Genomic DNA, 115,343 nt, shown 5'->3' with positions numbered 1-115,343 from the left:
TTGCGGGTCTTGTGTCGAAACAGCTGCTGGGCCAGCAAGGCGCCGGGCCAGCCACCGGCCAGCTCCACCGCGTGCAAGATGTTTTCCGGTGTGCGCCAGTTGTCGGCGCGGGCCTTGCGCTTGTCGCTCCAGTACAGGAAAAACGCCAGCACACTGACAATCCCGTAGGCCGCCAAAGGAATCAACGACACCCCGCGCAGCCAGAGCGATACCGAACCAAACAGCGGCAGCGCACAAAGTACTGCAAAAACCAGCATTTTCAGTCGAAGATACTGGATGCGCTCTCCCCCGAACCTGCGCCCGGGGTCGTGGCGCCTGCCGGCGTCACTCATGGTTTAGCTGCGGACCAGTCGACCCAGCCAAACTGCCAGGTTGCCAAAATCACCAGGCCAAACACAATGCGATACCAGGCGAACGCCGCGTAGCTGTGGCTGGCGATGAACTTGAGCAAGCCCCGGACTGCAATCATGGCGAAGATGAACGCCGTCACGAAACCAATCGCGAACACCGGGAAGTCCGCTGGCACGAACAGATGACGGTATTTGAAACCCGAATACACCGCCGCAGCGACCATGGTCGGCATCGCCAGGAAGAACGAGAACTCTGTAGCGGTCTTGCGCGACAGGCCGAACAGCAACCCGCCAATGATGGTCGATCCGGAACGCGACGTACCCGGAATCATGGCCAGGCACTGGGCGAAACCGACTTTCAACGCATCCTGCCAAGTAATCTCGTCGACAGTTTCGGCATGCACCTGATGTTGGCGCTTCTCAGCCCACAACATAATCACCCCGCCCACCACCAGCGCCGTGGCGACAGTAATCGGGTTGAACAGGTAATGGTGAATCAGGTCGGAGAAAATCACCCCCAGTACCACGGCCGGCATGAAGGCGATCAACAGGTTGGCGGTAAAGCGTCTAGCGCTCGGTTGCGTCGGCAAGCCAGTGACCACATCAAGAATTTTGCGGCGAAACTCCCACACCACCGCAAGGATCGCACCCAACTGGATAATGATGTTGAACGCAATAGCGCGTTCACCACCGAAATTCAGCAGGTCAGCGACGATAATCTGGTGCCCGGTACTGGAAATGGGCAAAAACTCCGTCAGCCCTTCCACTACGCCAAGTATCAGTGCCTGAAAGGCGGTCCAAAGATCCATCAATCCCCCAAGAAGCAATGCCCCCAGGCATGCCCCGTTAGTTTTTTTAAACGTTCATCGCGCTGAGCGTAGTTGAAATTCCGCGCGCACAGGATCCAGACGGACCCGTAAAAATTCCGTGAAAATCGACCGTGGTTCAGGTTTTTCCGCGCGGGCCCGAAATCCTATCAGACAAGCCTTTATAACGCTGCCGCTGAATAGCACTTGGGGCTCCCATGCCCGACCGGCAAAGGATGCTGCTTCGTTACTACAGGTTCTACTTGGTGGCAGCTGCCGGTACAATCCGCCACCCTATTTCGCTTTCCCAAGGATCCACCATGTCCGGGCTTGAACTGTTTGCCGCCGCCCTCGGTGTGATCGCCGTCTGGTTGACGGTCAAACAGAACCCTTGGTGCTGGCCGGTCGGCCTGGTCATGGTGCTGCTTTATAGCTGGATCTTTTTTGAGGTGAAGCTGTATTCGGACATGCTCCTGCAGGTGATCTACGCCGCACTGCAACTCTACGGCTGGCGGCAATGGACCCGTGCAGGTGAGACGAATACTGGTCGGCAGGTCAGCCGGCTCAACGCAAAATCGGTGGCCCTGAGCCTTGCGGCAGGCGCGTTGGGCAGTGTGCTGTTGGGCGCCGCCATGGCGCACTGGACCGATGCAGCCCAGCCATGGCTCGACGCCGCTCTGACCGGGTTCAGTCTGGTCGCACAAATGTGGATGGCGCAAAAGCGCGTGCAATGCTGGCCACTGTGGATCGCCGTTGATGTGATTTTCGTCGGGTTGTTTATCTACAAAGGCATGTACCTCACGTCTGCCCTCTATGCACTGTTCCTGCTGCTGGCAGTGCAAGGCTGGCGTGAATGGCGTGCCGACCCGGCATTACACGCATGAAAGTGCTCGTGCTCACTGGGCCCGAATCCAGCGGCAAAAGCTGGCTTTCGAGTGAGATTCACGCCAACTTTGGCGGCGTATTGGTCGGTGAGTACGTTCGGCACTTCATCGAAAGCGAAGCCCGCGAAACCCGCTACGATGACATTACAGCCATAGCAAATGGCCAGCTTAATGGGGAGGATGAAGCGCGCTCGAGACAACCGTCACTGCTGATTCTCGATACGCACCTCTTGAGCAATATCCTTTGGAGTCGCACGTTGTTTGGCGATTGCCCGACGTGGATCGAGCAAGCATTGCTGGCACGGCATTACGACCTGCATTTGCTGCTGAGCCCTGAGACCGTGGCCTGGCATGACGACGGGCAGCGTTGCCAACCGCAATTGGCAGAACGCCAGGCGTTTTTCCAGGCCAGCCGACAATGGCTTGACCTGCACCGCCAGCCTTTTCAGGTACTGCAAGGTGATTGGCAACAGCGCAAGGACGCGGCATTCGAGGCAGTGACGCACCTGCTCAAGGCCTGACAGGGATACCCCGCCCTGCCAAAAATGTCCATTCCTGAAACACCCTACCCTGCGCAAACCCTTGAGCTAAAGCGGTTTGTGCACTTTAGCAAGAAAATGTTAAGTCACTGATACAACCGGCCTTCAGCGACCTTGGCGAGCAATGCCGCCAGCATGGACGGCGCTTTTGCGTGCTTCTGTCTCTGTGGCGTTACAAAACTCGTTTGACAACTTCAATAGTCAAAGCCAAGCAACTGATTTTAAAAGAAAAACAAAAACCGGCACACCTTCTGCTTTCTACCTCGCAGCGCTGATAAGGGCCAGCGTTCCACTTACAGAAGGAATTGCCGCTGTGGGGAAATTTGATAAAGGTTTCTATAGCCTCCTGCTGATCGGATGCGCGCTAGGCTCAAGTGTTTGCCTACCTGTGCAGGCTGACAACGGCATCATCATTATCAAACGTGAGGTCCAACCGCGCAACGCGGTGACACCGCCGATGATTCCCGACCCTAGCCCCACCACCGTCAATGCCAATCCGTCCAAACAAATCATCGCTCAAACGAACGAGTTGAGCGACGGTGACTTTGCCAGAATCGCCAGTGGTTCAGGCATCACAGGCCTGGTTGCTCAAGGCACCAACAACCTGGGCGGCAATATCACCAATCAGACCCAGCTTTCGAACCTACCAGCGGGGCACTCGGGAAATTCCGGCAACGGCATTGCCAACATGATCAATTCAAACATCGCGCAAGGCATGGGTGCTCTGAAAATCTTAACGGGAGACCATTAAGATGAATCGTTCGCTGCTGATTATTGCCATGTTTTGCAGTGCATCGACCTTCGCCCAACCTCCCGTCATCAATAACGCCGACATCGACGGTTCGGGCACGCAGTATCAGGGCAATCTCTCAGTCAACCAGGCTGCTGGCGATCAACAGCAACAGGTTAACGCCCGGGCCTTCGCCATTGGCCATGGAGCCAGTGCGACCACACAGATTCGCCAGCGATTGCGCGCCGTAGTCGATCCCTCGATCGATGCCAAGTCCAGTATCCACGGCGACTCCTTCAGTCACGGCAGCGGTGCACTGGGAGTCAACCAGAGCACAGGCGCCAATAACCAACAAGCTAACGCACTGCGCATCAGCGTCGGTGTTCAGCCGCAAAGTATCGACGACAGCGTCCTCAGGCAACAGAACGTGGCGCTGCTCAACAACTCCGATCCAACTGACTCTGCACCAGGCTATCGCCAGGTCTCTACCAGTGACCAGGCTTTCACCGGTAGCCGTGGGGTAATTCAGTTGAATCAGAGCGCCGGGGTGGGAAACCGAATGGCCAACACCGTGAGCGTACGGGTCGCGGATTGACCCAAACAGGTAAGAACAACACTTAACCTAAAATATAAGTACGGAGAATCACCATGAAACCTTCAATGGCAATCAAGCCTCTGGTTTTCGCAATCGCTGCGGTCATGGCTGTTGCTGTACAAGCTGGACAACAAAATAACAATGACAATGAACCTGGACCGACCAGGATGCACCATCGCCACCACCAGACACCTCCTCCTACACCTACACCTACTGCGCAACATCAAGTAAATGTCAGCGCACACGCGAATGCTTCGGATACTCAGAATAGTTCGGGCAATACCATCACAAACCAAGGGACTGTGAACGGGGCTGGGATGAGCAACTCAGTCACAGGCAACAGCGGCAACGTCGGTGTCAACGTAGCTGCCGGTGATGGCAACCAACAAGACAACGCAGCCGCTATCGCTAACGCGGGTGGCAACTCATCAGCTGAAGATAACTCCTTCGTATTCGGTGATGCTAACTCCAGCGCTCAAGTTACTCAAAACAGCAACCGCAATCATGTTACCAACTGGTCCTCCACCGCGGCTGCGGTGGTGAATGGTTCGATCAATGGCAGCAGCGGCAACCTGGGAGTCAACATCGCTGGCGGTGACCTTAACCAGCAGAAAAACACCATGGCGATCGCCAACTCGCACTCAGCACTGGGTACCGCAGAAGCTAGCGCCTCCGCCACCCAAAATGGTCCTGGCCTGACAGTGAATAACAACGCTGATCGGCAGTACACACAAGAGACGCTGTCGTTTACCACTTCAAGCAGCGGTCATTCTGCTGCCCAAGGTGCAGCCGCAGCGGCCTTTGCTGTGAACTCTGCTAGCCACTCGGCTACGAACGCAGCAGTGGCCACTACTTCGCATAATTCCGCGAGTTTTGCTGTGAACTCTGCTTCGCATGATGGTTTGAGCGTGGGTGTGAACTCTGCTTCGCAGAGTGCTTTTGGCATTGCAGGAAACTCTGCTTCGCACGTTGGTAATAACTCTAATTCAAATTCAACTTCACATGATGCTGTGAACGCTAATTTGAACGCTAACGCGAGCGCCGCTTTGATTGCTGCGGCGAGCGCTACTACCAACAATAACGGCAACATTCACAGCAACAGTGCCGCAGTGGCTGCGGCGGCCGCCGCATCGCTCAACGCATCGCTCGGCGCATCGCTCGACACATCGCATAATGCAAGTAGCTCATCAAATACAGACACATCGAACAGCGGATCGCTCAACGTAGCGAGCAACTCCTCAAACAGTGCTTCGTTCAACGCAGCGCGTGACACATCGCACAGCGCATCGGCCGCAGCAGTGCGCGACTCCGCTAACAGCGCAGCATTCGCTGCATCCCGCGACACTTCGCACAGCGCATCGGGCTCAGTCTTCAAAGGCTTCAGTGAGAGCGATTCGTTTGATTTGAGCAACACCGTGTCCTGGCAAGTGCTGACTCCAAATGGCTGGAAAAACCCTGTGACCAACACCGCTGTCCTGAACGGCTCTGTTCAAGGTGGCAGTGGCAACTTGGGCGTCAACGTGGCTGCTGGTGTGGGCAACCAACAAAGCAACTCGCTGGCCATTTCCAACAACTCGCTATAATTGCTGCACTCTTGAGGCCCCCTTTTCGGGGGCCTTTTTCAACACCACCAGAAGGCGTCACATAATGCGCATTATCGCCTTGGCGTTTTTGCTTTGCGTAGCCAGTCTGAGCGAGGCTGCACAAATGCCACTGGCCGTCCTGCCGGGCGGAGCGGTGGTGTTCAAGCCGATTCAAAGCATACGCGAGCGCAAATTTGCCGACTTGGTCCAACAGAAAACCGACTTCAGTTGCGGCGCGGCGGCCCTGGCGACCATATTGCGCCAGGCTTTTTGGCTAGACGTGACAGAAGACCAAGTTATCGAAGGCATGCTGGCCCACTCCGACCCTAATCTGGTTCGCGTGCAGGGCTTCTCCATGCTCGACATGAAACATTACGTGGAAAACATCGGCATGCGAGCCCGCGGTTACAAAGTAGCCCCGGATACATTGACCAGTATCCGCATACCGGTAGTCGTACTCATGGACATTCGTGGCTACAAACACTTTGTGGTCATGCAAAAAGCGGACAAAGACTGGGTCTATATCGGTGATCCGGTACTCGGTCACAAACGCTACTCGACTGAAGACTTTGTCAAAGGCTGGAACGGCATCATCTTTGCCGTCATCGGCCAGGGCTACGACAAAACCAATGCGTTGCTCGACCCGCCGCTGCCACTGAGCGCCAAAAACCGCATCAATACCTTCAGCCCGGTGCAAGACGCAGAGTTGATGGATTTCGGATTCATCCAAAGCGACTTCTTCTAATAACAAGGGAGCACGACGCTCCGGGAGCATCCATGAAGACTCCAATCTGGCTGGCCGTGGTCTGCCTGACCGCCAGCCTGTCGACCCAGGCACAGACATTCAAACCCATTGAACTGAACGATCAGGAATTGGCGACCCTGCGAGGCCGCTTTGTCATGCCGGGACGGATTATCAGTTTCGGCATTGCCATGACCAGTACCTGGCAAAACGCCAACGGTGAAGTCATCGGGGCAACTTCCTCGATGCAAATTCAACAATCGACTATCACTCCACAGTTCTATGTGTCGATGATCGACGCAAAAGGCTCTGACTCACGTTCGCAAAGCGCAGCAACCGGTACAGGTACCGTCACAGGCGGCAGCGGCCTCAACACCACCGAAGGCGTCACTCAAGTCGTTCGTGCCGCCGGCGACAATAACACTGCCTACAACAACGTTGACATCAACGTCACAAAGGCTAACCAAGCGCCAGTAACGCAACAGCAGGGCCAGGCATTGGCCGCAGGCTCGACATTGGTCGGCAGTAATGGAGCGGGATCGCTGAGCGTTTCTTCGACCGGTACGGGTGTACAACTCAACATCCTGGCCAACAACAACCAGGGCAGTACCCTACAACGTCTGGCCCAGGGTGGGCTGATGCAGAACACGACGTTGCTCGGCGGTGGCAACCAGGTCCGCAATCTCACGGCCCTGAATGTTGTGCTGCGTGACAACGTGCCGACGGCCGGTTCGGTGAGCGGCAACCTGGATCAGCTTAAAGGTCTTCGCGCTCTCGGATTCTGATCTACGCTGAGTCTCACCAGATGGAGTGTCAGAAGGGACGGTTTACCCATGCACCGATCGTTAACGTTAAGAGTTATCGTTTGTTTGAGTAGCCTGGCCCCGGCCACACTGCTTTACGCAGCACCGGACCCCCAGGTCGAAGCACTAAAACAAGAACTCATGGAGTTGAAGCAGCGTTACGAAGCACAACAGAACGCGCTGATGGTACTTGAGCAGCGCGTTCGTCAAGTCGAAGAAGCACCCGCGACACCCGCGCCCCAACGCTTGACCAAATCCCCTGCTGAAAAAGTCAAGGGTGGTCAGACGGTGGCCGCCGGTGCGCCGGGAACCACAGGCAGTTCATACGGCCAATCGCTCCAGGATGACTCGCAACCGGCACAAAGCGTTTCCAACCTGTACGACGAAGCCAGTGGGTTCTTCGGCGGCGGTAAGTTCAGCGTCGAAACCGGCCTGACCTACACCCACTTCGATACCCGTGCACTGGTGCTCAACGGCTTCCTGGCACTGGACTCGATTTTTCTCGGCAACATCAACCTCGACCGCATCAAGGCCGACAACTGGACCCTGGACCTGACCGCCCGCTACAACGTGGCCCAGCGCTGGCAGTTCGACATTAACGTTCCCGTGGTTTATCGCGAATCAACGTATTCCTCCGGTGGTGCCGGTGGCGCAGGCCCGGTGACGTCCGACGCAACCGTTACCCGCGACCCAACCATCGGCGATGTGAACTTCGGCGTTGCTTACAAGTTCCTGGATGAGTCGGCCAATCTGCCCGACTCGGTCTTTACCTTGCGCGTCAAGGCGCCAACCGGTGATGACCCTTACGGCATCAAACTGGTCAATGACCCGAACAACGACAACCTCTCGGTACCCCAGGACTTGCCTACCGGCAATGGTGTCTGGGCGATCACCCCGGGCATCTCGCTGGTCAAGACCTTCGACCCGGCCGTACTGTTCGGCAGCCTGGCCTATACCTACAACATGGAAGAATCTTTCAGCGATATCAGCCCTCAGGTCAACTCCAAGGTGCCTGGGGACGTGAAACTGGGCGATTCCTGGCAGGTCGGCGCCGGCATAGCATTCGCCTTGAACGAGAAGATGAGTATGTCGTTCTCGTTCACCGATCAGTTTGCCCGCAAGAGCAAGATCAAGCCGGACGGTGGCGAATGGCAGTCGATTACCAACAGCGATTACAACTCAGCCAACTTCAACATCGGCATGACCCTGGCAGCCACCAATAACCTGACGATCGTTCCCAACCTGGCCCTGGGCCTGACCGACGACGCGCCAGACTTTTCCTTCAGCCTGAAATTCCCGTACTACTTCTAATTTTGGCGCCCACAAAAAAACCGCTTCTAGCGGTTTTTTTGTTGTTAGCTGCAAGTTTTCAGGCTTCAACTTGCAGACGCTTGCACCTCACCGTATCTGATGCTTGTGCAACAAACGGTAGAAGGTAGGTCTGGATATCCCTAGCACCTTGGCGGCGATACTCAAATTATCGCTGTGGCGGTTAAGTACATCGCACAAGGCCTGGCGCTCTGCCCGGTCCTTGTAGTTTTCCAGCGTGCCCATCGGCACGGCAGCAGACTGCTGACTAATCAACCCCAAGTCGCGCGCCTCGATCTGCCGGCCTTCGGCCAACACCAGCCCGCGCCGTACCCGGTTGGCCAGTTCGCGCACATTTCCAGGCCAATCATGCTTGCCCATGGCAACCAGCGCTTCATCGCTGAAACTGCGAGGACGGCGCCCGGTTTCATGGCTGTAGAAGTGGGAGAAGTGGTTGGCCAGCATTGATAAGTCGGCATGGCGCTCACGCAGTGGGGCGGTGACGACTTGCAACACATTCAGGCGGTAGTACAAGTCTTCGCGAAAGCGTTTCTTCTCGATCATGGCCTCAAGGTCCACGTGAGTCGCCGCCAACACCCGCACATCCACCGGAATCGGCTGACCGCCACCGACACGCTCGATGTGTTTTTCCTGTAGAAAGCGCAGCAAATGCGCTTGCAGCTCCAAGGGTAAGTCACCGATTTCATCGAGAAACAGTGTGCCGCCATGGGCCGCTTCGATCCGCCCGACCTTGCGTTGATGGGCGCCAGTGAAGGCCCCCTTCTCATGGCCAAACAGCTCCGACTGGATCAGGTGTTCGGGAATCGCACCGCAATTGATCGCCACAAACGGTTTGCTGTGGCGCTGGGACTGACGATGCAGGGTGCGGGCCACCAATTCCTTACCGGTACCGCTTTCACCACGAATCAATACCGGAGATTCGGTGGGCGCCAGCTTGCTCAGCAATTTGCGCAGTTCACGAATCGGTTTGCTGTCGCCGAGTAGCTCATGTTCATTCTGATTGATGTGAATCGTGCCCTGCCCGCGCAGGCGCGCCATGCCGAACGCGCGCCCCAGCGTGACTTGAACCCGGGAGACATCAAACGGCAAGGTATGGAAGTCGAAAAACCATTCACAAACGAAATCCCCGACATTCTGCAAGCGCAATACTTCTTGATTGAGCACAGCGATCCATTCAGTGCCACTGCGACTGATCAGCTCTTTGACAGGTTCTGGGTGTTCCAGATGAAAAGGTTGTAGTCGCAACAGACCAACGTCGCAGATTCGATCAGCGGCGCTGTCCAGAGAACAGCTATCAACATCCCAACCCACAGAGCGTAAACCCGGTAACAGACGATGGCAGTCGTCACAGGGATCTACTACTAACAGACGTCGTAACGCAGGCGTTTCGATCATGACTGTTCCTTGACGCCAAATTTTAGGAAATTTTTGTAAAAACAGTCATTTGGCGGACCTGGTTGTAACATTAGCAAGACTTTGACAGGGCCTTGTATCGATTGACTATAGGGACGCCACTTAATCCGTTATAAGAACGTTTTTTTGTGAGTTAACTGACGGGGCGAATCGGTCATTGGGCTTTCAACAGGCGCCCCCCCTGCATTGAGTATATGAACGCAAGTTGAAATTTCTTTTGATTGTGTGTGACCTGACCCACTGTTGGGTGCATCAGTACAAGTAACCAGCCGAACGGTAAGCCCAACCGACGGCACATCACTTGATTGGGCATACAGAGAGAAGACCCCATGACCGCCCCGCTCCGTTTCAACGAAGCTCTTTTGATTGCCGATCGCGCGTTCCAACCTTTCCAATGCGTCGCCTGGGCTCAACAAGACGGCAATGGCGAACTCTGCATCACTGTCATCGACCGCACCAATAACCATATCGGACACACCCAAATCCCCTGCAGTGCCTATTCCGACCCGGCACAACTCGAGCACCGGCTGCAGCAGGCCCGTGCCGAGTTGAGCCAGGAAGGTTATAAACTGCAATCATGGTCCATGCCGCATTAAGTGGCTTGCGGATTACTTCAATGTAGTCCGCCCCTTCGCCTTCTCTCTAGTTGGCTGTTTTGAACAGTAACAGCGCCCCCCATACCCCAACTTCGCGGTATCGAATTACTTGGCCGGCTGGTCAGTGGTTCGAAAAGACACTGTTCTGGCACATAGTGACCCTCCGCCTGATAGTTATGACAGTTGTGCGATCGTTCATTCAGGGCTTGAATGTTTAGCAGGCAGTTGCCCGCCCGTCCCTCGGGTTTCGGTCAGCTCGCAAGGAGATGCGCGCATGCCACACCAGACGGCTTTTGCCCCACCTGTATCGCGGAACATGACTGGCGACCTGGATCACAGTTTCGCCTCCAGTGGCAAAAGCCAAGTGTATTTTGCCGGGAGCATTTCAAGCCTCGCCAACAGCGTGGAGATGGACGCCTATGGTCGCGTGCTGGTGGCGGCGAGCGTCGGCATGCCTAATGGCAGATGCTTTGGCCTCGCTCGATTACGGGAAGACGGCTCGACGGACCTCGCATTTGGCACTAACGGCAGCGTTATCGGGCAGTTCCAGCGCGGCCATGAGGCAATGGCGGGCAAAGTCCACGTCCTCGCCAACGGGCATATTCTGGTCGCAGGCCTGCACTACGAAAGCGCTCACCGAACGCTGCCAGCATTGGCGCTGTTCGATTCGCAAGGTCACCCCATCGAACACTTTGCTGATAACGGGCGCTGTGTCGTACGCCTGCCGGGGAACCTGTCCCTGGGCATGCGCGACCTCTGGCTCCCCCCTGGTGTCCCAGGGGCCGAAGCGTGCGACGTACAGGTCCAGGATGACGGCCGAATCCTGTTACTGGCCAATCACCATTTCGAACTGGCCGATCATGTCGGCTTGCTGATCCGCCTCACCCACCAGGGCGAGCTGGACACCTCCTTCAACGGCCGCGGTTTTGTGATTGTCAGGCATTTACTGATGAACTCCTGGCTCAGTAGCCTGATGTTGCAACGCGATGGCCGCATCATGGTGGGCGGTTCGGTCAATTTCCCCGAAGAAGGTTTGCTGGCCCGATACCTCCCCGACGGGCGTCTGGATGAATCCTTCGCCGTGGATGGTTTTATGACGTTCAGGGCTGCGGAGCGCGGCGCTCAGGTCAGCCAGATCATCGAGCAGGACAATGGCGAGTTACAGTGTTTTGGCAGCAGTCGCGACCCGATGAGTTGCCTCGCCTGGAAAATACACAGTAATGGTCGACCGGATGTTCGTTGCAACGGCGGCCAGCCTCAGCTACTGAATATTGGCCGCAGTGGCTGCCAATGGACTGCCGCCCGGCGCCAGCCAGATGGCCGTGTGTTGGCGGTTGGCGCCACGAATGGGGGATCTGAAGCTGATTTCCTGTTAGCCCGCTATTTACCCGGTGGGCAGCTAGACCCCGGCTTTGCCGAAGGCACTTGCTGGGTTCGCACACGTCTGGGCGACCGCCTGGACACCGCGACGTCGGTAGCCATTCAGGCTGATGGAAGAATTATCGTGGGCGGTTATTCACTGGATGGCAATTACAAGGCCGTTGTAGCGCGCTATCTAGGCTAGGCCGCTTGATATTCAGATCTTGTTACGGCAAGTTGCGCGCTTCTTAAAACAAGGAGTAGCCGATGTCCGGTTCAATGGCCCAGGCGTTCGCGCATAACTTTCTCGGCCACTCACCTCGCTGGTACAAGGCGAGCATTCTCGGGTTCCTGACTCTCAACGCACTGGTACTGTGGACAGTCGGTCCGGTCGCTGCCGGTTGGTTGCTGGTGCTGGAATTCATCTTCACCCTGGCCATGGCGCTCAAGTGTTATCCGCTGATGCCCGGCGGGCTGCTGCTGGTCGAAGCACTGTTGCTGAAAATGACCACGCCACAGGCGCTGTATGACGAACTGGTGCACAACTTTCCGGTGATCCTGCTGCTGATGTTTATGGTGGCCGGCATCTACTTCATGAAAGACCTGCTGTTGTTCCTGTTTTCACGCTTGCTGCTGGGCGTGCGCTCCAAGGCGCTGCTGGCGTTGCTGTTCTGCTTCCTCTCGGCATTCCTGTCGGCGTTTCTCGATGCCTTGACCGTAACGGCGGTGATTATCAGTGCTGCCGTGGGGTTCTATTCGGTTTATCACCGCGTCGCTTCGGGCAATGATCCACGCCAGGACAGCGAGTTCAGCGATGACCGCAACTTGCCCGCGCTTCACCATGAAGACCTCGAACAATTCCGCGCCTTCTTGCGTAGCCTGTTAATGCACGGTGCGGTGGGTACGGCGTTAGGCGGCGTGTGCACGCTGGTGGGTGAACCGCAGAACCTGCTGATCGGCCATGAGATGGGCTGGCATTTCGCCGAATTCTTTTTGAAGGTTGCCCCGGTTTCGCTGCCGGTGCTGGTCGCCGGCCTGGTGACGTGCGTGCTGCTGGAGAAACTGCGCTGGTTTGGTTACGGCACCCTGCTGCCGGACAACGTGCGCGCGGTGCTGGCCAACTATGCCGCCCAAGACAATGTAGAACGCACCGCACGCCAGCGCGCCGCCTTGTTGGTGCAAGGTGCCGCGGCGTTGATCTTGATTGCAGGGTTGGCCTTTCACATCGCCGAAGTCGGACTGATCGGCTTGATGGTAATCATCTTGATCACTGCGTTCACTGGCATTACCGATGAGCACCGGATCGGCAACGCCTTCAAGGACGCCATGCCTTTCACTGCGTTACTGGTGGTGTTTTTTGCGGTGGTGGCGGTGATTCATGATCAGCAGCTGTTCACTCCGCTGATCCAGTGGGTACTGGCGTTGCCGACCCATCAGCAACCGGGCATGTTGTTTATCGCCAACGGCTTGCTCTCAGCCATCAGCGACAACGTGTTTGTGGCGACCATTTACATCACTGAGGTGAAACAGGCGTTCATCAGTGGCCATATGAGCCGCGAACACTTCGAGACACTGGCCATTGCGATCAACACCGGGACGAACCTGCCAAGCGTGGCGACACCCAATGGTCAGGCCGCGTTTCTGTTTCTATTGACCTCGGCGATTGCACCGCTGATTCGCCTGTCATACGGACGGATGGTGTGGATGGCGTTGCCATACACAGTGGTGATGGGCGGATTGGGCTGGTATGCGGTGAGTTTCTGGCGGTAACACTGAAAAAAATGTGGGAGCGAGCCTGCTCCGGGCGGCGTTCCGACGATATCGGTCTGACATTCAACGTAGATGTTGACTGACATGGCCTCATCGCGAGCAGGCTCGCTCCCACAGGGGATTTCGTGGGCCGGTGAGCGCGAATGCAGTACTCGATCGTTTTACAGTGCCGTCAGCGTCAAACGCCTCATCCGACGCTATGCCAGACGCGACCGTCGCGGGCCAGCAGTTCATCGGCGTCCGCCGGGCCGTCCTCACCGGCCGCGTAATGCTGAACCGTCGCGTCCTGCTGCCAGGCGTCGAGGAACGGTTGTACGGCGCGCCAGCCGTTCTCAATGTTGTCGGCACGCTGGAACAGCGTCTGATCACCGGTCAGGCAATCGTAGATCAGCGTTTCGTAGCCAGTGGACGGCTGCATTTCAAAGAAATCCTTGTAGGCAAAACCCAGTTCGATATTGGCCATCTTCAACGCCGGGCCAGGCCGTTTGGCCAACAAATCGAACCACATGCCTTCGTTGGGCTGAATCTGGATCCGCAGATAGGTCGGTTGCAGCTCATCGACCTCGGTATCACGGAACTGCGCATACGGCGCGGGTTTGAAGCAGATAACGATCTCGGTATCGCGCACGCTCATGCGCTTGCCTGTGCGCAGATAGAACGGCACACCAACCCAGCGCCAGTTGTCGATCATGACTTTAAGCGCCACGTAGGTTTCGGTCGTACTGTCGGGCGCCACATTGTTTTCCTCGCGATACCCCGGCAATGGCTTACCGTCGACTTCGCCGGCTGCGTATTGACCGCGGACCGAGTTGGCCCGTGCCTCTTCAGTAGACCAGGGGCGAATGGCCCCCACTACTTTGGCTTTTTCGCCACGGACCGCATCTGCGCCAAACGCGGCCGGCGGTTCCATTGCCACCATCGCCAGTAACTGGAATAGGTGATTGGGCACCATGTCCCGCAAGGCGCCGGTGTGTTCATAAAAACTGCCACGGGTTTCGACGCCGACTGTTTCGGCGGCGGTGATCTGCACGTGGTCGATGTAATGGTTGTTCCAGAACGCTTCGAACAGGCTGTTGGAGAACCGGCTGATCAGAATGTTCTGCACGGTTTCCTTGCCCAGGTAGTGATCGATCCGGTAGATCTGGTTTTCCGTCATCACCTTGAGCAAACACGCATTCAAGGCTTCGGCGGTTTGCAGATCGGAGCCGAACGGTTTTTCGATGACCACCCTTCTGAACGCTTCAGGCGTTTCTTGCAGCAAACCAGCCGCGCCGAGCCGACGCACCACTTCACTGAAGAAGCGTGGCGCGGTCGCCAGGTAGAAGACCGCATTGCCAGTGCCGCTGGCGGCAATTTTAGCCGCCAGCGCTTGATAAGTGCTGTCGTCCAGGAAGTCACCCTGGACGTAGCTGATGCCTTCGGCCAGTTTGGCCCACACCTGCGGATCAAGGGCTTGATCGCCCTTGCCGACCTTGGCGGCCACCTCGGTTCGAATGAAGTCTTCGAGCTTGCGGGCAAAGGCATCGTCAGTAATGGCGTTGTGGTCAACGCCGATGATCCGCAATCCATCCCCCAGCAAACCGTCGCGACTCAGGTTGTACAGCGCCGGCATCAGCAAACGCTTGACCAGGTCACCGTGGGCACCGAACAGGAACAGCGTGGTCGGTGGTGCGGGTTCTGCCTTGGATTTATTGCGGATCAGACCGGTCATTTTTTTGAAGTCTCCACGTGGCCGCCGAAGCCGAAACGCTGGGCAGAGAGGATCTTGTCGCCAAAGGTGCCTTGCCCGCGCGAACGATAGCGGGAGAACAGCGAGTTCGACAGCACCGGTACGGGCACCGATTGCTCCATGGCAGCTTCGATGGTCCAGCGACCTTCACCGCTGTCAGCCACGGAACCAGAGTAACCGTCGAGTTTCGGGTCGCTGGCCAGCGCATCAGCTGTCAGGTCGAGCAGCCAGGACGACACCACGCTGCCGCGCCGCCAGACTTCGGCGATGTCACCAACGTTCAGGTCAAAGCGCTGGTCTTGCGGCAGGTTGGTGCTGGCTTTGGTCTTGAGGATGTCGAAACCTTCGGCGAAGGCCTGCATCATTCCGTATTCGATGCCGTTGTGGATCATCTTCACGAAATGCCCCGATCCTGCAGGGCCGGCGTGGATGTAGCCTCGTTCAGCGCGATCGTCATCGGACTTGCGGTCCTTGGTGCGCGGGATATCACCCATGCCCGGTGCCAGGCTGTCGAACAGCGGATCAAGGCGCTTCACCACCTCGGCGTCGCCGCCGATCATCATGCAATAGCCGCGCTCCAGGCCCCAGACGCCGCCGGAGGTACCGACGTCGATGTAGTGCAGGCCTTTTTCCGACAAGGTTTTGGCCCGGCGGATGTCGTCCTTATAGAAGGTGTTACCGCCGTCGATGATGGTATCGCCGGGTTCGAGCAAGGTGCTCAGGGTGTCGATGGTGTCTTCGGTCGGTGCGCCGGCAGGTAGCATGACCCAGACCGCTCGCGGTTTGGCCAAGCCTGCGACCAGGGCCGGCAAGTCGGCGACGCCTGTGGCGCCATCGGCCGTCAAGGTCTCGATGAAGGCGGTATTGCGGTCGTAAACGACAGTGGTATGCCCATTGAGCATCAGGCGCCGCGCAATATTGCCGCCCATGCGGCCCAGTCCAATGATCCCGAGTTGCATGTGCTGATGCTCCCTACTACAAATAATGTGTGTCAAAGGTTATAGCCCAACGTGACTCATGAGGTTAGTCCAGAGCGTTGGTACATAGTTTCCGGGCATTGTGCCCGATCCTGATTGATAACGCCGGTAATCGTGCCGAAGACACAACGACCATAAAAAATAAAAAAGTTCCCTTGAGACGAAAAAGAAATCAAAATCAGCGCCGATAGTGGATCTCGCCCGCTTACCGGGGCAGTTCTACAGTTGAGTCAGCCATTTGCGAGGTGAGCAATGGGCACAGTACACGCAGCACGGCCAGCACAAACCCTTTACGTCACGATCCATCGCGACGAATTGCGCCAATTGAAAGAAGAGCGCGACCTCTTGAAACAGGAACTCGCGCAACTGCGGCAGCTGACTCAAGGCACTCAGTCGCCCCCCTTGCCCGTCACCCAACGTGCGCCCCACGCCTGATTTTTTCAGGTGAATCGGAGACAGCCTTACGCTGTTTCCGATCTCGTTTTGCCCCTCGCGACGCCCCGCAATTCACAAATTTTTCACAAATACTTATTGATAATCCTTTCCATTAATGCCGCTCGGTTCTCGTGTGGTTTCCGTTCGTCGGCAATGTATGGCTCGACGTCGAAGTGAATTCTGGCTGGAGCGTTGCATGGCTTTGTTTAAACGCAGCAATACGTCTGCGAAAGGTTTCGATTGGGCAGGGTTTCTCTGGTTATTTCTGTTCTTCTGGTATTTTTCCGGCATCACTCAATTACTTATCCAACTGACCGGTACCTCGGGCTTCAGCGGCTTCCGGCAAGCCTTTGTGATGAGCGCCATCTGGCTCGCGCCGATGCTGCTGTTCCCTAAACAGACGCGCGTGATGGCGGCGGTGATCGGCGTCGTGCTGTGGGCCTGCTCGATGGCCAGCCTGGGTTACTTCTTTATTTACCAGCAGGAGTTTTCCCAGAGCGTCATCTTCATCATGTTCGAGTCGAACATCTCTGAAGCTGGCGAGTACATGACCCAGTATTTCGCCTGGTGGATGGTCGCGGCGTTCCTCGCCCATACGCTGTTCGCTTATTTCCTGTGGACTCGCTTGCGCCCGGTAGTCCTGCCACGTTGGCAGGCGCTGGTGGCAGCAATGGCCATTGTGGTTGCCGTGGTCGGTTATCCACTGGCCAAACAGACCGCGCGCACTGGCAGTTTCGCTGAAGGCTTCGACAAGTTCGAAACCCGCATCGAGCCCGCGGTGCCTTGGCAGATGGCGGTGGCTTATCACCGTTATCTCCAGACACTGGAGGGCATGCAGGACATGCTGCACAGCGCGAGCAAGATTGCTCCGCTGAAAAACCTGACGGATACGATGGCCAACCAGCCGGCAACCCTGGTGCTGGTGATCGGCGAGTCCACCAACCGTCAGCGTATGAGCCTCTACGGTTACCCGCGTCAAACCACGCCGGAACTGGACAAGCTAAAGGATCAACTGGCGGTCTTCGACAACGTCATCACCCCACGCCCTTACACCATCGAGGCGTTGCAGCAGGTGTTGACCTTCGCGGACGAAGAACACCCGGACCTTTATCTGTCCACACCATCGCTGGTCAGCATGATGAAACAGGCGGGTTACAAGACGTTCTGGATCACCAACCAGCAGACCATGACCAAGCGCAACACCATGCTGACGACCTTCTCCGAGCAGGCCGACGAGCAGGTGTACTTGAACAACAACCGTAACCAGAACGCTGCCCAATACGACGGCGACGTGATCGAGCCGTTCAACAAGGCGTTGGCCGATGCGGCGCCGCGCAAGCTGATCGTTGTGCATTTGCTCGGAACGCACATGAGCTACCAGTACCGTTATCCACCGACGTTCGACAAGTTCACCGATCGTAATGGCGTGCCGGCCGGCGTACGCGACGATCAGTTGCCGACGTACAACAGCTATGACAACGCCGTCCTGTACAACGACTTCGTCGTATCGAGCCTGATCAAGGACTACGCCAAGTCCGATCCGAACGGCTTCCTGCTTTACCTCTCGGATCACGGCGAAGATGTATTTGACTCCGTCGGTCACACGACCCTTGGGCGTAACGAGAACAAGCCAACCGCGCCGATGTACACCATTCCCTTCATGGCCTGGGCTTCCCCGAAATGGCGTGAAAACCATGACTGGAATTTTGCCGCGGACCTGAGCCGGCCTTACAGCAGCTCACAGTTGATTCACACCTGGGCTGATCTGGCCGGTTTGAATGCTGATGAACTGGACCGCAGCAAGAGCCTGGTGAGCGCCAGCTTCAAGCCACGCCCATTGATGATCGGCAACCCTTATGAGCGTGAAGCGCGTCCGCTGATCGACTTCAGCCTGATGAAGCCGAAAACCGATCCGGCAGCCGTTCAAAAGTAGATCCATTCAGGGGCCGTTTTCGGCCCCTTTTGCCGTGCCCCGCCCCTGCGCAACATTTCCCCGCTACGCACCGTCAAGTCAAGGCTGGACTAGAGGCTCTAACATGCTCATTCCCATTTCAGCAAATCGGCGGATAATGTCATTTCGACATTGGTTCACGGATGAAAGGCCCTCGCTACACGTAATGGGAGACACCCATGAAACGTACACCCCTGATCCTCGCCAGCCTGTTGATCCTCAGTTCAGCCACAGCCTTTGCAGAACGCGGTGGCGAACGCATGCATTACTACTACGAAAAATTGCATCTCGCCCAACAGAAGGCTAATGGCTTCGAGATCAAAAACATCGAACTGCCAGTACCCACCGATCCAACCGCACAAATGACCGAGTCTTATAAACCGAAGTAATTCAAGCCAGCGGGGCGTCCTGACGGGCGCCTTTTTTATGCCTGATCGATACTCAGGCGCGCTTAAAGACTCTTGGTCCAGAACAGCATGCGGCCATGGGCAGGGTCGAACATGCCAGCAGCAAAACCGAACTTGCTGTAGGAGGCTTGCGCGACTGCATTGCCTTCGAGGACTTCCAGGGTGATCTTGCAGCAGCCACGCTGGCGGGCGATGTCTTCGACCTTTTGCAGCATCTTCTGGCTCAGCCCCAGACCGCGAAACTGCGGCACCACCGACACGTCGTGCACATTGACCAGCGGTCGGCAGGCAAAGGTCGAAAAACCTTCGAAGCAATTGACCAGCCCGGCCGGCGCGCCGTCGACAAAAGCCAACACACTGAAGGCGTGGGGACGCTTGGCCAGCTCCCCCGGCAATTGCAGCAGAATATCCTCGGGCAACACATGCCCGCCGCCCATAGGGTCTTGGGCATAGGCATTGAGCACCACACCAATCGCCTCGGCATGCACCGGGTTGGTGTAACTGGCCTGAAGGACAAGTATGTCTGCGGATTCCCTTTCCATCGTTGCTATCCCATCGTGGTCCCGGCGCGTAGCTCGCGCCGCAAAGTCGAAGGACATTATCGCGAGTCGCCATCGCCGACAACTTGATCCTGCCTCAAACACCCCAGATCAGCGTCTCGGTCCATCCCAACTCGGCAAAATCCGCCGCCCGCAGACCCGACTCGCCAGCGCAAAAAAACTCGTCCAGTTGCGGTGGTGCGACCGAGGTGCCACTGAGCATGGCATGGACCTGGCCGCGATGATGAAGCTGGTGTTCGAACAGATGGGACAGCAGTCGCAAACGGCTGTCATGTTGTGGCGTGTCCCGGGCGATGGTCACGATTCGCCCGAGGTCGGCGTCGCGCAATTGCTCGCAGTAAGCGATCAATCGATTGTCGACCAGTGATTGTTCGCGCCTGAGATCAGCGCCGACGGTAAACGGTACGTCTTCTTTAAAAAAAGAGCGGCAATCGTGATGCGGATCGTCACCGCGCAACTCGCGCTCCAGCGCATCCACGTAAAACCAGTCACAGGTCAGGATGTGGTTAAGGGTAGCGATGAGGCTGGGGAAGAAGCTGCCCCGTGGAGCGGCCAGTTCGGCCTGGCTCAACTGGCCCCAGGCCTTGGCGAGTCGGTGATTGGCCCAGGCGTTCTGATAAGCCATGGTCAGCAAATGATGAGACAGGGGCTGATTCATATTCGCGGCTCCCGGAAACTAGGCTTCAGCGAAACGTTGCAGCTGCATTTCCTGTAATCGGCTTAAGGTACGGCGGAACGGGAATTGCAGGTAACCTTCGGTGTACAAGGCCTCCATTGGCACCTGCGCTTCGAGGTACAGCGGCACTTTGCGGTCGTAGCACTCGTCCACCAGCGCAATGAAACGTCGCACGCCATCGTCGTGCACGGACAATTGCGGCAGTTCGCGGTCCCCCGCAACGACGTGTTCGGCAGCGTCTTCGGTGCCTCGGGCAATGCGCCCTTCACGTTTTTGCGCGCTGAGGTTCGGCACCTCACTCAACAGAATAGCGCTGTAGGTGTCACACAGAGTTATGAAGTCCATGGCCGAAAAAGGTTGCTCGCACAGGTCGGCATAGCGACACCACAACACGGCGGCACTGGCCTGCACGGGTTTGACATGACGGTAGCCGACCGTGACCGGCTCGCTGGACACGGACTGGCCGACGGTCAATGCCTTGAACACGTCGCCGAGCGCGTCGGGATGCGCGGCATCGCTCACCCAGTAACGCTGCAGCGCCGCGCCGGGGTGCAGGCGATGGTCTTCGCTGCCCTCCACGGCGATCACCTGCATGTGCTGCTTGATCGCCTCGATGGCGGGCACAAAGCGATCACGGTTGAAGCCATCGGCGTAGAGCTGATCCGGCGGCTGGTTGGAGGTACACACCATCACCACGCCTTGCTCGAACATCACCTGAAACAAGCGCCCGAGAATAATCGCGTCACCGATGTCGTTGACGAACAACTCGTCAAAACACAGCACGCGCACTTCCTCACTCAACTCCCGCGCCAACGCCTTCAACGGGTCGGCGGTGCCGGTCAGTTGAAACGAACGCTGGTGCACCCAGCCCATGAAATGGTGGAAATGTTGACGCCGGGCCGGCACGCGCAGCGTTTGATAGAACTGATCCATCAACCAGGTCTTGCCGCGCCCGACCGGCCCCCACAAGTAAACGCCCATGATCGGCGTTCGCCCTTCATGCAAGGCTTCGTGGCATTTTTGCAGCGCCCACACGGCGTGCTCCTGGGCTTCGTCCTGAACGAAGCCCTTGTGTTCGATGGCGTGTTGCCAGGCGCTTAACGGAGAGTCGACATTCATGGGCGGAAGTATGCCATGACGTCGGGTTACAGTGAGCAGTTGTCGTGGCTGGATGGCGTCAGCGTTGTGGCCAAGGGTGTGCCCCTCGACCTGACCATCATTCCAGTGGCCCGCTCCCACAGTTTGACCGCGTGTTACCGATCGAATTTGTGTTTAGCCGCATACAAACACAGCATTTCCATCGCCAATGTCGCCGCCGCCAGTGAGGTAATGTCCGCGTGGTCATAAGCCGGTGCGACTTCCACCACGTCCATGCCCACCAGATTGATCCCGCGTAATCCGCCCAAAATCTCCAGCGCCTGCACGGTGCTCAAGCCACCGCATACCGGCGTTCCGGTGCCAGGCGCAAAAGCCGGGTCGAGGCAGTCGATATCGAACGTCAGGTACACCGGGTTATCCCCTACCCTCGCCCGGATCGCTTCGACAATCGCCTCACACCCCTGGCGATGTACCTGACGCGCATCCAGCACCTGAAAACCCTGGTGATCGTCATTGGTGGTGCGCAAGCCGATTTGTACCGAACGCGAAGGATCCACCAGCCCTTCCCTGGCGGCATGCCAAAACATGGTGCCATGGTCGACCCGCTTACCGTCCTCGTCCGGCCAGGTGTCGCTGTGCGCGTCGAAGTGGATCAGCGATAACGCACCATGTTTGCGCGCATGGGCCTTGAGCAGCGGGTAGGTAATAAAGTGATCGCCGCCGAACGTCAGCATCGCGCTACCGCTGTTCAGGATGTGTTCGGCGTGGGCTTCGATGCTTTCGGGCGCCGTGTGTGGTGAACCGTAATCGAAATCGCAATCGCCGTAGTCGATGACCGCCAAGTGATCGAACGGATCAAACGTCCACGGCCAGTGGCGTTCCCAGGCAATCCCGGTGGACGCGGCGCGAATCCCGCGCGGCCCGAAACGGGCACCCGGACGGTTGCTGGTGGCGGTGTCGAACGGGACACCGCTGACCGCGACATCAACACCACGCAAGTCGCGGCTATAGCGACGACGCATGAAACTGGTGATGCCGGCGTAGGTGCTTTCGGCCGCAGTGCCATAGAGGCTGTCGCGGGTCATGGCCTGATCGTTTTGCATCGGGACGTCCATGGTGATCTCCTTTTTAATTATTGGCGGCTACGGAACGTGGTCCACAGGCGAGTGCGCGAACGCAGGTCCTTGAGGCTCATGCTTTGGTCGGCGTACAGGCGTGCGCGCATCTCGGGCAGCGGAAAAATGTCCGGATCGGTGCGCACGGCTTCATCCACCAGCGGGGTCGCCGCCTGGTTGGCCGTGGCGAAAAACAGCGTGTTGGTCAGCGCCGCCACGGATTCAGGGCGCAGCATGAATTCGATAAAGGCCCGGGCTTCTTCGGGGTGCGGAGCGTCCTTGGGAATCGCCAGGTTGTCCTGCCAGACCAGCGTGCCCTCCTTCGGAATCCGGTACGCCACCTCAAACGGCTTGTTGGCCTTGCGTGCCTGATCGGCGGCCATGCTGGCGTCACCGTTGTAGGTCAGCGCCAGACAGACGCTGCCATTGGCCAAATCACTGATCTGCCGCCCGGTGGCGACATACAACACATTCGGCTGCAACTGATGCAACAACGCCTCGGCGGCTGTCAGATCAGCCTTGTCAGTGCTGTAGGGATCTTTACCCAGATAGTGCAGCGCCAGGCCGATGACTTCTTGCGGCGAATCGAGAATCGCGATGCCACAGTCTTTCAACTTGCTGGCGTATTCTGGCTTGAACAGCAGGTCGAGGCTGTTGAGTGGCACTTTCGGCAGACGTTTCTGCACCGCTTCGACGTTCATCCCCAAACCCAGCGTGCCCCAGGTATACGGCACGCCATAGCGATTGCCGGGATCGACGGCGGCCAGTTTTTCAAGCAGGTCCGGGTCGAGGTTGGCGTAGCCCTTGAGCCCTTCGTGGGGGATTTCCTTCAGCGCACCCGCCGCCAGACCACGGGCGAGCACGCTGGACGACGGCACCACCACGTCGTAGCCACTGCCGCCAGTCAGCAGTTTGGTTTCCAGCACTTCCGAAGAATCGAACGTGTCGTAGCGCACGTGAATCCCGGTTTCCTTTTCGAACGCCTGCAAGGTTTCAGGCGCCACGTAGTCGGACCAACTGTAGAGGTTGACGGTCTTTTCCTGCGCCTGAGCCGACACAGCCATGGCGAGTAATAACGCGGGGAAACACAGCTTGAACATGGGAGCCATGACGAACACCTGACCAGAGGAAGTGGTGGCAGCATGCGCGCTCGGATACATTGGCAAAATATCAAGTTTATTAACCTGACTTTATGGCGGAGTAATGTTTGATGCTCAGGCAACTTCACGATCTGGATTTGCAACTGCTGCGCCTGTTCGTCAACGTGGTCGAGTGTGGCGGTTTCAGCGCCGCCCAAGGCGAGCTGGGCTTGAGCCAGTCGAGCATCAGCCAACAAATGGCCAAGCTCGAAACGCGCCTCGGCTATCGCTTGTGCAGTCGCGGCAAGGGCGGGTTCAAGATCACGCCCAAAGGCGAACAGCTGTTGACCGCGACGCGCGGGCTGTTTGAGTCCATCGAAGCGTTTCGTCATCAATCCAACGGCGTGGCGGGCAGATTGATTGGCGAAGTGCGCCTGGGGCTGTCCGAAGCCCTTGATCAATCGGTGCTGCAACGGGTGGCGGACGCGATACGGCGCTTTCGTGAGCGGGACGAATCGGTGCGTATCGAACTGATCAGTGCCATGCCCGGCGAAATGGAACGTTTACTGCTGCAACAACGGCTGGACCTGGCCATCGGCTATTTCTCCCAGGTGCAAAGCGCGTTTGACTATCGCGAGCTGTTCACCGAAACCCAGCACTTGTATTGCGCTCCCGGGCATGCGCTGTTTACCGATGACGCGCCGAACGACGAAGCGCTGCAAGCCTGCGACCGGGTCGATCATCCCTACCGGTTTCTGCGCACCGACGAACCGTTTCAAGGAAAACTGTGTTCGGCGCGCTCCGAGCAAGTCGAAGGCACCCTCGCGTTCATTCTGTCCGGTAAGCATGTCGGCTACTTGCCCAATCACTTTGCGCGCAGCTGGGAAGACAAGGGGTTGTTGCGTGCCGTGCGTCAGGGCGAGATGAGTTTTGAGGTCGCGTTCCATCTGGCGCGACATCGCGCTCAGGTGCCAGGGGATGCGCAGAAGGCGTTTGAGCAGGATTTGCTCGCCGCATTCAGAAAAACCTGACCTTTCAGGCAGTTTTGATTCGTTGCCCTCAGTGCCCGCTGCTGGCATCCTGCGCCTCCATTTTCTGACCCGTCCCGCCTTTGGGCTCGCAATCAACCATGACCGCCTCTGAAAAAGCCCTCGCTGCGCGCAATAACGACCTGATTTACGGCCTCAACGACCGCCCACACCTGACAGCCACCGTTTTTGCCGCGCTGCAACACGTGTTGGCAAGTTTTGTCGGCATCATCACGCCGACCCTGATCATGGGCGGCGCTCTTGGTCTGCACAGCGAAATACCGTACCTGATCAGCATGGCGCTGTTCGTGTCGGGCCTGGGCACCTTTGTTCAAGCCCGACGGTTTGGCCCGGTCGGCTCTGGCTTGCTGTGTCTGCAAGGCACCAGCTTCTCGTTCATCAGTGTGATTCTCAGCGCCGGGTTCATGGTCAAGGCACGGGGCGGTGGCACCGATGAAATCCTCTCGACGATTTTTGGCGTGTGCTTTTTTGCGGCATTTATTGAAGTGGCGCTGAGCCAGTTCATCGGCAGACTGCGGATGCTGATCACGCCGGTGGTCACCGGCACCATCATCACCTTGATGGGCTTGTCGCTGATCAAAGTGGCCATGACCGACATCGCCGGTGGCTTCGGCGCGGCGGACCTCGGTGCAGCCAGTCATTTGGCGCTGGCGGCCTTGGTACTCGGCACTATTGTGCTGTTGAACCGGGTCGATGTGCCGTTTCTGCGCCTCGGCGCGATCGTGATCGGCCTGACCCTGGGCTACGTCGTGGCCTGGCTGTTGGGCGACGTCGATTTCGCCAGCCTGCCCGACGTACCGCTGATGAGCGTGCCGGTGCCGTTCAAGTACGGCTTCAACTTCGACTGGGTCGCGTTTGTGCCGATCGCGGTGATTTTCCTCGTGTCGCCGCTGGAAGCCGCCGGTGACCTGACCGCCAATTCCATGATTTCGCGGCAACCGGTCAAAGGCCCGATCTACATCCGCCGGATCAAATCCGGCCTGCTCGCCGATGGCCTTAACTCCGCCATGGCCGCCGTGTTCAACAGCATGCCGATGGTCACGTTTGCGCAGAATAACGGCGTGATCCAGCTCACTGGTGTGGCCAGTCGCTACGTGGCGTTCTTCATCGCCGGTTTGCTGGTGCTGCTGGGGTTGTTCCCAATGATCGGCGCGGTGCTGCAACTGATGCCAAAACCCGTGCTCGGCGGCGCCGAACTGGTGATGTTCGGCACGGTGGCGGTGGCCGGGATCAAGATTCTCGCCGAAGCAGGCCTGCATCGACGCAACATGCTGATTGTGGCAATTTCCCTCGGCATGGGCCTGGGTGTGGCGGCAGTGCCCGAGGTGTTGCGCGAGTTGCCGATGGCACTGCACAACATTTTTGAATCGCCGATTACCGTCGGGGCGTTGTGCGCTATCGTGCTCAATATCTTCCTGCCCGAGGAGTTCATCGAACTGGAAGAAGACGATTTCGATCCGGAAGCCTCGATCCTTCAGGTCATGGAAAACCCTGATGTGCCGACCAAGGCTGAACCCGCAATGCCTGGGGCGGTCGCACAGGTGAACCGCTCTTAAAGGACACACATTAAGTGTGATCACCGCATACCCCTTGTGGGAGTGAGCCTGCTCGCGATAGCGGTGGATCAGTCGACAAAAATGTTGCATGACTAACCGCTATCGCGAGCAGGCTCACTCCCACATTGGTTAGGCGATGAAGCGGACGCCGGGTTTTGGTCGTTCATCAACGCAGAGCTCAAACACATCCGGCCGCGCGTAGTGCCCAACCACGTCGTAGTCATATCGGGCGCGAATCAGATCGTCCGTGTCGATTTCAGCCGTCAGTAACCCAGGTCCATCGCGCAACGGTCCCGCCAGTACATCGCCCATCGGCCCGACAATCACACTACCGCCAGCGATCAGCGGCCGGTCCGCCGGCCAGTTCGCAATCTCCACACCCAAGGCTTGCGGTGAGTCCTGGACCTGACAGGCGCTGACCACAAAGCAACGTCCTTCATGGGCGATGTGACGCATGCTGACCTGCCACATTTCGCGCTCGTCCACCGTCGGCGCGCACCACACCTCAATGCCTTTGGCGTACATCGCAGTGCGCAGCAGCGGCATCATGTTCTCCCAGCAAATCACCGCGCCGAGTCGTCCGACCTGGCTGTCGATGACCGGTAACGTCGAGCCATCGCCTTTGCCCCAGATCAGCCTTTCGGTGCCGGTGGGCATCAACTTGCGGTGTTTGGCGATCAGTCCCGCCTGCGGATCGAAATACAGCGCCGTGCAATGCAGCGTACTGCCCGCGCGTTCAATCACGCCGACCACCAGATTGGCCCCGGTACGCGCCGACAACCCGGCCAGGGCTTCAGTCTCGGGGCCGGGCACGTCAATGGCGTTGGCGAAGTACCGGGCGAACGCTTCACGCCCCTCCGGCAGTCGATAACCCAGTTGCGTGCCGAACCCCTCGCCCTTGGGGTAACCGCCGAGCAACGCTTCGGGCATCACCACCAATTGCGCCCCGGATTCGGTTACGGCGTTTTCCCAGGCAAGAATCTGCTCCAGGGTATCGGCCTTGCCGCCGGGCAAGGCGCCGATTTGCAGTGCGGCAACGATTGACGTGGGCATCGCAGTAACTCCAGTGGCATCAGGTATTGCTCATTCTCCGACGCCACGGGATCATGAATAAAGCCCGATTCACTGCTGAATGATATGAACGCCATGAATATCGCTACCGTCGACCTCAACCTGCTCAAAGTCTTCGAAGCCCTGCATGAAGAGTCCAGCGCCAGCCGTGCGGCCTTGCGCCTGGGCGTGACGCAATCGGCGGTCAGTGCCGCGCTGCGCAGGCTGCGCGAGGTGTATGGCGATCAGTTGTTTGTGCGCACCGGCCGTGGACTGGCACCGACGCTCAAAGCCAACCAATTGAAACCGGTGGTCAGCGATGCGCTTAACAAATGCCGCCAAAGTCTGGCGATGGTCGATCCGGCGGCCCATCAGTACGACGGCCGCTCAGTGTCGGTGGGGATGTCGGATGATTTCGAGATCGCCTATGGCCGTCGACTGATCGAAGACATCGCCCGGACAGCACCGAAACTGCGGCTGATTTTCCGGCAAACCCACAGCCAGATCGTCGCCCATGCCCTGATGGAGCGCAGCATCGACCTGGCGATCACCGCCGGCGGATTTGCCGAGCGATTGCTCAGTCGTCAGGTGTTGGGAGAAGGCGGGTATTTGTGCCTGGTGGACCGCGCCAGCCTGACCGAAAGGCAACAGGTCATCAGCCTTGAAGAGTTCGTCGCTCGCGAGCACATTTTGGTGTCGTCCGGCGGTTTTATCGGCATCACTGATGAAGGATTAGCGGCGCTGGGGCTGAGTCGTCGGGTATGTGCGTCGACCACACATTTTGCCGCGTTACCGCACTTACTCAAGGGCAGTCAGGCGGTGGCGACCATTCCGGCGCATGCGGCGCAAAGCATTGCGGCGCTCAGTGGGCTGGCGCTGCTGCCCTGCCCTTTGGCCTTGCCGCGATACCCGATCGAACTGGGCTGGCGCACCAGCACCCAGCTCGACCCGGTCGTATTGAAAGTGCGCGAAGCGATTGTCGCCTGTTTTGCCTGAAAGCAGGACTTACTTGCTGGCAGCCATGAGACGGTTGACTTCACTGCGCACCATGTTGGCGAATTCCGGCGGTGACATCGCGTCGAGCTCGGCACGGACCCATTCAGCCCACTTGCCTTTGCGCTTGGCGCGCTCACCGAACAAGCGCGCGGCCTCGCCCTTGGATTTGCCCAGGTTGCTTTGCCAGAGGTCGAACAGACGGGACTTTTCATCTTCAAGCGCAGCGCGCTCGGCGAGGGGTTTGTCGGCCAGATTGAAGCTCATGGGAATTTCCTGCTGCGTAAAATAGGCGACATCTTACACTGTAGGACGAAATGTCCGACTCAGGAATTTTTCACCCCTCGGGGTCAACACGAAAATTCGCTGCAACTTTTTCGCCAGCGCTAGACTCCATTGTTCACTGCCCAATTACCTGAAAGGAGTACCTCAATGGCTCGCAAAACTGCTGCACAAGTCGCCGAAGACCAAATCAAGGAACTGGCGTTCAGCGAGCTGGCAACGCTGATCGAAGAGTCGGAAAAACTGCTGACCCGCAGTGCAGAACTGGTCGGTGAGGAAGCAGAGACCCTGCGCGAGCAAATCGCCCTGAAACTCCAGCAGGCAAGGGATTCAGTCAGCAGTGTGCGCGACCGCACCAAACCCGCCTTCGATGCCACCGAAACCTACATTGGTGGGCATCCATGGCAAACCGTGGCCATCTCTGCAGGATTTGGCCTGGTGGTGGGGTTGTTGTTGGGACGGCGTTAAACAGTACTTTTGTCTCACCCGCCTTACTCTGTTTTGTAGCAGCCGGACGCAGGCTGCGCCAGCTGCTACAGGATTGTGTCGTTTGCTGATTACTGCGCGAGTGCTCGCAGGTTCGCCAATGTCTCGGCGTCGAGCGTAATGCCTTGAGCACCGGACTTGGCCCGTTCCTTATGGCGCCGATCACCCGGCAGGCGCTTGAGCCCCACGCCGTGCATCTGCCGAACCAGTTCCTGACTGCGCTCGGCAAAATTCTGCCCGGCCGACTTGCTCGGGTCGATCACGATCAACAGTTGACCGGTCCAGGGCGTCTTGGCCCCTGGGTGGTTAGACCAATCGAACTCAAAGGAAAAATTGCCGCCGGTCAGCGCTGCCGCCAACAGTTCCACCATCATCGACAAGGCCGAACCTTTGTGCCCGCCAAATGGCAGCAAGGCGCCACCTTCGAGAATCGCTTTCGGGTCCTGTGTCGGCTGGCCAAGGCTGTCCACGCCCATGCCTGCCGGCAAGCGCTCGCCCTTGCGTGCTGCGATCTGCACATCGCCATGGGCAATGGCGCTGGTGGCCAGGTCGAAGACTATCGGTTCACCTCCAGCCCGAGGGGCAGCGAATGCGATCGGGTTAGTGCCGAACAATGGACGATCGGCACCGTGCGGCACCACGCAGGTCATGCTGTTGACCACGCTCAACGCCACCAGCCCTTCATAAGCAAACGGTTCGACGTCTGGCCACAAGGCGGCGAAATGGTGTGAGTTGCGAATCGCCAGCACCGCAATGCCGGCGCTGCGAACCTTTTCCACCAACAGGGCGCGTGCCGCCGCCAGGGCCGGCTGGGCGAATCCATTGCAGGCATCAACCCGGACAAACCCCGAGGCGACGTCTTCCACCACCGGCACGGCCTGGCCATTGACCCAGCCGCTGTTCAGCGTCGAGACATAACCGGGAATACGGAACACACCGTGGCTGTGAGCACCGTCGCGCTCAGCACCAGCACAATTCAGGGCCAGCGTCCGGGCGACCTCGGTAGAAGTGCCATGACGCAGGAAAATCTGTTCGAGCAATTGAACGAGCGCGTCGAAATCGAGCGTTTGGGTGTTCGAACTGCCGGCCATCTCGGGCGATGCGGTCATCTGAAGCTCCAGTTTTATTATTGAGTACGGGCAACAGGGTGAAACAAGGTTGCAAGGCAACCCAAAAAGGTCGCCGATTAAGCGCTGCTCTACCGTCGTCCTGTCAAGCCTCAACCAACGAATCGACTCAAGCAATATGTACCGCACTTTAGCCTTCCAGCGGCCGTACTGTTTTTCCTCGACTTAACGACTGCGGTCAACCGATCACAGCACATCGAGGACAACCATGACTGTTCCCCCAATCCCGTATTTTTTCGACGAGGCACAACGCGCCGCCGGTGCCCGCGAACCCGGTGACCGCGAAAAAGCGCTGGGCTTCACGCTTGACGACCTGAAATGGATGAAGAACGTTTATCTGGCGACTGATAGAGCCCGTACCACGCAAAAAGACCCCATGCATGTTTCGCAGCTGTTGCTGAGCAGGCCAGGCACAAACGATGTTCCACTGGCCGGCACGTTCGCCATGAGCCGCCCCATGGATGGAGAGGTCACGCTCTACACGCCTTGGAAAGGCCTGACCAAGTTCGCGGACATGCACGACCTCAAAAGCAAGCTCAAGGAGTGGCTGGCGGCGGACGCCGGCAAGCGTGAACTGTTGCGTTTTCTCTCGATCGAACAGCGCTGTGCTTTAGCCGACGCCACGACACCCGACATTTCCACAAAAGCAATCGAAGGCGCGGTCTTCCAGAACCAGCAGCTCACCCTTGAAAGCAACCAGACGCAGAACATCCAGTCGATGATGGCCGAACTGCTCAAAATGCCGACATTGCAATCGATGCTGAACGACACGCTGAAAAACGCCCTGCACAAGCCGTTTCCGGGCCTCGACCAGCGCCTTACACGACTCAAGAGTTTTGTCAGGTCAATTTCAGTCTTTGACGGCGACGACTACCAGCACACGATTTCCTCGCTTCCTCTGGGCGATGCCCTTCTCCACTTTTATCTGACCAATCAGTGGCCCGCAGGCGACTCCAGAGTCTTTTCCAATCCTGGGCATAGCGTGAGCAGCGATGCGGATAACCTGGCCTGGGAAGGTGCCGTTAAAGAGATCGCCCAAAGCTTCACACCCCACTTGCACAATCAGCTCGATATGTTCTGGAACACCGCCATGAGCAATGGCTTGTCACGCCGGGAGTTTTTCACCGAGGGCTTGCGCGATACGTTTCACCTGAAGCTTTTACTCCAGCGCCAGGAAGGCGTCCTATCAACGCAAGAATATATGCGGCTGATGAATGTCAGTCTCGCCCCCAATGACGCCGCGCAGTGCATCGAAAAAGTGCGGGTCACTGCACCCTTCAAGCATTTTGCCGAGCTGGCCTCAGCCTTGATGATCGGAGGCGCCGACACGCTGGGATTTTTGTACACCCCGTCCAGAGGCATCGAAGCGACTGACGACCTGTCAGCCGTCAAAGAAATCGTGCTGCAGATGATGAAAAGCGAAGGGCATGAAGACACGCTGCTCAACTTCATGTCACTGGATGAACGCGCCAACTTTTTAGCCTTGCAGCCGGAGGAACGTTTGATTGAAGGCCGCCCCATCACAGGCCCGGTATTTGAAGCAGTCCTGGCTGACATCCTTGACAAGCAACGGGACAACCTTAGCCATGCTTTGAGCCGTTACCGTGAAAGCGAAGGCACTCTGTCCGCCCATGCCTTGCTTGATAATGCGCTGGATGTCCGTGGACTGCTCGACGAGAGGCTACTGTCCACCGATGCCGCAGGCCGCTGGAGTACAAGGGTCGACCAGCGCAAGAGCGGGCAACCGGCGACCGTGCGAGCGGAGTCAGCCAAAAAGGAATTGGCACTGCTCGACTCGGTTGAACAGGCGCTAGATCAACGGAAAAAACAACACCCGGCCATTCCCGCGGGCCTCACCACCTTCGAGCAGTTACAAAGCCTCGTCAGTTCATCCGTGGATAACCTGCAATCAAGCTTTACCCATACCCTGTCAACCGCATTGCGCAGTGAGTTGAAGCTGCGCTCGGTCACACGCACCCTGGACTCGACGGCACAGGCAATTATCAAAACCGTGCTCGATAGCCCGATACACCTGCAGCGAGCCGCCTTGAACGGTTTTCTACCGGACGTATTTGCCTTGGCATTGAAGGCCGCGGGCGCGGCAGCCCCGTTGCAGGTGGCCAGTTGTTTTGTGCTGACTGAGCGAGGCGGCCTGGACCCCGAGCACTCGGGCAAGACGATTTTGTGGACGCCTGCATCGGGATTTGAAGCCTTCGTGTCACTGTCACGATTACAGGCGGTGCTGGATCATCGCCTCAAGCATGACGTTCTGCGTTTAACCCTTCTGGAGAACCTTGGCCGTAGCGAGCGTTTGCCTGGTAGAAGTTATGCGCTGGCACCCCTGCAACGGATACACGGGAATTTTTTCGATCGTCTTCAAAAACCCAATGTCCATCTTGACCAGGCATGCATCACCCGCGCGCTGGCGACGCCGTCCTCCCCCGCGCTACGGGCGGACCTTCTGAATCTGGTGTCATTACGGTCCCCGCAGACGGGCTTACGCACTGCAACGGACATTGCCCAGTCCCTGACGACTCAGGAAACACTGCCAGCATGGCTGACCAAGGCGTCCATTAAAGATCTGGTGCTTCATGGCGAACTGCTTCAGCAATACCTCAACAACGTCAATGACGACCAGGATTACCTGACTGGCCTGCAGTCATTGGCGCGCACGGCTCACCTCGAACTTGAAAAACAACTCAAGGCAGACGACTTCAACATCGACTCGGACAAGGTTCTGATCCAGATCAGCGCACGCCCGACGTCGCCGGCCCGGACTCAAACCCTCACCGACTTTGCATTGACGCCTTTCAAGGACCTGGATCAGGCCCGATTTACACTGCAATCACTTGATAACAGCGTGATTTCCCAAGAAATGGACGAACGCTACGTCAAAGACCTGATACGAAACCTGAAACCGGGCGAGCACCAACAGAAAATACTGAGCGAAGCCCTTGCAGACATCCCCGCCAACGCACATCGCAGAACGCGGTTTTATAGACAACTGCCCTGGCAACTGATGCATTACGCCCACACCGAAAAGCTGCAGGAACGCCTGAGCGAAACGGGATTTGATCTGATCCGGCAAATCATGGACATGCCCGACGCTATCGCCCGTGCGGCAGTCGACGGCGCCCACGCCATCATTCGCCCGCTTGAGTTCCTGGGGGTCAAGAACGCACAGACGATCAAAGTTCCGGGTGTCTACCTGATTGGTTCAAATACAGATAGCGCAGCTCCGCAAGTCCTGCTTGCGCCGCACAGCCCGCATCACGGGATCAAGGAATATGAAAACGAAGCGCAACTGCTGACAGAGTTGAAAGCGCGGGGACCATTGCTCGACTGGATACTCACCCACCTGCCGCAGCCCGACCGGACACTGCTGGAATACCGGATGGCTATCCCTCTTAACCGAGCTGGCAGAGCAACAACAACGCCTTCCAACAACCACGTCAGCGACGTCACACTGGCGTCCAATCCGATCAAGGGACACCTGTTCAGTCAGTTGTTCAATGACAACGCCGCGCTGTTGGGCCGATTGCTGGGTTGTCAGTCCGACGACAAAAAACACAGTGAATGGACAATCATCAAGCATGTGTTGAGCGAAGACCTGCACCAGGCGTATTCATTTTTCATGGGTAAACTCGCCTACCCTATTACTGTGTGGCGCAGTTACCGCCACATCAAGCAATCCGCCGAGGACCTTCAGACGCATAAATGGGGGCCCGCGCTAAAAGAATTCATTAACGGTATTGCTCAGCTCGCTACGCTACGGAGATTGCCAGGGGGGCAAACACCGGTGACTTTGACGCCACAAGTTGTTGTGCCGCAGCCCCCCACCCACCGATTCAACTGGCATGACGTCGACGTCACCGCTCCCGAACGCACAGAGCTAAGCCGCCATGAAAGCATCGATGTCGATCTAGGATCGCTGACATCAGACTCGACGCTGGGGCTCTATACCCACACCAAAACCAGGAAACACTACGCAGCAGTTGAAGGAAAAGTGTATCCGGTCAACCAGCACGGCACCCTCTGGCGCATTGCAGGCACCAAAAACCGCGGCCCTGTGCTGCGCCAAAACCTGGCGAAACAATGGGTCCTGAACCGTGGAACGCCAGGGCCCCACTTCAGCCTCGTCAATCGATTGGATACCGCATTGGCTGTGTGGGGAGGCATGAACATCGATGCCAGTGGCATGCCACGGATCCGTCGACTGTTTCCGCACAGGGCCCTCCTGATCGACGAAGCGCTGGACCAGGCAACCACCTACGCCTGGAACAGTTTCCGAAACCTGCAATTGCTCAAGACTTCCGACGGCACGAACACCCCGGTGCATCAGCTCATCGCCGACTTCATGGGCGTATCGCAAGTACTGCCCGCGCATGTCGAACATCTTGAAAAAGTCGTGACAGAGATTTTTACAGCCTTGCTGGACCCAACGCTCAGAAAGTCCGATTCCGATCGTTTTGTGGTCGGCAGGGTGATTGCGGGCGCGGAGCAAACATTCGCCTTTATCATTCCCAAGGATGCGAAGAAAAAAATTCACCTGGCCGATAAATTCTTTGCGCCCAACTTCGAGCACTACCGCCAACACCTGAGCGACGCGCAATTCCCTATCGGAGCCCATAGCAGAGCGATGACGATTATTCATGAGCTTGGACACATCGCTTGTAAAGCCGAAGACATTACCTACCTCGACCCCGGTCGCCCATTCGCCGATCTATTTGAAACGTCCAACCCGGTTGCCAATGCCCTCAAAAACGAGTTGACGGCGGTACAAAGCACCGCACTGTCGCTCAAGACACCCTATACCCGGCTGTTCATGGTTGAGGACCCTGATACTGGAGAATGGCAGGAATTGGGTCATTCCATTCATGAGGACACTGAACGAGTGAAAGATCATGTTTTGGAGTTGACTGGCGCAGAAAACCTGAGCGGGGCCCGTCACACCTTCAAGAAAGACCCGCTGATCAGGCTGAAAGTACAGCTGGGTAACTCCGACAGCATCGCTTGGCTCATCGGTCATCTGGGACGAAAACTCCACGCCAGTACACCCTGACCTCAAAAAAAACAAATTTGATGGTTAATGGCCATGATGGCAGTTCTCGCAGGCTTCCCCGCAAGGTTAGAATGCCGAAAATCAGGATGAGTCAATGACCGACAACTCTCTATCGCCAGCCGAATATGACGCTATCACCGATGCCGCAGCGCATTGGTGCATGCGTCTGCATGCTGTCGACTGCACCGCCGAAGAACGGGTCCTCTTCGAACAATGGCGGGACGCTCATCCGCTGCATGCATTCGAATATGAAGCCATGCTGGAGATTTGGGAGGTCGCAGGGGCGCTACCACGTCCCGAAGCAATTGAGCCTGTTAGACGTTTGAAATCGGCTAAGTCCTGGCGCAGTGTCGGCATTGCCGCCGCCGTTTGCGCGGTGGTGTTGCCGCTCGCGGCTTTGAGCGGCTGGAACATGGGCTGGCTGCCGAATTCGTACCAGCACTTTGAAGCCAACGACACTGTCCGCCAGGTCACCCTGAGCGATGGCAGTCAGGTAGAACTCAATCTTGGCAGTGAGCTGACGTTCAGCAATTACAAGGATCAGCGTCGGCTGACGCTGAAAAAAGGCGAAGCGTTCTTCAGTGTCAGCCATGACACGACTCACCCGTTTATCGTCAGGGCCGCAGACGGCAGGATTCGCGTCACTGGGACCCAATTCAATGTCTGGATGTACGAAGATCAGGTTCGCGTGAACCTGATCGAAGGCTCTGTGCTGGTCACCAGCAATGACGACCTTCCCGGCGATGGCTTACGTCTCGGTCCAGCCATGCAGGCGCGTTTCAAGCAAGGCGACTTCACACCACAAATCGGTCAGACCTATGCCAACGACAATTCGCTGGCCTGGCGCAGTGGCAAACTGGTGCTCGATAACCTGTCACTCACCGATGCCTTGCCGTTGATCAATCGTTACCTGAGCAAACCGGTGATGGTGGCCGATCACAGCACCGGCCAGATCCGCCTCGGCGGTATCTACAACATCAAGGAGCTCAACAGCCTGGTGGCTTCCCTGCCCAAGGTGCTGCCGGTTTACCTGACCCGCAACAAAGACGGTAATCCGGTGCTCAATTCAATTCCGACCCAAACGCCTAAAAGCTGAAGGCCGCCTCCCTGGCGGGGTGCGGCCTTCATGTCGGGTCCAGGTGTCTTGCCTGTTAATGCGCTACTACCTTCCCGGCTTTTTCCTCCGGCTCGTAAATCGTCTGCACCTGATACTGCGGATCTGACGTAGTTTTGCCGTCTGTTCTGGGTACGCTTTGGTTGCAGGCGCGACGCGCCCACCTGGAAGGTGTTGGCCGCAAGAGTCAGCCCCACTATCAAACCTGCAAGGCTTAACCTGGTTAGCTGCCTGGAAATAATCACGTTCGCTCCTGATCGAAAAGACAAACACCCTGCCCTTTCTCTGAAACGAAACAAAAGACAAAAATTTAGACCTGCAAAGACACTCCAGATGGCCTTCATCACATGCCACTCACATGCCGTCGACAAATTTTCTACATTCAGGCCTTCATTATTTGTCGTGCTTGTTCGTCTTAATGATTTGACTGCACCCATTACATATTCTGGCTGGCTCGGGAAAGGAGTTATTGCATGTACAACTCGCAACTACCAACGGACGGTAGCGACGCGCCATCAGGTCCTGCCTTGGGCTCCGAAATTTTCGATCAGCACGGCGAGCGCAACGGCAATGAGCGCATCCGATTGCTGCTCAAAAGCTTTGGCCTGCGAACCAGTCTGGTTCGCCTGAAAGTCATTGACGCCTTGCTGGTCGCCGCCGAAAGCGAACGCAGCCTTGGCGTGCGCGGCGTGCACAGCCAGTTGCTGGACCTGGATATACCCTTGTCCTTTCTCAGCGTACGGGAAGTGTTGAAACGTTTGTGCAGCGAAGGCGTAATCACGCTCAATCCAGACAAAAGCTACAGCCTGCATCCACACGCTGTAGCCATGCTCCATCGCGAGCCGTCAGCTCAAGGGACGTCGCTCAAGGCTTGACCTTGCGACGCATCATGCCGTTGATCACCACCACAATCACCGCCACACCGATGGCGAGGTACTGAAACAGCTTCTCGCTGATCACACCTTCATTTTGCAGATACGAAAGGCCGAACATGATCCCCAGCACCACCAGGGAGATCAGAATCGAGTATTTCAAACGTTGCGATTGAGTCATTAGAAGTTCCTGAACCTATAAAAGAATCCGCTGTGTATCCGAATGCATGCCGCCCTCCTACCGTTGGGCGGGGATCGCGCGCTGTAAACGTGGGCTCATGTTACCGCCGATGAAGAGATTTGGCTTCATCGTGGCGTTAACCGTGAGGATTTTGAAAGGTTTCGTTATGTCACCCCGCTGATTCCCCTGCTTGCCCTCCTGGTGCTCTTAACGTCTACGCGTAAGAAGACCCATAATTTCTAAACAAATGCCCGCCCTGTTGCGGGCATTTTTCGTACCGGCTCAATTGCTTGTTCCATTCCTGTCTCTGCACTTCGAAACATAGCGAAAATTATTGAAGCTTTGAGTCTCAATCGATCAATGGAGCTATAACTCGTTGATGAATACTCTTACCGCACCCCAACCATTTCGTTACTTAACCTCGCGCAAAAAACAGGGATGTCATGGACAAGCCTTTAATAAATATCAGCCCACCTCATTTGCTTGGCTTTTGCCTCGCAATAACAGCATTTGAACTACTGACTTATATGGCCAGTGACATGATCATGCCGGCAATGTTATCCGTCACTCATGAACTGAATGCCAGTGCACAGCATGTTCCTTTTGCCTTCAATCTGTATTTGGCGGGGGGCGTACTTTTGCAATGGCTTATCGGACCACTCTCCGATCACTTAGGCCGCCGCAAGTTGTTACTCATTGGTTGTGCGATATTTGCCGTGGCCTGTAGCGCCGCGTTCAGTGTGCAAAGCATTTATTCGTTCAACGGATTACGTCTGATTCAGGGCATGGGGCTGGGGTTTGTGATTGCCGTCAGCTATCCGGCCTTGCAAGAAGTGTTCTGCGAAGCCGACGCGGTAAAAATCATGGCGCTGCTGGGGAACGTTGCACTGCTCTCTCCCCTTCTTGGGCCGTTGCTAGGCAGCCTGCTGCTGGAGTGGCTGAGCTGGCGGGAGCTGTTTTTACTGCTGGGTATCGGCGGCTTGGTGGTCTGGGCAGGGCTTTACATGTTCATGCCGGAAACCGTGGGGACGTTGCGCCAGGACGGTCAGCGCCTGATGGCTGTTACGTTTGAATGGCGCGGCACCGTACGCCGTTACACCGCGTTGCTCACCAACCCTCGCTTCCTGAGCGCCACAGTCGCTCTGGGTGTGATGAGCCTTCCATTGATTGCCTGGATCGGGCTGGCGCCACTGTTGCTAATGCAAAACCTGGGGGGTTCCCCGCTTGAGTACGGCCTGTGGCAGTTACCGGTATTTGCCGCCGTCATTGTTGGCAATCTGATACTCAACCGATTGATCGCCAACACTGAGCTGCCACAACTGATTCGATACGCGCTCTGGCCGTTATGCAGTGGGCTTATCGGGTTGGTCACCCTCAGTGTCTGCGGTGCTTCGACGCCTTTGCTGATCGCTTGCCTTGGGCTTTACGCCGTCGGCCTTGGCATGAGCAATGCCGCGCTGTATCGCCTTGCGTTGTTTACCAGCGATGACAGCAAGGGGCTGGTCTCGGCCACGATAGGCATGATCTCGATCGTTGTCATGGGGGGCGGCGGCTCGATTCTCGCGGCAGCCGGCGCCGGTAATAGCCACGAATCCTTCTCCCTGATGGCGGGTACCGCAGGGCTCATGTGCCTCCTTCCCCTGGGTTTTTTTCTGCGACGCAAGCCTGTCGCGCTTGCTGTCTGATTCCTGAGCAGAGGTCCTTTGATGATCCACTTACCCCACACTGATGCGCTTTGCGCGTTAACGACACCCTATTGCCCGGATTCGGTGCCTGACGGTCTGTTCGATCGGGCGATGCGCGAAATCAGCCTGTTCCATTTTCAGCACACGCCGGGCTATGAACGCTGGCTGCATGCCAACGGACTGGATGCCAAGGCGCTGGAGTCGATGGATGACTGGTCAAGACTGCCGCCGATTTTCGCCAACTATTTCAAACGCCGTTTATTGTCGAGTCCTTCGGGCGATGGCGCTCTGGAACTGACATCGTCCGGCACCAGCGGTCAGAAAAGTCGCATGCGCTATGACGCCCGCAGCATGGCCGCAGCCCAAGGCATGGTCAGCCACATTTTCCGACACTACGGCTGGGACACCCCCAACAGCCCCTGCAACTACTTGCTATTGAGCTATGAACCCGAAGCAGCCATTAGCCTGGGGACCGCCTACACCGATCAGTTTCTGTGTAGCTATGCGCCGGTCAACCGAGTCGCCTACGGATTGCGCCTGACCGGCAAAGGGCACGCGTTCGACCTGTTCGGGGTTGTCCGCGCCTTGCAGGAATTCGCCGAAGAAGATTTGCCCGTGCGCATTCTTGGGTTTCCAGCATTCCTGTCCCAGGCATTGCAGCACATGGACGACACGGGCCTCGCGGACCTCAAGCTGCCGGCCGATTCATTGGTGTTTCTCGGAGGCGGCTGGAAAACCCTGGCGGCACAGGAGATTCCTCTGTCGAAGTTGTATCAACGCATCAACCGTCAATTAGGTATCGCGCTGTCCCGCTGCCGGGATGGCTATGGTGCCGTGGAGCACGCAGTGCCTTACATCCAGTGTGCTCACCAGCACTTCCATGTGCCGATTTATTCGAAGGTTTTCGTGCGCAATCCCGCCGATTTCAGTGTCCAGCGCTACGGCCAGCGTGGCTTGCTGGAATTCGTCTCCCCGTACATTTCTTCAAGCCCAGCGCATGCCGTGGTGATGGGTGACCTGGCGACGCTGCACCCCGGCGCAACCTGTGGGTGTGGCCTGACGACCGACTGGTTTGAACTGCATGGACGCGCCGGAACCACTGCCAGCCGAAGCTGCGCGATGGCCGCGTCCGAACTGATTGGAGGGGCATGACATGAACTTGATCAATGGCCAACTGCACACCGATGTCAACCTTGAGACAACCCTTGAAGGGCTGCACCAACAACTGCCCAGGCTGCTGAATGCGCCGATCGACAGCGATACCGTGATCGAAACCGCCGCGCGATTTGCTGAGCAATTGCAGGCAAACCAACTCGATCTACCCCTCGACGATGAACAACGCCAAGGGCTTATCGACTTTTGCCAGCGCAGTACCCTCAGCACCAAGCTTGAGCGAGAACTGGGTGTACAACCCCGCTCGCTACGGCGTATCGACTACCAGCAAGCTAGCTTTGAAAGCTGGCACCCGCTGGGACTGGTGGTGCATGTGACGCCCAGCAATGCACCGCTGTTGGCGTTCTGCGCGGTCGTTGAAAGCCTGTTGGCCGGCAACATCAACTGGCTTCGTCCCAGCTCCAGCGATGAAGGATTGACCGCACGATTACTCGCGGCTCTGGTGCAGTGCGACACCAGCGAGACGCTGGCAGATTTCATTGCAGTGCTGCCTGTCACCACAGCGCAGATCCCTCAACTCTGCGCTCGCGCTGATGGCGTATCGGCCTGGGGCGGCGAGCAGGCGCTGAAAGCCATTCGTCAGCACATCCCGGCCGGGTGTCGCTGGATCGATTGGGGCCACAAAATCAGTTTCGCTTACCTGTCGCCGGATGCGGCCACTGCATCAACGCTGGATACATTGGTGGATGAGGTTTGCAGTCTGGATCAACAAGCCTGCTCAAGTCCGCAATGGTTGCTGGTCGACAGTGACGATCCGGCGGTTATGCAGGACTTGGGTGAACGTCTCGCCGAGTCGTTCAAACGCCGCGCCAACCAATGGCCGGCGCTGGTACCGACTGATCAGGAAGCGTCGGAAATCACCACCCGCAGCGCCATGGCCCGACTGGAACATTGCTTTGCGAACCAGGTCGGCCAGGTCTGGACCGGCGCCGGATGGAGAATTATCTGGGAACACCATCAAGCGCTGGCACCGTCTCCGCTGTTTCGTACGCTGCTGCTCAAACCCGTACCACAGCACCAGATCGCCCAGACATTACTGCCGTGGCGTAACGTGCTGCAAAGCTGCGCGTTAATCTGTTCGGCGACACAAACGCCGCTGCTGGTTCGCACGCTGGTCAACGCGGGAGTCACGCGCATTGCGCCCTGCGGGTCTATGCATGACGGCTACGCCGGTGAACCGCATGACGGTGTCTACGCGTTGGCGCGCCTGAGTCGCCGCCTCTCGGTGAGTTTGGCACCCAATGCGGTGACTGGCCGGGCAACACTCGACGCGCTACCCGCCGCACCTGATACACAGCAAGTGTCGATCATGGACAAAAACGCGTTCATGACCCAACCCCTCAGTGCCGCGGCACAGCTTTATTTTCGTTCGGGTGGAAGCAGCGGCACACCGGCGCTGGCAGGGTTCAGCTATCGCGACTTCCAGCGGCAGATGCGAGCGGCGGCCGACGGCCTGTTCGCCGCCGGCCTCGACCCTTCGACAGACCGGGTGATGAACCTGTTTTACGGCGGCGGCTTGTACGGCGGGTTTTCCAGTTTTACCAAGGTTCTTGAGCAGATGGGTGTGACCCATTTCCCGATGGGGGCACCGCCGAATGACGACTTCAGCGAAATAGCGCAAATGATCGCCGACCACCGCGTCACGGTGCTGATCGGCATGCCGAGTACCTTGCACCGCCTGTTCTTTAGCGAGCAGGACCGTCTTCGCACCTACGGCGGCATTCACAAAGTGTTCCTCGGTGGCGAACATCCGGCACAGGCCAGCCTGCGCCTGATGGAAAACTGTGGTGTGTCGCAGATTCGCTCGGCGATTTATGGTTCGGTGGACGCCGGCCCTCTTGGACATGCCTGCACAGCGACGGCCAATGGGGTGTTTCATTTGATGTGCGATACCCAGCATCTGGAAATCGTGAACATGGAACAGGATGTACCGGTTCAGGCTGATGAGGACGGTCGTTTGCTGTTCACTTCCCGGGCACGGCAAGGCCAGGACGTGCGCCGGTATGAGGTTGGCGACACCGGTCGATGGATACCCGGCCCCTGCCCTTGTGGACTCGACTCACCGCGATTCGAGTTGCGGCAACGCCACGGCAAGCTGCTGCGGGTAGGCACTCAATTCATTTCACCGCTGGCGCTGCAAGACAGTGTCGGCAGGCCGATTCAAATGATCCTGGATCATGCGCCGGATGGCATGGAGCGGCTGCAGGTTTTAGTGAATGCAAACGCTGGCAACGTCCACCAATCCCTATTGGCTGATAAGGCACTGTCGAACGCGGTGAGCGATCGCTTTTTAACGGTGGAAGTTCACGAGTGTGCGGAATCGGATTTCACAAAAAATACACACAGCGGCAAAACCCCCTTGGTTATTGATCACCGAGTACATATAGACCGCTAATGAGTTACACCTCATCTTTAACCATCGAAACGCCTGATAAAAAAGAGAACCCTGTGAATACAATTTATTCGCTTGAACAACTCGTGCCTTATATAAGGCAACACTCAAACTTCTACCGCACACACCTGCAACACTTACCGGCAACAGGAGTTACCTTAAAAGATCTACCGCTGACCAACGCGGTTGAATATTGGACAGACAGTAACGACTTGAATCATTGGCTGGTACTGACGGGAAAAATCGATGACGGTCTGGTATTTAAAACCGGCGGATCGACCAGCCACGGAAAACTGAGTGTTTATACGTCCAATGAATGGCTCACACTGGTGAGCACCTTCGGCGACAGCGTTACTTCTCAATTGGAGAACGGTGACCGGGTCGCCAATCTGTTTTTTTCCGGCGATCTTTACGCCAGCTATGTGTTCGTCCATGACTCACTGGCGCACGTCAAAAAGTCCATCTGTGAGTTCCCGTTCACAGGCAGTGTCGACTTGGACGTGTTGGCCGATGCGGTGGATCAGCATCGGATCAACGTGCTGGTCGGCGTACCGGCACAGTTGTTGCGATTCGCCGCCTACCTGCGCCAGCATCAGCGCGTGCTGTTAGAGGTTGAAACGTTGCTGTACGGCGGCGAAAGCCTGTTCCCCGCGCAAATAGCCATGCTCAAGACGGTGTTGCCCAATGCGCGCATTGCTTCCATCGGCTACGCCAGTGTCGATGCCGGCCTGATCGGCGCCAGCAGTCGTGATTGCGCCTTGGGTGAGCACCGGGTGTTTGAACCACACACCTTGCTGGAAATTGTCGATGAACTCACCGGGGACGTCATAGACGACTGTGATCGCACCGGATTACTGGTGGTCACCAACCTGACTCGCCGGCTCATGCCGCTGCTGCGTTATCCGGTGGGCGACCGAGCTTGCTGGCGTGAGCCGACTACTACGCCGATGCGCAAATTCGCACTCAAGGGACGCAGCGCCCACAGCCAGCGGGTCCGCGTAGGTTCGCTGTCGTTGCTGGTCGATGAAATCCTGCTGATCGTGCAGCGCCTCGCTCACAGCGATCAATGGCAGTTGTTGATCGAGCAGGAAGGACACAAAGACATCGTGAGTGTGAAGTGGGTGCCTGACACGCCATCGACCGCCACCGCCCCCGTCTGCCGCGCGTTGCATGAGGCTCTGGCCCTGCACTATCCCGGCATTGGGCAACTGAATCGGGAGGGGCTGCTGGAGTTGCGCGTGTTGTCCTGCGCGGTCACCGATTTGCAACTTCACCCGCGATCCGGCAAGCAGATGCGCGTCCAGGACTTGCGTGTGTATGACACACCTTCAGCGGAGCGTGCGTGATGTCGAACCTTGTTTATCGTCGCTACCAACCCAGTGATGCACACGCCGTGAGCCAGTTGTTTCGTGTGGTCTATGGGGATCATTACGTTCAACCGGATGTTTATCTGCCGAACATGATCAGCCAGCACAATGCCGACGGCCGCTGGACATCGATGCTGGCAGTAGACGGCCAACGGGTTCTGGGGCATGCCGCGTTATGCAACGACGCGCTGACGGATACCACGGAACTGGCCCTCAGCGTGGTCCATCCCGCCGCACAAAGGCAAAATATCGCGACGCACCTGAGTCGGGAATTACTGATGCAGGCGGGGTCGCCGGGGCTCAACAGTGTCTTGATCAAACAGGTCACCCATCACCCCTACACGCAACGCATGGCTCAAAGCATTGGCTTCCATAGCACCGGACTGCTCCCCGATTACGTACCGTCGCCTTTCGCCGAGCTGCTACCGGAAACCATCGTGATCGGTTGTTATATGGCCCAAGGGAACTCGCGCGCGCTACCTGACATTCAGTGGCCCGAGAGTTGCCGCAGGTTGATGCAGCGCTTGAGCGCTGTGTTCGGGACTTCTCGGCGCGCGCCATCACCAGCCTCGATACCGTTGCATATCAGGCAACACCATCAGCGCTATGCCATCGCCATTCACCGCTTGAGCGACCGACTGCTGGACCAGCTCTCGGGTTTGCCCCGCTATTGGCTTATCTCAGTCAAACTCGCGTTGTCACGTCACTTTGCCGAAGACCTGCACCGTATGACGAAGCGCGGTTTCATCTTCACCGGCTTGATGCCCGCGCCCAGCCACCATGGATGGTTCGCCCTGTTTCATCGTGGGGCGCAACCGCGCCACCTCAACCTGCATTGCCCTGACATGCAACAGTTGCACGATGACTTGCAGCGTAATGTCAGGGCACTGGACAGCACGTGTTCAGCCGCTTGAATCCTTTCTGTAAACGTTAAGACCCGGCTGCGCACAAAGCTCCACCAGCCAGTCGACAAACACCCTCACCCGCCGGGACAACTGGCGGTGAGGAGGATACAGCGCCGTCAGCGGCATCACCGGTGGCGGCACCTTTGCCAGCACTTCACACAAACGGCCTTCGTCGAGTTGGCGGGCAACGTGGTAGTACGGGGTCTGAATCAGTCCATACCCCGCCTCACAGGCCGCCAGGTAACCGTCGGCGCTGTTGACCGCGACCTGTTTGGGCAAATCCATGAGTTGAACCTCGTCATTGACCATGAATTCGAGCCCGTAACGCTTACCGGTGCTGCCGGAGAAATATTCCACCATTCGATGCCCCGCAAGGTCAGCCAGACATTGAGGTGTTCCGTGGCGTTGCAAGTAGTCAGGGCTGGCACACGTGACCTGATCCAGCCTGACCAATGGCCGTGCCACCAATGAATCATCCAGCGCCAGGCCACCGCGCAGCACGCAATCGACGCCTTCGCGGATCAGGTCGACGGGGCGGTCATTCAAGCCGATTTCCAGCTCGATCAATGGGTAACGGCGGGTGAATTGCGGCAGCGCCGGAATCACGATCAGACGCCCGATCCCTGCCGGCATGTCCACGCGCAGCAGGCCTTTAGGGTTGTGTCGCGCGGCGGAAAACACCGCTTCGGCTTCCTCAAGATCCGCCAGTAACCGCACACAACGGGGGTAATAGGCCGCGCCGTCGAGGGTCAGGCTGAGCTGTCGCGTGGTGCGTTGCAGCAGTTGCACCCCAAGGTGCACTTCAAGCTGCTTGATCAGCGTGGTGACCGACGCTCGAGGCATTTGCAGGCTGTCTGCCGCTTTGGCAAATCCGCCGAGTTCAACGATTCGGGTAAACACGCGCATGGCGTTGAAACGGTCCATTGCGAAGGCGTCTCGGATGATTATTTAGAAATAACGAACAGTGATAGCAGTTTTAGCCGGTTTATCTTGTTTTTACCAAGGTCAACACTGTGCATTCACACCACAGGGAGTTGATTTCATGCAAACACGTCAATTGGGCAAAAACGGCCCGCAAGTGTCCGCCATCGGCCTGGGCTGCATGGGCATGACCGATTTCTATACCACGGGCGTGGACACCCGCGAGGCCACCGCCACCCTGCATCGCGCGCTCGAACTGGGGATCAATCTGCTCGACACCGCGGACATGTACGGCCCTCACACCAACGAGGAATTGATCGGCAACGCCATTGCCGGTAAACGCGACCAGGTGTTTCTGGCGAGCAAATTCGGCATTGTCCGCGACCCGTCCAACCCCGGCGCCCGAGGCGTTAATGGGCGGCCGGAGTACATTCGCGCGGCCATCGACGGCACGCTCAAACGCCTCAACGTTGAAACCCTGGACTTGTATTACCAGCACCGCATCGATCCACAGGTGGCCATCGAAGAAACCGTCGGCGCCATGGCCGAGTTGGTCAAGGCCGGCAAGGTGCGTTACCTGGGCTTGAGCGAGGCGTCGGCCGCCACGCTGGAGCGGGCGCACAAGGTGCATCCCATCAGTGCGCTGCAAAGTGAGTATTCGTTGTGGAGCCGCGATCAGGAGGAGAACGGCTGCCTCGCCGCGTGCCAGCGACTGGGCGTGGCGTTTGTGCCGTACAGCCCGTTGGGGCGCGGCTTTCTGACGGGTGCACTGAAAAGCCCGGATGATTTTGCGGCGGATGATTACCGTCGTTTCAGCCCGCGTTTTCAAGGGGAAAACTTTGCGAAGAATCTACTCCTGGTTCAGCAGGTTCAGGCATTGGCGGCGGACAAGGGTGTGACCGCAGGCCAACTGGCGTTGGCCTGGGTGCTGGCGCAAGGTGATTACCTGATCCCGATTCCGGGGACCAAACAGCGCAAATACCTTGAAGAGAACATCGCCGCACTGGAGGTAAAACTCAGCCGCGACGAGTTGCTGGCACTGGAAGCGATATTCCCGGCGAATGCCACCGCAGGCTTGCGCTACCCTGAGGAAGTCATGAAGTTGCTGGACCGCTAGCAACAGCGCCATTCATGGGAGGCGTCAAGGTTCAGTGAATACCTGCACCTGTAGGAGCCGAGCTTGCTCGCGATTGCGGCGTGTCAGTCAACAGTGATGCTGACTGACACACCGCTATCGCGAGCAAGCTCGGCTCCTACAGGGTTCCTTTGCATCACTTGGAAACAATCTCATCGCTCATCCGTGGCTAAACTGGTCAAAATGCCTCTTTTTTTGACCGCCACCCGAGTCGAGATCTCCCATGCGAACCCACCTGCGTCTGATCGCCCTGAGCGCCCTTCTCATTTCCTCTCTGGCCCAGGCCGCCGACCTGATCCCCATCGAAGTCCACCGTGACGCCAACTGCGGCTGCTGCAAAAAATGGATCAGCCACCTCGAAGCCAATGGCTTCAAGGTTGAGGACCATGTCGAAACCAACATGAGCGAATTCAAGCAACAGCACGGTGTGCCGCCGCGTCTGGCGTCATGCCATACCGCGTTGATCAACGGCAAGTTTGTCGAGGGTCATGTCCCGGCAGATCAGGTGCTGGCCCTGAGCAAGCGTGACGATCTACTGGGCGTTGCCGCGCCGGGCATGCCCATGGGCTCCCCGGGGATGGAAATGGACGGCATGAGCGATGCCTACCAGGTGATCGGCCTGAAAAAGGACGGCACTGATGTTGTGGTGGCGGACTACCCCGCCCATTGATGTTCGGTGCTTACCTCGGGCTGTTCTTCGCCGCTTTCGGTGCGGCGACGTTGCTGCCGTTGCAGTCCGAAGCGGTGCTGGTGGGGTTGTTGCTCAGCGACAAGTATTGGCTCTGGTCGCTATTGGCCGTCGCCACGCTGGGCAACGTGCTCGGTTCGTTGGTGAACTGGTGGCTGGGACGCGGTATCGAACGATTTCGCGACCGGCGCTGGTTTCCGGTCAGCCCTGGTCATCTGGAACGAGCGCGAAACCACTATCAGCGTTATGGGCATTGGTCTTTGATGCTGAGCTGGGTGCCGATCATCGGTGACCCGCTGACGCTGGTAGCCGGCGTCATGCGTGAACCCTTGGGGCGATTTTTATTGATCGTGACCCTGGCGAAAGCCGCCCGCTATGGCGTGCTGGCCATGGTCACATTGGGCTGGGTGGGTTGAACGATCCAGTGCGGCGATTGCCTGTTTAATGTCGCCCTAATCATGTCGACCCAGCATCGGCAGGTTTCCCACGGAGTTCCCCCATGCCCCTCGCCCTCTCCCGCTGGCTGCCCAGCCTGCTGTTGACCGCCGCTCTGCCCCTCGCCGCCCACGCCGAAGCGCCGGAATATGGCCCTGAATTGCAGGGCTTCGAATACCCCTACACCGTGAAGCATTTTGCCTTTGAGTCCCAAGGCAAATCCTTGCAAATGGGTTACATGGACGTCGCCGCCCATGGCAAGGCCAACGGCCGCAGCGTCGTGCTGATGCATGGCAAGAACTTCTGCGGCGCGACCTGGGAGAGTTCGATCAAAGCCCTCAGCGAAGCCGGCTATCGGGTCATCGCCCCGGACCAGATCGGTTTCTGCACCTCCAGCAAACCCGATCACTATCAGTACAGCTTCCAGCAACTGGCAACCAACACCCAGCAATTGCTCAAAGCCCTGGGCATTCAGAAGGCCAGCCTCCTCGGCCACTCCACCGGCGGCATGCTCGCCACCCGGTATGCGCTGCAATACCCCGAGCAAGTCGAACAACTGGCGCTGGTCAATCCCATTGGCCTGGAAGACTGGAAAGCCCTTGGCGTGCCCTACCGCACCATCGATCAATGGTACGAGCGCGAGCTAAAAGTCAGCGCCGACGGCATCCGCACCTATGAACGCAACACGTATTACGGTGGCCGCTGGAAGCCGGAATTCGACCGTTGGGTCGACATGCTCGCCGGCCTGAACAAAGGCCCGGGGCATACGCAAGTCGCGTGGAACTCGGCGCTGATCTACGACATGATCTTCACTCAACCGGTGTATTACGAATTCAAAGACCTGAAGATGCCGACGCTGTTGCTGATCGGAACCGCCGACACCACGGCCATCGGCAGTGACATCGCCACGCCCGAGGTCAAGGCCAAGATCGGTCACTACGACGTGCTCGGCAAGGAAGTGGCAAAACTGATTCCGCAGTCGACACTGGTTGAATTCCCCGGCATGGGCCACGCGCCGCAAATGGAAGAACCGGCGCAATTCCACAAGGCGTTGCTCGACTGGCTGAACAAAACCAACCCGGTTCATTGATGAGGTGAGGCTGATGGCGGTGCAGATTGCAGTGATCGATGACTGGCAGGACGTCGCGCGCGACGTGGTGGACTGGTCGGTATTGGAGAGCATTGGCGAGGTGAGTTTTATCCATGACTACCCGGCCGACAACGAAACTTTGGCTGAGCGTCTGGGCGCTTTCGAAGTGATCTGCGTGATGCGCGAACGTACTCGGTTCGATGAGGACCTGTTGCGCCGGTTACCGAATCTCAAGCTGCTGGTGACCGGCGGCATGCGCAACGCGGCGTTGGACTTCAAAGCCGCCGCCGCGCTGGGGATTCAAGTCTGCGGCACCGACAGCTACAAACATGCCGCGCCAGAACTGACCTGGGCGCTGATCATGGCCGTCACCCGCAACCTCGTCGTCGAAGCCAACGCCTTGCGAGCCGGCCAATGGCAGCAAGGACTCGGCGGTGACTTGCATGGCAAAACGTTGGCGATCCTCGGGCTCGGCAGTATCGGCAAGCGCGTCGCCCAGTTCGGGCAAGTGTTCGGCATGCGGGTGATTGCCTGGAGCGAGAATCTGACCAGCGACGCGGCTGCCGAAGTCGGCGTGACCTATGTCAGTAAGCAGGAATTGTTCGAACAGGCCGACGTGTTGTCAGTGCATCTGGTGCTCAGCGAGCGCAGCCGTGGCCTGGTCGACGCCCAGGCGCTGAACTGGATGAAACCCACGGCGCTGCTGGTCAATACCGCCCGTGGCCCGATTGTGGATGAGGCGGCGCTGATCAAGGCCTTGCAAAAAAACCGCTTGGCGGGGGCGGTGCTGGATGTGTTTGAGGTGGAGCCGTTGCCTGAACATCATCCGTTCAGGACGCTGGAGAATGTGCTCGCGACACCGCATGTCGGGTATGTGAGCCAGCAGAACTACCAGCTGTTCTTCTCGCAGATGATCGAAGACATTCAGGCTTGGTCGGCGGGGAAACCCATTCGATTGTTCACCTGATACCAAATTATCGTTCTTCGCTGGCAAGCCAGCTCCTACAGAGTACGCGCGAACCCTGTAGGAGCTGGCTTGCCAGCGAAGAGGCCCGACCAAACACCACAAACCTCTGCATCAACTTTGCTGTTGTGGCGAGGGGGCTTGCCCCGTTGGGTTGCGAAGCAGCCCCAAAACCATTCACCACAGTCTTTCAGTCAGACCGCATTCACTTGGATTGCGACGGCTGCGCCGCCGAACGGGGCGATGCGGCGTTCCGTGGATAAGCGCTAGCCCTGCGGATCGACGTTATCCAGCATCCGGTTGACCGCCAGCTCACCCAACATGACGGAGTGTTGAATCCCCAGCAGGGTGTGGCGCTGCGGACCCTACCCTTAGGCGCACAAGCCGGCGGATTCTGGCGCAGTCGTAGGCAACGGCGCAAGGATGTGTAGCCTGAGAGAGTGTCTGGAGATGTCTTTTAAACATCTCTGTTTAATTACTCGCTCAACTAGGTTTGATACAGAATGCTCGCCAATAGTAGATATTCTCAAAACCTTGGGAGGGGGTGCGGAGCCAGATCAAATCATGTAGCCGGACTTCCAAATATGTGGTCTTTAAATAGACTAGTCCTGGTGTGTCGGTCACCGGTAGCTATGGAGAAACTGGCGGCGTGAAACCTTAACGGGTGTCCAGAATTACTTGACCAGTTCACTACGACCTCCTGATTGCCACTGGAGGGACTAACTCTCCTACGCCTTGCTGCCAATCAAACCACGCCTCTTGATCCCTTATAAAATTGGCGTACAAGCATTTCCTATCAGCTCTTGCATGGAAGATTGCATAGAATTCGTGGCCAACTGAACGATACTCTTTCACAAGTAAGTGTACGGGATGATCTGAGTAATCGTTGGGGTCTATCGCGATACCACCTACCGAGTCAATCCACGCATTAATTTTGGTCGTGTCATATATCGATGGGCCTTTTATTGCTAGGTATCCGTTTGTAACAGTCGCCGTATATGACACGACCTGTGGGGGGATGGACGCATCGGTAACAATGATGCGAGTCGTTCCATTCCCCTTACTCGTCACGGTGCCATCGGCGTTGTTGACCGTGGCAATGGACGTGTTCTCAGAACTGTACCTTCTGGGGAGAACGCCTCCCGAGGCCTGCCTTTGTGCTGTGGTGTTTGGAGGGGTATAGGTTCGCACAAGAATCCAATCTTCCCCCAGAAGAGTTATGAATTGCCCATCTAGTATCAGAGGTGAAGGGTCAATCGTCAGTGGCGGGGGCGATGGTATAACTTTGAATTTTCGCGTATTCGAAACCTGCCCAGTAATGAGCTCTTTTGCCGTGATCGAGTGGCCGCCCACGGGTACGGCAAGCGTTGTATTCCAAGTCGTACCGACAGCGGTCACTGTATGTTTCGGAGCGTCATTATCGTAAATCTCCACTTGGTGGCCGGACGTTACGATGCCCTGCAAGCTGACACTGGTGCTTTTGGTTTCAGTGTCGTGAGGTACTTCGACGTCGTCACCTTTCACCGAGTCTATCCGGGGGGTGATATGTGCGACCGCCCTGACGGTGTAACTGCGCACCGCAAAACTCACCGCCTCCCCTTCATCCTGGCTCCCGCCCAACCCCGCCTTGAACTCCATCGTCAACGCCGAACCCTCCTTCAATCCAATCAGATCCTCATATGGCGCCGTCGCTTCAAAAAAGCCGTTGTCGATCCACCCCTGATTGGTATGCGCAAAAGGCGCGGCCCAGATGACTTCGCGATAGGCGTCGCCATTGGCCTTGGTCCCGGTCAGTGTCAGCCACACATATTGCCCGAGCGCGATAAACGGCCAGGCACTGAACCACATCTGCCCGGTGGTGCTCAGGTCTTTGAGGTGCAACTCGGGGCCTTCGCCGCTGTTAGCCGCTTGTTGAAGTTTGGGTCGATAGGCGGCGCCCAGCACCAGCGGCAAGACGTTCAGCACTAACGGTTGCGAGGGTTGGGGTTGCGCCGGCTCCCGGGTAATGCTGTAAGTCACTGTGATCGGTTTGCCCAGGCTGAACGCGATGACCGCTGGCGGCAAGGCGATGGAGAGCCCGATTTCACTGATGGGTCGCGGCGCGGTGGTGTGGCTGCCTTCGGCCGGTGTACCCGGTGCGCCGGTCCAGGTCACGCTGAGCCAATCCGTCGGTAACAACCCCGTCGCGGGGATCACTGCGGTCAGCGCCAGTTGGGCGGCTAACGGGTCAAGGCTGATGTTGTTCGGCGCTTGCTGGAGGGTCGGTGGTTTCAGCTCAATAGCCGCCTCGCCGATAACCTGCGCATGAGCCATACGCGACTGGCCAAGCGGTGTTTCACCTCGGAACACCTTATAAACCACGGTGACGATGTAGCCGGAAAGGACCTTGTCATTCGGCACTTCCAGCACACAGGGCAATTTCTGCCCAAGCTTGCCCTCAACCACGCCGCTCACCGTCACCACGATGTCGGGCTTCCCGGTCAATGTCGCGGTATACACCGCCACGATGCGGTCGCCGATACTGATGCGGCCGTCTTCGGTCTTGACGAACATCGACAGCGGTTTGCTGCCCAATTTTTCCAGCTCGATGAGGGCCGAATCGTCACCGGGATAGTCGTCGAGGTTTTCCAGCAGGACCGGCATCGCGAAGTGCTTGCCGGCCAGGTCCTCGTCGACGGTTTGCGACGCCGACCAGACGGCATCAGTGTCCGGCGTATTGCCGAGCTGATCAGTGACGGTGTAGGAAAAGTCGAGCGTGCCACTCGGTCGTACGGCGCTATCCAGGTAGGCTCGGGTGACGGTAAAACACACGGTGATCGGCTCCGGCGAACCCGGATTCGGCGGCTGCGGTGCCTCGTTCTGGCCCACCATGTGCGACATGATTTCGCCGTTGCATTTCAACGTGATCGTGTCGTAGGCCCGGCAGTACGGATAGGACACGCACACCTGCGCGCTGACAAAATCGGGGCCGACGCCGTTCTTGATCGCGTCGGGCAACAACAAGGCCAGCTCGGAATGCCCGTCGACCTCGGGCTTGGTGTCTTTCAGACCGGGGCGGATCTTGTTGTACAGCAGGGTTAGCGGGTCGGAGGTGCCCCTGTTATCACTGCCTCGTCTGATGATGTAGAAAAGCTCATTGATCCGGTCCGGGTGCAGGCGGCCCTTGGGGATGCGCAGCGTCGTTTTGGCGTTCACATCGACAATGATTTCACTGTCCAGGAACGTGGTTTCCCCCTCCAGCCAAAGCTCAATCACATCGTTAGGATTCACCGTCCCCACCAAGGGCGGATCCACCTCGACCGTCGCGCCCAGGCCATCGATGACCAGATCATAAATCACCAACGAAACGCCGACGTCAGCTTCAACGACCGGCTGAGTAGCACCCAACACTCGGGGTAGATCAAGCTCGAATACCGTGTTGTCGGACGAAATGGCAACGGGTGGCTGGCTAACGGTCATGAAAACGCTCCTGCATCGGACGTGGCTGGCCTGGTTTCGGCGCAACAGTTGGAGCGATCACACAGGAATTGGCAGTGGGCTGGCTACTGTCAGATCTGACAGTAGCGACGGATGGTCAGGCCTCGAACGGAGGGTTATTGTTCTTCGCGAGCAAGCTCGCTCCTACCGGGTGTACACGCCCCCCTATAGGAGCGGGCTTGCCAGCGAAGGGGCCCGATCAAACCCCACAAAACCCTGAACCCGCTGCAACAACACCAGCAGCTATGTATGGACTCGCCCCTACAGATCAGGCATCACCGCAAAACCGCGCTACCTCTGCGGATCGACGTTATCCAGCATCCGGTTCACCGCCAGCTCACCCAACATGACGGAGTGTTGAATCCCCAGCAGGGTGTGGCGCTGCGGACCATTCAGTTGCCCAGCAAAATCGCTCAACATCACACTCGCTGACGCCAAAGTCTCACAGGCGTTGACCAGTAGGGTTTCGTTATCAGTGTCGGGGCCGACGAAGTAAATGGTGCTGGGTTTGCGCGGGGTGTCTTTGGGGATGACCGGTTTGAGGTAGTAATCGAGGGCGCGGTCGGCGGCAGTGTTGAGTTTTTTGGAATCGGTGGATTCGTACGGGGACACGTCGTCGGTTTCTGGCGGGTTGGGTGTGATTTTGAACATAGTGAAACTCCTTGATGATTGGAGCCTTCACCCATCGCTGCTAAACGAAGAGGGGTGGCGGCTGTACGCGGGTTAGCAGACCAGGGCATCAAGGAACCCGGCGCACCGAAGTGCCCCACGCATAGCCGCCATAACGCAGACCAATAGACGAAACTGTCGATTGATCAGAGGCGATACTGATGCACCTTGATGTCTCCGAGCTGCTAAACCCGATCGCTGATTGGTCAGCGACCCGGAAACAATAGAGCCCGCCCCATAGGCGCACAAGCCGGCGGATTCTGGCGCAGTCGTAGGCAACGGCGCAAGGATGTGTAGCCTGAGAGAGTGTCTGGAGATGTCCTTTAAACATCGCCGTTTAATTACTCATTCAACTACCGGGGACGAAAGATCGGGCCGGTAAATGAATGCGCCCCCTTTTCCTCCCGAAGGGTCATACAAACCGGATTGGATGTGGGATCGACTGCTGAAGCGCGAGGGCGTCGGACAATACAAAATTTCGGCTGTAGGGGCGGTCATTCGTGGCGTAGATCCCTTGCCTGGCCCAGGTCCCGCCCCCAGGAAAGACCGTGCCTCCATACCCACCTCCTGATGCATTGCCAAGGAAAGCCATTCGGGGGTATGGTGCAGTGGCAACAGTCCCGGACCAATTTACGTAAATTCCGTTGTAGTTGCTGCCCGGTGGGATCGCTCCATTCCAACTAGCATTCGTAATAGTCGGGCGAGCCACAGGAGACGCGACGATGATCGTATACGGCAGTGACTCAGCGTCTTGACCATATCGGGCTCGAACAATAAAGGTATGTGTTGCCAAGCTTAGCCCTGAGAGTCGAATGGTCCATATCCCGTTTTCGGCTTTAACTATTCCCATCGACTCCTTCCCGTCAAAAACCTCCACCTCCCGCCCATCGCTGGCTGTGCCCTCAAGCCTGAGTATCGTACTTGCAGTGGCATGATCCTTGGGGACTGACATCAAGATGGGTTGCTCTGTAAGCGCTCGTTCGATCACGGGTCTTTCCGCAGCAGCAGCGGTGAGCCGCCATGGCGGCGAAGAAACTGGGTTGTCACCATAGAGCCCCTTGACGGTGAAGTTATGCATCCCAAGCCGTTGGATAGACACGGGTTTGATCCAGATACGGGAAGCTTCAACCGGAGCGGTCCCTTTAGAGTCGCCTCCCTCAAAGATTTCTACCAATTGCCCCGGCGTCGCGGTGCCAGATAGCGTCACGGCTATATCCACCGTGGTTCCGCCCTCGTCGATAGTGTTGTTGTGGCCGTCTTTCGCAGAAGTGATTTTCGGAGTCTCTACTGCGACCACGGTCACCTTCCACGATGCTGACGCCTCCCCCGCACCATACAATGCTTTGGCAGTGAAACTGTGCGCACCCTCCGCCAGATTTCTCAGGGTTTGCTCCCACTCGCCGTCGGCGCGAACAAGGACGACCGGCCCCACTGGCGTCGTACCATCGTAAAGCTGAATGGTCTGCCCCTGGCTTGCGATGCCCTTGAGTGTGAGGATTTCATCGACAGTGGTACCGCCATTGACGATCTCGACACCTTTGGAGTCAGTCACTGAGTCGATCCCCGGAATCACCAGCTCGACCGCCCTGATGGTATAAACCTGCACCGGAAACCTGACCATCGTCGCGGCGTCGGCCTTCTTTTCGAAGCTCACACCAAAGGTAATGGTCAACCTCGAACCGTCCTTGAGCGTTCGCAGCCACGCAATGGCCGCTGCCGTGGTCACCCCCGACGTGGAAGCATGCGGCGCCCCCGCCCATACCACCCACTCCGTCGTAACGCCTTGCTTGTCAAAGCCGTCATAACGTAACCAGATACAGTGCCGCGACACCTGAAGCAACCACGCAGCCACCCTCAATTGGGCAGAGTCCTGCATCTGCGCCACGTCCAGCACGCCGTCCCCTGCCGCACCATCAATCGTCGGCTTGCTCAACCGCGGGTCGTCATTCGCAATCCGGTTCACGGCCACCATCAACGGCTTCGATTCGGCAACCGGTTGCCCGCCTTTAATCAACTTCCAGGCCAACTGCGGCACCTTGCCGTGCCACAACCCGAGGAAGGTGGCATCGAGGGTGAACAGGGCAAATTTCTGATCCAGCGGCAGATCGACAAACGCGGGCGACTCCGGCAGTGGATTCAGCAGAAACAGGCGCGCCTTGTCACCAGGTACGGCGCCGGCATGGTCGATACGCACGCTGACGCCTTGAGGGTAGTTCAGCGGGTGAAAGGGGTTGGGGGCGGATGGCAAGGTCGGTGGATTCAACTCAATCGCACTTTTACCCACCACCCGCGCCGTGGCCTCTTTGGAAGTGCCGGCCGGCGTGCCACCTTTGAGCAACTGATACGTCGCGGTCACCAAGCTGCCGACAATGACTTTGTCGTTGGCCACTTGCAGCACACAAGGTTTCTTTTGCCCGAATTCATCGGCTTCGACATTGCCGGTCACCGTCACCACCACGTCTGGCTGGCCGTCGACTTTTGCGGTGTAGGTTGCACTGAGGGCATCGCCTAAATCGAAACGTGGGTCGCTGGTCAATACGATCAGCAATAGGGGGTTGTTGCCCAGTTTTTCCAGGTCGATGATGCCTGGATCGTCTGTCGGATCGTTCTGGATTTCCCGCAGGATGGGCTCGGGCAAGCGCGTGCCGGCCAGGTCCTCGTCCGCGGTTTGCGACGCCGACCAGACTGCATCGGTGTCCGGTGTATTGCCGAGCTGATCAGTGACGGTGTAGGAAAAGTCGAGCTTGCCACTCGGTCGTACGGCGCTATCCAGGTAGGCCCGGCCCACGGTAAAACACACGGTGATCGGGTTCGGCGAACCCGGATTCGGCGGCTGCGGTGCCTCGTTCTGGCCCACCATGTGCGACATGATTTCGCCGTTACATTTCAACGTGATCGTGTCGTAGGCCCGGCAGTACGGATAGGACACGCACACCTGTGCACTGACAAAATCGGCGCCGACGCCGTTCTTGATTGCGTCGGGCAACAACAAGGCCAGCTCGGAATGCCCGTCGACCTCGGGCTTGGTGTCTTTCAGACCGGGGCGGATCTTGTTGTACAGCAGGGACAGCGGGTCGGAGGTGCCCCTGTTATCACTGCCTCGTCTGATGATGTAGAAAAGCTCATTGACCCGGTCCGGGTGCAGGCGGCCCTTGGGGATGCGCAGCATCGTTTTGGCGTTCACATCGACAATGATTTCACTGTCCAGGAACGTGGTTTCCCCCTCCAGCCAAAGCTCAATCACATCGTTAGGATTCACCGTCCCCACCAAGGGCGGATCCACCTCGACCGTCGCGCCCAGGCCATCGTTGACCAGATCATAGATAACCAATGAGACGCCGATGTCTGCGCCAACCACCGGGCGGGTCGCGCCCAGCACGCGAGGTGGGTCCAGCGCCAGGACGGTGTTATCGGACGAAATGGCAACGGGTGGCTGGCTAACGGTCATGAAAACGCTCCTGCATCGGACGTGGCTGGCCTGGTTTCGGCGCAACGGTTGGAGCGATCACACAGGAATTGGCAGTGGGCTGGCTACTGTCAGATCTGACAGTAGCGACAAGTGGTCAGCCCATGAACGGTGGTCGGCGGGGAAACCAATTCGGGTTCTCACTTAAGACCGAGTCAAATTCTTCGCTGGCAAGCCAGCTCCAACAGGGAATACACGAACCCAGTAGGAGCTGCGGTGCGACGATTCGACTTGCCAGCGAAGGAACCATCAAACACACCCCCTACCGAATCAAACGCACCACAACAGTGCAATCCCACCTCCCTTCCCGCCCATTTTTGTGACTTGCCAGTCCCGTTTCGACCCATAGCCAAAAATAAACCTGCACTTCGTCGGTGCAGTCACCCCTTCGTCACACGGTTCTTTTACCCTCTGAAAACTGATTGTCGAACAATTTCACCAGATGACCCGCCCCGCTCTAGGATCTGGCCTAGACTCATTTTCGCGAGGTAAAACAAGTCGGTCATCTGGCTGTAAAAAACTCGAAACTTTCAGTCCTGGCCATGGGTCTGGGTAAAGGTAGGGCCAACGCGACTGGTGCATTCCTTGCAACGGCCCCTCCAGCCATCTGCTTCACCGCATTGGGCAGCATTTGCTACCAATGCGTGCGCGTTTGCGCCCGGCCGCAGGATTTGGCCACACCGTTTGTGCCAGACCTAAGAATTAGATCAACACCACGGAGATTCATATGACAAGTGCGGCTTTAGATATTCAGGGTGAACGTGCTCATCAGCAGGTCGGCGATTCGAGCGCCGTGAATGCACCGAGCGCGCAATCGATCAGCGTACCTGGCACCAAGACGCTGACACCGGCTGCCAGTCAGAATCCGAATAGAAAGAAAGTGTTGTTTGTCACCTCCGAGATTGCCGACCTGGTGAAAACCGGCGGTCTGGGCGACGTTTCCGCCGCGCTGCCACGCGCCATGTCGCACCTGCACGATGTGAGGGTGCTTATTCCCGGCTATCCGCAAGTGCTGCACAGCGAAAACCCGATCCACATCATTGGTGAACTGGGTGGGCACGCCGCACTGCCGCCCTGCAAGATCGGGCGCATGGACATGCCGGACGGTCTGGTCATCTACGTGTTGATCTGCCCTGAACTCTACGAGCGCGAAGGTTCGCCTTACGGCGCCAACAATGGCCGCGACTGGCCAGACAACCACATCCGTTTCGCCCGTCTGGGCCTCGCCGCCGCGGATATCGCCGCCAATCTTGCACAAATTCACTGGTGCCCGGATCTGGTGCACGCCCATGACTGGCCCGCAGGCCTGGCACCTGCCTACATGCACTGGCGTGGGCAGCGCACCCCGACCCTGTTCACCATCCATAACCTGGCCTACCAGGGCGTTACCAGCCTCGGCTCGTGCCCCGAATTGGGGATTCCCGCGCACGCCCTGCAACAGGAAGGCATGGAGTTCTACGGCAAGATGTCGTTCCTCAAGGCTGGCATGGCCTATTCGAGCCACATCACCACCGTCAGTGCCACCTACGCCCAGGAAATCACCACACCGGCCTTCGGCTGTGGCCTCGACGGTTTTCTCGCCGCCAAGACCCAGCAAGGCCTGCTCAGCGGCATTCCCAACGGCATCGATGAAAGCTGGGACGCGGCCACGGACTCGCACCTGTTCTGCCCCTTCAACATCGGTGACTGGGACGGCAAAGCCGTCAACGCCGCGCATGTGCGCGAGCTGTTCGGCCTGGCTGACTCCGAGGGTCCGCTGTTTGCCGTGGTGTCGCGTCTGGTCTATCAGAAAGGCCTGGACCTGACCGAAGCGGTCTCCGAATACATCGTCAAATCGGGTGGCCAGATTGCAATCATCGGCCGTGGCGAGCCGGAAGAGGAACAAGCCATGCGTGAATTGGCCCTGCGTTTTCCAGGGCAGATTGGCGTGCGCATCGGCTTCAACGAAACCGACGCCCGACGCATGTTCGCCGGCAGCGATTTCCTGCTGATGCCCTCGCGTTACGAACCCTGCGGCCTGAGCCAGATGTACGCCCAGCGCTTCGGTTCACTGCCGGTGGCACGCAATACCGGCGGCTTGGCCGACACCATTGAAAACGGCGTGACCGGTTTTCTCTTCGATGAATCTTCTGTCGAAAGCTACCAGGAAGCCCTGAGCCGGGCGTTCAAGGTGTTCGCCTTCCCCGACCTGCTTCATGCGATGCGTTGCCGGGCCATGGCCGCTCCGTTCAATTGGTGCAAGGCGGTGGAGCCTTACGCCGAACTCTACGAACAGCTTGTGGCTAAGGCCTTGGGTAAATCGGGCCGACAGTAAGAGGTTTTCAACGATGCCGTTACGGACCCTTGAGACCTGGCCCCACGGCGCAATCATGCTGGACGCAGAGCACACGCGTTTTGCCTTGTGGGCGCCTGATGCGTTTTACGTCAGTGTCGAACTGGAAAATGGACAATCCTTGCCGCTGTTGCCTCAGGCTGATGGCTGGTTCGTGATAAAGACCCGCTGCCCGGCGGGGACCCGTTACCGCTACAACATCGATGGCGAACTGGAGGTGCCGGACCCGGCCTCCCGTGCGCAAGCCGGCGACATCGGCAGCCATAGCGTGGTGGTCGATCCGCGGGCCTATCAATGGCAACACAACACCTGGCACGGTCGGCCATGGAATGAGGCGATCATCTACGAGCTGCACGTCGGTGTGCTCGGCGGTTTCAGTGCCGTCGAGCAACACCTGTCGCGCCTCGTCGAACTCGGCATCACGGCGATTGAGCTGATGCCGTTGGCGCAATTCCCCGGTGAGCGCAATTGGGGTTACGACGGCGTCCTGCCTTACGCACCCCAGGCGTCCTACGGCTCGCCCGAACAACTCAAACACCTGATCGACACCGCCCACGGCCTCGGCCTGGCGGTGATTCTCGACGTGGTTTACAACCACTTTGGCCCGGATGGCAATTACCTGCATCACTACGCCAAAGGCTTTTTCCGCGAAGACAAACACACGCCGTGGGGGGCGGCCATCGACTTCCGGCAGCGTGAGGTGCGGGATTTTTTTATCGACAACGCGCTGATGTGGCTACTGGAATATCGCTTTGACGGTTTGCGCCTGGACGCGGTGCACGCCATTGAAAGCCCGGACTTCCTTGAAGAACTGGCCCAACGTGTTCGCCAACAAACCGGGCCCACCCGCCATGTGTGGCTGATGGTGGAGAACGAACACAATCAGGCCAGCCTGCTGGAACAGGGCTTCGATGCGCAGTGGAACGATGACGGTCACAACGCCCTGCATGTGTTACTGACCGGTGAAACCGATGCCTACTACGCCGATTACGCCCAACAGCCCACCGAACAACTCGCTCGCTGCCTGAGCCAGGGTTTTGTGTTTCAGGGCCAGCTCAACCGCCACGGCACGCCTCGAGGTGAGCCCAGTGGTCATTTGCCGCCGACCGCCTTCGTGCTGTTTCTGCAAAACCATGACCAGATCGGCAACCGCGCGTTAGGCGAACGGCTGCATCAACTGACCCACCCTGATGCGCTTTACGCCGCCACCGCATTACTGCTGTTGTCGCCGATGATCCCGCTGATATTCATGGGTGACGAATTCGCAGCGCAGGCACCGTTTCTGTTTTTCACCAGCCACCACGACGAACTCGCAGAACAGGTGCGCGAAGGTCGACGCAACGAGTTCGCAGCGTTCAGCGCCTTCGCTGATCCCCACCAGCGTGAACAGATTCCTGACCCGAATGCCCCCCAAACCTTTGAAGCATCGCAACCGAAGCTGAACGCCAGCGCTCTGCCGGCCATTCACGATGTGTATCGCCGCCTGTTGCAACTGCGCCACCAGCACCTCACCCCTCGCCTGCCTGGTACCCAGACACTGGGCGCCGATGTGTTAGGGCAGGGTGCAGTGAGCGCACGCTGGCGGCTGGGCGATGGCAGTGAGCTGCGCATTGACCTGAACCTCAGCGACACGCCGGTGGTCCACACCCCAGAGGCCGACACCCTCTTGTTGTTCGAACACCCGCCCCACTCAGCCGGCCTGTTACGCCAGGGCAAACTTGCCCCGTATTGCGCGCTAGTCAGCCTCACGGCCGCAGCCCCTTTGCTACCTTCGAACGGAGAGCGCCCATGAGCGATGCGCAACTAGAAATACTGGCCAGCCGCGCAGGCCTGGCCGTCGACTGGATCGACGCCAATGGTCGCGCACAGAAAGTCGGCCCGTCGGTGTTACGCGCGGTGCTCACAGGCCTCGGCCATCCGGCCGGCAGTGCCCAGGAAATCGATGCAAGTCTGTTGGAGCTGCAAGCTGCCCAGCAGACCCACCGCCTGCCCCCGCTGATGACCGTCGACGTCGGTGCGGGCCTCGATCTGGCGCGTTACTTTGAGCCCGAAACGCCCTGTGACATTCATCTCGAAGACGGTTCGTGGATCAACCTGAAGCTCGATGCGCAGGCGGTGCTGCCTGGGTTGATTCCGGTCGGCTACCAGCACGTCAGCATCGATGGCCAATCCTTCACCCTCGCGGTGGCACCTGAACGCTGCTATAGCGTCGGCGATGCCGTCGACAATCCGATCCCGCGCACCTGGGGCCTGAGCGTGCAGCTGTACTCACTGCGGCGGGTCGGCGATGGCGGTTTCGGCGATACCCAGGCACTTGAAGACCTCGCCCGGGTGGCCGGTGAACGCGGCGCCGAAGCGTTGGCGATCAGTCCGTTGCACGCCATGTTCGGCAGTGATACACAGCGCTACAGCCCTTACTCGCCTTCCAGCCGGTTGTTTCTCAACAGCCTGTACGCCGCTCCCGGTGCAATCCTTGGCGAGCGGGCGATGCGCGCGGCGATTGACGCCACCGGGCTCGCCGCCGAACTGCAGCAGCTTGAGGAACGCCCACTGATTGACTGGCCCGTGGCCGCGCACGCCAAACACCGCATTTTGCAGGCGTTGTACGAGGGCTTTGTCCACGGCGAACATCCGTTGCACGAAGACTTCAGCAGTTTCCGCCATGCCTCGGGCGAAGCACTGGAAAATCATTGCCGCTTCGAAGCGCTCCAAGAAGCCCGCGCCACCTTGGGTGAAAGCCTCGACTGGCGCGAATGGCCCGAACAATGGCGCGACTCGCGCAGCGTCGCCCTTGCCGAGTTCGCTGAAGAGAACGCCACACGCATCGGTTTCTTCGCCTTCTGCCAGTGGCTGATTACCCGTTGTCTTGAGCGCGCGCAAGCCGCCGCCCGCAGTGCCGGCATGAGCATCGGGCTGATTGCCGACCTCGCCGTCGGTGCCGACGGCGGCGGCAGTCAGGCCTGGAGTCGCCAGGACGAATTGCTCGCCTCACTGACGGTAGGTGCGCCGCCGGACATCCTCAACCGCACCGGCCAGGGCTGGGGCATTTCCGCGTTTTCGCCTGAAGGTTTGGTGCGCAACGGGTTTCGCGCGTTTATCGAAATGCTGCGCGCCAATTTCGCCCACGCCGGCGGCCTGCGGATCGACCACATCATGGGCCTGCAACGGCTGTGGGTGATTCCCAACGGCGCGCCGCCCCGCGATGGTGCCTACCTTTACTACCCGGTGGACGATTTGCTGCGTTTGTTGACACTCGAATCCCATCGTCATCAAGCCATTGTGCTGGGCGAAGACCTCGGCACCGTGCCTGATGGTCTGCGGGAAAAGCTCATCGCACGCTCGATCCTCGGCATGCGCGTGTTGTTGTTTGAACAGGACAACGCCCACTTCAAGCCCATCCTCGACTGGCCGGATAACGCGCTGGCGACCACCAGCACCCATGACTTGCCGACGCTCAATGGCTGGTGGCATGGCCGCGACATCGACTGGAACGCCCGGCTCGGCCTGATAGATGCCAGCAGCGAAATCGAGTGGCGCCAACATCGTGAACGCGAACGTGAAGGCCTGCGTCGGGTGCTGAGCGAAGACCCGCAAAACTTTCGCGAGGAGTCCCACGAAACCGATCAAGTGCTCGACGCCAGCGTCCGGTTCCTGGGACATACTCGCGCGCCTTTGGTGTTGTTGCCACTGGAAGATGCCTTGGGCATTGAACAGCAGGCCAACCTGCCCGGCACCATCGACGCCCACCCCAACTGGTCAAGGCGCCTGCCCGGCGACAGCGAAGCCCTGCTCGATGATCCGGATGCGGCCCGGCGCCTGGAATTGCTCGCCTGCGCGCGGCTTCAGGCGGGCGAGCGTGACCAATGACGGCACCGTTTATCCAACCGCCGCGGGCAACCCTGCGGCTGCAATTTCATAAAGGCTTCACCCTGGATCAAGCGGTGCCATTGGTGGGGTATTTCGCCAGTCTGGGCATCAGCCACATCTATGCCTCGCCGCTGTTGGCGGCTCGCGCCGGCTCCATGCATGGCTACGACGTGGTGGACCCGACCACCGTCAACCCCGAGTTGGGTGGCGAAGCCGCGCTGCGCCGTTTGGTCAATGCCCTGCGCGAACAACGGATGGGGTTGATCCTCGACATCGTGTCCAACCACATGGCCGTCGGCGGCGCTGATAACCCCTGGTGGCTGGACTTGCTGGAATGGGGGCGTTTGAGCCCATTCGGCGAGTTCTTCGACATTCAATGGCACTCGCCGGACCCGTTGATGGAAGGTCAGTTATTGCTGCCATTCCTGGGCAGCGACTACGGCATCGCCTTGCAGGACGGCACCCTGCCCTTGCGCTTCGATGCACAGGACGGCAGCTTTTACGTGCAGCATTACGACCACCGCTTCCCGATCTGCCCAATGCATTTTGGCGAATTGCTGCCCACGGATGTCGAACCGCTGAAACTGCTGGCGGAACGCTTCACCACCTTGAATTACCAGACTGACGCTCACCGCCTGGCGGTGCCGCTGAAAGCCGAACTGGGTGAACTGGCGAGCGACCCGGCGGTGCGCACGTCCATCGAGCAACACCTCGGCGCTTATGACTCGCTGACGCCCGAAGGTTTCCAGCGCTTGCACACGCTGCTTGAACGCCAGAGTTATCGCCTGGCCAGTTGGCGCACAGCGGCGGATGACATCAACTGGCGGCGTTTTTTCGATGTCAACGAACTGGGTGGCTTGCGCGTCGAGCGGCCCGCCGTGTTTGAAGCCACCCACGCAAAAATCTTCGAACTGGTGGCGCAAGGGCTGGTGGATGGTCTGCGCATCGACCACATCGACGGCCTCGCCGATCCCCGTGGTTACTGCCGCAAATTGCGACGCCGGGTCGATAGCCTGTCACCGGGACGGCACCTGCCGATCTACGTCGAGAAGATCCTCGGCGAAGGCGAAACCCTGCACCGCGACTGGTCGGTGGACGGCACCACCGGTTATGAATTCATGAACCAGCTGTCGCTGTTGCAACACGACCCGCAAGGCGCCCAGACCTTGGGCGAACTCTGGCAGCGCTTCAGCGAACGACCTGCCGACTTCCGCCAGGAAGCGCAATTGGCACGCCAGCAAATCCTCAACGGCTCGTTGGCCGGCGATTTCGAAAGCGTTGCCCAGGCCTTGCTGCAAGTGGCCCGGGACGACCTGATGACCCGCGACCTGACCCTGGGTGCAATCCGCCGTGCGTTGCAGGAATTGATCGTGCACTTCCCGGTGTACCGCACCTACATCAGCCCCCGTGGCCGCTCCACCCAAGACGATGTATTTTTCCAGCAAGCCATGGACGGTGCGCGGCAGACCCTGAGCGAAGCCGACTGGCCGGTACTCGATTGCCTGGCCGGCTGGCTCGGCGGCGAGCCCTGGCGCAAACGCCCGGTGGGTCGACAGCGCAAGCGCCTCAAGCATGCCTGCGTGCGCTTTCAGCAACTGACGTCGCCGGCCGCCGCCAAAGCGGTCGAAGACACCGCGTTCTATCGCTCGGCAGTGTTGCTGTCGCGCAATGACGTCGGTTTCAGCACCGAACAGTTCAGCGCCCCGCTGTCCGATTTTCATGCCGCTTGCATCAATCGCTTGGCCAAATTCCCGGACAACCTGCTGGCCACCGCCACCCACGACCACAAACGCGGCGAAGACACCCGTGCCCGTTTAGCTGTGCTGAGTGAACGCAGCGCCTGGTATGCCGAGCAAGTCCCGCTCTGGCGAACGCTGGCCCAACCGCTGCGCGATGACGATCAGATGCCGACGGCGGGCGATGAGCTGATTCTGTACCAGGCGATCCTCGGCAGCTGGTCGTTGACCCTGCGGATTGACGATCAATCTGCACTTGAGGACTACGCCAAACGCCTCTGGCAGTGGCAACAAAAAGCCCTGCGTGAAGCCAAGCTGCAAAGCAGTTGGAGTGCGCCGAACGAACCCTATGAACACGCCATGCAGGTGTTTATCGAGCGTCTGTTTTTGGCCCCCGAAGGTGAGCGGTTACGCGCCGCCCTCGCAAATGCGGTGCAGGCCATTGCCGCCCCCGGTGCCCTCAATGGATTGGCGCAAACCTTGCTGCGAATGACCGTGCCGGGGGTGCCGGACCTCTATCAGGGCGACGACTTCTGGGACCTCAGCCTGGTGGATCCGGACAACCGCCGGCCGGTGGATTACGCCAGCCGTCAACGGGCCCTTCAAGCGACACCGGACGTGCCCGAGTTGTTGGCGAACTGGCGTGACGGGCGCATCAAGCAGACGCTGATTGCCGAGGTGCTGAACCTGCGGGCCGAGCATGCCGAACTGTTTTCGCGAGGGACCTATCAAGCCCTTGAAGTGGTCGGTAGCCAGGCCCATCGGGTGCTGGCATTTGCTCGTTCGCTGAAAGGAAAACGCGCCATTGTTATCGTGACGATACGCTGCGCTGATCTGCAAAAAAACAGTGCCGAACCAAGGATAGATGCGCTGCAGTGGGGCGATACACGGGTCAAATTACCGTTCGCCGCCTCTGACGAACATCTGAAGGGACTTTTTTCCAGCGTCGCAGTCACAAAACACAGGGAGCTGAACATCAGCGCCGCGCTGGGGATTGTTCCGGTCAATCTCTTTATCCAACACTTTACCCAAGCTTGAGTTCAGTTCAGGAGCATTGCGATGAGTACCGACGATAAACGCGTTCGCGAATTTGCCTATCAGATCTGGGAATCGGAGGGCAAACCGGAGGGCCAGGACTCCCGACACTGGGAGATGGCGCGCAAGCTGGCCGAAGCCGAAGCCCTGGCACCGAAAAAATCAGCGAAAGCCAGCACCAGTAAAACCGCCGCCGCTAAACCTGCGGTCAGTAAGGCGAACGGCGCACTGGACGGTAAAGCCAGCGCAGCTAAACCCAAAGCCAAGGCCAAACCTGCTGCAGCGTCGAAAGTCATCCCGCCGGGAGAAAAAGCGATCGAGAAGAAACCTCGCGTGACAAAAAAGCCACCCATCACCTGACGGCCTTTCGATTGGTTTTGATCAATGACGTGGCGAGTCCGCTCGCCACTGGGGCGGCGTTCGCCCCCGAAAAACCCTTGATCCCCACTTGCAGGAGCACCTATGACCACGCCAAAGAAAACCGCGCCAGAACCTCACGCCGAGGCTTCGCGAATCCGTGAAGGCTTGCCCTTCCCGCTGGGCGCAACCTGGGATGGCCTGGGGGTCAACTTCGCCTTGTTTTCCGCCAACGCCACCCGGGTCGAATTGTGCATCTTCGATGACTCGGGCGAGGTGGAACTTGAACGCATCGAGTTGCCCGAATACACCGACGAGATCTACCACGGCTACTTGCCCGACGCCCATCCGGGACTGATTTATGGCTATCGCGTCCATGGCCCGTATGACCCGGCCAATGGTCATCGTTTCAACCACAACAAACTGTTGATTGACCCTTATGCCAAGCAACTGGTCGGCCAGTTGAAATGGTCCGAAGCGCTGTTTGGCTACACCATCGGCCACCCCGATGCGGACCTCAGTTTCGATGAACGCGACAGCGCACCCTTCGTGCCCAAATGCAAAGTCATCGACCCGGCCCACACCTGGGGCCATGACCATCGCGTCAGCGTGCCGTGGGACAAAACCATCATCTACGAAACCCACGTGCGTGGCATCAGCATGCGTCACCCTTCCGTTCCCGAGAATGTGCGCGGTACGTTCGCCGGGCTGATGGTCGATGACATGCTGGACCACATCCGCAAACTCGGTGTGTCGTCGGTTGAATTGTTGCCGATCCACGCGTTCGTCAACGATCAACACTTGCTTCACAAAGGCATGACCAACTATTGGGGCTACAACAGCATCGCGTTTTTCGCCCCGGACCCGCGCTACCTGGCCAGCGGCAAGATCGCCGAGTTCAAGGAAATGGTCGCGCACCTGCACGAAGCCAATCTGGAAGTGATCCTCGACGTGGTCTACAACCACACCGCCGAGGGCAATGAACAAGGGCCAACCCTGTCCATGCGCGGTATCGACAACGTCTCATACTACCGCTTGATGCCTGAAGACAAACGCTTCTACATCAACGATTCAGGGACCGGCAACACCCTGGATTTGAGCCACCCTTGTGTGTTGCAAATGGTCACCGACTCCTTGCGCTACTGGGCGTCAGAAATGCACGTCGACGGTTTCCGCTTCGACCTGGCGACCATTCTCGGGCGCTACCACGACGGTTTCGATGAGCGTCACAGCTTCCTCGTGGCCTGCCGTCAGGACCCGGTGCTACGTCAGGTGAAGATGATTGCCGAGCCGTGGGACTGCGGTCCCGGCGGTTATCAGGTCGGCAATTTTCCGCCGGGGTGGGTGGAATGGAACGACAAATTCCGCGACACCGTGCGCGCGTTCTGGAAAGGTGACGACGGCCAACTCGCCGATTTCGCCAGCCGCATGACCGCCTCCGGCGAGATGTTCAACCAGCGTGGCCGCCGCCCTTATGCCTCGTTGAATTTCATCACCGCCCACGACGGTTTCACCCTCAACGACCTGGTGTCGTACAACGACAAGCACAACGAAGCCAACGACGAGAACAATCAGGACGGCAGCAACAACAACCTGTCGTGGAACCACGGCGTTGAAGGCCCGACCGACGATCCTGAAATCAACGAATTGCGCCAGCGGCAAATGCGCAACTTCTTTGCCACGCTGCTGCTGTCCCAGGGCACGCCAATGCTGGTCGCAGGTGACGAATTTGCCCGCACTCAGGAAGGCAATAACAACGCCTATTGCCAGGACAGCGAAATCGGCTGGGTCAACTGGGACTTCAGCGAGGACGGCAAGGCCCTGCTCAAGTTCGTCAAACGCCTGATCAAGTTGCGTCTGGCGTACCCGATCCTGCGACGTGGCCGTTTCCTGGTGGGCAATTACAACGAAGACATCGGGGTCAAGGACGTGACCTGGCTGGCACCGGACGGCACTGAAATGTCCCAGGAGCAATGGGGCGAAGCCCATGGTCGGTGCCTGGGTATCCTGCTCGACGGCCGTGCCCAGGAAACCGGGATCCGCCGCAAGGGCGCAGACGCGACGCTGTTGCTGGTGGTCAACGCGCACCACGACATCGTCAACTTCACGCTGCCGCAAGTGCCTGACGGCGGGTTCTGGACTTGCATGATCGACACCAATCAACCGTCGATTCGCGGGCAGGAACGCTTTGAACTCGATCACGAATATTCGGTAACCGGCCGTTCGTTGCTGCTGTTCGAGTTGCAGCATGAGGAAGAAGAGTGAAATGGAGCTGCGCTGCGCACCGCGTGCCCGCCTGAACAGTCGGGCGCGTGGCGGGTTCGGCGACTGTTTACACGATTTGGTACGAGTTGGTTAAAAAAAACCGCCTCAGATGAAACCGCCACGCGACGAATAGCGATACATAAGCAATACTCTGTTCGCGACAATCCAAGGTACGGAACGTTGCACATTGCTATCAAACAAAACAAGGACGTAGGCCGATGAAACCCCTCTCTATCATCGACAGCAGCCAGCCAGGACAAATCTGGAACAGCGCGCTGCAACTGGACAACATCCCCGTCATCAATACCCAGACCCTGGTCCCCGCCGGCGCACGCGCCGTGGTGATTGCGCCGCATCCCGGCGACGAAGTGGTCAGCTGTGGCGGCCTGCTGCAGCTGCTTGCAAACCTGGGTCATCCGCTGCAATTGATCTCGGTCACCGATGGCAGTGCCAGCCAGCCGGGTTCACAACAGTGGTCGGAAAAGCGCCTGAGCGTGTTTCGTGGCCAGGAAAGCGTCGAGGCCCTGCGTCGGCTGGGCTTGCCCATGCACAGCCTGAAATGGATTCGTGGTGGCTTCACTGACTTCACCTTGGCCGAGCAGGAGGCACAACTGACCCAATTCATCTCCCGCTACTTGCGGCCTGGCGATGTAGTGTTCAGCGTCTGGCGCGAAGACGGCACGCCGGATCACGACGCCGTCGGCCGAGCCAGCGCCGTTGCGGCGAGCAGGGTCGGTGCGGCGTTCCATGAAGTGCCTGTCTGGGCCTGGCACTGGCCGGTTCGAGACCAGGGCCTCCTGCCTTGGCACCGCGCACGCAAAGTACGCCTCGACACCTGGACCGTCGCGCGTAAAAGCCACGCCACCCACGCCTACGCCAGCCAGCTCGACGGTGAACCGGCCCTCGGCATCGCTCCCCTGCTGCCCCGAGTGCTCTTGGACCGTATGCGATTGCCCTATGAAATTGTCTTCGTCTGAGACTATCCCTGTGTGGGAGCGAGCAGGCTCGCTCCCACATTGGTTTGGTGTCGCTTAGACTGAACTGCCCGCCGCCGCATCAGTCGCATGCATAAGCAGGCCAGATTCAGAGGAGCACACGTGACCAGCGATTCCGAGCAACGGGCCACGCTGAACCCGTCCCCGGCGATCCATCGCCTCAGGGTGCTGACGGTCAACACTCACAAGGGCTTCACCGCCTTCAACCGGCGCTTCATCCTCCCGGAGCTGCGCGAAGCTGTGCGCAGTACGGCGGCGGATCTGGTGTTCCTTCAGGAAGTGGTGGGAGAACACGATCGGCATTCTTCCCGTTACTACAACTGGCCACAGACCTCGCAATACGAATTTCTCGCCGACAGTATGTGGAGTGATTTCGCGTATGGACGCAATGCGGTCTACCCCGACGGCCACCACGGCAATGCCCTGCTGTCGAAATACCCGATCCGCGAATTTCGTAACCTGGACGTGTCGATCACCGGCCCCGAACGCCGTGGGTTGTTGCATTGTGTGCTGGAGGTGCCGGGGCATGCGCAAGTCCATGCGATTTGCGTGCACCTGAGTCTGCTCGAAAGTCATCGCCAGTTGCAGCTGCAACTGCTCTGCTTATTGCTCGAATCCCTGCCTGACGATGCCCCGGTGATCATCGCGGGTGACTTCAACGATTGGCAGCTGCAAGGCAACGCCGCACTCGCTCGACGAGACTACCTGCATGAGGCGTTCGAACGCCACGACGGGCGCCCGGCCAAAACCTACCCGGCACGCTTTCCATTGTTGCGTCTGGACCGGGTTTACCTGCGTAACGCCAGCAGCCATGAACCACGAATTCTCAGTCATAAACCCTGGACGCACTTGTCGGATCATTTGCCGTTGGCCGTCGAAGTGCACCTCTAGCAACCGAATCAAAAGGCTCTGGATCGCGGTTTTTTTGACGCATCATCGAACAAACAAGAACTTAGATCAGCGTCGGAAATCAGTCACTTGTAACACCTAAAATACCAGTACCACTTATCGATCATTTTCTTGACGCGCTGTCAACGGTCTTCTTAGCTACACCTTACTACCCCCGAAGTACCATCAGGGGGCACCCCCCAGACACCCGCCAATCCGGGCGCCCACAGGCTTGCCCCCATTCATTCGGCCGCCCCTCATTCGGGGTAGGAGAGACGCCACAGCGAGAGACCCCATGCGATTGCAAGGTAGACCCCCATGAAAACGTCATTCACCCAACAAGAGATCAAAGTCACTTTTTGCACTGTTACAAGCTCTATCTTGCTGTGTTCCACCCTGGAGGCCCAGGCGGGACCGACGGAAGAAGAAGTCGCCCCGTGGTATCGCCAGGATGTTTCGATACTGACCTTGGCAACCACCACCATCACCGCCCCCTCACCCGGCCACTTCAGAGCCGCGTCCGATACAACTAGCTCACACCTGACCATCGAAGACGAAGCACCTTCAACCTGGGACCAGATGTACGGTCAACCGTCGCGACAAGCGCAGACCGATTTCCAGTCACTAGGATCTTCGATTCCTGGCACCACAGAATTCAAAGGTCCGGCGGTCCTCACCTTGCAGAGCGGTAGTGGTCATACCCAAAAGGTCGGGCTGATCGGCGGCACCACCCATTTAGAAGGCAATGGCAACGGCTTGCTGACCAGTCGAGCCTTGGCCAACCCCGACCACGACACCCTCAACCTCCAAGGCGAGAGCCTCGGCGCTTACTGGAGCCTGATCGGCCCTCAAGGCTGGCACGTGGATTTGACCGCCAGTGGTGGCCGGGTCAACGGATACAGCCTTAACAGCCAGGGCGAACGGCAGGTCACTGAAGGCACGGCGATGACATTGTCGGTGGAAGGCGGCTTCCCGATCGGCCTGGGCAAGAACTGGGTGGTCGAACCCCAGGCGCAGTTAATCAATCAGCGCATTACCCTGGATATGCCGTATGCCGGCTCGGGGAATGCGTCATCGAACGACATCACATCCTGGAGCGGACGGGTCGGCGCACGATTGAAAGGCAGTTACGATATCAATGGCCTGGGCGTCGAACCCTACGTACGGACTAACTTGTGGCACACCGTGAACACCGGCAATACCGTGACTCTCGACCAGGTCGACAAGATCAGCAGCAGCCGCAATTCTTCGACGGTTGAATTAGGGTTGGGGTTGGTCGCCAGGGTCACGCCCACAGTGAGTTTGTACGTCAGCGCGGATTACAGCAGTGATGTGGATGACAATGATTTGAATGGGTTGATTGGGAGTTTGGGGGTGCGGATGCGGTGGTGAGCGCCTGACTTCTAGACTTGTATTGTCTGGTCTGAAGCTATCGCGAGCCGGCTCGCTCCCACAGTGGTTTTGTGCCGAATGCAAAACCCATGTGGGAGCGAGCCTGCTCGCGATTGCAGCGACCCGGTGTCAGATCAACCCTCAGGCCGCAAAATCAACACCGCCAGCGGAGGTAGATTCAACACCAGTGAAAGCGCCTGTCCATGGCTCGGTGCCTCCTCGGTCAATGCCCCGCCACTGTTGCCATAGTTGGAGCCGGCATACATCGCCGCATCGCTGTTGATCACCTCGGTCCAGCGCCCGGCAAACGGTACGCCGACGCGATAACCCTCACGTGGCACCGGGGTGAAGTTGGCCACGACCAGTACCGGCCGACCCTCCTTGCTCCAGCGCAGCCACGCGTACACGCTGTTGATCGCATCGTCGCCGATCAGCCACTGGAAGCCTTGCGGGACATCATCCTGCTCATGCAGCGCCGGTTCTTCGCGGTACAGCCGATTGAGGTCACCGACCAGTTTCTGCACCCCTTTGTGTTCGGGGTATTGCAACAAATACCAGTCCAATTGCTGATCGTGATTCCACTCGCGCCACTGACCGAATTCGCAGCCCATGAACAACAGCTTCTTGCCAGGGTGCGTCCACATGAAGCTCAAGTACGCGCGCAAATTGGCAAATTTCTGCCAACGGTCGCCGGGCATTTTGTCGATCAATGAATGCTTGCCGTGGACCACTTCATCGTGGGAAATCGGCAGGATGAAACGCTCGGACCAGGCGTACACCAGGCCAAAACTCAGTTCGTTATGGTGATGGGCGCGGTACACCGGATCCTGCTGGATGTAATGCAACGAATCGTGCATCCAGCCCATGTTCCACTTGTAGGCAAAGCCCAAACCGCCCTGTTGCGTGCTCTGGCTGACACCCGGCCACGCCGTGGACTCTTCGGCGATGACCAGCGCACCGGGTGCCTCCAGCGCCACCACGTCGTTGAGGTGCCGCAAAAAGTCGATGGCTTCGAGGTTTTCCCGACCGCCATGGCGGTTCGGTACCCATTCGCCGGCCTTGCGCGAGTAATCGCGATAGAGCATCGACGCCACGGCATCGACGCGCAGGCCATCGACATGGAAATGCTTGAGCCAGTGCAATCCCGAAGCCAGCATGTAACCGTGCACTTCGGTGCGCCCCAGGTTGTAGATCAGCGTGTCCCAGTCCTGATGAAAACCTTCCAGCGGATTGCCATATTCGTACAGCGCCGTGCCATCGAATTGCGCCATGCCGTGGACGTCAGTGGGGAAATGCGCCGGCACCCAGTCGAGAATCACCCCGATTTCCGCCTGGTGGCAGGCGTTGACGAACGCGGCAAAGTCATCCGGTGAACCGTATCGGGCGCTCGGGGCGAATTGCGACAGCAATTGATAACCCCAAGAGCCGCCGAACGGGTGCTCCATGATCGGCATCAGTTCGATGTGGGTGAACCCCAAATCCTTCACATACGGAATCAGCCGCTCACCCAACTCGGGCCAGGTGTACTGACGGGCGACTTCGCCCAGGTCGTCCAGTTCGCATTGCCAGGAACCGGCGTGCAATTCGTAGATCGACAGCGGCGCGGTCGGTCGCTGACGTTCGCCACGCGATTGCATCCACGCCTGATCCTGCCACTCGATGGACAGCGGTGAGGCGACCTTTGAGGCCGTATCTGGCGGCAAGGTGGTGGCCAGCGCCATCGGGTCAGCTTTAAGCGGCAAAATACCGTGGCTGCCAAGGATTTCGTATTTGTAGGCGTCCCCTGCTCTCAGGCGTGGGATGAACAGCTCCCAGACTCCGGTCGGGTGACGCAAACGCATTGGATGGCGGCGACCGTCCCAGTTGTTGAAATCACCGACCACCGACACGCGCTTGGCGTTGGGTGCCCACACGGCGAAACGCACGCCGTCGACACCCTCGACTGTCTTCAGCTGCGCGCCGAGGCAGCTGCTCAGGTCGCGGTGATTGCCTTCGGCGAACAGGTACAAGTCCATCTCACCGAGCAGCGGGCCAAAGCTGTAAGGGTCTTCGCTGATTTGCTCACCGCCGGCCCAACGGGTGCGCAGTAGATATGGCCGGGCCTGTTCGAGGTGCCCGACAAACAGCCCCGGTGTGTGGGTGGCTTGCAGATTGCCGAGTTCTTCCCCGGAATCTCTGGCCAACACCTGCACGCTCAACGCATCAGGCAAATACGCTCGAATGAATTGCCCGTCGGCGCCATCGCCATGGGGCCCCAGAATTGCAAAAGGGTCGTGATGTTCGGCGCGCACCAACGCGTCGATGTCCCGCGCTCTGGGCAGCAATGCCTCTTTAGCGTGACCCTGTTCCTTGTTCGAGAAACTCATGACTACTCTCCACCAAGTTCGGAAAAGGGTTTAAGCCCACTTAATAATCCATACAAGCCGTGCAAAGGCACCGGCAGCCAAGTGGGTCGATTTTCGGCCTCATACGCCACTTCATAGGCCGCCTTCTCCAGACCGAACAACGCCAGCGCGGCGTCCTCGCCCTCCGGATCTTGCCACGCATGAGCAAGACTAGCTGCCGCCAGCCGATAAGCGTCAACAAATGCCTGTTTTGCTTCAAAAAGGTAGCGCTCGGCGACCCGCTGACGGGCAGCCTGGGCCTGGGCCGTGTTGTCGACGTTATGCACATTAATCGTCATCGCAGCGGCGTAATCGAAAGAACGCAACACCCCGCTGACGTCCTTGTACGGGCTGTGCTTGCCCCGCCGTTCACGCAGCGGCCGCGCCGGCTCGCCCTCAAAATCGATCAGGTAGGCATCGCCCTTGATCACCAGCACCTGGCCCAGGTGCAAGTCGCCGTGAACACGGATGCGCAAGCCACCGGCGGCTTTCTTGCCGAGTTCCTGCACATGGCTGAGGATGGCTTTTTTGTGGTCCTGTAAACGACTGACCAAGGTCTGGTCCGCCGGGCTCAGTTCGTTCAGATGTTGCTTGAGCAACTTAAGTGCGTGCTCCAGCTGCGCTGCCACGTCCTTGGCCGAGGCCTGCGCCTCTTTCTGGGTGGTGATTTGCGGGGCGAAGTCCGGGTCTTTGGTCGGAGCGGCCAGTACCTGGTGCATTTCCCCCAGACGCTGGCCGAGCATGCCGGCAAAATCCTTCAACTCACCGAGTGCGTTGTAGTGCTGTTCCTGCTCGGACATGGCATCGGCCAACTCGTCTCGCAGCGCGCGTTCAAGGTTGTTCTGGGTCCATTCCCAGGCATCGCCCTGATTGCTCAAATAGCCCTGAGCGATCATCAACAAGGTGTCCTCGCCTTGCTCGTCGCGGCGCACCACCGAACCCAGCAGCGGCGAAATATTGCGGAACCCCGCGCGGGTCAGGTACGCACTCATTTCCAGTTCCGGGTGCACGCCTGAGGCGAGTTTGCGGATCAGCTTGAGCACCAGGCTGTTGCCGATCACCACCGAACTGTTGGACTGCTCGGCGGACAGATAACGCACCGGTGACGCTTGCGTCAGTCCCAGTTTCGCCAGCTCTGCTGTAGGCTCGAAACGGATGTCGCCCGCGCTCGATGGCAAGACGGTGTCGTTCTGCATGCCTTGCAACACAGCATGGATAAACGGTTCGAGGCTGAAGGCATCGGTGATCAAACCCACCTGACGTCCACGGCGCACCCGCGACAACGCCAACTGCTGAGGCAGCGCCGCGCCGACCTGATCTTCGGGAATAAAGCCCAATGGCAGCTGATAGCGGTGAGTCTGGCCCGCGCTGGTGACGTCAATTTCGCTCAACAGCACCGGGTACAGCGGATCGCCGAAGCGCACGCCGTAGGCCAGGTTGACCTGTTCGATGGCCACATCCTTGCCGGCAAACCAGCGGCGATTCTGCAGCCAGTTCGGCAGAATGCCTTGTTCCAGCGTGTCACGGGACGGAGTTTCGAGCAGCTCTTCCATGCGCTGTTTCAACACCAGCGTGGTGAAGTCCGGCAGGCTTTGCGCCGGCTCCACGTGCCAGCTCGGCATCTGGTTTTCCGCCGCGAGCCCGAACCAATAGAAGCCGTAAGGCGCCAGGGTCAGGAGGAAATTCAACTGGCCAATCGGCGGGAAGGCGTTACCGCCGAGCATCTCCACCGGCACCATGCCGACGTACGCCGACAAATCGAGTTCCGCCGCTTGTGCGCTGCGCGAGACGTTGGCCACGCACAGGATGATTTCGTGCTTGCCGTCAGCCCCGGTGAATTCACGGGTATAGGCCAGAATTCGGCGGTTGCTCGGCGAGAGCATTTTCAGCGTGCCGCGCCCGAACGCCTTGGACTGTTTGCGCACGGCAAGCATGCGCCGGGTCCAGTTGAGCAGCGAATGCGGATCGCCGGCCTGGGTTTCGACGTTGACCGACAGGTAGCCGTATTGCGGGTCCATGATCGGTGGCAGCACCAGGCTGGCCGGATCGGCGCGCGAGAACCCGCCGTTACGGTCAATCGACCACTGCATCGGCGTGCGCACGCCATCTCGGTCACCGAGGTAGATGTTGTCGCCCATGCCGATTTCATCGCCGTAATACAGGGTCGGCGTGCCGGGCATCGACAGCAGCAAACTGTTGAGCAGTTCCACGCGCCGCCGATCACGCTCCACCAGTGGCGCCAGTCGGCGGCGAATCCCCAGGTTGATCCGCGCCCGACGGTCGGCCGCGTAGTAATTCCACAGGTAATCGCGCTCCTTGTCGGTGACCATTTCCAGGGTCAGCTCATCGTGATTGCGCAGGAAAATCGCCCACTGACAATTGGCCGGGATCTCCGGGGTCTGGCGCAGGATATCGGTGATCGGGAAGCGATCCTCCTGGGCCAGCGCCATGTACATGCGCGGCATCAACGGGAAGTGAAAGGCCATGTGGCATTCGTCGCCATTCAGGCCCTTTTTGTCGGTGGCACCAAAGTACAGTTGCGTGTCTTCCGGCCATTGATTGGCTTCGGCCAGCAGCATGCGGTCCGGGTAATTGGCGTCGATCTCGGCGCGGATCTGCTTCAGGACGTCGTGGGTCTCGGGGAGGTTTTCGTTGTTGGTGCCCTCACGTTCGATCAGGTACGGAATGGCATCCAGCCGCAAACCGTCGATGCCCATGTCCAGCCAGTAGCGCATGACCGAGAGCACGGCTTTCATGACCTGTGGGTTATCGAAATTGAGGTCCGGCTGGTGGGAGTAGAAACGGTGCCAGAAGTACTGGCCGGCCACCGGGTCCCAGGTCCAGTTGGATTTCTCGGTGTCGAGAAAGATGATGCGCGTGCCGTCGTACTTTTGATCGTCATCGGACCAGACGTAGAAGTCCCGCGCCGCTGAGCCGGGTTTGGCCTTGCGCGCACGCTGGAACCAGGCGTGCTGGTCCGAAGTGTGGTTGATGACCAGTTCGGTAATCACCCGCAGGCCACGCTTGTGCGCCTCGGCAATGAAACGCTTGGCGTCGGCCATCGTGCCGTAATCGGCGTGCACGCCGCGGTACTCGGCAATGTCGTAGCCATCGTCACGGCGCGGCGAGGGGTAGAACGGCAACAGCCAGATGGTATTGACGCCGAGGTCGGCAATGTAATCAAGTTTGGCGATCAGGCCGGGGAAGTCGCCGATTCCGTCGTTATTGGAGTCGAAAAACGACTTGACGTGAACCTGGTAGATCACTGCGTCCTTGTACCAGAGCGGGTCTTTGATGAAGGTGGCTGCTTTGGGTTTCTTCGCCATTTGAAACTCCTGTTGAATTCGAAAAAGCCGCTGAGCCGATCACCAACCCTGTGGGAGCGAGCCTGCTCGCGAAGGCGATTGAACATTCAACAACTGTGTTGCCTGACAATTAGCTTTCGCGAGCAGGCTCGCTCCCACAGGTTTTGCATCTACGCGGTAATCCGCCAGATCCCGAATGGCTGGTAGGCCGGGTCAATGCGCATGAACTGGTACTTGCCATACCAGGTCCAGCGGTGGCCGTTCATCAAGTCTTCACCCTGGGTGCTGGCGTCGTCGGGTAAGCCCATTTCCCATAGCGGCAATTCGAAATTGGCTTCCTGAACGTTATGCGGATCCAGACTGACCGCCACCAGAATGAAGTTGCTGCCGTCGGCGCTGCGTTTGCCGAAATACAGAATGTTATCGTTCCACGCGTTGTAGACCTTCAGGCCCAGGTGTGTGTGCAGGGCCGGGTTCTGCCGGCGGATGCGGTTGAGCTGCGCGATCTCGGCAATGATGTTGCCTGGCGCGTTGAAATCCCGTGGGCGAATCTCGTACTTTTCGGAGTCGAGGTATTCCTCTTTGCCTGGGATCGGTGCCGACTCACACAGTTCAAAACCCGAGTACATGCCCCACAGGCCAGAACCCATGGTCGCCAACACTGCGCGGATCAAAAAGCCGGCGCGCCCGGACTCATGCAAAAAAAACGGGTTGATGTCCGGCGTATTGACGAAGAAGTTCGGCCGGTAGCATTCACGCCACGGCGATTCATTGAGCTCGGTGAAATACGTCGCCAGCTCATGCTTGGTGTTACGCCAAGTGAAATAGGTGTAGCTCTGGGAATAACCGACCTTGCCCAGCCGCGCCATCATCGCCGGCGTGGTAAAGGCTTCGGCGAGGAAGATCACCTCCGGATACAGGGCGCGCACATCGGCAATCAGCCACTGCCAGAACGGCAGCGGTTTGGTATGAGGGTTGTCGACGCGAAAGATCTTCACACCCTCTTCGACCCAACCGACCACGATGTCACGCAGCTCTACCCACAGGCTCGGAATGGCCTCGGTGGCGTAGAAGTCGACGTTGACGATGTCCTGGTATTTTTTCGGCGGATTTTCGGCGTATTTGATCGTGCCGTCCGGCCGCCAATTGAACCAGCCGGGGTGCTGTTGCAGCCAGGGGTGGTCCTGGGAACACTGAATCGCAAAATCGAGGGCGATTTCAATCCCGTAGTCCGCCGCCGTGGCGACCAGGCGACGGAAGTCGTCGCGGGTGCCGAGCTGCGAGTGAATCGCCTCATGCCCGCCCTCTTCGCTGCCAATCGCATAGGGACTACCGGGATCTTCGGGACCGGCGGTCAGGGAATTGTTCGGACCTTTGCGGAAACTGCGGCCGATCGGGTGGATTGGCGGGAAGTACAGGACGTCGAACCCCATGTCCTGAATCATCGGCAACCGCGCATGCACATCATTGAACGTGCCGTGACGGGCGGGATTATCAGTGATCGAGCGCGGAAACAGTTCATACCAACTGGCGAACTGCGCCAGTTCCCGTTCGACATCCAACGGGTATTCCGGGCTCAGGCTCACAAAGGCGTGATGATCGACCTGAGCCATCAGCTCGGCGCTACGCTGGTGCAGAAACAGTGCCACCTGCTCGTTTTCGAGCAAACCGGACAGCTCATGGTGCAGGGCCGCCAGTTGTTCGCTCAACCCGCCTTCGCTGCGCTCGGCCGCCTGCTGGACCTGAGTGCGTCCTTCCTGCAATTCAAGACTGACGGGAACACGCGCGGCGTGCTTCTTCTCCAGTTCATAACAGAAGCTGGCGAACTGATCGATCCAGGCCTCGATGCAGTACAGATAGCGCCCCTGACGCTCGACACGGAACTGACCTTGCCAGCCGTTGTTGCCCACGTCCGCCATGACTGCGCTTTGCCAGATGTCATCGCCCTCAGCCCGCCAGCGCACCCGCACGGCCAGTTTGTCGTGGCCATCGGCAAACACTTTGCAGGTGACCAGCACGTCCTGGCCCACTACGGATTTGACGGCGAACTGTCCGCCATCAAGGGTCGGCTGGGTGTTTTCAATCGCGATTCGCGGCAGTAATAAAGCCTGCGAAAGCGGCATGTGAGGGTTGTAATTGAGCTCTGTCGGTTTTGCAGCAGTCATCGAGCATCTCTCCTTTACGCCCCATGGACGCTCTTGTACCGGGTGTTCCCTGAATAGACTCACTTAGGTTGGGAGCCACCGGATTGGCTAAAAGTTCAGAGGGATTTGCCTTGGCGTTTGCGGGGGAATCAATTTCCGCGTCGGGAGGTCAACTCACTTAAGCACGACTTACGCCATGTGCCACTGGAGGCTTGAAAATGAGTATTCCAATCCCTGCCGAGACGCCTGACCCGAACATCGACAGCCCGGTCATTCCACCGACCGAGCCGGAACCTGTGCCTGAGCAAGATCCGCCTGGCACCACAGCACCACCCCGGGAAGAACCGCCGAGCACGATGCCGCCGGTGATTGTGAAGCCGTGATCATTACAATTTACCGGGTGCAGACCACTCCACGCGGGAACCTTGCACGGGTTGTTAAAGGATGGTCCGCGCCGACCATTAATCGGTTGCACCGAACGATGGCCATTGAGTACGTCCTAACGCTTACGTACTCGCAGAAAAAAGGACCTCACCATGACCGTGCGCATCGAAAACGAGACCTGCTTCTTCACCACCGAAACCGGCGAGGAAATTCGCCTATGCCCTGACGTCACCATCGTCACTGACTCGGAAAAATCCATGTCAGCGGTGGACGTCGATGGCCGGCGTATCTACATCACCGAAGCAGAAGCCGACGCATTGACCGTAGCAGGCGCGGTCGACGGTCGCCGGCATTTGAAGGCCACGGACAGTGATTCGGTGATTTGACTGACGCTGATCAACAAGAGCTGTACAGGCGCGGTATAGGCGGTTGGGTCCTGCCAGGGCAGGTGCTTCAAGTTGTCGCAGGCCGTGGTTCAGTGCTCATCTGATCCGCTTTTTATTGCAATACCTGAGTCTGTTATGCAAACAGATCGACGCTCATAGTGCGCCTGCCTGATGGAGGCTGATGAGCGACAGACCATGAGCGATAGAATCCCCGTCCGATTAGTTGAAAGCACCCCTGCGGTACAGACGTTCGAGCCTTCGCGTCCGAAGATGAAGGCCAAGTCCAACGACAACCTGATCCACACCCGCAGCTTCACCGGCCTGTTCCGCACCTTGCGTTTGTGTGGTGCGGGATTTCTGTTTTTGCTGTTCTTCGGCACGGTGTGGCTGAACTGGGGCGACCGCCAAGCGGTGCTCTGGGACCTTTCAGAAAGCAAATTCCATATTTTCGGCGCGACCTTCTGGCCGCAGGATTTCATCCTGCTTTCGGCGCTGTTGATCATCGCCGCGTTCGGCCTGTTTGCGATCACTGTGTTCGCCGGCCGCGTCTGGTGCGGCTACACCTGCCCGCAGAGTTCCTGGACCTGGATCTTCATGTGGTGCGAGAAGATCACCGAAGGCGAGCGCAACCAGCGCATCAAGCTGCAAGCCGCGCCGTGGGGCTTGAACAAACTGCTGCGGCGTTCGGCCAAGCACTCGCTGTGGCTGGCGATCAGCCTGCTCACCGGCTTGACCTTCGTCGGCTACTTCACTCCGATCCGGCCGTTGGCCGAAGAGCTGCTGACCTGGCAAATGGGCGGTGTCAGTCTGTTCTGGGTGCTGTTCTTTACCGGCGCCACGTACATCAACGCCGGCTGGTTGCGCGAAGCGGTGTGCATGCACATGTGCCCGTATGCGCGGTTCCAGAGTGTGATGTTCGACAAAGACACCCTGACCATTTCCTATGACGCGGCCCGTGGTGAAAACCGTGGCGCACGTAAACGTGAGGTGAAACCAGCCGAAGTCGGCCTGGGTGATTGCATCGATTGTCAGCTGTGTGTACAGGTCTGCCCGACCGGCATCGACATCCGCGACGGCTTGCAAATGGAATGTATTGGCTGCGCCGCGTGCATCGATGCCTGTGACTCGATCATGGACAAAATGGGCTATGCCCGTGGGCTGATCAGCTACACCTCGGAGCATCAATTACAGGGTGGCAAGACTCACCTGCTGCGGCCACGGTTAATGGGTTACACGGCGGTGCTGTTGGTGATGATCGGCGCCCTCGCCCTCGCGCTGGTGGAGCGGCCCATGGTGTCGCTGGACGTGAGCAAGGACCGTGGCCTGTTCCGTGAAAACAGTCAGGGGCAGATCGAAAACATCTACAGCCTCAAGGTCATCAACAAAACCCAATTACGTCAGGATTATCGTTTGAGTCTGGTGGAGGGTGACGGCTTCCAGTTGCAAGGCAAGACGCAGCTGAGCCTGGCGCCCGGCGAGATTGTCGATGTGCCGGTGTCGGTGGCGATGACCATGGAGCGGCCGAGGAGCAGCTCGCAGTCGATCACGTTCAAGATTGTCGACAGCGATGAGCCGGATATCTACAGCGAGGCCAAGAGCCGGTTTGTTGCGCCGATGAATCGTTAAGGCTTTAGACTGCGGTGCGCCAATCGCGAGCAGGCTCGCTCCCACACTGGATCTCCAGTGTTCACAAAACCAATGTGGGAGTGAGCCTGCTCGCGATGAAGTCACCTCGATTTTTCTGACTGAAATCAAATCCAGGCACTCGATGAAACGCTACGAAAAATTCGCCGACGACATCGCTGAACTGATCCGCTCCGGCGTCCTCGGCCCCGGACAGCGCGTGCCATCGGTGCGCTACGCCAGCCAGACCTATGGCGTGAGCCCGTCCACGGTGTTCCAGGCCTATTACCTGCTCGAACGCCGCGGCCTGATCCGCGCGCGGCCGCGTTCGGGTTATTTCGTCAACGTCCACGCACCGAGCCCGTTCTCGGAGCCAGTGATCAGCAGCCAGGTCAACGAGTCCACCGAAGTTGACGTCAGCGAGTTGGTGTTCTCGGTGCTCGACTCGATCAAGGACCCGAACACCGTCCCGTTCGGCTCGGCCTTCCCCAGCCCGACCCTGTTCCCGTTGCAGCGCCTGTCGCGCTCGCTGGCCAGCGCGACCCGGGAGATGGACCCGCGCATGGTTGTCACCGACATGTCGCCGGGCAATCCGCAGTTGCGTCGGCAAATCGCCCTGCGCTACATGGTCGGCGGATTGATGCTGCCGATGGAAGAGCTGTTGATCACCAATGGCGCGCTGGAAGCCTTGAACCTGTGCCTGCAAGCGGTCACGCAACCCGGTGACCTGGTGGCCATTGAAGCGCCAGCGTTTTACGCCTGCCTGCAAATACTGGAACGGCTGAAACTCAAGGCCGTGGAAATCCCGGTGCACCCTCGCGACGGCATTGACCTGGGGGTACTGGCCCAGACGCTGGAGCGTCATCCGATCAAAGTCTGCTGGTGCATGACCAGTTTCCAGAACCCGATGGGCGCGTCCATGCCCGAGGCGAAAAAGCAGGCATTGGTGGAATTACTGCGCCGCCATCAGGTGCCGCTGATCGAAGACGACGTCTACGCCGAGTTGTATTACGGGCAACAGGCGCCGAAACCGGCCAAGGCCTTTGATACCGAAGGGTTGGTGATGCACTGCGGTTCGTTCGCCAAGAGCCTGGCCCCCGGTTACCGCATCGGCTGGGTCGCTGCCGGGCGTTACGCGCAGAAGATCGAACGCCTGAAACTCATGACCTCACTCTGCGCCTCGATGCCGGCGCAAGCGGCCATCGCCGATTACCTGCAACACGGCGGTTACGACCGGCACCTGCGCAAGCTGCGTTACGCCCTCGAAGAACAGCAAAGCGCCATGCTCGCCGCCATCGCCCGCTATTTCCCGGCACAGACCCGCGTCAGCCAACCGGCCGGTGGCTACTTTTTGTGGCTGGAACTGCCGCCGCAGATGGATTCGCTGAAGTTGTTCCAGATGGCGTTGGCGCAAGGCATCAGCATCGCGCCGGGACCGATTTTTTCGCCGACGCAACGGTTTCGCAACTGTATTCGGTTGAATTACGGCAGCCCGTGGACCGAGGATTCAGAGAAGGCGATGGAGACGTTGGGGCGGATCGTGCGGTCGTTCTGAAAGATTGATGTTGTCTGGACTACCGTCATCGTCGGAACGCCGCCCGGAGCAGGCTCGCTCCCACAGGTTTTGTGACCACTGAAGATCCACTGTGGGAGCGAGCCTGCTCGCGATGAGGCCGGTACGGGCAATGCAAATCCTGAAGTTTTACCGCCCACCACCAAGATCAACGAAAGTCCCGGTCGCATAAGAAGCCTTGTCTGACAGCAACCACACAATTGCCTCGGCCACTTCATCCGGTCGCCCGCCCCGTGCCATCGGTATCGCCGATTCAAGCTTGCTGACCCGATCCGGATCCCCGCTCAGCGCATGGAAGTCGGTGAAAATAAACCCCGGGCGCACGGCGTTGACACGAATGCCCTCACCCGCCACTTCCTTGGACAGGCCAATGGTGAAGCTGTCCAGCGCACCTTTTGACGCGGCGTAATCCACGTATTCGTTGGGCGAGCCCAAACGCGAGGCCACCGAAGACACGTTAACGATGCTGCCGCCCTGCCCGCCGTGTTTGGGCGACATGCGCAGGATCGCGTGCTTGGCGCAGAGGATCGGTGCCAGAACGTTGGTCTTGAGGATTTTGAGGATGCGGAACTCGGACATTTCATCGACCCGGGATTTGTGCCCGACGGTGCCAGCGTTGTTCACCAGCGCGGTGACCCGACCCAACTCAGTGTCCACGCGATGGAACAGAGCGACCACTTCATCTTCGATGCTGACATCGGCGCGCACCGCGATGGCTTGAGCGCCCAGTGCGCGAACTTGCTCCAGCACGCGTTGCGCAGCGGACTCGTCAGACTGGTAGTTGATACAGATCCGATAACCCTGTTCGGCGGCCAACAGGGCGGTGGCGGCCCCAATACCGCGGCCGCCACCGGTGATGACGATGACTTTATCCATAAAAGTGTTCCCCCAATCCAATGTAAGCAGTCGGGATCAAGAATAACCGCCATTGCCAGCTTTTGCATGGGCTCACATCAACAGACCACCCACACTCCCGACCGCCAGTAGCAGCTGACGAGCAGCGCGGCGGAGATCTTCAGGCGGTGGTCAATTGTTCTGCACGCAGGATGTCGACCATGAAGCGGTCCGCTGGCAGTGGGTGTCCCAACAGATAACCCTGCAACGAATCACATCCCAGTTTGGTCAGGAAGTCTTGCTGTACACCGGTTTCGACGCCTTCGGCGACGATCCGCAAGCCCAGGGCCTGGCCGAGTGCGACGATTGCCGAGACAATGGCGGCGTCGTCGCTGTCGTGTTCCAGATCGCGGACGAAACCCCGGTCGATCTTCAACTCATTGGCTGGCAGGCGCTTGAGGTACATCAAGCTCGAATACCCCGTCCCGAAGTCATCAATGGACAGATCGACGCCCATTGCCGAGAGTTCCCGCAACACCGTCATGCTCGCATCGGCGTCGCTCATGGCGGTGGTTTCGGTGATTTCCAGGGTCAGGCTATTGGCCGGCAGCTGATGGGTGCTCAGGGCCTTGGCCACGCTTTGAACCAGACCGGCATGGCAGAACTGCAACGCCGAGAGGTTCACTGCGATCCGCCAGTCGGTGTAGCCCATCACATACCATTCGCGCATTTGTCGGCACGCTTCGTTGAGCACCCATTCGCCGATAGGAATGATCAGCCCGGTCTTTTCCGCGATGTCAATAAACGTGTCCGGCAGGATCATGCCCCTTGTCGGGTGCTCCCAACGCAGCAGCGCTTCGGCGCCCACCGGCCGGCCATTATTGGCGTCGAACTTGGGCTGGTAATAGAGGCTGAACTGTTCCTGATCGAGCGCATTGCGCAGGTCTTGCAGCAATTGCAGCTGCTTGCGCGCGTTGCTGTTCATCGAGACGTCGAAGAAGCTGTAGCCGTTTTTCCCGGAACCCTTGGCGTGATACATCGCCGCGTCAGCGTTCATCAGCAAGTCCTGGGCGGTCTGGCCATTGCCCGGATACAGTGCGATGCCGACGCTGGCGGAAATCTGCAGGTCATGTTCAGCCACCCGGAACGAGCGCGCGATCAACCCCACCTGACGCGCCGCCAGGCCCAGCGCATCATCCGGCTCGGCAAGCCGCACCAGCAGGACAAATTCATCGCCACCGATGCGCGCCAGGGTGTCCTGACTACGTAAATCCTCACGCAGGCGCACCGCGACTTCACGCAACAACTGATCGCCCATGTGGTGGCCAAAGGCGTCATTGACCGGTTTGAAACCGTCCAGGTCGATGAACATCAGCGCAAAACAGCCGCCCTGCTCCTGCACCTTGGACATTGCCTGTTCGATGCGATCGGCCAGCAATACGCGATTGGGCAACCCGGTCAGGGGGTCGTGCAAGGCCAGTTGGGTCAGTTCGCGGTTCGCCTCGGTGAGTGAGCGCGCGAGGTCAGCGGTGCGCGCTTCCAGACGCGCATCCAGCACCGACGTCAGCAAAGCGATGCTCAGCACCGCCAGCGTGGTGATCAGCACCAGATTGTCGAGGCCTTTACCGTTCAAGCCGCTGACAGCAGCGCCACAGAAACTGCCGTCAGGGAAACGCGCAGCCGCCATGCCGGTGTAGTGCATGCCGACGATGGCGATGCCCATGATCACTGCTGCACAGCAGCGGAACAAGGTGACATGTGGCGAGTACTGTCGCAGGCGGAAGGCGATCCAGAGTGCCGCGCCCGAAGCGCCCACGGCGATCAGCAGCGAGGTGCCGAACAGCGTCGAGTCGTAATCGATGCCCGGCTGCATGCGCAGGGCGGCCATGCCGGTGTAGTGCATCGCACTGATCCCGGCGCCCATCACCAGTGCGCCAAACGCCAGTTGCCAGGTCGGCAATCGTGGCTGGCTGACCAACCACAGGGCAAAGCCGCAAGAGAGGATTGCAGTCAGTAGCGACAGCAACGTGATGGTGAAGTCGTAACCCAGGTCAATCGGCAATTTGAATGCGAGCATGCCAATGAAGTGCATCGACCACACGCCAATGCCCATGGCAAAGGCACCGCCCGCCGTCCACAAGTGCACCGCCCGGCCTTTGGCCGTGGCGATGCGCCCGGTCATGTCGAGCGCGGTATAGGAGGCGAGAATCGCGACACAGAGTGAAATGATAACCAGGGTGGGTGAATAGCTACCGATCAGCATGAGACTTCTCGTGAGCGCCCGCCGTAGAGCATTCTTACTCGGGGGCAAATGCGGGCGATTGTACTGATTGCGCAAAAGAACGCACTGACAAAATAACCAAAACGCCATCAAGCCGATGAAACGCTTGTTTGATGCCCTGCGCCCCCTACAGGGGCTGTGTTGATTATTTGTTTTCGCTGACCTGCAACGCCCCGTCCCAACCGCCGCCCAGCGCGGCGATCAATTGCACGCTGGCAATCAACCGGCTTTGCTGAAGATCCAGCACGCTGCGCTCGTTACTCAATGCCGTGGCTTGAACCACCACCACATCCAGATACGCAATCAAACCGGCCTTGTACTGGTTTTGGGTCAGACGCAACGAGATACGTGCCGCGTCCAGTGCTTCCTGGCGCACGCCGGCTTCGTCTTCCAGCACCTTGAGCTGCACCAGGAAGTTTTCCACTTCGCGGAAACCGTCGAGTACGGTCTGGCGGTACTTGGCCACTGTCTCGTCATAAGCTGCTTCGCTGCGATCGACTTCTGCCGAACGCTGGCCGCCATCAAACAAGGTCATGGCCAGTTGTGGCCCGACCGACCAGAAGCGGTTGGGCACGCTGATCCAGTTGGAATAGGTGCTACTGCTGTAACCACCGTTCATGCTCAAGGTGAAATCCGGGTAGTAGGCGGCCTTGGCCACACCGATGTTGGCGTTGGCCGCCATCACCGAACGCTCAGCGGAAGCGATGTCAGGGCGACGCTCCAGCAATTGAGAAGGCAGGCCCACCGGCACTTCGGGCAACGTCGGGATGGTGTTGGTTTCCGCCAGGCTGAACTCGGCCGGGGGCAGCCCGATCAGCACGGCGATGGCGTTCTCGAACTGCGCGCGCTGCCAGATCAGGTCAACCATGTCGGCTTGCGTGCTTTTGAGTTGCGTCTGCGCCTGCGCCACCGCATCCCGCCCGGAAACGCCGGCGCGGTATTGGTTTTCGGTCATGGTCAGCGAGCGCTGATAGGCCTCGACCGTCGCTTCCAATAAGCGCTTCTGTTCGTCTATCACCCGCAATTGCAGGTAGTTCTGCACCAATTCGGACTGCTGACTCAGGCGCATCGCGGCCAGGTCGGCAAAGCTTGCCTGGGCGTTGGCCGTGTCGGCTTCAAGGCCCCGGCGCAGTTTGCCCCACACGTCTGCTTCCCAACTGACCCCGGCCTGGGCGGTGTAGGTGTCACGAATGCCGCTGGAGGAACTGGTCAGGCTCGAGTTGCTACTGCCGGTACCCTGGCTGGAGCGGTTTTTTCCGACGGTCAAATCCACCGTCGGAAAGAACGCCCCACGCGCGCTGCGCACCAACGCCTGGGCCTGACGGTATTGCGCCTCGGACTGGGCAACGGTCTGGTTGGACCGGTTGAGTTGTTCGATCAGGCCATTGAGCTGCTGATCACCATACAACTCCCACCAGGCACCGCGCGCCAGGGAATCGCTCGGGCTGGCCTGACGCCAACCTGCCGCTTCCTTGTATTGCATCGGCGCAGCCGCTTGCGGGCGCTGATAGTCCGGGCCGACAGCGCAAGCGCTGAGCATCGCCACGCACAGCGCCAGGCTCAGCAGGCGCGAGCCTCGGGCGGCGGCCAGCGGGACGGCCAGATGGATAAGCGAACGGTCAGTCATAGCGGAGTTTCCAAAGCAGCATCGGAACGCACACCACGCCATTTATTGAAGCGATGGCGCAGTTTGTCGAGATAGAGGTAAACCACCGGCGTGGTGTAAAGGGTCAACATCTGGCTGAAAATCAGCCCGCCGATGATGGTCAGGCCCAGTGGCTGGCGCATTTCCGCACCTTCGGCACGGCTCAGCAGCAATGGCAAGGCACCGAGGATAGCCGCCAGGGTGGTCATCAGAATGGGACGCAAACGTTGCAAACAGGCACTGCGAATCGACTCCAACGGCGCCAGGCCTTGATGGCGTTCGAGTTGCAGCGCGAGGTCGATCATCAGAATGGCGTTTTTCTTCACCACGCCGATCAGCAAAAACAGGCCCAGTAACGAGATCAGACTGAACTCGCCGCCCAGCACATAGATCGACAGCAACGCACCGACCCCGGCCGATGGCAATGTCGACAGAATGGTCAACGGATGGATGTAGCTTTCATACAGCACACCCAACACCAGATAGACCGCCAGCAGCGCTCCGAGAATCATCCACGGCTGACTCTTTTGCATCGCAGCGAACGCATCGGCAGTGCCGGCCATCTTCGCGATCACCTCTTCGGGCAAACCGAGCTTGGCAATCGCCCTTTCGATGGCCGCAGTGCCCTGCTCCACCGTCACCCCTTCGGCCATGTCAAACGACAGGCTTTCGGAGGCAAACTGGCCTTCGTGGCTGACCCGATCGTTTTCCAGGCTGGCTTCGTAGTGGGCAATGGTCGACAACGGAATCCGCGCGCCATCGGCGGTAATCACTTGCACTTGCTTGAGCGTGATCGGGTCCTGGGCGTATTTCGGGTCGACTTCCATGACCACCTGATATTGGTTGAGGCTGTCGTAAATCGTCGAAATCTGCCGCTGACTGTAGGCGTTGTTCAGCACCGAGGTGACCATGTTCATGTCCACACCCAGGCGCTTGGCCTGATCACGATCGACAATCAGCGTCACCTGCTGGGCACCCCGGCCTTCCCGGGCGTCAACCGCTGTCAACTCTGGCAACGCCTTGAGCGCGGCGACTACCTTCGGGTACCACTCACGCAAGGCGCCCAGATCACCGCTTTGCAGGATGTAGGAATACTGCGAAGTGGTCTGTTCGCGGCCGCCGCCAAATTGCAGGTCCTGGTCCGCCATCATCATCAGCTGTGCGCCGGCCACCTTGGGCATTTCCTTGCGCAGGCGCTCGATGACTTTCTGCGCGGAAATGTTGCGTTCCTTGATCGGCTTCAGGCGCACCAGCATGAAGGCGTTGTTGGTGCCGTTGGTGCCACCAATGAACCCCGCGACGCTTTCCACTGCGTCGTCCTTGAGCACGGCACGGCGGAATGTTTCCATTTTCGGCTGCATCACGTTGAACGACAGACCGTCGTCGCCGCGCACGAAACCGATCAGCTGGCCGGTATCTTGCTGAGGTAAAAATGTTTTAGGAACAATTACATACAGAGCAATGTTCACGCCAATCGTCACGAATAGAGTGAGCAAAGTCAGTCGCCGGTGGCGCAATACCCAATCGAGGCTGGTCGCGTATTTGCCGACCATCCAGTCGTTGGCGCGCTGACTCCAGCGCTGCAAACGGTTCTCCTGACCCGGCGTGTGCGGCTTCAGCCAACGGGCGCAGAGCATCGGCGTCAGGGTCAGCGAGACCACCAGCGAGACCACGATGGACGCGGCCAGGGTGATGGAAAACTCGCGGAACAGGCTTTCAATGATGCCGCCCATGAACAGGATCGACAGGAACACCGCCACCAGCGAGACGTTCATCGAAAGCAACGTAAACCCTACTTCCTGCGCACCGAGGTACGCGGCTTTCATCGGCGGCACGCCTTCGTCGATGTGCCGGGAGATGTTTTCCAGCACCACAATGGCATCGTCAACCACCAACCCGGTGGCCAGGATCAGCGCCATCAGCGACAGGTTGTTCAGCGAGAACCCGTAGAGGTACATCACCGCAAAGGTGCCCACCAGCGACACCGGCACCGCCAGCGTCGGAATCAGCGAGGCGCGGAAGTTACCGAGGAACAGGAACACCACCAGAATCACCAGCGTTACGGCGATCAGCAGGGTCATTTCCGCTTCGTGCAGGGTCGCCTTGATCACCGGTGAACGGTCCATCGCCAGGTTCAGCTTGACGCTGGCCGGCAGCACCGCCTGCAACGCCGGCAACTGCGCTTTGATCTCATTGACCGTCTCGATGATGTTGGCGCCGGCCGCCCGGTTGATCACCAGCAACACCGCCGCGTCATCGTTGAAGAAACCGCTGTTGTAACGGTCCTCGACGCCGTCGCTGACCTTGGCCACATCCTTGAGGCGCAGGGCTGCACCGCCGTTGTAGTGGATGATCAGCGACTCGTAATCCTTGGCTTTTTCCAGTTGATCGTTGGCCTGTACCTGCCACAACCGTTCACCGTCTTCAACCGAGCCCTTGGGCCGGCGCACGTTGGCATTGGCGATGGTGTTGCGCACATCGTCGAGGGCCACGCCGTACTGATTGAGCGCCTGTGGTTCGAGTTCGATACGCACCGCCGGCAACGAACTGCCGCCGATCTGTACTTCGCCCACACCCTGCACTTGCGACAGGCTCTGAGACAGGATCGTCGAGGCCAGATCGTAGAGCTGGCCTTTTTCGAGCACGTCCGAAGTCAGCGACAACACCATGATCGGCGCTTGGGACGGGTTGACCTTTTTGTAGGTCGGCATGCTGCGCATCCCACTCGGCAGCAGGTTGCGCGAGGCGTTGATCGCGGCTTGCACTTCCCGGGCCGCGCCGTTGATGTCGCGGTCGAGGTCAAACTGCAGGATCACCCGGGTCGAGCCCTGGCTGGAGCGGCTGCTCATGGTGTTGACCCCGGCGATGGTGCCGAAGGATCGTTCCAGCGGCGTGGCCACGGTCGAGGCCATGACTTCCGGGCTCGCACCAGGCAGGCTGGCCTGCACCACAATCACCGGGAAATCCATCTGCGGCAGCGGTGACACCGGCAACAGACCAAAGCTCACGCCGCCCAGCAGTATGATTGCCAGGCTCAGCAACATCGTCGCGACGGGGCGCTTGATGAAAGGTCCGGACAGGTTCATGGCTGCTCTACCGCGTCCACGGTTCCAGACTTGTGGCCCCAGCGCCGACCGAGGCGGTCGAAGTACAGATAGATGACAGGCGTGGTGAACAGAGTCAGCACCTGACTCACCAGCAAACCACCGACCATCACCAACCCCAACGGTTGACGCAATTCCGCGCCGGAGCCGGTGGCCAGCATCAGCGGCACCGCACCGAACAACGCAGCCAGGGTGGTCATCAGAATCGGCCGGAAGCGCAGCAGTGCCGCCTGATAGATCGCCGTTTCCGGGTCCACGCCCTGATTGCGCTCAGCGTCGAGGGCGAAGTCGATCATCATGATTGCGTTCTTTTTCACGATACCGATCAGCAAAATGATGCCGATGATCGCGATCATGCCCAGGTCATTGCCGCTCAGGATCAACGCGAGCAACGCGCCGACCGCCGCCGAGGGCAAGGTCGAGAGAATGGTGATCGGGTGAATGTAGCTCTCGTACAGCACGCCGAGCACGATGTACATGGTTACCACCGCCGCCAGAATCAGCAGCAAGGTGCTCGACAGCGACGCCTGGAATGCTTCGGCCGCGCCCTGGAACTGGGTTTGCACGCCAATCGGCATGCCGATGTCTTTCTGCACCTGATCGATGATCTGGACCGCATGCCCCAGCGCCACACCCGGTGCCAGGTTGAACGACATCATCACCGCCGGGAACTGGCCGATGTGGGTGATGGCCAGTTGCGCCTGACGCTCCTCGATGTGCGCCAGGCTCGACAGGCGTATTTGCCCGCCGTCGGTGGTTTTCACGTGAATCTGATTCAGTGCTTCCGGACCGATCTTCTCCCCGGACTGCGATTGCAGAACCACACGGTACTGGCTGGCCTGGGTGTAAATGGTGGAAATCTGTCGCTGACCAAAGGCGTCGTAGAGCGCATCGGTGATGTTCGACACCGACACTCCGACCCGTGACGCGGCATCGCGGTCGATCACCAGATAGACCTGCAGGCCCTTGTCCTGCAAATCACTGGCAACGTCGGTCAGTTCGGGTCGATGGGCCAGCGCTTCGACCAGACGGTTGCTCCACAGGCTCAGAAGCTCCGCGTCTGGCGACGACATGCTGAACTGGTATTGCGTGCGGCTGACGCGATCTTCGATGGTCAGGTCCTGCACCGGCTGCATGAACAGGCGGATGCCGACCAGCTTGTCCAGCTCCGGTTGCAGACGAGCAATGACCTGGGTTGCGCTCAGGTCACGGTTGCTGTGGGACTTGAGGTTGATCAGCAGACGACCGCTGTTCAGTGTCGAGTTGTCACCGTCCACACCAATGTAGGACGACAGGCTTTCCACCGCCGGGTCGGCGAGGATCACCTTGGCCAGCTCCTGCTGACGCTCGCTCATCGCCGTGAAGGAAATCGACTGTGGCGCCTCGGAAATGCCCTGGATCACCCCGGTGTCCTGCACCGGAAAGAAGCCCTTGGGCACTGCCAGGTAAAGAACCACGGTCAACGCCAGCGTGCCGACAGCCACCAGCAATGTCAGCGGCTGGTGCTTGAGCACCCACTGCAATTTGCGCCCGTAGGCGGCGATCATCCAGTCAATCGCTGCGCCGCTCGCGCGGTAGAACCGGCCCTGCTCTTCTTCCTTGGGTTCACGCTTGAGCAAACGTGCGCACATCATCGGCGTCAGGGTCAGGGACACCACCAGCGAAATCAGAATCGCCACCGCCAGCGTGATCGCGAACTCGCGGAACAAACGCCCGACCACGTCCGCCATGAACAGCAGGGGAATTAATACAGCGATCAGCGACAGGGTCAGGGAAATCAGGGTGAAACCGATCTGTTTTGCCCCCTTGAGCGCCGCATTCAGCGGGCTGTCGCCCTCTTCGATAAACCGGGAAATGTTCTCCAGCATCACGATCGCATCGTCCACCACAAAACCGGTGGCAATGGTCAAGGCCATCAGGGTCAGGTTATTCACAGAGAAGCCGGCGAGGTACATCACGCCGAAGGTGCCGATCAATGACAACGGCACGGCAATCGATGGAATGATTGTGGCGCTGGCGCGGCGCAGAAACAGGAACGTGACCATCACCACCAACACAATGGCGATCAGCAATTCGTGCTGCACATCCTTGACCGAGGCACGAATGGTTTGGGTGCGGTCGGTGAGTACCGTGACGTCGAGGCCGGCCGGCAGGTTGTCGGTGATGCTTGGCAGCAACGCCTTGATCCGGTCGACCACTTCAATGACGTTGGCCCCCGGCTGACGTTGAATGTTCAGCAGCACGGCCTGGTTTTCATTGGCCCATGCCGCCAGTCGTTCGTTTTCAGCGCCGTCGACAATTTCCGCGACATCCTTGAGCCGCAACGGCGCGCCGTTGGCGTAAGCCAGAATCAGGTTGGCGTAATCCTTGGGCGAGGTCAGTTGATCGTTTGCGTCGAGCATCGACACCCGGGTCGGGCCGTCGAAGTTGCCTTTGGGCTGGTTGACGTTGGAGGCGCCGATCAGCGTGCGCACATCCGACAGGTTCAGACCGTTGGCAGCCAGGGCCTCGGGATTGACCTTGATCCGCACCGCCTGACGCTGGCCACCGGCAATGCTGACCATGCCGACGCCACTGATCTGGGCGATTTTCTGCGCCATGCGCGTATCGACCAGGTCATTGAGTTTGGGCAGCAACATGGTTTTGGACGTAATGGCGAGGGTCAGCACCGGGGTGTCCGCCGGGTTGACCTTGTTGTACACCGGCGGTGCCGGCAGGTCCTTGGGCAGCAAATTCGTCGCGGCGTTGATCGCGGCTTGCACCTGCTGCTCGGCGACGTCCATGTTGATGTCGAGGCTGAAGCGCAGGGTCAGCACTGACGCGCCGCCGGAACTGGTCGACGCCATCTGGGTCAGGCCGGGCATTTGCCCGAACTGACGCTCCAGTGGTGCGGTGACCGCGCTGGTCATGACATCCGGGCTCGCGCCGGGATAGAGCGTCATGACCCGAATCGTCGGGTAATCGACCTGAGGTAACGCCGACACCGGCAGCAACCGATAGGCGATCAAACCGGCCAGCACAATAGCGAGCATGCTCAGGGTCGTGGCGACCGGGCGCAGGATAAACAGGCGCGAGATGTTCATGCGCCGCCCTTTTTCGCCTTGTCGGCGGCCGCCGGCTCCGAGGCATCCGCCGCCGGTTTACCTTGCAGGTGTCCGGTCGGGGTAGTCGGCACGTCTTGGGGGGCATTGACCACTTCGACTTCGCTGCCTTCCTTCAAACGGTCGGTGCCTTCCAGTACCACACGATCGCCGGGAGCGAGGCCTTCGGTGACTACAGTGTTGAGCCCGTCGCTGGCGCCGACTTTCAACTGACGGATGGTGACTTTCTTGTCGCCGTCCAGCGCATAGACAAAGGTGCCGTTGGTGCCGAACTGAATGGCCGCCGACGGCGCGAGCACCACGCTCTTGAGGGTGTCGGCCAGCAAGTGGACATTGACGAACTGATTGGGGAACAGCGTTTGGTCGCGGTTCTCGTAGCGCGCCTTGAATTTCAGGGTGCCGGTGGTGACGTCGATCTGGTTGTCCAGGCTTTGCAACACGCCGGTGGCCTGCAACTTGGTGTCGCTACGGTCCCAGGCTTCGGCGGGCAATTTGGCGCCGGTGTGATAACGGGCCAGTACCACATCGAGGCTGTTTTCCGGCAAGGTAAAGGCCACGCTGATCGGCTGGGTCTGGGTGATGATTGCCAGCGCGGTGGTGTCGTTGGCGGCGACCAGGTTGCCGACGTCGAGTTGACGCAGGCCGACACGCCCGGTAATCGGCGCACGGATCTTGGTGAATTCGAGATTGAGCTTAGCGTCGTTGACTGCCGCCTGATTGGTCTTGACGGTGCCCAGGTACTGACCGACCAAGGCTTCGGCGGTGTCCAGGGTTTGCTTGGCGATACTGTCTTCCTTGAACAGCCCGCGATAACGCTCGACATCGACCTGAGCGTTTTTCAGTTGTGCCTGATTCTGCAGCAAGGTGCCTTCAGCCTGGAGCAAGGCGTTCTGGTACGGACGCGGGTCAATTTCAGCCAGCAGATCGCCAGCCTTGACCATCTGCCCTTCCTCAAAGGAAATCTTGATCAGTTCACCGCCCACCCGGCTGCGCACATTAATGGTGTTCAGTGCGGTGACGGTCCCGAGCGCCTTGTAGTACAACGGGAAGTCACCCTTGACCGCAGGCGCCACGCGCACGGGCACCGGGCCGGTCGCCCCGCCGAAACCCGGGCGCATCCCTCCCGCCTTGCCGGTACGCCCGGCCACGGCTTTCTGCCCTGCACCCTCCGTGTGGGCAGCACCGGTGGGCCAGTATTTCCAGCACACGCCAGCGATGACCAACAGGACAAGCAGGCCGAGCAGCCAGCGACGAGGACTACGAGGAGCGGAGGATTGCATTGAATGATCAACCATTGGGCGCGTGGGCTTGTTTTACATGAGGCTGAACGATAAGCACTGGCGGGCATTAAGCAAAGCGGCTTTACCGGCAATTTACCTTCGGCTTACGTATCAGAAATTTTATCTAAGACACTGAAGCACAAATGAAAACGGCCTGGACAGGGCCAGGCCGTTAACAATTGTAAAGGTATGCTTACTTCAGAACGGCGAGTGCTGCGTCGTAGTTCGGTTCCTGGCCAATTTCGCTGACCAGTTCGCTGTGCAGCACGTTGTCGTTTTCGTCAAGCACCACGACAGCACGGGCCGTCAGACCTTTGAGCGGGCCGTCAGCGATGGCAACGCCGTAGTTTTCGATGAACTCGGCACCGCGCAGGGTCGACAGGTTCTGTACGTTTTCCAGGCCTTCGGCGCCGCAGAAGCGTGCCTGGGCGAATGGCAGGTCAGCGGAGATGCACAGCACAACGGTGTTGGCGACATCGTTGGCCTGGGCGTTGAACTTGCGAACCGAAGTCGCGCAGGTCGGGGTGTCAATGCTTGGGAAGATGTTCAGCACTTTGCGCTTGCCGGCGAAGTTCGCCAGGGTCACGTCGGACAGATTGCCGGCAACCAGGGAAAAGGCTGGCGCCTTGGAACCGGCTTGTGGCAGTTGGCCGTTGACTTGAACCGGATTGCCTTTAAGGGTGACTTGAGCCATGAACGGAGTCCTTCTGAACGTTAGTGTAAAGAATCTCGAAGAGGCCAAAGTTAACCACGAAATGGCCCGGCGACCTATGGCCAGATACAAATCGTGAAGTGTTACCGCCAACCCATCGATCAACACAGTCCACCTGTGGGGGCGAGCCTGCTCGCGATGTCGATCGGATACTCAAAAATAATATCGACTGATACACCGCTATCGCGAGCAGGCTCACTCCCACAGATTTTGCGTTGATTGGAAATTATCAGCGACCTGTCGATTTGGCCTGTCGCCATTCGACCAAGTAGTGAATCCCACACCTTCAGCGGAGAGAACACCATGCGATTCATGATTATTGTCAAAGCCAGCCAGGATTCGGAAGCCGGTGTGATGCCCAGCGAAGAACTGCTGAGCGCCATGGGCAACTACAACGAAGAACTGGCCAAGGCCGGCATCCTGATCGAAGGCGAAGGCCTGCAACCGAGCAGCAAAGGTGCGCGCGTGCGTTTTTCGGGCGACAAACGCACCGTCATCGACGGTCCGTTTGCCGAAACCAAGGAGCTGATTGCCGGTTACTGGATATGGCAAGTGAAGTCGAAACAGGAAGCGATCGACTGGGTCAAGCGATGCCCCAACCCGATGCCGGGCACCGAGGCCGAGATCGAGATTCGCCAGGTATTCGAGGCGGAGGATTTCGGGGCCGAGTTCACCCCGGAGCTGCGCGAACAGGAAGAACGGATTCGCGCGCAGGCGAAAAAACACTAAAAACTTCCCACAGGGTTCAACTGACGACTTGTTCCGATAGAACAACAGGTTTAGTTGGTAACTCCATGATTCGTATTAACTTTTTAGTACACAAAAATAACGAGAACTTACACACAAAACGAAATAATTTATTTCCTTAATTGGTTAAGTCATGGTTTGCTGTTAGCTTCACTCTTTCCTACAACTTGATCGGAAAGAGATTACGCATTAACGGCCGGGAAGTGCCGAGTCGTCTAACGAGCCACCAGGGAATCGGGGAATCATGTCAGTCAGTATGGAAAAAAACGCTTTGTTGCTGATGGCGGCATGGATTGCGCCTGTCGTTTGCGCGTTCGCCGATAACGCCGATGTAGCCAACAAAAGTAACAACCCGTTGAGCCTGGCCCCCGGCGCCAACCTCCAGGACTACTACACCCCCAAGCTTTACGACACCAACGTCCACACCAACGACTCTCTGCTGCGCGGCACCTTGCCGATGGCACCGAATGACTTTATAGGTGTTCCACAACTGCTGCGCGCGACCCTGCCGATCAGCACCCGCCCCGACCCCCACAGCGGCTACAGCACCGGCATTGGCGATTTGAACCTGTTCGACATCTTCATCCTCAAGACCGAAGGCGTGCAGTTGGGCATTGGCCCGCAAATTACCGCGCCGACTGCCGAACAGGATGAGTTGGGCACCGGCAAGTGGCAGGCAGGCCTGGCGGCTGTCGCCATTGACGCCTCACCTCGCGGCCTGCTGGGTGCATTGGTGCAATATCAAAGTTCTTTCGCGGGGGACCACGACCGCGCGCATGTCGAAACCGCAACGCTGCAACCCTTTCTCATGCACAACCTGGACAAGGGCTGGTACTTGCGCTCGACGGGGATCTGGACATTCGACCTGAAAAACGACACCCATTACATCCCGATCGGTTTCGGTGGCGGTAAGGTGTGGAAGTCCGGGACCAATATTCTTAACGCATTTGTCGAGCCACAGTGGACGGTTGAACGCAAAGGCGATGGCGTGCCTCAGTTCACATTGTTCGCCGGGATCAACGTCACTTTCGGTACATAAGGAGTTTGTATGCGCAGTGCAATTCGCGCGGCCGGTTTCAGCCTGTTGGCCATGTTCGTCAGTTGTGGTGCATTGACCCTGAGCACCAGCGCCTGGGCCGACTTCACCGCCACACCTGACGAAGCTCGCGGCATCGCCAAGGAGGCCTACTTGTACGGCTTCCCGGTGGTGGAGATGTACAAGACGCTCTACACCCAGGCCATCGACAAGAAGAGTCCGAACTTCAAGGCGCCGCTGAATCAAATCGGCAACACCGCCAAGGCGTTCACCGCCAAGGACACCGCCTTCGTTACGCCGAACGCCGACACGCCCTACTCGTTCGTCTGGATGGATTTGCGCGCAGAACCGCTGGTGCTGACCCTGCCATCCATCGAAGAACACCGTTACTACTCAGTGCAATTGATTGATGCGTACACGCAGAACTTTGCGTACCTGGGCACCCGCAGCACGGGCAACAACGGCGGTCACTTCATGATCGCCGGGCCGAACTGGCAAGGTCAGCAACCGGTGGAAATGGACCGGCTGGTGCGCAGCGAAAGCAACATTGCCTACGCGCTGTATCGCACGCAATTGTTCGATGAAAAAGACCTCGCCAAGGTCAAGCAGATCCAGAAAGGCTACAAGGTCGAAACCCTGAGCCACTACGTCAAGCAAAAGGCTCCGCCGGCAGCGCCAACGATTGACTGGCCAAAACCGACGCCGACCATGAGCGCCACCCCGGACCTGTTCCGTTACCTGAACTTCATGCTGTCGTTCGCCCCGGCGCAGGACGCGGAAAAAGACCTGCTCGCACGCTTCGCCAAAATCGGCATCGAAGCCGGCAAGCCATTCAATCTGCATGAACTCACCGCTGAGCAGCGCCAGGCGCTGGAAGACGGTATCAGCGATGCCAAGGCCGAGTTCGCCCAGCTCAAGAAGGACAAGGTCGATACTCATCAGGTCACCAGCGGCGACCTCTTCGGCACCCGCGACCACCTCAACGGCAATTACCTGTACCGCTACGCCGGCGCCAACATGGGGATCTTCGGCAACTCTGCCGAGGAAGCAAACTACATCGGCTACTTCGTCGACAAGGACGGCCAGCCGGTCGACGCCTCGAAGCACGATTACACCCTGCATTTCGACAAGGGCGCCCTGCCCCCGGCCGACGCGTTCTGGTCGCTGACGATGTACGACGGCAAGAGCAAATTGCTGGTGGCCAACCCGTTGAATCGCTACCTGATCAACTCGCGGATGTTGCCCGATCTCAAGCTCGACACCGACGGCGGCCTGACCCTGTACGTGCAGAACAAGGCCCCGGCCAAAGAGCTGCAAAGCAACTGGCTGCCAGCGCCGAAAGGCCCGTTCTACGGGATCTTGCGCTTGTACCTGCCAAAACCGGAAGTCACCAGCGACCAGTGGAAAATGCCACTGCTGACGCCGGTCAATTCACAACAAAAACAGTAAGCGGAGTCAGTCATGGTCAGGCCTTTTGTAGTACGTCCTTTACTGGCGCTGTGCGTCATCGGCGCAAGCCCTTTGACCTTGGCGGCCGAGGGCGGTGTCGGGCGGCCGATTACCGGGCAACAGGTATTTTCCAACGCCGGGATCGTGCCGCCGGAAGCCGGCTGGGTCATGTCCCTGACCAGCATCTGGTACGACGGCCAACTCAAGGGCAAAGCCCAAGTGCCGATCGCCGGCGCCGTCAGTACCGGGCTGGACGCTAAAGTGTCCTACACCATGGCCAACTTCACCCATATCTGGGACACCGGCAAGGGCAGCTGGAACTACGCTTCGGCCATCGGCGTGCCAGTGCAGTACACCGACATCACCGCCAGCGTCACCGGCCCCCGTGGCAGGACCCTGGGAACCAATGACACCGCGACCCAGTTCGCCGACATGCTAGTGACGCCGATTGCGGCGGGTTACCACGTCGACGAGGTCAACCATTTCTCGTTCTCGCTGCCCATTTATGTGCCTACGGGCGCCTACAATGAAAATCGGCTGGCCAACGCTGGCCAGAATACGTACACCTTCATGCCTACCGTCGCCTTCACCCATCTGGACGGCAAGGGTGGCGAGTTCACCCTGTCCAGCGGGCTGGAGATCTACACCGAGAATGACGCCACGGATTATCAGGACGGCAATATTTTTACCCTCGATGCGCTGTGGACCCACGGCTTCGGCAACGGCTGGAATGCCGGAATGGTGGCGGGCTACGTCCAGCAGGTCACCGACGACTCGGGAAGTGGTGCGACCAGCGGCTTCCGCGGCCGCTCAGTGGGGGCCGGCCCGACGTTCGGCTGGGCCGGCAAGTTCAATGATGCCCAGGCCAGCATCAACGCACGTTGGGTGCCGGAGTTCGACACCAAAAACCGCCCTGAAGGCAACGGTGTCAGCGTCAACCTGACATTAGCGTTTTTCTGAGGAGTGCCCAGGGATGGCCATCGGTTCATTCCCTTCATTCCGACGTTTATGTTCTGAATAAAGGATCAGCCATGACTGCACTCAATGACCTCAACGCCCTGCAAGCCAGCATCGCCGAAAGCGTGTTGGGCCAGGATCAGGTGATCCGGCAGATTCTGCTCGGACTGCTGGCCAACGGGCATTTGCTCCTGGAAAGTTTGCCAGGGCTGGCCAAGACTCGCACGGTAAAGGCGCTGGCCAGGCACCTGGACGCAAAGATGAGCCGCATCCAGTTCACCCCTGACCTGCTGCCGTCGGACATCACCGGCGCCGAGGTTTTGCACCAGATCGACGGCAAGAACCAGATCCAGTTCCAGCCTGGGCCGCTGTTCGGCAACCTGATCCTGGCGGACGAAATCAACCGTGCCCCGGCCAAGGTCCAGGCGGCGTTACTGGAAGCCATGGAAGAGCGGCAAATCACCGTGGCCGGCAACAGCCATGTACTGCCGGAGCTGTTCATCGTGGTTGCCACGCAGAACCCGATCGAACAGGAAGGCACCTACCCTCTGCCGGAAGCGCAGATGGACCGGTTTTTGATGAAGGTTCTTCTCGATTACCCAAGTGCGGAAAACGAGAGTCAGGTACTGCGCTTGTTGCGAGACGAAGAACAGGTCTTGGGCGCCAAGAACGCTCCGGTCCAGGGCTTCGCGTTGTCACAGGAGGTGATTTTCGCCGCGCGTCGCGAAGTCAGCGCGATTCACGTGTCCCCGGCCATCGACCGTTACCTGATCGACCTGATCAATGCCACGCGTCACCCGGCCGATTACGACGCCGACCTGGGCCGCTGGATCGCCATCGGCGCCAGCCCTCGCGGCGGAATCGGCCTGGACCGTTGCGCCCGTGCCGATGCCTGGTTGCAGGGGCAGGATTTTGTTTCGCCAGACAACGTGCGCGCCGTGGTCCATCCGGTGCTGCGTCATCGCCTGCAACTGAGTTACGACGCCGTGGCTGACGGTGTGACGGCGGATCAGGTGCTTGATCGCCTGCTCGACAAGGTTGCGATCCCGGCCTGAGGTTGAACATGAAGAGCACCGACGGTCTGGTCTATGTCTCTCTCGCGCACTTGATGGCGCTGGAGTTCAAGGCCCGTGACTTGAGTTTTCTGGCGCGGCAGCCGCAAGGCAGCATCCTCGCCGGCAACCATGCCTCGCGCCTGCGCGGTCGTGGGTTGAATTTCGACGAGTTGCGCCGTTACCAGCCGGGGGACGACCTGCGTCACCTCGACTGGCGTGCCTCGCTGCGCACCGGCAAACCGGTGGTGCGCACTTTTACCGAAGAGCGCGATCGCCCGGCGTTGATTCTGGTGGACCAGCGCATGTCGATGTTCTTCGGCTCGCAGCGCAGTTTCAAATCGGCCATCGCCGCCGAACTGGGCGCTTTGGCAGCGTGGATGACGTTCAACGCCGGTGATCGTGTTGGCGGTCTGGTGTTCAACGATTCACGCATCGACAGCATTGCTCCGCTGCGCAGCCGCAAACGGATCGAAGCGTTGTGCAGCCGCATTGCCGAGCAGAATCAGCAACTGAACGCCGCCAACCCCGACGCCGAAGGTGAAGACCAACTGGACAAGGTGTTGCAGCATTGCCTGGCGGTGGCCGGGCACGATCATTTGATCTGCATCGTCAGCGATTTTGCCGGCGCCGGTGAGCGCACGTTGCAACTGATGCGGCAATTGGCGACGCACAACGATGTGATTGCCATGCAGGTGTATGACCCCTTGGCGCTGAACCTGCCAAAGAATGGGCGCTTGCTGGTCACTCAAGGCCAGTTGCAGGTGGAACTGGCGGTCGAGCAGCGCAGCGTGCATCAACCGTTGGGGGACTTTCTCAGTGGGCGGCTCAAGGATGTCGCCACCCTGCTGCGTCGCAGCCAGGTGCCGTTGATGATGTTCAGCACCGCGACCGATGCACAGGAACAACTGCGGGCAGAACTTGGCAGGGGGCGGCGATGAATCCGAACATTCCGAGCATCGATCAACTCAAGGAAATTGCCCTGCCGGCGCCGGTCAGCTATACGCCGCAGACGTGGGGTTGGTGGGTGTTGCTTGGCTCGCTGGTGATCGCTGTTTTGCTGATCAGCGCACGGCGGTACTGGCAGTGGCGACGGGATCGGTATCGGCGAGAGGCGCTGGTGCGGTTGACTGAGTTGCAAAACAGCACCGATCAACTCAGCGCAATGCGCGAGCTCCCGGAACTGCTCAAACGAGTAGCTCTCTCCATGCCCTGGAATGCAGACCCTGTAGGAGCGGGCTTGCCCGCGATGAGGTCATTACATTCAAAATTGATGTCGGCTGACCGGACGCCTTCGCGGGCAAGCCCTAATGCCAGTCAGTTAAGGAATTGACTTGCCCGCCAAGCAGTAATAGAAACGGGCTTATGTTTTTATGAGCCCGCTTCATGTCCCTGCAAAACGCCCTTCAAGAAGTTACCAAACTCAATCCGATCTCTTTCGAGCGCCTTGCGCAACTGATTGATCCTTTATGGATCGAGCAAGCGCTGGCCTCGACCGGAACGGTTTCTCTGCGCCGCAGACGCCTGCCGGCCGAGCGCATCGTATGGTTGGTGGTGGGGTTGGCTTTGTTCAAGAACGAGCCGATTTGGCTCATTGTGCAGCAGCTGGGACTGGCTTTGGGCGAAGCCAAGGTGCCTGTGCCCAGCGCCGCAGTCCAGGCCCGGCAACGGCTTGGAGCAGAGCCGCTGGCCGCACTGTTCAAGCAATTGGCCGAGTCATGGGGCGGCGCTGAGCAGCCCGCTTCGGCTGGCTTTTTAGGGTTACGCAGCTTTGCGGTAGACGGCGTGGTGTGGTCCACCCCCGACACGCCAGAAAACCGCCAAGCCTTCGGTGGCGGGCGGACTCACTCGGGAGACGGAGCCTGGCCACAAGTGCGCGGTGTTTGCCTGATGGATACCTATAGTCACTTGATTCGGGCCGCCTGTTTTGGCGAGTTTGCTATCGGCGAACTTCGCCATGCCAAAGGTCTGGAGAAAGCGGTAAGCGATCACTCGGTGACGATTTTTGACCGTGCCTATTACTCGGCAGCCCTCTTGCTCGACTGGCAGCACAGTGGAACCGAACGGCATTGGCTCATGCGGGCACGCAAACCGCTTAAATACGAGGTAGTCGAAGAGTTGGGCGCCGGTGATTGGCTCGTGCGATTGGCTGTATCCCGAGATGCGCTCAAGCAACGTCCAGACCTTCCTACCCATTGGCATGCACGACTGATTGAGTATTCGATAGACGACAAACCCCGCCGCTATCTCACCTCGTTGATCGATGCCGAGCGTTACCCTGCCAATCGGGTGGCGGGGCACTACAACGAACGTTGGGAAATTGAATTGGGTTACCGCGAGATCAAGCAAAACCTGCTTAAGGGGGAGCAATTACGCAGTAAACAACCTGATTTGGTGCGCCAAGAACTGTGGGGAACTCTGTTGGCCTACAACCTGATCCGTCAGGAAATGCGCTTGATGGCTGAAGAAATAAAGGTGGTGCCGCAGCGCTTGAGTTTTCTCTGGCTGGCTCAAGCGATCACCAATGCGCTGCGCTTCTGCCCGCTGGAAACGCCAGGCACGATCCCTAAACGACTGGCAGAACTGAGAGTCCAGGCTAAGCACTTCATGCTGCCTGCCAGACGAGAGCGAAGTTATCCACGAGTGGTCAAGCCCAGACCAGTCAAATATCCCAAAAAGAAGGCAAGAGGGCTTAACTGACTGGCATTAGGGCAAGCCCGCTCCCACAGGGGGATGTGGGTGCATTGGGGGGTGAGGACTGGCAGGTATTTCTGGTCCGGCACAGTACGCACCCCTTACCCGCCGACCTCAGTCAGCAACTGGCTGTATTGGCCTATGCCCCCGATGCCACTCTGCTCGCATTGCCAAGCGAAAAACGCGAACAACTGTTCAGCACCTGCAAACTCTGGGTGGAGCGTCATCATGTGGCAGCTTGATTACCCCTGGTTGCTAATCCTGCTGCCGTTACCGTGGTTCGGCTACCGCTTCCTGCCCGATTACCGCGAAGCCCGCAGCGCCGTGCGCGTGCCGTTTTTCGGCGCCATGAGCCGCGCGATCGGTCAGGCACCGAGTCAGGCCGGCACTCGCAATAACCGCTGGCAGCTCGCCTTGAACCTGTTGGTCTGGGCGCTGGTGCTGCTGGCCGCCGCGCGCCCGGTGTTCATCGAAAAACCCATCGAACGCCAGCAACCGGTACGCGACCTGATGCTCGCCATCGACATCTCCCAGTCGATGGAAACCACCGACTTCACCGACGCCAATGGCCAGAAAATCAATCGTCTGGCCGCCGTCAAAGAAGTCGTGCATGGCTTTATCGACAAGCGTAAAGACGATCGCCTTGGGCTGATCGTGTTCGGCAGCGGCGCCTATCCGCAGGCGCCACTGACCCTGGACCATGCCAGCCTGTCGCTGTTGCTGGACGACACCGGCATCGGCATGGCCGGGCCCAACACCGCCATCGGTGACGCGATTGGCTTGAGTCTGAAACTGCTCGATCAAGCCCACGAGCAAGAGAAAGTGCTGATCCTGCTGACCGACGGCAACGATACCAGCAGCGCCATCACCCCGGACCACGCCGCAGAAATGGCCGCCGCCAAAGGTGTGGTGATTCACACCATCGGCATTGGCGACCCGACGGCCGAAGGCGAAGCCAAGGTCAACCTGCAAGGTTTGCAACAAATCGCCAAAGCCACCGGTGGCCAGTTCTTCCGCGCCGAAGACCGCACCGCGCTGGATCAGGTCTACAGCACCCTCGACAAACTGACTCCGCATCAAGTGAAAACCCTCAGCCATCAGCCGAAAAAGGATTTGTTTTGGTGGCCGCTCGGTGCCGCCATCGGGCTGCTGGCGTCGTATCACCTGAGTGCCCTGATCCGCCCGCACCTGACACTTGCGCGTCAGCGGCAGGAGGCTTGAAATGGAGATCAACCTCAGCGACTTCCACTTTCTGCGCCCGATCTGGCTGTTGCTCGTGCCATTCGCCGCCTTGCTGCCAATGCTCTGGCGCCGCAGCCGCGACTTGCAACGACGCTTGCGCAGCAACATTGCCGAGCACTTGCTGCCGCACCTGCTGATTACCCCACAGGATCAGCAACGCTTGCGACCGGTGCATCTGGTCTGCGCCGTATTGATGCTGGGTGCTGTCGCAGCCGCCGGCCCGACTTGGGAGCAGGATCGCCCGGACTTCCTGGAAAACCGTGCGCCGCTGATCATCGCCATCGACCTGTCGCCGTCGATGGACGCCAGCGATGTACCACCGAGTCGACTGGAAGCGACCAAGCACAAACTGCACGACCTGATCCAGCGCCGCGCCGGTGCGCGCAACGCGTTGATCGCCTACGCCGGCAGCGCGCATCTGGTGTTGCCGCCCACCGATGATCCGGCCTTGCTGGATACGTTCATTCAAGCCCTGAGCACTGACCTGATCGCCAAACAAGGCAAAAATGTCGGCGCTGTGATCGAGCAAGCCAAGCACCTGCTCGCGGCCGAGAAAACCCCGGGCACGCTGTTGCTGATCACTGACGGCGCCGACATTTCACAACTGGCCGGGCTGGACAAGCTACTGGACGACAGCGCGCTGCAAGTGCTGATCCTCGCGGTTGGCAGCGAAGATGGCGGCATCATCCATGACGCCAGCGGCCAGCCGCGCACCGACAGCAACGGTCGCCCGGTGCTGGGCAGTTTTGATCAGGCAGCGCTCAAGCAGCTGGCTTCAGCCATGGATGCGCCGTTGGGCAGCCTGACGCTGAACAACGACGATCTGGACTGGATTGAACTGCACGCCCAGCAGCATTTCCAGAGTGCCAGCGATGAACAGCGTGAACTGCACTGGAAAGACGCCGGTTACTGGCTGTGCTGGCCGTTGCTGCTGCTCGCGTTTTTCAGCGTGCGCAAGGGCTGGAGCCTGAACTGGATGGCGGGTTTGCTGCTGGCGCTGGGCATTGGTTTGCAGCCAACCAGCGCCGAAGCCAACGCCCTGACCGATGCGTTCTTCACTCCCGATCAGCAAGGCCGCTGGGCCTTTGAACACCAGCACTTCCCGCAGGCCGCCGCACATTTTGTCGATCCGTACTGGAAAGGCGTCGCCGCCTATAACGCGGCGGATTTCGACCTGGCACTGGCCAGTTTTGCGCGACTGGAAACACCGCAGGCGTATTTCTATCTGGGCAATATCTACGTGCGCCGTTTCAAGTTTGATCAGGCGATTGCGGCGTATACACAAGCCTTGAAGTTACAACCGCAATTCCCCGAGGCCACAGCCAATCTGGCGTTGGCGATTGCGTTGCAGAAAGACACCGAAAGCGCCGAACAAAATGCGCCCGAGGTGAAACCGGACGAAATCAAAATGGACAAGGCGCCGGGCAAGGGCCAGAGCAAACCGGTGCAGACCGAACAAGCCGCCTCCGATGAGGTGTGGTTGCAGAACCTGAGCACTTCGCCAGCGAAGTTCCTCAAGCAGAAATTCAGTTTGCAGGATCAGGCGGGGGCCAGACCATGAACCGAGTGATGGCCATCGCTAGCAGGCTAGCTCCCACATTAAATCCGTGCACACCACAAATCCCTGTAGGAGCTGGGCTTGCCCGCGATAGCGCCAGATCATTCACTACAAATGTCAGCACCCTACTCTTCTGTCTGTCCTCCACCTATGCCTTGGCCGCCGAACCCGACCTCCGCGTCCAGACCCACCTGCAACCCGCCAGCTCAGTCATGGTCGGCAGCCTTGTAGAACTGCAACTCGACGTCCTCACCGACAGCTGGTTTACCGACGCCCCGACCCTGCCCGACCTGAAGCTTCCCGGCGCCCTGGTGCTGCCGCCGGATGGCCACGCCGAGCACATCAATCAGAGCCTCGACGGTAAAGCCTTCAACGGCATGCGCTACACCTACCGGATCACCCCGAATCTGGCGCAGGGTTTCGACATTCCGCCGCTGACCGTGGAGGCCCAGCCGGGTCAGGCCAGCGCCCCACTGAGCGCGCAAAGCCAGCCGTTGCACTTCACCGCTGCGCAACCTCCGGGATTCAATCCCGGCGAGCCGGTGCTGGTGGCGCAAGGTCTGCGCTTCACGCAAAAAATCGTCAACTCCGCGACGCCATTGAAGGTCGGCGACAGCATCACCCGTCGGCTGACCTTGCAGGCCGACAATTCCATGGCCATGTCGCTGCCGGCACCCGCGATGGGCGATATCAACGGATTGAGCCGTTACCCGAAGAGCCCGCAAATCAGCAATCTGGATGATGGCCGAGGCCACTTCAACGGCGGCCAGCGCATCGACACGGTGACGTACCGCATCGATACCGAAGGCCATTACAACCTGCCGGCCATCGAGCTGAAATGGTGGGACGCCAGCAATCAGCAAACCCGCACTGCGCAAGTCCCGGCCGTAACCTTTGAGGCTGCGGCCAACAGCGCTTACAAACCGGTTTTCTCGATTGCTGACGACCTGAAAAAACTCGGCCAGCAAAGTCGTGTGCACCTTTCCGGGCACTGGCTGGGGCTTTCGGCGCTGCTCATGATGGTGGTGCTGTTTGTCTGGTTCGCCCGTCCATTCGTGCATCGCGCCTACCTCGCCACACAGGCCCGCCGCCACGCCCGGTACGCCGCGTGGCTGGAGTCCGCCGACTACGCCTGGCGGCAGATTCCGCGGCAAATCGACGGCAAGCCCGCCCAACTGAGTGCCTTGTATCTGTGGCTCAAACGCAGCCACTTGGGCCTGAAATTAAGCCCTCTGAGTCCTCGACTGCAAGACCTGCTGCGCGCCTGCTACGGCCGTGCCCCAACCGAAGATCAGGCATTGCGGCAACTCGAGAACTCCTTGACTACGCTGCATAGTCAAGCTGAACAGCGCCATGCCAAGGTCGTTTCAGCATTGCGGCCATTAAACCCTGCTCACGAAAAGGATTTTCCATGACGAACCCGCTATCGATCCGTCACCGATTTGGTCTGACACTGCTCTTCGCGCTGGCCCTGCCGTTGCTTACTCAAGCCGCCGAGCCGCTGCCCTCGTGGAACGATGGCCCATCGAAGAAACACATCATCGAGTTCGTCCAGACCGTCACCGATCAATCCAGCAAGGACTTCGTCAAGCCCGAAGATCGCATTGCCGTGTTCGACAACGACGGCACCCTGTGGAGCGAGCAGCCGATGTACTTCGAACTGTTATTTGCCCTCGAAGAGGTCAAGCGCACCGCGCCGCAACACCCGGAATGGAAAACCACCCAGCCGTTCCAGGCCGTACTGGAAAACGATCACAAGGCGCTAGCGGCTTCTGGCATGGGCGGCATCATGAAAATCTTCGGTGCGACCCACACCGGCATGACCACCGAAGCCTTCGATGACTACGCCAAGACCTGGTTGAGTCAGGCCAAGCATCCGAAAACCGGCAAGTTGTACACCGAGATGGTTTTCCAGCCAATGCTGGAACTGCTCGACTACCTGCGCAGCCAGGACTTCAAGCCCTACATCGTTTCCGGTGGTGATACCGGGTTCATGCGCGCCTTCGCCGAGAAGGTCTACGGCATCCCGCCAGAGCAGGTCATCGGCACTACGTTTGTCACAGCGTTTCAGTACAAGGACGGTAAGACCTCGATCCTGCGCACCCCGAAACTGGCCCACAACGATGACGGCCCGGGCAAACCGGAAAGCATCGACGCGGTCATCGGCAAGCGGCCGATCCTCGCCTTCGGCAACTCCGACGGCGACTTGCAGATGCTGCAATGGACCGCCGCAGGCACGGGCAAACGATTCATGGGGCTGGTTCATCACACTGACGCGAAACGCGAATGGGCCTATGACCGTAAGTCAGACATCGGCCGCCTGGACAAGGCGCTGGACGAAGCAAATTCCCGTGGCTGGACTGTCGTGGACATGGCTGCCGAATGGCGCCGGATCTACCCGTACGATTCCGCCACTGCCGAGCAAATGCAGTAAAAAAAGCGTAACGCAGGACCGCAATAAACGTTTGTCGCATCAGGCGACGCAAGTCAGAAAAAGGAGCAAGTCAGATGACTCGCATAAACAAGTGGCTACCGAAACTTGCCCTCGTGGCAGCCTCGGTGATGGCGATTTCGGCAACAGCCGGGGCCGCCGAAAAACCCAACATCCTCGTGATCTTCGGCGATGACATCGGCCAGACCAACATCAGCGCCTACTCGATGGGCGTGGTCGGGTACAAGACACCGAACATCGACCGCATCGCCAGTGAAGGCATGATGTTCACCGACTATTACGCGGAGAACAGCTGCACCGCCGGCCGCTCTTCGTTCATCACTGGCCAGACGCCACTGCGTACCGGTCTGTCGAAAGTCGGTATGCCGGGTGCCCCGGTGGGCTTGCAAAAACGCGACATCACCATCGCCCAGGCACTCAAGTCCCAGGGCTATGCCACCGGCCAGTTCGGCAAAAACCACTTGGGCGACCGGGATGAATACCTGCCGACCAACCACGGCTTCGACGAATTCTTCGGCAACCTCTATCACCTCAACGCCGAAGAAGAGCCGGAGCGTCCGTATTGGCCCAAGGATGACGCCGCATTCGTCAAGGCCAACTCCCCGCGAGGCGTGATCCACAGCTTCGCCGACGGCAAGATCGAAGACACCGGCGCCCTGACTGCCAAGCGCATGGAAACCATCGACGACGAAACCACCGCCGCCGCGCAAGCGTTCATCGAGAAACAGGCCAAGGCGGACAAACCGTTCTTCGTCTGGATGAACACCACCCGCATGCACCTGTTCACCCACGTGCGCGAGTCTATGAAGGGCCAAAGCGGCATGCCCGGCAATGACTATGCGGACGGCATGCTTGAGCATGACGGTGATGTCGGCAAACTGCTGAAAACCCTAGACGACCTGAAAATCGCCGACAACACCATTGTCGTCTACACCACCGATAACGGCCCGAACCAGTTCTCCTGGCCGGACGCGGCGACCACGCCGTTCCGTAACGAGAAGAACTCCAACTGGGAAGGCGCGTACCGGGTACCGGCGATCGTGCGCTGGCCGGGCAAGATCAAGGCGGGTGAAATCTCCAACGAGATGTTTTCCGGACTTGACTGGTTCCCGACCCTGCTAGCAGCGGCTGGCGATACCAGTGTAAAAGACAAACTGCTCAAAGGCTGGGCACCGACCTCTGGCGGCACCAACTTCAAGGTGCACCTGGACGGCTACAACCAGCTGCCTTACCTGACCGGCCAACAGCCTAAAAGCGAGCGTCACGAGTTCTACTACTTCAACGACGACGGCGTGCTAGTGTCATGAGCGGTTAGTTCGACTATCAATCAGAGGGGCGGTAAACTGATGGCCCACCGTCATGGACTGATTGTACAAATGGCCCGTCCCGCTGCTCCCTTTGCTTTAACACCTTCCGACCTCGTCACCTTGCAAAGCTGGTTGCGGATGGGGTCATTGGCGCAGAACCTCGCACAGCGCGCCAGAATATTGCTTCTCTTGGCGGATGGGCTCACACCCAATACCGTTGCTGAGCAGATGCAAATATCGGCATCCGTGATCTTTAAATGGCGCAAGCGCTATCAGGAGGCAGGGCTTGAGGGATTAAACGATTTGCCGCGTAGCGGCCAGCCGCGCAAGCTCAGTGCTGCAAAATTCAACGACATCCTGACGTTAACAACTCAGCGTGTCCCTCGTGAGGCAACACATTGGAGTGTTCGCCTGATGGCCAAATATGCGCAGGTCAGTACGTGGCAGGTTCGACAAGTCTGGGCCGCTTCCGACCTCAAGCCGCACCGGCTGAAGACCTTCAAAATCAGTAACGATCCTCTCTTTGCCGAAAAGGTGGTCGATGTGGTCGGGCTCTACCTGAACCCGCCGGATAACGCGCTGGTGCTGTCGGTTGACGAGAAAACCCAGATCCAGGCACTGGATCGCACGCAGCCGATGTTGCCGCTACGTCCCGGGCAGATCGAGCGTCGAACCCACGATTACAAACGCCACGGGACGGCGAGTCTGTACGCGGCTTTTGACATTTTGACGGGCAAGGTGATCGGACGGATTACCCAGCGTCATCGGGCCAAGGAGTTTTTGGCTTTCCTGCAACAGATCGACCGCAGCACACCGGCCGAACTGGATCTGCATGTGATCCTGGACAACAGTTCAACTCACAAGACTCTCGCGATCAAGCAGTGGTTGGAGAAGCATCCACGCTTCAAGCTGCACTTCACGCCGACCAGCGCCTCTTGGCTGAATGCCGTGGAAGGCTGGTTCGCTCAACTGGAGCGGCGAGCCCTGTACCGGGGTGTTTTTACCAGCGTCGCGGAGCTGAAAACGGGCATTCGTCAATTTATCGAAGCCCACAATGAGCACTCAGCAAAACCATTCAAGTGGAACAAAACGGCTGAAACCATCATCAGCTCGGTGCATAAAGCAAAGCTGGGGGCGATTAAAAATAGATTCTTGAATTAACCGCTCAGGACACTAGTGTCCATGCGCTACGACAACTGGAAAGCGGTGTTCTGTGAACAGCGCGCACCAGGCGGATTCAAAGTCTGGAGCGAACCGTTCGTTTGCCTGCGCGTGCCGAAGCTTTTCAATCTGCGTATGGACCCGTATGAACGGGCTGATGTGGTTTCTGACCAGTATTACGATTGGGTAACCAAAAACGCTTATTTGGCAGCGTTAACGGTGGGCAAGGCTGCAGCATTCCTGCAGACCTTCATCGACTACCCACCGAGCCAGAGACCGGCCAGCTTCAGCATCGACCAGATCCGCGCTGCGGTTGACGCAAAAATCCTGGAAAAAATGAAAGATCCGGCTGCACAGTAAGACCGCAAGCCCGCCGCTCGCCCTTACCGGCGAGCGGCCTTATTTTCAACTTGAGAGCAGGCTCGCTCCCACAGGGATGATCCATCGTGGGAGCGAGCCTGCTCGCGATAAGGCCAGTACAGTCACTGGTTTTTTTGAATTGGAACAAGGCACCCGCAATGTCCTCACGTGTCGCCAGCAAGTCGTCGGCCATACCCGCCCCTCACAGCGCCGCAACCCCGGCCCTGCTGATTCCTGCCCTGCTGCTGTTCGTCTCCGGCGCTGCTGCGCTGGTGTACCAGGTGCTGTGGATCAAGCAGTTGTCGCTGGTGGTCGGTGTCGAGGTGTATGCGATCACCACCGGCATCAGTGCATTTTTTGCCGGATTGGCTTTGGGTGGTTTGCTGTTCGGGCGCTGGGCTGATCGCTTGCAGCAGCCGGTTCTGCTGTATGCAGGGCTGGAAGTGCTGGTGGCGGTGCTGGGTGTCGGTGCGACGTTTGCGATGAGCATGGCCGCCAGTCCATTTGCCTGGCTGGAGCAGCACGTCGGGTTGCTGGCATGGGTGTTGCCGTTTGCACTGGTGGGCATTCCCGCGCTGTTGATGGGTGGCACGTTGCCGGTGCTGGTTCGTTCGTTGGCCAGCGACCCGCAACACTTGGGCAAGGCTGGCGGCCATCTCTATGCCGCAAATACGGCTGGCGCGATTGCCGGCACCCTGCTCGCGGCTTTCGTGCTGATCGCCACCCTCGGCGTGCGTGGCAGTGCCCTCGCCGCCGCGATGCTGAACTTATTGGCTGCAGTCGGTGCCTTGTGGTTTCAACGCCACCGCCCGGCGTCAGTCGAAGCTGCGGTCAAACACCACGCGGAAAAAGCCCCGGATCGTCTGGCGCTGTGGCTGTACTCCATCGCGGGCGGTGTGGCATTGGGCTACGAAGTGGTCTGGTCGCAATCCATTGTGCAGTTCATGAGTACCCGCACCTACGCGTTTGCCGTGGTGTTGGCGACGTACCTCACGGGTTTGTTCATCGGCAGCGCCCTGCTGGCCCGTCGGGTTGATCGCCTTCGTGATCCCTGGGGCGTGTTCGGCCTGCTGATTGCCGGCGCTGGTTTGATTGCGCTGCTGGAGGTGGCCTTTCTCGGGCGTTGGCTGGTGTTTTTGCAATCCCAGGCCGAAATGGTGGCGCTGGCCATGGGCGGTAGCGAACTGCTGGGCATGAGCGCACGGTTTGCCGTGGCGGCGCTGAGCATCGTGTTTGTCCCGACCTTGCTGCTGGGGGCGGCGTTCCCGTTGGCCCTGCGGTTGAGCGTCGGCCCTGAGCGGGTCGGGCGGGACGTCGGCGCGGTGGTGGCGTTCAACACCTTGGGCGGGATTGTCGGCGTGATGCTCTGCGGGTTCTTGCTGATTCCTCTGCTGGGACTGGTGCGCACTTTGGGGCTGCTGGCGATTGTGGCTGCCGGGATCGGGTATTTCGCGGTGCGCAAGGGGCATCACGTCAAGAAAGGCCGGCGTCAGGGCGTGGTTGCCATTGGCCTGCTATCGGTGGCCCTGGCGATGTTCACCCCGGTCGACAAACTCGCCAGCCTGCTGCCCGGCGCCCGCAACGGCACGTTGGCCTTCTATGAAGAAGGACGCGGCGGCACGGTGGCCGTGGTCACGCAGGGCAAGGGTCAGAAGACCTTCCAGCGCCTGTATATCCAGGGCGTGTCGAACACCGGCGACGCTATGCCATCGCTGCGCTACATGCGGATTCAGGCATTGTTGCCGCTGCTGATCCACAACGGAGAACCGCGCTCGGCGCTGGTGATCGGTTTCGGCACTGGCATCACCGCAGGCGCCCTGACCCGCTATCCGGGACTGGAACATCGCGTCGTCGCCGAATTGCTGCCGTCGGTGATCAAAGCCGCGCCGTTGTTCAAAGGCAACTTCAATGCCGCCGCTGACCCGACGGTGGATGTCCGCCTGCGCGATGGCCGCCAGGAACTGCTGCGCAGCCCGCAGCACTACGACCTGATCACCCTCGAACCGCCTCCACCGTCCGCTGCCGGCGTGGTGAATCTGT

85 protein-coding genes and 5 pseudogenes (2 of these 90 running past the window's edge) are annotated in these 115,343 nt (G+C 58.8%); 61 read left to right on the top strand and 29 right to left on the bottom strand.

Translation table 11 applies throughout. The annotated features are described in order from the left end of the window. Positions 1-332, bottom strand: partial view of a DUF1294 domain-containing protein gene (locus AC3ISI_RS12980; protein ID WP_489337318.1) — the 5' portion only. The gene continues 100 nt to the left of window position 1, outside the view; 332 of the gene's 432 nt are visible here — the first part of the coding sequence; the start codon lies at positions 330-332; its stop codon lies off the left edge, out of view. Next, entirely contained in the window at positions 329-1,159 is an 831-nt protein-coding gene (locus tag AC3ISI_RS12975) for an undecaprenyl-diphosphate phosphatase (protein WP_027923530.1), read from the bottom strand. The genes AC3ISI_RS12980 and AC3ISI_RS12975 overlap by 4 nt, the downstream gene beginning before the upstream one ends. Before the next feature lie 317 nt (positions 1,160-1,476). Between AC3ISI_RS12975 and pnuC the strand changes: the two genes are divergently transcribed. The 8 genes from pnuC (at position 1,477) to fapF (ending at position 8,343) form a co-directional block, all read left to right on the top strand. Further along, positions 1,477-2,040, top strand: a complete 564-nt coding sequence (gene pnuC, locus AC3ISI_RS12970) for a nicotinamide riboside transporter PnuC (protein WP_489337317.1) — start codon at positions 1,477-1,479, stop codon at positions 2,038-2,040. Beyond that, entirely contained in the window at positions 2,037-2,561 is a 525-nt protein-coding gene (locus AC3ISI_RS12965; RefSeq protein WP_489337316.1) for an AAA family ATPase, read from the top strand. Before pnuC ends, AC3ISI_RS12965 begins: the two co-directional genes overlap by 4 nt. A gap of 331 nt (positions 2,562-2,892) precedes the next feature. Further along, positions 2,893-3,330 carry a fibril amyloid chaperone protein FapA gene (gene fapA / locus AC3ISI_RS12960; RefSeq protein WP_489337703.1) on the top strand — a complete coding sequence of 146 codons (438 nt, stop codon included), beginning with the start codon at positions 2,893-2,895 and terminating at the stop codon, positions 3,328-3,330. Between the two features lies 1 nt (position 3,331). Beyond that, positions 3,332-3,904, top strand: coding sequence for a fibril amyloid subunit FapB (fapB, locus tag AC3ISI_RS12955; protein WP_489337315.1), 573 nt, complete (start codon positions 3,332-3,334; stop codon positions 3,902-3,904). A 53-nt stretch (positions 3,905-3,957) separates the two neighbouring features. Further along, the gene (locus AC3ISI_RS12950; RefSeq protein WP_489337314.1) at positions 3,958-5,487 is read left to right on the top strand and encodes an autotransporter outer membrane beta-barrel domain-containing protein; all 1,530 of its coding nucleotides are present in this window, start codon (positions 3,958-3,960) and stop codon (positions 5,485-5,487) included. Between the two features lie 64 nt (positions 5,488-5,551). Continuing rightward, the gene (locus AC3ISI_RS12945) at positions 5,552-6,232 is read left to right on the top strand and encodes a C39 family peptidase (protein ID WP_489337313.1); all 681 of its coding nucleotides are present in this window, start codon (positions 5,552-5,554) and stop codon (positions 6,230-6,232) included. A gap of 32 nt (positions 6,233-6,264) precedes the next feature. Continuing rightward, entirely contained in the window at positions 6,265-7,014 is a 750-nt protein-coding gene (fapE, locus tag AC3ISI_RS12940; protein ID WP_489337312.1) for a fibril amyloid subunit FapE, read from the top strand. A gap of 48 nt (positions 7,015-7,062) precedes the next feature. Next, on the top strand, positions 7,063-8,343 hold the full coding sequence (gene fapF, locus AC3ISI_RS12935) for a fibril amyloid transporter FapF (protein ID WP_489337311.1): 1,281 nt from the start codon (positions 7,063-7,065) through the stop codon (positions 8,341-8,343). A gap of 87 nt (positions 8,344-8,430) precedes the next feature. On the opposite strand, the gene AC3ISI_RS12930 is transcribed toward fapF, so the two are convergent. Further along, the gene (locus tag AC3ISI_RS12930) at positions 8,431-9,756 is read right to left on the bottom strand and encodes a sigma-54 dependent transcriptional regulator (RefSeq protein WP_489337310.1); all 1,326 of its coding nucleotides are present in this window, start codon (positions 9,754-9,756) and stop codon (positions 8,431-8,433) included. A gap of 347 nt (positions 9,757-10,103) precedes the next feature. On the opposite strand from AC3ISI_RS12930, the gene AC3ISI_RS12925 reads away from it, so the two are divergent. From AC3ISI_RS12925 to nhaB, 3 genes are all read left to right on the top strand, one after another. Beyond that, positions 10,104-10,370, top strand: coding sequence for a hypothetical protein (locus AC3ISI_RS12925; protein ID WP_489337309.1), 267 nt, complete (start codon positions 10,104-10,106; stop codon positions 10,368-10,370). Between the two features lie 274 nt (positions 10,371-10,644). Next, on the top strand, positions 10,645-11,934 hold the full coding sequence (locus AC3ISI_RS12920; protein ID WP_489337308.1) for an NHL repeat-containing protein: 1,290 nt from the start codon (positions 10,645-10,647) through the stop codon (positions 11,932-11,934). Between the two features lie 62 nt (positions 11,935-11,996). Continuing rightward, a complete protein-coding gene (nhaB, locus tag AC3ISI_RS12915; RefSeq protein WP_489337307.1) occupies positions 11,997-13,499 on the top strand; it encodes a sodium/proton antiporter NhaB in 1,503 nt (500 codons plus the stop codon). Between the two features lie 187 nt (positions 13,500-13,686). Here nhaB and zwf read toward each other — a convergent pair whose 3' ends face one another. Together zwf and gnd are read right to left on the bottom strand one after the other, a co-directional pair. Further along, positions 13,687-15,210, bottom strand: a complete 1,524-nt coding sequence (gene zwf / locus AC3ISI_RS12910; RefSeq protein ID WP_489337306.1) for a glucose-6-phosphate dehydrogenase — start codon at positions 15,208-15,210, stop codon at positions 13,687-13,689. Beyond that, positions 15,207-16,187: a phosphogluconate dehydrogenase (NAD(+)-dependent, decarboxylating) gene (gene gnd / locus AC3ISI_RS12905; RefSeq protein WP_489337305.1), complete on the bottom strand. Its 981-nt coding sequence runs from the start codon at positions 16,185-16,187 to the stop codon at positions 15,207-15,209. Before gnd ends, zwf begins: the two co-directional genes overlap by 4 nt. 270 nt (positions 16,188-16,457) lie before the next feature. On the opposite strand from gnd, the gene AC3ISI_RS12900 reads away from it, so the two are divergent. The 3 genes from AC3ISI_RS12900 to AC3ISI_RS12890 all read left to right on the top strand — a co-directional run bounded on the left by AC3ISI_RS12900 (position 16,458) and on the right by AC3ISI_RS12890 (position 18,980). After that, on the top strand, positions 16,458-16,640 hold the full coding sequence (locus tag AC3ISI_RS12900; RefSeq protein WP_489337304.1) for a DUF6026 family protein: 183 nt from the start codon (positions 16,458-16,460) through the stop codon (positions 16,638-16,640). Between the two features lie 196 nt (positions 16,641-16,836). Then, positions 16,837-18,573 carry a phosphoethanolamine transferase CptA gene (locus AC3ISI_RS12895; RefSeq protein ID WP_489337303.1) on the top strand — a complete coding sequence of 579 codons (1,737 nt, stop codon included), beginning with the start codon at positions 16,837-16,839 and terminating at the stop codon, positions 18,571-18,573. Between the two features lie 197 nt (positions 18,574-18,770). Next, positions 18,771-18,980, top strand: a complete 210-nt coding sequence (locus tag AC3ISI_RS12890; RefSeq protein ID WP_489337302.1) for a hypothetical protein — start codon at positions 18,771-18,773, stop codon at positions 18,978-18,980. Between the two features lie 62 nt (positions 18,981-19,042). On the opposite strand, the gene AC3ISI_RS12885 is transcribed toward AC3ISI_RS12890, so the two are convergent. From AC3ISI_RS12885 to AC3ISI_RS12865, 5 genes are all read right to left on the bottom strand, one after another. Beyond that, positions 19,043-19,540 carry a GNAT family N-acetyltransferase gene (locus AC3ISI_RS12885; RefSeq protein WP_489337301.1) on the bottom strand — a complete coding sequence of 166 codons (498 nt, stop codon included), beginning with the start codon at positions 19,538-19,540 and terminating at the stop codon, positions 19,043-19,045. A gap of 94 nt (positions 19,541-19,634) precedes the next feature. Continuing rightward, positions 19,635-20,216: a DinB family protein gene (locus tag AC3ISI_RS12880; RefSeq protein WP_489337300.1), complete on the bottom strand. Its 582-nt coding sequence runs from the start codon at positions 20,214-20,216 to the stop codon at positions 19,635-19,637. Between the two features lie 18 nt (positions 20,217-20,234). Continuing rightward, entirely contained in the window at positions 20,235-21,353 is a 1,119-nt protein-coding gene (gene zapE / locus AC3ISI_RS12875) for a cell division protein ZapE (protein WP_489337299.1), read from the bottom strand. A gap of 134 nt (positions 21,354-21,487) precedes the next feature. Next, entirely contained in the window at positions 21,488-22,447 is a 960-nt protein-coding gene (gene speB / locus AC3ISI_RS12870) for an agmatinase (protein WP_489337298.1), read from the bottom strand. Positions 22,448-22,464: 17 nt separating this feature from the next. Continuing rightward, positions 22,465-23,556 carry a polyamine ABC transporter substrate-binding protein gene (locus AC3ISI_RS12865; RefSeq protein ID WP_489337297.1) on the bottom strand — a complete coding sequence of 364 codons (1,092 nt, stop codon included), beginning with the start codon at positions 23,554-23,556 and terminating at the stop codon, positions 22,465-22,467. Positions 23,557-23,657: 101 nt separating this feature from the next. Here AC3ISI_RS12865 and AC3ISI_RS12860 point away from each other — a divergent pair, with 101 nt between their 5' ends. Together AC3ISI_RS12860 and AC3ISI_RS12855 are read left to right on the top strand one after the other, a co-directional pair. Then, complete coding sequence (locus AC3ISI_RS12860; RefSeq protein WP_489337296.1) at positions 23,658-24,557, top strand: LysR family transcriptional regulator; 900 nt, start codon at positions 23,658-23,660, stop codon at positions 24,555-24,557. Between the two features lie 98 nt (positions 24,558-24,655). Next, the gene (locus tag AC3ISI_RS12855; RefSeq protein ID WP_489337295.1) at positions 24,656-26,131 is read left to right on the top strand and encodes a nucleobase:cation symporter-2 family protein; all 1,476 of its coding nucleotides are present in this window, start codon (positions 24,656-24,658) and stop codon (positions 26,129-26,131) included. Positions 26,132-26,260: 129 nt separating this feature from the next. Here AC3ISI_RS12855 and AC3ISI_RS12850 read toward each other — a convergent pair whose 3' ends face one another. Next, positions 26,261-27,184 (bottom strand): carbon-nitrogen hydrolase family protein, encoded by a 924-nt coding sequence (locus AC3ISI_RS12850; RefSeq protein WP_489337294.1) that lies wholly within the window; start codon positions 27,182-27,184, stop codon positions 26,261-26,263. An 84-nt stretch (positions 27,185-27,268) separates the two neighbouring features. Here AC3ISI_RS12850 and AC3ISI_RS12845 point away from each other — a divergent pair, with 84 nt between their 5' ends. After that, the gene (locus AC3ISI_RS12845) at positions 27,269-28,177 is read left to right on the top strand and encodes a LysR family transcriptional regulator (protein ID WP_489337293.1); all 909 of its coding nucleotides are present in this window, start codon (positions 27,269-27,271) and stop codon (positions 28,175-28,177) included. Between the two features lie 9 nt (positions 28,178-28,186). On the opposite strand, the gene AC3ISI_RS12840 is transcribed toward AC3ISI_RS12845, so the two are convergent. Further along, positions 28,187-28,441 (bottom strand): hypothetical protein, encoded by a 255-nt coding sequence (locus AC3ISI_RS12840; protein ID WP_223520609.1) that lies wholly within the window; start codon positions 28,439-28,441, stop codon positions 28,187-28,189. A gap of 165 nt (positions 28,442-28,606) precedes the next feature. On the opposite strand from AC3ISI_RS12840, the gene AC3ISI_RS12835 reads away from it, so the two are divergent. Further along, positions 28,607-28,924 carry an ElaB/YgaM/YqjD family protein gene (locus tag AC3ISI_RS12835; protein WP_489337292.1) on the top strand — a complete coding sequence of 106 codons (318 nt, stop codon included), beginning with the start codon at positions 28,607-28,609 and terminating at the stop codon, positions 28,922-28,924. 89 nt (positions 28,925-29,013) lie between these two features. Here AC3ISI_RS12835 and AC3ISI_RS12830 read toward each other — a convergent pair whose 3' ends face one another. After that, positions 29,014-30,051, bottom strand: coding sequence for an Ldh family oxidoreductase (locus tag AC3ISI_RS12830; protein ID WP_489337291.1), 1,038 nt, complete (start codon positions 30,049-30,051; stop codon positions 29,014-29,016). A 226-nt stretch (positions 30,052-30,277) separates the two neighbouring features. Here AC3ISI_RS12830 and AC3ISI_RS12825 point away from each other — a divergent pair, with 226 nt between their 5' ends. The 3 genes from AC3ISI_RS12825 to AC3ISI_RS12815 all read left to right on the top strand — a co-directional run bounded on the left by AC3ISI_RS12825 (position 30,278) and on the right by AC3ISI_RS12815 (position 37,120). Beyond that, positions 30,278-35,131: a dermonecrotic toxin domain-containing protein gene (locus tag AC3ISI_RS12825; protein ID WP_489337290.1), complete on the top strand. Its 4,854-nt coding sequence runs from the start codon at positions 30,278-30,280 to the stop codon at positions 35,129-35,131. Between the two features lie 94 nt (positions 35,132-35,225). Next, complete coding sequence (locus AC3ISI_RS12820; RefSeq protein WP_489337289.1) at positions 35,226-36,227, top strand: FecR family protein; 1,002 nt, start codon at positions 35,226-35,228, stop codon at positions 36,225-36,227. 491 nt (positions 36,228-36,718) lie between these two features. Continuing rightward, a complete protein-coding gene (locus tag AC3ISI_RS12815) occupies positions 36,719-37,120 on the top strand; it encodes a fe2+ zn2+ uptake regulation protein (RefSeq protein WP_489337288.1) in 402 nt (133 codons plus the stop codon). Here the strand turns inward: AC3ISI_RS12815 and AC3ISI_RS12810 are convergent. After that, positions 37,110-37,298: a hypothetical protein gene (locus tag AC3ISI_RS12810; RefSeq protein ID WP_489337287.1), complete on the bottom strand. Its 189-nt coding sequence runs from the start codon at positions 37,296-37,298 to the stop codon at positions 37,110-37,112. The two genes, AC3ISI_RS12815 and AC3ISI_RS12810, sit on opposite strands and share 11 nt — an antisense overlap. Positions 37,299-37,741: 443 nt before the next feature. On the opposite strand from AC3ISI_RS12810, the gene AC3ISI_RS12805 reads away from it, so the two are divergent. Genes AC3ISI_RS12805 through AC3ISI_RS12785 form a run of 5 tightly spaced genes read left to right on the top strand, consistent with a single transcriptional unit; the run spans position 37,742 to position 44,829 of the window. Continuing rightward, positions 37,742-38,983 carry an MFS transporter gene (locus AC3ISI_RS12805; RefSeq protein ID WP_489337286.1) on the top strand — a complete coding sequence of 414 codons (1,242 nt, stop codon included), beginning with the start codon at positions 37,742-37,744 and terminating at the stop codon, positions 38,981-38,983. A 21-nt stretch (positions 38,984-39,004) separates the two neighbouring features. Further along, positions 39,005-40,135 carry a LuxE/PaaK family acyltransferase gene (locus AC3ISI_RS12800; RefSeq protein ID WP_489337285.1) on the top strand — a complete coding sequence of 377 codons (1,131 nt, stop codon included), beginning with the start codon at positions 39,005-39,007 and terminating at the stop codon, positions 40,133-40,135. 1 nt (position 40,136) lies between these two features. Continuing rightward, positions 40,137-42,551: an aldehyde dehydrogenase family protein gene (locus tag AC3ISI_RS12795; RefSeq protein WP_489337284.1), complete on the top strand. Its 2,415-nt coding sequence runs from the start codon at positions 40,137-40,139 to the stop codon at positions 42,549-42,551. A 53-nt stretch (positions 42,552-42,604) separates the two neighbouring features. Beyond that, positions 42,605-43,894: a phenylacetate--CoA ligase family protein gene (locus tag AC3ISI_RS12790; RefSeq protein WP_489337283.1), complete on the top strand. Its 1,290-nt coding sequence runs from the start codon at positions 42,605-42,607 to the stop codon at positions 43,892-43,894. Further along, positions 43,894-44,829: a GNAT family N-acetyltransferase gene (locus tag AC3ISI_RS12785; RefSeq protein WP_489337282.1), complete on the top strand. Its 936-nt coding sequence runs from the start codon at positions 43,894-43,896 to the stop codon at positions 44,827-44,829. The genes AC3ISI_RS12790 and AC3ISI_RS12785 overlap by 1 nt, the downstream gene beginning before the upstream one ends. Here AC3ISI_RS12785 and AC3ISI_RS12780 read toward each other — a convergent pair. Beyond that, positions 44,818-45,744, bottom strand: a complete 927-nt coding sequence (locus AC3ISI_RS12780; protein ID WP_489337281.1) for a LysR family transcriptional regulator — start codon at positions 45,742-45,744, stop codon at positions 44,818-44,820. The genes AC3ISI_RS12785 and AC3ISI_RS12780 overlap by 12 nt on opposite strands. Before the next feature lie 118 nt (positions 45,745-45,862). Between AC3ISI_RS12780 and AC3ISI_RS12775 the strand changes: the two genes are divergently transcribed. The 5 genes from AC3ISI_RS12775 (at position 45,863) to AC3ISI_RS12755 (ending at position 50,056) form a co-directional block, all read left to right on the top strand. Next, the gene (locus AC3ISI_RS12775) at positions 45,863-46,858 is read left to right on the top strand and encodes an aldo/keto reductase (RefSeq protein ID WP_489337280.1); all 996 of its coding nucleotides are present in this window, start codon (positions 45,863-45,865) and stop codon (positions 46,856-46,858) included. A gap of 241 nt (positions 46,859-47,099) precedes the next feature. Further along, positions 47,100-47,546, top strand: coding sequence for a DUF411 domain-containing protein (locus tag AC3ISI_RS12770; RefSeq protein WP_489337279.1), 447 nt, complete (start codon positions 47,100-47,102; stop codon positions 47,544-47,546). Next, positions 47,546-47,980, top strand: a complete 435-nt coding sequence (locus tag AC3ISI_RS12765; protein ID WP_489337278.1) for a YqaA family protein — start codon at positions 47,546-47,548, stop codon at positions 47,978-47,980. Before AC3ISI_RS12770 ends, AC3ISI_RS12765 begins: the two co-directional genes overlap by 1 nt. An 83-nt stretch (positions 47,981-48,063) precedes the next feature. After that, positions 48,064-49,089 (top strand): alpha/beta fold hydrolase, encoded by a 1,026-nt coding sequence (locus AC3ISI_RS12760; protein ID WP_489337277.1) that lies wholly within the window; start codon positions 48,064-48,066, stop codon positions 49,087-49,089. Positions 49,090-49,102: 13 nt separating this feature from the next. Next, on the top strand, positions 49,103-50,056 hold the full coding sequence (locus AC3ISI_RS12755; protein ID WP_489337276.1) for a D-2-hydroxyacid dehydrogenase family protein: 954 nt from the start codon (positions 49,103-49,105) through the stop codon (positions 50,054-50,056). Positions 50,057-50,319: 263 nt separating this feature from the next. On the opposite strand, the pseudogene AC3ISI_RS12750 reads toward AC3ISI_RS12755, so the two are convergent. The 4 genes and pseudogenes from AC3ISI_RS12750 to AC3ISI_RS12735 form a co-directional block, all read right to left on the bottom strand. Further along, positions 50,320-50,418: pseudogene (locus tag AC3ISI_RS12750) on the bottom strand (DUF6124 family protein); the annotation flags it as partial. A 325-nt stretch (positions 50,419-50,743) separates the two neighbouring features. Further along, positions 50,744-53,512 (bottom strand): immunoglobulin-like domain-containing protein, encoded by a 2,769-nt coding sequence (locus AC3ISI_RS12745; RefSeq protein ID WP_489337275.1) that lies wholly within the window; start codon positions 53,510-53,512, stop codon positions 50,744-50,746. Positions 53,513-53,821: 309 nt separating this feature from the next. Next, the gene (locus AC3ISI_RS12740; protein ID WP_489337274.1) at positions 53,822-54,181 is read right to left on the bottom strand and encodes a DUF6124 family protein; all 360 of its coding nucleotides are present in this window, start codon (positions 54,179-54,181) and stop codon (positions 53,822-53,824) included. Between the two features lie 430 nt (positions 54,182-54,611). After that, positions 54,612-57,647, bottom strand: a complete 3,036-nt coding sequence (locus AC3ISI_RS12735; protein ID WP_489337273.1) for a hypothetical protein — start codon at positions 57,645-57,647, stop codon at positions 54,612-54,614. Between the two features lie 745 nt (positions 57,648-58,392). Here AC3ISI_RS12735 and glgA point away from each other — a divergent pair. The 9 genes from glgA (at position 58,393) to AC3ISI_RS12690 (ending at position 72,532) form a co-directional block, all read left to right on the top strand. Beyond that, positions 58,393-59,979: a glycogen synthase GlgA gene (gene glgA, locus AC3ISI_RS12730; RefSeq protein ID WP_489337272.1), complete on the top strand. Its 1,587-nt coding sequence runs from the start codon at positions 58,393-58,395 to the stop codon at positions 59,977-59,979. A gap of 13 nt (positions 59,980-59,992) precedes the next feature. Beyond that, entirely contained in the window at positions 59,993-61,789 is a 1,797-nt protein-coding gene (gene treZ, locus AC3ISI_RS12725; RefSeq protein WP_489337271.1) for a malto-oligosyltrehalose trehalohydrolase, read from the top strand. After that, on the top strand, positions 61,786-63,864 hold the full coding sequence (gene malQ, locus AC3ISI_RS12720) for a 4-alpha-glucanotransferase (protein ID WP_489337270.1): 2,079 nt from the start codon (positions 61,786-61,788) through the stop codon (positions 63,862-63,864). Before treZ ends, malQ begins: the two co-directional genes overlap by 4 nt. Then, positions 63,861-66,638, top strand: a complete 2,778-nt coding sequence (locus AC3ISI_RS12715; protein ID WP_489337269.1) for a malto-oligosyltrehalose synthase — start codon at positions 63,861-63,863, stop codon at positions 66,636-66,638. The genes malQ and AC3ISI_RS12715 overlap by 4 nt, the downstream gene beginning before the upstream one ends. A gap of 21 nt (positions 66,639-66,659) precedes the next feature. Next, positions 66,660-66,995: a DUF2934 domain-containing protein gene (locus AC3ISI_RS12710; protein ID WP_489337268.1), complete on the top strand. Its 336-nt coding sequence runs from the start codon at positions 66,660-66,662 to the stop codon at positions 66,993-66,995. 102 nt (positions 66,996-67,097) lie between these two features. Continuing rightward, entirely contained in the window at positions 67,098-69,257 is a 2,160-nt protein-coding gene (gene glgX / locus AC3ISI_RS12705; protein ID WP_489337267.1) for a glycogen debranching protein GlgX, read from the top strand. A 218-nt stretch (positions 69,258-69,475) separates the two neighbouring features. Continuing rightward, positions 69,476-70,234: a PIG-L deacetylase family protein gene (locus AC3ISI_RS12700; RefSeq protein ID WP_489337266.1), complete on the top strand. Its 759-nt coding sequence runs from the start codon at positions 69,476-69,478 to the stop codon at positions 70,232-70,234. Between the two features lie 120 nt (positions 70,235-70,354). After that, positions 70,355-71,143: an endonuclease/exonuclease/phosphatase family protein gene (locus AC3ISI_RS12695; RefSeq protein WP_489337265.1), complete on the top strand. Its 789-nt coding sequence runs from the start codon at positions 70,355-70,357 to the stop codon at positions 71,141-71,143. 315 nt (positions 71,144-71,458) lie between these two features. Then, complete coding sequence (locus AC3ISI_RS12690) at positions 71,459-72,532, top strand: autotransporter domain-containing protein (RefSeq protein WP_489337264.1); 1,074 nt, start codon at positions 71,459-71,461, stop codon at positions 72,530-72,532. 134 nt (positions 72,533-72,666) lie between these two features. Here the strand turns inward: AC3ISI_RS12690 and glgB are convergent, their stop codons facing one another. The 3 genes from glgB to AC3ISI_RS12675 form a co-directional block, all read right to left on the bottom strand. Then, positions 72,667-74,898: a 1,4-alpha-glucan branching protein GlgB gene (gene glgB, locus AC3ISI_RS12685; protein ID WP_489337263.1), complete on the bottom strand. Its 2,232-nt coding sequence runs from the start codon at positions 74,896-74,898 to the stop codon at positions 72,667-72,669. Positions 74,899-74,900: 2 nt separating this feature from the next. Further along, entirely contained in the window at positions 74,901-78,242 is a 3,342-nt protein-coding gene (treS, locus tag AC3ISI_RS12680) for a maltose alpha-D-glucosyltransferase (protein ID WP_489337262.1), read from the bottom strand. 149 nt (positions 78,243-78,391) lie between these two features. Further along, positions 78,392-80,386: an alpha-1,4-glucan--maltose-1-phosphate maltosyltransferase gene (locus AC3ISI_RS12675; RefSeq protein ID WP_489337261.1), complete on the bottom strand. Its 1,995-nt coding sequence runs from the start codon at positions 80,384-80,386 to the stop codon at positions 78,392-78,394. Positions 80,387-80,583: 197 nt separating this feature from the next. Here AC3ISI_RS12675 and AC3ISI_RS12670 point away from each other — a divergent pair, with 197 nt between their 5' ends. From AC3ISI_RS12670 to mapR, 4 genes are all read left to right on the top strand, one after another. Beyond that, positions 80,584-80,748: a hypothetical protein gene (locus AC3ISI_RS12670; protein ID WP_489337260.1), complete on the top strand. Its 165-nt coding sequence runs from the start codon at positions 80,584-80,586 to the stop codon at positions 80,746-80,748. 153 nt (positions 80,749-80,901) lie between these two features. Then, a complete protein-coding gene (locus AC3ISI_RS12665; protein WP_489337259.1) occupies positions 80,902-81,135 on the top strand; it encodes a DUF3203 family protein in 234 nt (77 codons plus the stop codon). A gap of 195 nt (positions 81,136-81,330) precedes the next feature. After that, positions 81,331-82,761, top strand: coding sequence for a cytochrome c oxidase accessory protein CcoG (ccoG, locus tag AC3ISI_RS12660; RefSeq protein ID WP_489337258.1), 1,431 nt, complete (start codon positions 81,331-81,333; stop codon positions 82,759-82,761). Between the two features lie 142 nt (positions 82,762-82,903). Further along, positions 82,904-84,313, top strand: coding sequence for a GntR family transcriptional regulator MpaR (mapR, locus tag AC3ISI_RS12655; protein WP_489337257.1), 1,410 nt, complete (start codon positions 82,904-82,906; stop codon positions 84,311-84,313). Positions 84,314-84,460: 147 nt separating this feature from the next. On the opposite strand, the gene AC3ISI_RS12650 is transcribed toward mapR, so the two are convergent. From AC3ISI_RS12650 to tpx, 7 genes are all read right to left on the bottom strand, one after another. Next, positions 84,461-85,207 (bottom strand): SDR family oxidoreductase, encoded by a 747-nt coding sequence (locus AC3ISI_RS12650; protein ID WP_489337256.1) that lies wholly within the window; start codon positions 85,205-85,207, stop codon positions 84,461-84,463. A gap of 139 nt (positions 85,208-85,346) precedes the next feature. Further along, on the bottom strand, positions 85,347-87,428 hold the full coding sequence (locus tag AC3ISI_RS12645; RefSeq protein WP_489337255.1) for a putative bifunctional diguanylate cyclase/phosphodiesterase: 2,082 nt from the start codon (positions 87,426-87,428) through the stop codon (positions 85,347-85,349). Positions 87,429-87,591: 163 nt separating this feature from the next. Next, positions 87,592-89,073 (bottom strand): efflux transporter outer membrane subunit, encoded by a 1,482-nt coding sequence (locus tag AC3ISI_RS12640; RefSeq protein WP_489337254.1) that lies wholly within the window; start codon positions 89,071-89,073, stop codon positions 87,592-87,594. Next, positions 89,070-92,177 (bottom strand): efflux RND transporter permease subunit, encoded by a 3,108-nt coding sequence (locus AC3ISI_RS12635; protein WP_489337253.1) that lies wholly within the window; start codon positions 92,175-92,177, stop codon positions 89,070-89,072. Before AC3ISI_RS12635 ends, AC3ISI_RS12640 begins: the two co-directional genes overlap by 4 nt. After that, complete coding sequence (locus AC3ISI_RS12630) at positions 92,174-95,278, bottom strand: MdtB/MuxB family multidrug efflux RND transporter permease subunit (RefSeq protein ID WP_489337252.1); 3,105 nt, start codon at positions 95,276-95,278, stop codon at positions 92,174-92,176. The genes AC3ISI_RS12635 and AC3ISI_RS12630 overlap by 4 nt, the downstream gene beginning before the upstream one ends. Continuing rightward, complete coding sequence (locus AC3ISI_RS12625; RefSeq protein ID WP_489337251.1) at positions 95,275-96,591, bottom strand: MdtA/MuxA family multidrug efflux RND transporter periplasmic adaptor subunit; 1,317 nt, start codon at positions 96,589-96,591, stop codon at positions 95,275-95,277. The genes AC3ISI_RS12630 and AC3ISI_RS12625 overlap by 4 nt, the downstream gene beginning before the upstream one ends. A 178-nt stretch (positions 96,592-96,769) precedes the next feature. Then, complete coding sequence (gene tpx, locus AC3ISI_RS12620; RefSeq protein WP_477801307.1) at positions 96,770-97,270, bottom strand: thiol peroxidase; 501 nt, start codon at positions 97,268-97,270, stop codon at positions 96,770-96,772. Between the two features lie 321 nt (positions 97,271-97,591). Here tpx and AC3ISI_RS12615 point away from each other — a divergent pair, with 321 nt between their 5' ends. From AC3ISI_RS12615 to AC3ISI_RS12535, 17 genes and pseudogenes are all read left to right on the top strand, one after another. Beyond that, positions 97,592-98,017, top strand: coding sequence for a YciI family protein (locus AC3ISI_RS12615; protein WP_489337250.1), 426 nt, complete (start codon positions 97,592-97,594; stop codon positions 98,015-98,017). A gap of 274 nt (positions 98,018-98,291) precedes the next feature. After that, the gene (locus AC3ISI_RS12610) at positions 98,292-99,074 is read left to right on the top strand and encodes a hypothetical protein (protein ID WP_489337702.1); all 783 of its coding nucleotides are present in this window, start codon (positions 98,292-98,294) and stop codon (positions 99,072-99,074) included. Between the two features lie 51 nt (positions 99,075-99,125). After that, complete coding sequence (locus AC3ISI_RS12605; protein WP_489337701.1) at positions 99,126-100,520, top strand: DUF1254 domain-containing protein; 1,395 nt, start codon at positions 99,126-99,128, stop codon at positions 100,518-100,520. A 12-nt stretch (positions 100,521-100,532) separates the two neighbouring features. Next, positions 100,533-101,480: a SphA family protein gene (locus AC3ISI_RS12600; protein ID WP_489337249.1), complete on the top strand. Its 948-nt coding sequence runs from the start codon at positions 100,533-100,535 to the stop codon at positions 101,478-101,480. A 71-nt stretch (positions 101,481-101,551) separates the two neighbouring features. After that, positions 101,552-102,532 (top strand): AAA family ATPase, encoded by a 981-nt coding sequence (locus AC3ISI_RS12595; RefSeq protein WP_489337248.1) that lies wholly within the window; start codon positions 101,552-101,554, stop codon positions 102,530-102,532. An 8-nt stretch (positions 102,533-102,540) separates the two neighbouring features. Next, positions 102,541-103,470, top strand: a complete 930-nt coding sequence (locus AC3ISI_RS12590) for a DUF58 domain-containing protein (protein ID WP_489337247.1) — start codon at positions 102,541-102,543, stop codon at positions 103,468-103,470. Further along, positions 103,467-103,835, top strand: a pseudogene (locus AC3ISI_RS12585) (DUF4381 domain-containing protein); the annotation flags it as partial. The gene AC3ISI_RS12590 and the pseudogene AC3ISI_RS12585, both read left to right, overlap by 4 nt. Positions 103,836-103,915: 80 nt before the next feature. Then, positions 103,916-105,229, top strand: coding sequence for an IS4 family transposase (locus AC3ISI_RS12580; protein WP_489335235.1), 1,314 nt, complete (start codon positions 103,916-103,918; stop codon positions 105,227-105,229). Positions 105,230-105,237: 8 nt separating this feature from the next. Next, positions 105,238-105,465 (top strand): annotated as a pseudogene (locus AC3ISI_RS12575) (DUF4381 family protein); the annotation flags it as partial. Next, positions 105,452-106,444: a vWA domain-containing protein gene (locus AC3ISI_RS12570; protein ID WP_489337246.1), complete on the top strand. Its 993-nt coding sequence runs from the start codon at positions 105,452-105,454 to the stop codon at positions 106,442-106,444. The pseudogene AC3ISI_RS12575 and the gene AC3ISI_RS12570, both read left to right, overlap by 14 nt. Before the next feature lies 1 nt (position 106,445). Next, positions 106,446-108,026: a VWA domain-containing protein gene (locus AC3ISI_RS12565; RefSeq protein ID WP_489337245.1), complete on the top strand. Its 1,581-nt coding sequence runs from the start codon at positions 106,446-106,448 to the stop codon at positions 108,024-108,026. Further along, positions 108,023-109,438 carry a BatD family protein gene (locus tag AC3ISI_RS12560; protein WP_489337244.1) on the top strand — a complete coding sequence of 472 codons (1,416 nt, stop codon included), beginning with the start codon at positions 108,023-108,025 and terminating at the stop codon, positions 109,436-109,438. Before AC3ISI_RS12565 ends, AC3ISI_RS12560 begins: the two co-directional genes overlap by 4 nt. Beyond that, entirely contained in the window at positions 109,435-110,457 is a 1,023-nt protein-coding gene (locus AC3ISI_RS12555; protein ID WP_489337243.1) for an HAD family hydrolase, read from the top strand. Before AC3ISI_RS12560 ends, AC3ISI_RS12555 begins: the two co-directional genes overlap by 4 nt. A 74-nt stretch (positions 110,458-110,531) precedes the next feature. After that, a pseudogene (locus tag AC3ISI_RS12550) lies at positions 110,532-111,779 on the top strand (arylsulfatase); the annotation flags it as partial. Positions 111,780-111,851: 72 nt separating this feature from the next. Beyond that, on the top strand, positions 111,852-112,943 hold the full coding sequence (locus tag AC3ISI_RS12545) for an IS630 family transposase (protein ID WP_489336935.1): 1,092 nt from the start codon (positions 111,852-111,854) through the stop codon (positions 112,941-112,943). A 12-nt stretch (positions 112,944-112,955) separates the two neighbouring features. Next, positions 112,956-113,303: pseudogene (locus tag AC3ISI_RS12540) on the top strand (arylsulfatase); the annotation flags it as partial. 158 nt (positions 113,304-113,461) lie between these two features. After that, positions 113,462-115,343, top strand: partial view of a fused MFS/spermidine synthase gene (locus tag AC3ISI_RS12535; RefSeq protein ID WP_489337242.1) — the 5' portion only. Its footprint extends 641 nt past the window's final position; 1,882 of the gene's 2,523 nt are visible here — the first part of the coding sequence; the start codon lies at positions 113,462-113,464; the stop codon falls past the right edge of the window.

The organism is Pseudomonas sp. GL_139_B (assembly GCF_057834475.1).
The sequence above is the reverse complement of the archived record's forward strand: the minus strand, read 5'-3'. Positions and strand labels throughout refer to the sequence as shown.

Excerpts from the sequence above, each read along its gene's own strand:
- AC3ISI_RS12975 (WP_027923530.1), bottom strand. The coding sequence starts at position 1,159 with ATGGATCTTTGGACCGCCTTTCAGGCACTGATACTTGGCGTAGTGGAA.
- pnuC (WP_489337317.1), top strand. The coding sequence starts at position 1,477 with ATGTCCGGGCTTGAACTGTTTGCCGCCGCCCTCGGTGTGATCGCCGTC.
- AC3ISI_RS12965 (WP_489337316.1), top strand. The coding sequence starts at position 2,037 with ATGAAAGTGCTCGTGCTCACTGGGCCCGAATCCAGCGGCAAAAGCTGG.
- fapB (WP_489337315.1), top strand. The coding sequence starts at position 3,332 with ATGAATCGTTCGCTGCTGATTATTGCCATGTTTTGCAGTGCATCGACC.
- AC3ISI_RS12950 (WP_489337314.1), top strand. The coding sequence starts at position 3,958 with ATGAAACCTTCAATGGCAATCAAGCCTCTGGTTTTCGCAATCGCTGCG.
- AC3ISI_RS12945 (WP_489337313.1), top strand. The coding sequence starts at position 5,552 with ATGCGCATTATCGCCTTGGCGTTTTTGCTTTGCGTAGCCAGTCTGAGC.
- fapE (WP_489337312.1), top strand. The coding sequence starts at position 6,265 with ATGAAGACTCCAATCTGGCTGGCCGTGGTCTGCCTGACCGCCAGCCTG.
- fapF (WP_489337311.1), top strand. The coding sequence starts at position 7,063 with ATGCACCGATCGTTAACGTTAAGAGTTATCGTTTGTTTGAGTAGCCTG.
- AC3ISI_RS12930 (WP_489337310.1), bottom strand. The coding sequence starts at position 9,756 with ATGATCGAAACGCCTGCGTTACGACGTCTGTTAGTAGTAGATCCCTGT.
- AC3ISI_RS12925 (WP_489337309.1), top strand. The coding sequence starts at position 10,104 with ATGACCGCCCCGCTCCGTTTCAACGAAGCTCTTTTGATTGCCGATCGC.
- AC3ISI_RS12920 (WP_489337308.1), top strand. The coding sequence starts at position 10,645 with ATGCCACACCAGACGGCTTTTGCCCCACCTGTATCGCGGAACATGACT.
- nhaB (WP_489337307.1), top strand. The coding sequence starts at position 11,997 with ATGTCCGGTTCAATGGCCCAGGCGTTCGCGCATAACTTTCTCGGCCAC.
- zwf (WP_489337306.1), bottom strand. The coding sequence starts at position 15,210 with ATGACCGGTCTGATCCGCAATAAATCCAAGGCAGAACCCGCACCACCG.
- gnd (WP_489337305.1), bottom strand. The coding sequence starts at position 16,187 with ATGCAACTCGGGATCATTGGACTGGGCCGCATGGGCGGCAATATTGCG.
- AC3ISI_RS12900 (WP_489337304.1), top strand. The coding sequence starts at position 16,458 with ATGGGCACAGTACACGCAGCACGGCCAGCACAAACCCTTTACGTCACG.
- AC3ISI_RS12895 (WP_489337303.1), top strand. The coding sequence starts at position 16,837 with ATGGCTTTGTTTAAACGCAGCAATACGTCTGCGAAAGGTTTCGATTGG.
- AC3ISI_RS12890 (WP_489337302.1), top strand. The coding sequence starts at position 18,771 with ATGAAACGTACACCCCTGATCCTCGCCAGCCTGTTGATCCTCAGTTCA.
- AC3ISI_RS12885 (WP_489337301.1), bottom strand. The coding sequence starts at position 19,540 with ATGGAAAGGGAATCCGCAGACATACTTGTCCTTCAGGCCAGTTACACC.
- AC3ISI_RS12880 (WP_489337300.1), bottom strand. The coding sequence starts at position 20,216 with ATGAATCAGCCCCTGTCTCATCATTTGCTGACCATGGCTTATCAGAAC.
- zapE (WP_489337299.1), bottom strand. The coding sequence starts at position 21,353 with ATGAATGTCGACTCTCCGTTAAGCGCCTGGCAACACGCCATCGAACAC.
- speB (WP_489337298.1), bottom strand. The coding sequence starts at position 22,447 with ATGGACGTCCCGATGCAAAACGATCAGGCCATGACCCGCGACAGCCTC.
- AC3ISI_RS12865 (WP_489337297.1), bottom strand. The coding sequence starts at position 23,556 with ATGGCTCCCATGTTCAAGCTGTGTTTCCCCGCGTTATTACTCGCCATG.
- AC3ISI_RS12860 (WP_489337296.1), top strand. The coding sequence starts at position 23,658 with ATGCTCAGGCAACTTCACGATCTGGATTTGCAACTGCTGCGCCTGTTC.
- AC3ISI_RS12855 (WP_489337295.1), top strand. The coding sequence starts at position 24,656 with ATGACCGCCTCTGAAAAAGCCCTCGCTGCGCGCAATAACGACCTGATT.
- AC3ISI_RS12850 (WP_489337294.1), bottom strand. The coding sequence starts at position 27,184 with ATGCCCACGTCAATCGTTGCCGCACTGCAAATCGGCGCCTTGCCCGGC.
- AC3ISI_RS12845 (WP_489337293.1), top strand. The coding sequence starts at position 27,269 with ATGAACGCCATGAATATCGCTACCGTCGACCTCAACCTGCTCAAAGTC.
- AC3ISI_RS12840 (WP_223520609.1), bottom strand. The coding sequence starts at position 28,441 with ATGAGCTTCAATCTGGCCGACAAACCCCTCGCCGAGCGCGCTGCGCTT.
- AC3ISI_RS12835 (WP_489337292.1), top strand. The coding sequence starts at position 28,607 with ATGGCTCGCAAAACTGCTGCACAAGTCGCCGAAGACCAAATCAAGGAA.
- AC3ISI_RS12830 (WP_489337291.1), bottom strand. The coding sequence starts at position 30,051 with ATGACCGCATCGCCCGAGATGGCCGGCAGTTCGAACACCCAAACGCTC.
- AC3ISI_RS12825 (WP_489337290.1), top strand. The coding sequence starts at position 30,278 with ATGACTGTTCCCCCAATCCCGTATTTTTTCGACGAGGCACAACGCGCC.
- AC3ISI_RS12820 (WP_489337289.1), top strand. The coding sequence starts at position 35,226 with ATGACCGACAACTCTCTATCGCCAGCCGAATATGACGCTATCACCGAT.
- AC3ISI_RS12815 (WP_489337288.1), top strand. The coding sequence starts at position 36,719 with ATGTACAACTCGCAACTACCAACGGACGGTAGCGACGCGCCATCAGGT.
- AC3ISI_RS12810 (WP_489337287.1), bottom strand. The coding sequence starts at position 37,298 with ATGACTCAATCGCAACGTTTGAAATACTCGATTCTGATCTCCCTGGTG.
- AC3ISI_RS12805 (WP_489337286.1), top strand. The coding sequence starts at position 37,742 with ATGGACAAGCCTTTAATAAATATCAGCCCACCTCATTTGCTTGGCTTT.
- AC3ISI_RS12800 (WP_489337285.1), top strand. The coding sequence starts at position 39,005 with ATGATCCACTTACCCCACACTGATGCGCTTTGCGCGTTAACGACACCC.
- AC3ISI_RS12795 (WP_489337284.1), top strand. The coding sequence starts at position 40,137 with ATGAACTTGATCAATGGCCAACTGCACACCGATGTCAACCTTGAGACA.
- AC3ISI_RS12785 (WP_489337282.1), top strand. The coding sequence starts at position 43,894 with ATGTCGAACCTTGTTTATCGTCGCTACCAACCCAGTGATGCACACGCC.
- AC3ISI_RS12780 (WP_489337281.1), bottom strand. The coding sequence starts at position 45,744 with ATGGACCGTTTCAACGCCATGCGCGTGTTTACCCGAATCGTTGAACTC.
- AC3ISI_RS12775 (WP_489337280.1), top strand. The coding sequence starts at position 45,863 with ATGCAAACACGTCAATTGGGCAAAAACGGCCCGCAAGTGTCCGCCATC.
- AC3ISI_RS12770 (WP_489337279.1), top strand. The coding sequence starts at position 47,100 with ATGCGAACCCACCTGCGTCTGATCGCCCTGAGCGCCCTTCTCATTTCC.
- AC3ISI_RS12765 (WP_489337278.1), top strand. The coding sequence starts at position 47,546 with ATGTTCGGTGCTTACCTCGGGCTGTTCTTCGCCGCTTTCGGTGCGGCG.
- AC3ISI_RS12760 (WP_489337277.1), top strand. The coding sequence starts at position 48,064 with ATGCCCCTCGCCCTCTCCCGCTGGCTGCCCAGCCTGCTGTTGACCGCC.
- AC3ISI_RS12755 (WP_489337276.1), top strand. The coding sequence starts at position 49,103 with ATGGCGGTGCAGATTGCAGTGATCGATGACTGGCAGGACGTCGCGCGC.
- AC3ISI_RS12745 (WP_489337275.1), bottom strand. The coding sequence starts at position 53,512 with ATGACCGTTAGCCAGCCACCCGTTGCCATTTCGTCCGACAACACGGTA.
- AC3ISI_RS12740 (WP_489337274.1), bottom strand. The coding sequence starts at position 54,181 with ATGTTCAAAATCACACCCAACCCGCCAGAAACCGACGACGTGTCCCCG.
- AC3ISI_RS12735 (WP_489337273.1), bottom strand. The coding sequence starts at position 57,647 with ATGACCGTTAGCCAGCCACCCGTTGCCATTTCGTCCGATAACACCGTC.
- glgA (WP_489337272.1), top strand. The coding sequence starts at position 58,393 with ATGACAAGTGCGGCTTTAGATATTCAGGGTGAACGTGCTCATCAGCAG.
- treZ (WP_489337271.1), top strand. The coding sequence starts at position 59,993 with ATGCCGTTACGGACCCTTGAGACCTGGCCCCACGGCGCAATCATGCTG.
- malQ (WP_489337270.1), top strand. The coding sequence starts at position 61,786 with ATGAGCGATGCGCAACTAGAAATACTGGCCAGCCGCGCAGGCCTGGCC.
- AC3ISI_RS12715 (WP_489337269.1), top strand. The coding sequence starts at position 63,861 with ATGACGGCACCGTTTATCCAACCGCCGCGGGCAACCCTGCGGCTGCAA.
- AC3ISI_RS12710 (WP_489337268.1), top strand. The coding sequence starts at position 66,660 with ATGAGTACCGACGATAAACGCGTTCGCGAATTTGCCTATCAGATCTGG.
- glgX (WP_489337267.1), top strand. The coding sequence starts at position 67,098 with ATGACCACGCCAAAGAAAACCGCGCCAGAACCTCACGCCGAGGCTTCG.
- AC3ISI_RS12700 (WP_489337266.1), top strand. The coding sequence starts at position 69,476 with ATGAAACCCCTCTCTATCATCGACAGCAGCCAGCCAGGACAAATCTGG.
- AC3ISI_RS12690 (WP_489337264.1), top strand. The coding sequence starts at position 71,459 with ATGAAAACGTCATTCACCCAACAAGAGATCAAAGTCACTTTTTGCACT.
- glgB (WP_489337263.1), bottom strand. The coding sequence starts at position 74,898 with ATGAGTTTCTCGAACAAGGAACAGGGTCACGCTAAAGAGGCATTGCTG.
- treS (WP_489337262.1), bottom strand. The coding sequence starts at position 78,242 with ATGGCGAAGAAACCCAAAGCAGCCACCTTCATCAAAGACCCGCTCTGG.
- AC3ISI_RS12675 (WP_489337261.1), bottom strand. The coding sequence starts at position 80,386 with ATGACTGCTGCAAAACCGACAGAGCTCAATTACAACCCTCACATGCCG.
- AC3ISI_RS12670 (WP_489337260.1), top strand. The coding sequence starts at position 80,584 with ATGAGTATTCCAATCCCTGCCGAGACGCCTGACCCGAACATCGACAGC.
- AC3ISI_RS12665 (WP_489337259.1), top strand. The coding sequence starts at position 80,902 with ATGACCGTGCGCATCGAAAACGAGACCTGCTTCTTCACCACCGAAACC.
- ccoG (WP_489337258.1), top strand. The coding sequence starts at position 81,331 with ATGAGCGATAGAATCCCCGTCCGATTAGTTGAAAGCACCCCTGCGGTA.
- mapR (WP_489337257.1), top strand. The coding sequence starts at position 82,904 with ATGAAACGCTACGAAAAATTCGCCGACGACATCGCTGAACTGATCCGC.
- AC3ISI_RS12650 (WP_489337256.1), bottom strand. The coding sequence starts at position 85,207 with ATGGATAAAGTCATCGTCATCACCGGTGGCGGCCGCGGTATTGGGGCC.
- AC3ISI_RS12645 (WP_489337255.1), bottom strand. The coding sequence starts at position 87,428 with ATGCTGATCGGTAGCTATTCACCCACCCTGGTTATCATTTCACTCTGT.
- AC3ISI_RS12640 (WP_489337254.1), bottom strand. The coding sequence starts at position 89,073 with ATGACTGACCGTTCGCTTATCCATCTGGCCGTCCCGCTGGCCGCCGCC.
- AC3ISI_RS12635 (WP_489337253.1), bottom strand. The coding sequence starts at position 92,177 with ATGAACCTGTCCGGACCTTTCATCAAGCGCCCCGTCGCGACGATGTTG.
- AC3ISI_RS12630 (WP_489337252.1), bottom strand. The coding sequence starts at position 95,278 with ATGAACATCTCGCGCCTGTTTATCCTGCGCCCGGTCGCCACGACCCTG.
- AC3ISI_RS12625 (WP_489337251.1), bottom strand. The coding sequence starts at position 96,591 with ATGGTTGATCATTCAATGCAATCCTCCGCTCCTCGTAGTCCTCGTCGC.
- tpx (WP_477801307.1), bottom strand. The coding sequence starts at position 97,270 with ATGGCTCAAGTCACCCTTAAAGGCAATCCGGTTCAAGTCAACGGCCAA.
- AC3ISI_RS12615 (WP_489337250.1), top strand. The coding sequence starts at position 97,592 with ATGCGATTCATGATTATTGTCAAAGCCAGCCAGGATTCGGAAGCCGGT.
- AC3ISI_RS12610 (WP_489337702.1), top strand. The coding sequence starts at position 98,292 with ATGGAAAAAAACGCTTTGTTGCTGATGGCGGCATGGATTGCGCCTGTC.
- AC3ISI_RS12605 (WP_489337701.1), top strand. The coding sequence starts at position 99,126 with ATGTTCGTCAGTTGTGGTGCATTGACCCTGAGCACCAGCGCCTGGGCC.
- AC3ISI_RS12600 (WP_489337249.1), top strand. The coding sequence starts at position 100,533 with ATGGTCAGGCCTTTTGTAGTACGTCCTTTACTGGCGCTGTGCGTCATC.
- AC3ISI_RS12595 (WP_489337248.1), top strand. The coding sequence starts at position 101,552 with ATGACTGCACTCAATGACCTCAACGCCCTGCAAGCCAGCATCGCCGAA.
- AC3ISI_RS12590 (WP_489337247.1), top strand. The coding sequence starts at position 102,541 with ATGAAGAGCACCGACGGTCTGGTCTATGTCTCTCTCGCGCACTTGATG.
- AC3ISI_RS12580 (WP_489335235.1), top strand. The coding sequence starts at position 103,916 with ATGTCCCTGCAAAACGCCCTTCAAGAAGTTACCAAACTCAATCCGATC.
- AC3ISI_RS12570 (WP_489337246.1), top strand. The coding sequence starts at position 105,452 with ATGTGGCAGCTTGATTACCCCTGGTTGCTAATCCTGCTGCCGTTACCG.
- AC3ISI_RS12565 (WP_489337245.1), top strand. The coding sequence starts at position 106,446 with ATGGAGATCAACCTCAGCGACTTCCACTTTCTGCGCCCGATCTGGCTG.
- AC3ISI_RS12560 (WP_489337244.1), top strand. The coding sequence starts at position 108,023 with ATGAACCGAGTGATGGCCATCGCTAGCAGGCTAGCTCCCACATTAAAT.
- AC3ISI_RS12555 (WP_489337243.1), top strand. The coding sequence starts at position 109,435 with ATGACGAACCCGCTATCGATCCGTCACCGATTTGGTCTGACACTGCTC.
- AC3ISI_RS12545 (WP_489336935.1), top strand. The coding sequence starts at position 111,852 with ATGGCCCGTCCCGCTGCTCCCTTTGCTTTAACACCTTCCGACCTCGTC.